The following is a 115343-nucleotide window of genomic DNA, read 5'->3' as shown; positions in this document are numbered from 1 at the left end:
AGGCTGGCTTCAGTACGTATTATTTTAGTCGAATGTTTCATGAAGTGATGGGGCGGACTCCGATGGTGTGGCTGTTTGAATGCCGTCTTGTTGTAGCCAAACAACTGCTTATGTCTACCGAATGGACCATTAAGCAAGTGGCCGAGCATATCGGTTTTTCCCAGAGCAGCTATTTTATTGCTCGATTCCGGGAGCACACGGGGCTGACACCACAAGAGTATCGGCGGTTGTATCACACGTAATAACTAGCAAAATATAGGATAATCAACGTCACCATTAAATGTATGCGCTTTCATCGACTACCAAAGTCAAATCTGCATAAATTAAAGGTGAATCTAGGTTTTACATTCGGTTCAGATCGGCGTAAGATTCATTACGACAAGTTGATTTTCTGTAAAATTAAACCACTTAATTCCCAACTGGGAAACGGGGGAACCAACCGAAGCCGTATAAGCAACACATGGCTTCATGGGGTGAATCCTGATGCTCGCAAGCATTAGGTAGGACGCTCTCAAGTCCGAATCCGACAGCTAACCTCGTAGTGCATTGAGAGAGAACCGCACACTCGCCTTCTTATGTGAAGAAGCCCGAGCGTAGAGATTCTCTATGCTTAGGGCTTCTTTTTGTTTGCTTTTAACCTTACAAATTTGAGGGGGCCGTGCCATGCATGCAATTGAAATCACCAATTTGACCAAAACTTATGGGAATGCAAGAGGCATCACTGATGTTAGTTTTACCATCGAAGAAGGGGAGATCTTCGGTTTTATTGGACCGAATGGCGCGGGGAAATCGACCACAATTCGAACGCTGCTATCTCTGATTTTTCCAACTAGCGGCAGTGCCAAGATCTTCGGGAAGGACTGCATCCAGTTTGCGCCAGAAATTAAGAAGGAAATCGGCTACTTACCATCGGAAGTTTTTTATTATGACAACATGAAAGTAATTGACCTGCTTAAGTATTCGGCTAGCTTTTACAAGAAAGATTGCACCCAAAGAATTAAAGAGCTTGCCGAGATCATGCATCTGGACGTGACGAAGAAAATTGACGATCTATCTCTGGGAAATAAGAAGAAAGTGGGCATTGTTCAAGGGCTGCTGCACGACCCTAAGCTCATTATCCTGGATGAACCGACGAGCGGGCTGGATCCGCTTATGCAACAGAAGTTTTTCGAATTGCTCGAACAACAGAATAAAAGGGGAGCGACGATTCTTTTTTCCTCTCACATTTTGAGCGAAGTACAGCGGCTATGTGATCGTGTTGCGATCATTAAAGAAGGTAGAATCGTAACCGTTGAGAAGATTAGCACGTTAAAAGAAAACAATTTTAAGCGTTTTAAAATTGACACGGCGCAAGCGCTCGACCCCCATTTCTTCAGGATGCCCGGGGTCAACAACATTGAAGTCCAAGGTCAGACGACGAGCTTCTTATTCAAAGGCAATATTAATCAAGTCATGAGAAAAATAGCCGATATCGACATTGCGAATCTATGGATCGAAGAGCCTGATTTAGAGGAGATCTTTATGCATTACTATGAGAAGGAGGCTTAAAGGCATGAATATTTTCCTGCATGAATTGCGAGCTTATCGTAAATCCACGATCACGTGGACGTGCTCCTTACTTGCTGTTATCGTCTTATTCTTATCCCTTTTTCCTTCGGTTTCCAAAGATTTTGCACAGTTCTCTTCCGTCTTAGAAGGGTACCCAGAGGGGGTTAGGAAAGCGCTGGGTATTCAAATCGAAACGTTTGGCACCCTGCTTGGATTCTACATGTACATCTTTATGTACATTACGCTTTGCGGAGCTATTCAGGCCATGGTGTTGGGAGCGTCGATACTCTCCAAGGAGGTTCGTGAGAAAACAGCAGACTTTCTGCTTACGAAACCTGTAACGCGGACGAAAATAGTGACTTCCAAGCTATTAGCGGCTGTTGCTTCCTTAGCGATTACTTGTGTGGTTTATATCGGGGCAGCCTATATGATGGCGCTTCAAGTCAAGACGGTCGATTTTGATGGGAGCATCTTTCTACTGATTTCATGTACATTACTGTTTATCCAGCTGATGTTTCTAGCGATGGGATTCGTTGTTTCGGTTGTGTTTTCAAAAATAAAAGCTGTTTTATCCGTCAGTCTTGGTACGGTGTTTGCCTTTTTCGTAATCGGCATGATCGTTGCCGTAGATGGGGAGGGCGCTAAGCGGTATTTTTCCCCATTCAAATACTTCAGCGGGACGTACATGCTTACAAATGCAAGTTATGAAACGCCCTATGTCATTGCAGCTATCGCGATTATCGTTGTTTCGATTACGGTGAGCTACTTCATTTACACGAGAAAAGACGTTCATGCCGTATAAACGTAGGTGAGAGGAGGGAACGAGAAGTGAATATGTTCTGGAGAGAACTGAAAACGTATCGGAAATCAATGGTTTTCTGGAGTCTTGGGCTCATTTTTTTAGTCGCAAGTGGCATGAACAAGTACCAAGCAACGGCGACGAACGGACAGATTAATGATCTGATGGCAGAAATGCCGAAGTCCCTCCAAGTCATTATGGGCGGTGGCGCGTTAGATTTATCGAAAGCCAGCGGCTATTTCGGCATCCTAGTGCTATACTTCTTGTTGATGGCAACGATTCATGCGGCAATGCTTGGCGCCAATATTATTGCGAAGGAAGAGCGGGATAAGACGGCAGAGTTTCTATTCGTGAAGCCTTTGTCGAGGCACAGCATCGTCACGTGGAAGCTGCTAAGCGCTTTCGTGAACATCCTTATTTTTAACCTCGTGTCCTGGCTGTCGAGTATATGCATTGTTGGCGCTTATAGCAAAGGGGAGGCCGTTGGTGGAGATATTTCCATCGTCATGCTGGGGATGTTGATTGTGCAGATGCTCTTCCTGGTCATTGGCACATCTATTGCAGCCGTGTATCGAAACGCCAAAAGGGCAGCCTCACTCGCAACAGGCTTCATGCTCATTACCTTCATCCTGTCCATTGCCATTGACTTCAATAGTAAGCTGGCTTTCTTGAAATATGTAACGCCGTTTAAATTTTATGAGGCGAAGAATATCATGTATGGCGGCGGGTTTGATGCTGTCTATGTCATCATTTCGGCAGTTGTCATCGTCGGCCTGACCGTGGTCACGTATGCCGCTTTTGGCAAACGTGATTTGCATGTGTAGCGGGGCATCATGTGAAGTAGAAATAGCGTCAGTTAAGTAGCTAGCTTTCAATTAACTGTAAAACCTACAGTTAAATTCCCCATATCACCTGTGATTTTGCGATTAGATGGAAAAAGTACATCTAATCTGGGCGAGTTTGTCCGTTTAGTGGGTTTTCGCCGAAATTAGCTGTAGGAAATCCATCTATTGCTCGCAACTGTAGCAAATCGGCAAAATTAGCTACATAAAATCCATTTCATTTGTTGGGAGCGGCGGGGAAAGTAAGGCGGTATTGGTTTAAGAGGTAGTTGTAGTGGCAGTTGAATTCAGAAGTAGCCGCAGAAGTAGCAGCAGCAGTTGAAGTAGCCGCCGCGATATACACCTACAAAAAAACCAGCTAACAATCCTCATTTGGGATGCTAACTGGTTTTTCTTTTGTCACGCTTGGGCAGCTAGACTCATTTCTACGCACATAAGGATAAAAGCGCCAGCGCCGTGCAAATCGTTCTCGCTCGTAGGACGGGCGATATAGTGGGCGTAGTCGCCTATTCCTGTACCGATACAGATCTGGCCAATGATGACGTGACCATTCTCATCGAACTTCAGGGTATCAATGACCCCTTGGTATCCTTTCCACGCATAGGCCAAGTACTTAGGATCCAAATACCCGAAGCGCACGGCTTTGGCAATAGCGTGTACATACAGAGCTGTGCAGGAGTTTTCCAACCAATTGTCCGCCATGTCGCCTTTATCGACAACCTGATACCATAAGCCGGTAGCGGCATCTTGATAGGGAAGCAAGGCCAGAAGCAGGTCTTGAAGGATGCTCGTCAATTCGGCTTTGTCTTTGTGGTCCGCAGGAAGATATTCGAACATTTCCAGCAATGCCACTGGATACCAACCGATTGCGCGGCCCCAGAATTCCGGTGCCAAGCCTGTTACAGGGTCAGCCCAAGCAGCAGCTTTGGTTTCATCCCAACCGTGATACAGCAGGCCAGTGTTAGGGTCCTTGGTATGCTTCTCCATGAGGATCGCTTGATAAGTCATCATGTCGAAATAGTCGGCTTCGCCAAAGGTTTTACCGAACTGCGTAGCAATCGGCCCAGCCATATATAAGCCATCCAGCCACATTTGATTCGGGTAACGTTCCTTATGCCAGAAGCCACCAGATGGGTTCGTTTTCCATGCTTTTAAAAGGGGAACCAACGTATGCAAGGCTTTCTTATATCGTTCATCGCCAGTTTGCTCATACAGATTGAAGAGCAGCACGCCAGGCTGAATATCATCTAATTCTTCTGGGTTGTATTTCTTAATACTGCCATCAGGGAGAATCTGGCTATCTACCCATCGCTTGATATACGTATAGTATTTATCGTCGTTCGTTTCCCGCCAGCATTTCTCCATACCAGATAGAAAAACACCTTGATGATAGTGGAAACGATCTGGGGGAAGCTGTTCCGGTTCAAATTTGGCCATCAGTGCCTCACACGCAGCCTCCGCCCACTGAATAGGGGATTTTACATGATGGGTGGCAGTAGTGCTGTCTTGGATATTACGTTCAGAAGCTTGCATTCGGGTTCATTCCTCCTTCGTGTACTTAAGCTTATCTTATCAGAGGAATATGTACATTTTTTGCGCAAAAACTAAATTTCTTCTTATATCTTGCAGTCTAACGGCAGAGGCGTATAATAAATGGCAAATGAGATGAGAGGCGGAGCAAGGATGAGCGATTTTCAATTTAATAACCGTGAGGGTTCCTTCTCCATATCTTATCGGAAGGCGTTAAGTCACAACATGCCAGTCAACCATTTTCATAGCACCTATGAAATATTCTATTTGATGTCCGGCAAACGGACTTTTTTTATAAAAGACAGGACAATGATCATCGACGAGGGGGATATCGTCATCATTTCTCCGAATATCCTTCATCGGACGACGAATACCGAAATGCCCAAGCATGAGCGGCTCATCGTAAATATTCATGAAAGCTATATGGCTTCAGTCAATGATGCGTATCGGGACATTTTCCAGCCCCTTTTCGAGCAAGCCTATTTGATCATCAAATGTCCGCTGCAAGACAAGCTTGCAATCGAATCGCTAGCACAAAGCATCATGCAGGAGATGCAGGAGAAGAAGTCTGGCTTCGAGATGTTTGCTCAGACGCTGGTGCTGCAGTTGCTTATTATTTGCTGTCGACATGCCAAACAGAATGCACTGGAGCTGCTGGAGCCCCCAAGTCCTATGCACGAGAGGATCTTGGAGGTTGTTCGGTATATGAACACCCATTACATGCAGGATCTGCCGCTGCATCTGCTGGCGGAGAAATTTTATGTGAGTCCTTATTATTTAAGCCGATTCTTCAAAGAAGCGACGGGGTTTACGTTCGTGGAATATTTGAATAGTGTAAGGATTAAGGAAGCCAAGAAACTATTAGAGCATTCCTCCATGAAAGTTAGTCTCATTGCGAAGAAAGTTGGCTTCGGCAGTGTTACGCATTTTGGGCGTGTGTTCAAATTAGTGACGGGACATGCCCCGCTATATTATAGGAAGATCAAGTAAAACTAATACTCTCACCAACAAATTCTAATATTAATCTAATAGTCTTCATTTACTATACAAATATAGGAAGTATAACTAATTTCTATAATTAGAATGGAGATGGATACGATGGAATCAAAACTTCAAGAAAAAATTGAAAGCTTGCGATTTGAGATGATTAATCAAGCAGTGATTAATGGTAGCTTGACACATGAGAAAGTCGTATCCGTCAGCCAGTTGTTAGATAGATACATCGTGTTGTACCAGAAACTGATTATCAAAAAGGCGAAATTAAAATTAATTAGCTAAGGTTAACCTTGGCCGTTCAACAAAGTAGGCTGACTTGAAGTAGAGGAATCTACGACAGGTCAGCCTACTAGACATTTAGGACATGCTTTGACAGTCATAACGATAGCTACTCATTTTGTGGATCTGGAGCAGGTTGTTCTTCCGACGCCGCGACTTCATCATTCGCTTCATTGTTCGTTTCTTCAACTACTTCTTCATTTACTGCCTCAGTTGCTTCATTCTCTTCACTTACTTCTTCACTTACGTCTGCCGAAACGCTGTCACTTACAGTTTCACTCGAATCTCCAGGTACACCAGCAAGTTGTTGAAGCACTTCTAGTCTGCTGCTCAAACTCTTAATTCTTTCATCGGCTTGGTTACTAGCACCAGGTTGTTGCTGCGCATGGCGAAGCAGGATTTGTACTCTTTTAATTTCGGCGGTATGTGACATCGTTACATTGCCTCCCCATAGTCGTTCATTTGGTCTACAATATGGAAAACTATATCCTTAGAAAAGTGTATACTTTTCTAACTTTTACTACAAGAGAAATTAGCATAGTTGCCCATAGGTCATGAGGATGGAGATGATTTGTTTATGGTAAAATAGGTAAAAAGACACAATGTCTGTATCCATTATGGTTTTACATTGGGAGGAGATTGAGGATGAAGCCTGAATCGGGGTTTCTTTCAACGCTTTCAGCACCGGCTAGACGAGCATTAGAGAACAATGGCATTACGACTGTGCAGCAGTTGTCACAGTACAGCGAAGCGGACATTTTAACCTTTCACGGCATGGGGCCGGGTTCGTTGCCTAAACTTCGAGCGGCTTTAGAGATGAATGGGCTGGCATTTAAGCCTTAATCCATCGGCAAGCAGAAGTACAGCCTAGCGAAGATTGAAGAACACTTTTTCTGTCAAAAATAGGAGTAAAACTCTTTCAGACAGATGAGTGGTGAACATGAAGGATATCACATTTAAAGCTTTGGCCATAACGAATGAGATCGATTTGAACAAAATTGCCACCTATTGCGGGAGTCCCAAGAAATATACGTGGGAGCAGCCTTTAATTCTCAAAGGTGAAACGCTCTCTAAGATTCTGCATAAAGAGATTATTGGTATCCAACAAGTGCTTGTGTTTTCGTTCGGAAGCGTTGTTTTTGTTAACCACGTGAATAAAGGAGAAATTACGAATTTCTTGAAGTTTCTTCAGACATTCGAACCTGAGATCGATCTCCACAATTCAGAGCGTTATACAGAGAATTACCGTCTACACACGGAGCAAACCGATAACATGGAGTTGACTGACAAGTATGTGGTAGTGGCTGAATTTGAACCCTATTACCCTGAATTAATCTCTACAGTTCTTGCCAAATCGGTGGCCCTAGAGAAGACGGAGGAGCAGCTTGGGAAAATTCATGATAGTCTCGAAATGATGATTGATAGACTTGAAAAAGGCAAGCTTCGCGTAGGCAACAAAGAATTGGCAAGAACGACAGCTCAAGTCGTGCGTCATGAATACAACACCTTAGCGTATATTATGATTTTGGATAAACCTGATTTGACTTGGTCAAACAGCTCCGCTGGTCACTTCTACGATGAGATGATAGAATTCTTCGAGTTGAACGATCGGTTCACAATTCTTAAAAGCAAAACGGACATTTTGTATCATATCTTGGAAGGTTTTTCGAACATTAGTCACTCCATGAGGGGCTTGTTTGTTGAATGGATCGTTGTCATTCTAATCGTGATTGAAGTGGTTTTAACGGTCTTGCAGATCTTAGGTTGGATTCCCTCGCATTAATTAGCCAAAGCGGCCTTCTAGTAGAAGGTCTCTTTTTGCGTGCTTTGTAGGGGACTTCCTAATTCTGTAACAATTCGATAGGAGCAAAGCTGCATTTTATATTATAATAAAAAAAGACCGAACGGTTCGGTTTTTTATGGATTAGAGGATGGATGATTGCGATACGGAGGAGTGGTGGTGAGCGCATTTGAATAAATGGATTTTCTACAGTTAGATAGTGGGATTTAATGATCACTTCGTAGGAAAGGATGGAAGTATGTCCACGAGTAAAAAGGCTTATTTATTCATGTCATTAATTACAGCGATATTTATTGTGTACGTCTTGTACGCCAACTTTGTTCATGATCCGGAGGCCACCGTCTTTCTAAGCCATAAAACTGCGCTGAAACGAGCGTTAAATACGGCAGTATGGCTAAAGGTGATGAATGTGCATATCCTTTTTGCATGTGCAGCTATGATTGCGGGGGCAGTAAATTTCTCTAAGACTGTGTTACAAAAGCATCGCAAATTTCATCGAATGAACGGTTATTTCTACCTGATTTCTGTGCTCATTGTTGACGTCACTTCCGGTTATATGGCGCCGTATGCGACTGGTGGGAAGGCCAGCTCTATGGGGTTTAACTTGATGAACATCGTGTGGCTGGTAATGACGATTGTCGCCATCGTTAAGATTAAGAAGAAACAAGTCAATTCGCATCGCAAGTGGATGACGAGGAGTTATGCTTTCGTATTTACGAATCTCACGATTCATGCCATAACTGCACTCCTCCATAATGGTATGGGTCTTGCTTATACGACTAGCTACACCATAGCGGTGTATGGATCGATCGTCTGTCTCATGGTAGCTGCTGAGATCGTTATTCGCACAGTTTTTAGAAAACCTAGCACGATGATCTGAAGGAGGTACGCTTATGTATGTGCAAGTGGTATTATTCGATGGATTCGATCTCATGGACGCTTTAGCGCCATACGAAGTATTCGCTGCAGCGGCGATGTATGCGGGTGGAGCCATCACGGTGGAATTAGTGTCAGCAGAGGGGAAACGCTCGGTACCGAGCGGGATGCTAGGACCTGCGATCGAAGCTCAAGCCGCTTTAGACCCGAGTCGATCAGGTATTATTCTTGTTCCGGGAGGTTCAGGCAAGCCAGCAGGCGATTCCGAAGATGCTGTTCCTAACATCCTAAGGTTAGCAATGGAGTCGAATTTAACATCGTTGATGAAACGAGCTATGGAGAATGAGCTTGTCACGGTTGCAACGGTGTGCGGTGGTTCATTGGTGCTTGCGATGGGGGGCTTGTTGGAGGGGCGATATGCGGTCACGAATCATTTGGGGATGTCTGCCCTAGGAGCAACGGGCGCGATTCCAATTGAAGCCAGGGTCGTTGAGGATGGACATCGATTGGTAAGTGGGGGAGGTGTGACATCAGGACTTGATGTGGCCTTGTACTTGGTAGAGCGTGAAGTAGGGCCCCAAATTGCATCTGCTGTGGAAAAATTATTTGAATATGAACGTAGGGGAACGGTATGGCGTGCACAAGGTATTGTTCCGATTGACTTTGCAGCGAGTTCTGATGCATCTGATGAAGATCTGCTAATCCCGTTAGCTGCCGAGACTCCCGTTGGAGATTCGATGGTAGAAGGCACCTGGCAAATGATGATCGCAACGCCTATTGGTAAAATGTCCGTCATGCTGAACATTTCCTCGAAGGATGGATCCATAAGGGGGACAGCAACGCAAGGTGATGAGGTTGACGAACTACTTAACCCTGCATGGGATGGTCGTCAATTGACATGGACGCAGAAGGTGAGGAAGCCCATGCGACTGAATTTGAAGTTCGAAGTAACGGTGCAAGGTGACCTCATGAGTGGAACGGCGAAGGCAGGAATGCTGCCATCATCGAAGGTTACAGGTAGACGAGTGAACTGAAGAAGGGCAGAGAAAAACGGCCGCTACTGAGCCTTATAGGTCATGAGCAGCCGTTCTATATGTTGGGTGGCATAAGCGACATGGCGGTTGTCCCGCGTTAATCTGCTGGCCATAATAGCGCCTTCGATGGTTGAAAATATAAAAGAAGCAAGGGACTCCAATTCAATCTCCCCTTTAAATTCTCCGCTGCTCACCCCTTGAGCCAGTAAGGATTGCATGAATCCCAACATGTGCGTGTAAGCTAGGTTAGCATGATCACGAAGAACAGGGAAAGAATGGTCGCTTTCGACCGCTGTATTTAAGAATGGGCAGCCACCTTGCATCGGAGGGTTATGGACGGTGTCACGATACACATTGCACATGGCTAGAATTTTGCCGAGGGACGTATCCTCGAGTTCGATTGCCGCTGCGAAATGCTGCCACAAGACTTGCCCAGCGTATTGGAACGCTTCAATGGCAATATCGTCTTTGCTGGTGAAGGTGCGATAGATCGCACCTTTGGTTAGGCCAGTCGCGTCCATAATATCTTGCATAGATGTGCCTGTATACCCTTTATCATTAAATAGAACAGCAGATTTCTCGATAATCCGGAGTTTCGTTTGTTCACCTTTGCGCATGGGAATAATTCCTCTCTAAGCAATCTTCCTCAATTATACCACATCATCCCGCACCTGATTTGCATCCCCACATTCTTCCAAAAAAATGATTGCCAAGGATGCCAATCCGATGTAAGATACAAATAAGCAGGAAAGCAAGCGCTTTCAAACACATGCATTAAACCGGTTTAATAAACTCGAAGAGGAAATTAACATGAGTTTGCGTATTCCGGCATACGTTTAAGTAAAGCGCTTACATTATTATTAAAACGGTTTAACTACATACAGTTCATATTTTTTTATTTTATTATTAAACCGGTTTAAGGATATTCTGCCTTGGAGGTGAAGGGGTCCGATTTCCAGCTAGGGGAAAGGGATTAGTGAGGAACAAGTTTACAACTATGGAGGGGATTGGCTTGAGAAGAAGCAGTTTGTTTATGGGTATGATGATGTTGATTTTTGCAGTTGTTTTTGCGGCATGTGAGAGTGATAGTGAACCACAAGCAAGTTCAGCAGTGAAAGAAACAACAGGTCCAGTTGCATCAGCGGCTACACAGATAAGCGGATTCAAAGAAGCCCCGATGTTAGCTAAGCTTGTGACGGCAGGAACCCTTAAGCCTGTAACGGATCGGATGCCGGTTAAGGAAGATATTATGGTCGAAAAGGTAACGGATGAGATCGGCAAATACGGCGGAGACTGGAAAATGCCTTGGGCAGGCCCGAATGATCGTTGGACGGTTGGTGCACCGACCGAGGAGTCGCTGTTCCGTTTTAATAAGGATGGAAGTACTGTTGAGCCGAACGTTGCCAAGAGCTTCGAAGTGAATAAAGACTCAACGGAGTTCACGATTCATTTGAGAAAAGGGATGAAATGGTCCGATGGTATGCCATTTACAGCCGATGATGTCCTGTTCTATTGGGAGCATATGCTCACGAAAGAAACGTTCGGCAAGAAGATTTATGATGCCTATTACTCCATCGATCCTGTTTCCGGTGAAAAGGCACTAGCGCAAGTAACTAAAGTAGATGATTATACGTTCAAAATCACCCATAAATATCCTAGCGTTCTGTTTCTGGAGCGTGTAGCGATTGATAACAAATGGTTCTTCGCACCGGCCCATTTCCAGAAAACCATCTTGCCTGAGTTCGTAGGCGAGGCGAAAGCGCTCGAAATTGCGAAGCAATGGGGCTTCGCTGATGTGAAATCGTTCTTGGTCGCAACAGGCTATTACGATTGGATTAATCCACAGATCCCCAATTTAAGACCTTGGGTAGCTAAAAACGATCCGAATAGTGATCAATTCATTATGGAGCGCAATCCGTACTATTGGAAAGTGGATAGCGCAGGCAATCAATTGCCTTATATGGACCGTCTTGTGGCTACCAAAGTGCAAGATCCTGCACAACGCGTTCTTGGCGCATTAGCTGGCGATTACAATTTGCTTGATTTTGATTTTAAAGATTTCACGGTATTGAAAGAAAATGAGAAGAAAGCAGCATTCACCGTCACGCCTTGGACGCAAGCAGCTTGGTCAAGTGCTGGACTTCAATTCAATCAAACGATTAGCGATCCTAATCTGCGTAAGCTTTTCCAAGACATTAAATTCAGAGAAGCTGTCTCGGTAGCTGTCGACCGGAAAGAAATTTCAGAAATCGTGACGAACGGCTTAGGGGCTCCGCAGCAAGCTTCCGTTCCGGAAGGTCTAGTTGGTTACCAAAAAGGATGGGCAGACCAATGGAGTAAATTTGATCAAGCACGTGCAAATCAGCTTCTCGATGAACTTGGTTTGACGAAACGTGATAAAAACAATTTCCGTTTAAACGCAGACGGGTCTGATCTCACGATTACAGTCATTGAGAACACAACGAATACAGCTACTTTCTTGGAATTAGTTAAGAAATATTATGAAAAAGTCGGTCTCAAGGTAGATATCAAAGTCGTGGATGCCGGTACGCATAATGATATGAAATACGCCAACAAGATTCCAGTAACGACAGAGAATATCTCGCTTGTCAATGTAGCTTTTAGACCTGATACACTTGTACCGCTTCGCGTACTTACACCGTGGCTCGGCAATTATGGCTTGTACACATCTTCCAATGGGAAAGACGGCGTGAAACCGGAAGGCGATATCGCGTTAATCTTGGATTACTGGAATAAAGTGAAATCTTCAACAACCAAAGAGGACATCACGAAGTGGAGCAATGAAATCATTAAGCTTAATCAAAAGAATCAATGGCTGATTGGTTATGCAGGCCCAACGCCTAAGCTGATTGTGGCTTCTAACAAGATCGGCAATGTGCCTAAGAGCCTCATTTATGCGGATGAATTCCGCAGCTTGGGTCATGGTCATCCTTCTCAATTCTTTATCAAACAATAGGCCGTTGTTAACTGGGTACTGGGGAGAATGGATTGGTGGTTTTCCCCAGTATCACTATCAAGCGGATGATCGAATTAACCGGAGAGGACAGGATTGAGATGCTCCAATACATACTAAGAAGAATTATTATGGTCATACCCGTCGTTTTTGTCATATCCGTCATTGTCTTCTATATTATTCAGCTACCGCCGGGTGACTATGTTTCATCGTATGCGGCGAAAATGTCAGCGGCTGGCGAGGTCATGACACAAGCAGATATTGCAGAAATGCGAGCAGCTTTAAAGCTTGATCAACATTGGTTTATTCAATATTTGGATTGGATGAAGAACATTTTTACCGATTTTAATTTCGGTTACTCATTTAGCTATAACAAGCCTGTTTTGAGTGTAATCAATCAATTTATGGCATTAACGTTAATCGTCTCACTGGCAACAATGGTGTTTACCTATGCAGTGGCTATCCCGATCGGAATCTACTGTGCCGTCAAGCAGTATTCGATTGGCGATTATATCTTCTCAGCATTCGGTTTCCTAGGAATGGCTACGCCTCACTTCCTTATGGCGATCATTCTCATGTACCTGTCTTACGTGTATTTCGGTGATCCTTTACTAGGTTTATTTTCGAGTGATTACGCAAGTGCGGCATGGTCGATGGGGAAAGTTCTTGACTTGTTGAAGCATATGATCATCCCGATTATCGTAATTGGTTTGGCGAACACAGCTGAGCTCATTCGTGTTATGAGAGGGCAAATGCTGGACGAATTGAATAAGCCGAATGTCGTGACAGCACGGTCCAAGGGCTTATCAGAAACGAAGATCTTACTGAAATACCCGACGCGGGCTGCACTTAACCCTATCGTAAGTACCCTTGGATGGTCGTTAACGTCCATCTTTACAGGTTCAACGATTACGGCGATTGTCCTGAATTTGCCGATTCAAGGTCCTGTTATGTATAACGCATTATTAGCCCAAGATATGTATTTGGCAGGTACGTGGTTGTTGTTTATGGCCGTGCTGACGGTTGTAGGTACATTGATTTCGGATATTTTGCTGGCATGGCTCGATCCCAAAATTCGCACTGCATTCAGAGGTGCTTAACTATGAAAACAATTACAACAGTGGGCAAACAACTCGTAACGACCTTCAAACGTCCGAAAAATAACGATGTCTATTACAGCTCACAGTGGCGACTTATATACCGCAGATTGAAAAAGCATAAATTAGCGCGCGTCAGTTTAATCATACTAGCTGCTTTCTATCTTGTAGCGCTCTTTGCCCAGTTCATCGCACCCTATAGTTTGGAAAGCTATGACAGCAAATACGTTAATGCCCCGCCTACGAAATTGAGTTTCAAGGATGCTGAGGGCAACTTTCATTTCAGACCTTTTGTCAACGAGCTGAAATCAGGCAGAGATCCTGTTACACTGCGCAAAATCTTTGTGCAGGACGAGAATGTTCGCCATCCGCTGCGTTTTTTCGTAAAAGGTGAGAGCTACAAATTCTTGGGTTTGATCCCAACGAGTACGCACCTTTTCGGCGTAGATGAGCCTGGTCGTATCTTCCTTTTCGGTACAGACGGCATGGGTAGGGATTTACTATCACGCGTTGCGCTAGGCAGTCAAATTTCCCTAAGTATCCCGCTCATCGGCGTCGGCATCAGCTTTGTACTTGGTTTACTTATCGGTGGGATATCGGGGTATTTCGGCGGATGGATTGATTCGGTGATTCAGCGGTTTATTGAAATCATCCGGTCATTTCCAACGCTGCCGCTCTGGATGGCCTTATCCGCTGCCATACCGGCCCGCGTTCCCGTCGTGACCATGTATCTGTACATTGTCGTCATCTTCGCTTTCATCGGTTGGACGGATCTAGCCAGGGTAGCGAGGGGGAAGTTCATTTCGTTAAAAAATGAAGAGTATGTGCTTGCAGCCAAAATAGCCGGCGTCAGCGATGCGAAAATCATTATCAAGCATCTCTTGCCAGGGTTCATCTCCTATCTGGTTGTGGCGACGACACTGGCCATCCCAGGTATGATTCTGGGGGAGACGGCCATGAGCTTTCTAGGGCTCGGTATTCGTTCACCTGCGACCAGTTGGGGCGTACTCCTTCAAGAGGCTCAGCAGATTGAGAATATCGCTTTGTATCCATGGAAGTTAATTCCTCTCGGATTTGTCATTGTTACCGTATTAACGTTTAACTTTCTAGGCGACGGATTGCGGGATGCAGCCGATCCCTACAAGAAATAAACCAAGGTAAGGCGGGGAATGTCATGACATTAAAAGCTGTTATCGATTCACAATCCGAACAACCCCTACTGTCCGTTCAAGACCTCAAGATTCGTATTCAGATGGATAATGGGGAAATGAGAGCTGTGGATGGCGTTGATTTTGATATAAAAAAAGGAAAAACACTGGGGCTTGTTGGCGAATCTGGCTGTGGAAAAAGCTTAACCAGTAGAGCCATTATCTCCATTAATCCTAAAGAGTGCGAAACTTCCGGCAAAATTGTGTATCACTCGACTTCGGAGAAGGCACTCAACAAGCTGGATCTGCTATCACTGGATACGCGAGGTAAACAAATTCGATCCATTCGCGGCCGCAAAATCGCGATGATCTTTCAAGAGCCGATGACGGCATTTTCACCGATGTATACGATTGGCAATCAGATCATGGAATCGATTCTCATCCACCGTACCAAAGATAAGAAAGAAGCGAAGAAAATCGCGCTCGAAATGTTAAGTAAAGTGGGCATTTCGGATGAAGCGAAACGATTTGACCAGTACCCGCATGAATTCTCGGGTGGTATGCGTCAGCGGGCGATGATCTCCATGGCCTTATCCTGTAATCCGGAATTGTTGATCGCCGACGAACCCACGACCGCACTCGATGTGACGATTCAAGCCCAAGTGATGGAACTGATGAAGGGGCTGCAAAAAGAGTTCGGCATGGCGATCCTACTTGTTACCCATGATCTAGGCATTATTGCAGAGATGTGCGATGAAGTGGCTGTTATGTATTTAGGGAAGATTGTTGAGCAATCGACCGTAGGTGAGATTTTTAACAATCCCAAACATCCCTATACCAAAGGCTTGCTCAATTCGATGCCGAAGTTGGCTGGCGACCGCAATAAACGGTTAGAATCGATCGAAGGTACCGTTCCGATGCCGATTGATATGCCGCCTATGTGCGGATTCTATGAGCGGTGCAAGGATCGGATTGAAGGGGTATGCAATAAACAAGCCGTGCCCAAAACGCGAATATCCGATAACCATATGGTTCGATGTTTCCTTTACGCGAATGAAGGTGAGGAGAAAGCATATGTCTAAACCGATTCTGAAAGTCAACCATTTAATCAAAAATTTTGAAGTCAAAGATAAAAATAAGTTGTTTGCTAGGCCTTCATCCGTTCGTGTGTTGAATGATGTATCTTTCGAGCTGATGGAGGGAGAAACGCTAAGCATTGTCGGCGAATCGGGCTGTGGGAAAACAACGCTAGGCCGTTGTATCGTCAGGGGCATGAATGCATCGTCAGGTGAAGTTATTTACCATACGGAGAGCAATGAGGAGGTCGATTTCCTAGGCCTTCGGGGAAAAGAATTCAAGAAATTCAGGAAAGATATTCAGATGATCTTTCAGGATCCGTACTCCTCACTGAGTCCGAGAATGAGTGTATATGATATTATTTCCGAGCCGCTGCTCGCCAACTTTAAGTTAACGAAAGCGGAGCTGGATGAGAAAGTGACCTTAATCGCGGAGAAAACCGGTCTGAATGTCAGCTATCTCAAACGATATCCACATGCCTTCTCCGGCGGGCAGAGACAACGAATCGCGATTGCAAGGGCGCTTATTTCCCAGCCTAGACTCATCGTCTGCGATGAAGCGGTATCCGCCTTGGATGTGTCCATCAAAGCGCAAATTATTAACTTGTTGAAGGACCTGCAGAAGCAGCTCCAGATTACGTATATTTTCATCTCTCATGATCTATCTATTGTTCAAAATATTTCGGACCGTGTGGCGGTTATGCACTTGGGGCGGATAGTCGAGTTAGCACCTGTAGATGAGCTATTTCAAACACCTAAGCATCCCTACACAGAGGCGCTCCTGTCGGCCGTACCTGAGCCTGACCCTGATTATAAGAAGGAGCGCATCATTCTCGAAGGCGAAGTGCCGAATCCGGCTAATCCGCCAAGTGGATGCCACTTCCATCCTAGATGTATGTACAAGACTGACAAATGCGTGCAGGAAGAGCCGAAGTTGCGGGATGTAGGCAATAAGCATTACACAGCTTGTCATCATGCTGACCAATTAAACTTAAGGGGTGTCGCTGCTCATGTATAAACCAACAACGAAAGATCATATGCCGATTGATCCCAATGCAAAAAAGCTTATCGTTTTCCTAGACTGTGGAGATACCATTATTGATGAAGGCACCGAAATTCGAGATGACCATGATATCGTTATTAAAGCAGATCTAATTCCAGGGGCAGATGTGATGGTGAGGACGCTCGCCGAGCGTGGTTATATATTGGCGTTAGTAGCTGACGGCAGAGCGCAATCCTTTAAGAACATGTTAACGGACCATGGGTTATATGATTATTTTACGACAATGATCTATTCCGAAACGATTAAAGACTCGAAGCCAAGTCCACGAATGTTCAAAGCGGCCATGGGTGCTTTAGAGCTGACGGAGCAGGATTGTTACAGAATTATTATGGTCGGTAACAACCTAAGCCGAGATGTGAAAGGTGCGAATCAAATGGGTTTTACGAGCGTATTCTTGAGCTGGACGACTCGCTATCCGAAGGTGCATGAAGACGACAGTCAAAAACCAGATTATACAATCAGCAATCCGGTAGATTTAATTGACTTGGTCGAGGAGCTTAATGCACAATTGGCATAAATGGACATTGTAATGAAGGGATGTATATCTAACTATGGCTAAAATTGATGATGTAGCAAGATTAGCGAAAGTCTCCAAAGGGACGGTCTCTAACGTTTTTAGCCAAAAAAGACCGACGAGCAACGAAGTCAGAGAACGTGTGATGAGTGTTTCCAGACAATTGAATTATGTTCCTAATCATACTGCGCGAAGCTTAGTTACCAAGAAAACGATGGCGATTGGCCTAACCATACCGCATGGCAGCTTCTTCTTTAGCGCATTTCATACACAGTTTATTAACGGGGTCATTCTGGAAGCAGCCTCTTATGGGTATAGGGTGCTGCTGGATATCATTCCTGTTCATGAGGTGAAAACGCCATTTCTGACGAGTTACCCCATCGATGGTGCTGTTGTGATGAGGCCTACTGCGAATGATGAGCGTATCACGCTCATGCATATGGGACAGATTCCTTTTGTGACAGTTGGTCATGTGATGAATGAAAATATCGAGCATTCTACAAGCGTAGATAATGATAATGCACAGATGATGTCCAATATTTGCGCGTATTTAGTTGGCAAGGGCCATCGAGATATTATGTTTCTGAATGCGAATGAGCATATGACCGTATCGATTGATCGGAAAGCTAGCTTCGTTGAGGCGATGAAGGTTCATGGGTTAGACGTAGAAGAGCACATGATTCATCATAAGCCGGAGTTGAACTCCAGCGAATATATGGACTATGGGTATGAAGAGACGATGGAAATCCTGGGTAAGCAGCAGAAGAAAGTGACGGCGATTATTGCCGATGATGATCGGACTGCGTTCAGTGTTCTTAATGCGGTTAAGGATCTTAATCTTAGTGTACCTGGGGATGTCTCTATCTTCGTCATATGCGGAGATAACTCGATGATGGTGCAATCGAACCCCTCTCTGACCAGCATGGATTTGCAACCGTCCGAATTAGGTGCACAGTCCGTTCGATTGTTAATGCATCAATTAGGCGTGCTGCAAGGGGAGTACGAAGAAAACATCATAGTTGAAGGCAAAATTATTGAACGAAATTCAGTTTCTACAATTGGTAGTGAGGAAGATCGCGAATAAGGGAGCAGACATGATGAGTGCTAAACATTGGAACGTAGGCATTATTGGCCTTGGCGGTATCGGCGATTACCATATGAACAATCTTGCGAGGATTACCAATACAAGCGTTGGAGCTATCTGTGACGTGAATGCGAAAGCGGTGGAAGGGGTCGGAGATCGACTGCATTTGGCAGCTGCAAAGCGGTACACGGATTATCGGGCCATCATCGCCGATCCTGACATTGACTTCCTTATTTCCGGAGTCTCCAATAAATTCCATTGTGATATCTTGAAAACGGCAATTGCCTGCGGCAAACCCATCTTCTCGGAGAAGCCCTTTACCCGAACGATGGAGGAGGCGGATGAATTACTCCGACTATATGAAGCCAATCCGATTCCTTGCATGATAGGGTTCTCCTATCGGTATCGACCTTGCTTTCAGTACGTGAAGGGGCTCGTCGCTGACGGTACTTTAGGCCGTATTCGGCATATCGCTGCGCATTACTTGCAAGAGGAAAACGCCCCAATGTTCAACAAGGAATACACGTGGCGCTTCAATAAAGAGATGGTTGGATCCGGCATATTAGCGGATATTGGCTCCCATATGGTGGACGCGGCGCGCTTCTTTGTAGGCGAATTTACGCAGGTGTCGGGTATGATGACCACGTTTACGGATCGCCGTTTGGATAAGCGAACAGGCGAATACGCCGAAGTGGATGTGGATGACTTTACAGGCTTCCAATCTGTCTTAGAAGGCGGCGCGATGGGGTCCTTTTATACGCACAAGAATGCCATTGGGACGGGGAATCAATTCAACGTTACTTTGTTTGGGGACTTGGGGACGGTACGGATGTCAGTGGAAAAGCCGAATGAGGTTCATTTGACGCTCAGATCTGGCGAAAATCTACAACTGACCGAGTCTGTCATCCACTTGGATGAGAAATCGGTGAAGCCGATGCTGCAAGATTTTGTAGATTACTTGGAACAGAGGAACTCTTCATCACTTCCGACGCTTATGGATGGATACCGGAACCAACAAGTGCTGCAAGCCATTATAGATTCAGCGCAAGACGGCGTAACGAGAAGCTTATAAATGCTTTCGACTAGCATAGGGGAGGGCTCGTATGATTAGAGTAACGATTTGGAATGAATTCCTACAGGAGCAGAGAAAAGAAGAGGTTGCACGGATCTATCCCAAAGGCATGCACGGAGCGATTGCGGATGGCATCAGCCAGGATGGATTCGAAATTAGCTGTGCAACCTTCAATGAACCTGAGCATGGGTTAACCCAAGAGAAACTGGATCAGACGGATGTTCTTATTTATTGGGGACATGTTGAACATAAAGGATTTCAGGATAACGTCGTTGATCGCATTTGTAAACGCGTACATGAAGGCATGGGGCTGATCGTACTGCATTCCGGACATCATTCCAAATTGTTCCGCAAACTGATGGGCACATCTTGTGATCTGCTATGGCGAGAAGCGGACGAGAAAGAACGGCTGTGGGTGATGGATCCCTCTCATCCCATCGTGGCGGGAATTGGACCTTACATTGATTTGCAAGAGGAAGAAATGTACGGCGAGCATTTCGATATTCCGACACCAGAGGAATTAATCTTCGTCAGCTGGTTCCAAGGAGGAGAAGTGTTCCGCAGCGGATGCACCTATCGCCGGGGCCAAGGGAAAATCTTCTATTTCCGTCCAGGTCACGAGACGTATCCTACCTACCACAACCAAGATGTGCAGCGCGTCATTGCCAATGCTGTGAAATGGACAGCCCCCATTCAAAGGGAAAAGACGTTTTATGGGCATCACGCACCGCTTGAGGAAATCAAGAAGTAGTGAGCTCATGGCAAATACAAGCTTCTTTCAAGTTGAAAGGGGCTGTTTGGCTTGCGAATTCAGTCACGTACAGGGCCAAGAGTTCACAACTACGATGCTTAGTTGAGGTGAAAGACGATGAAGCGATATCCATTGCTAACTGCACATACGGGATGTATGGGCACACCAGATAACAGTCTGCTCTCTATAGAAACGGCGCTTCTTAGCGGAGCAGATATCGTGGAAGAAGACATCTTGATCACATCAGATGGGGTTCTTGTGCTTGCTCATGATGACAACGTGTACACGGTAGATGGCACCGAATACCGGATTTCCCAAATGAGCTATGGAGCGTTGAGTCAATTGGCTATCAGGGCACGTAACGGATCGTCCGATGATAATGAGACGATAAGGATCTTGTCGTTGGCATCCGTTATGCCCATCTTGCTGGCATCAGGCAAGACAATCAATCTGGATATGAAATCAGATGAGGGTGTTGAGCCTGTTTCTCGATTCGTTGACATAAACGGACTCTATGATCAGGTCTTCCTTAGCGGTTGCGAGTCCCTAAGGGCTCACTATGTAAACAGCGTTAATCCACGCTTACGCAAGCTGCTGAACGTAGATGCTTCCTTATTTCAAACCGAGAATTACACGGAGGCAGCTCGAATCAGTTGCGAACAAGCGGTGAGTGCGAATTGTTTCGGTCTCAACGTGAATTATCGTGTTGTAGAGCCAGCGCTCCTGCAAGCAGCAGCCCGCCATGAGCTGGATGTCTATGTTTGGACGGTTAATGCCGAAGCGGAGATGACGTATTTTATGGAAATGGGAGTTGCATCGATCACTTCTCGCAATATTTCAGCGTTGGTGCAAGTCAGGGAGGGAGAGAGCTAGAGGATGGATACGGAGGAGAGAACAGTGAGGAAACTAGAGAAGATATATGTTGTTTTTAAAACGCACGTAGACTTGGGCTTTACAGACTTAGCCAGCAATGTCATTTCCCAATATAAGGAAGAGATGATGAACGACGTTCTGGCTGTCTGTGAAGACACGAAAAAGGATGGACCAGACCATCACTATGTGTGGACACTGCCAGCATGGATGCTGCAGGAATGTTTGGATACACCGGATTCAGGGAGGAAAGAAAGAATAGAAGCCCTAATTACGAATGGACAACTACGTTGGCATGGGCTTCCTTTTACGACACATACGGAGTTTTGCGGCACAGAAGAATATATTCGAGGGCTCTATATCTCCGAAAAGCTGCGTCAACAATATGGGCATACAGCCATTTCAGCTAAAATGACAGATGTACCCGGGCATACGTGGATGCTGCCTACTTTATTGAAGAATGCAGGTATTGAGTTTCTGCATTTGGGCGTCAATGCGTGTTCGTCACCCGTTGACCTGCCGCGGTTATTTCATTGGGAAGGTCCGGATGGCAGCAGGGTCCTAACCTATTATTCGAAGGGCGCTTATGGCACAGACCTAACCCCGCCAGAGGATTGGCCTTATCCGATTTGGATCGCACTGCTGCAAACGCAAGACAACTATGGGCCACAGGATGGTTCTGTGGTGCAGGACTTGTTGGATGAGATTGCGAGTACGTATCCGGACACCGAGGTGAAAATCGGGACCATGGACGACTTTGCACGTGATTTTGTGGCCCGTGATTATCAGGATATCCCTGTCATTCGCAAGGATTTGGCGGATACGTGGATTCATGGGATCGGGACTTATCCAAAAGAAGTGTCTCGTGTACGGCGGATGCGCTCGGATATTGCAGCACGGGAGAGCTTAGCAACTCTGGAGCAACTGCAAGGACTCCGCGGTGACCATCACACGGATGCCATCGCAGAGGCGTATGAACACACGCTGCTATTCGGCGAACATACGTGGGGAATCGATATTAAATCGAATTTATTGCCTGGCCGCAATAGCCAGCGTGCTTTCGGGAAGGCGGCGATTCAGAAAGACCGCGCAATGTTTCCAGACTCCTACCTGAAGACGGAGGCTTCATGGGCTGAACAGACTAGTTACGTGAATCAAGCTGAGAAAGCGTTAAGCGAAGTTCAACCTTTTACAGTCATAGATTCGCATATCATTGGTGTGTATAACCCGCTGGCTTGGGAACGGCAGAATGTGAAGATCACGTTGGACACACGCAGGCACGGTACGCTGACAGATAGAGAAACGAGGGAATCCTATTCCGTTAGTGAAACGGGCGAGGCTTATATTGGTGAATTGGCACCGATGGGGTATCGAACTTTTGAGTATGAGGCGATTGCAGTGGAAGGCGCAGAGAACGCGGTGCTGGAGAATGATGCGATTGCAGTGGAGGAAGCAGAGAGTGCGGTGCTGGAGAACGATGCGATTCGCATCGTGGTGAGCAGGCAGTCAGGCTGGGTAACCAGCTTTTATGACAAGCTCAATGGGAAGGAATGGGCTGTTAATGGAAGGTTTGCGCAATATGAGTATGATGTGTATGGGAAAGAGGAGATTCTGGATTTTGTCAAAGCGTACAGCTATGACCTCATGGATTGGTATGTGAACGATTTCGGTAAGCCAGGTTATCCAAGGATTGAGCATAAGCAATACGGTCTGCATCTTACAGATGTTCAGATATCCAATGGTGCAGGTTGGGGAAGCATTGTAATTAGGTTCACGACACCGAATGAAAGTTACGAGACGTTTGGAAATGGGGAAGAGTTCTGCTTATCGATTCGTCTGGAAGCCAATCAGCCCTATGCGGATATGGGAGTGACGGTTCATCGTAAAGCCGCTACGGCGTACGCCGAGAGTGGGCACTTCACATTTGCTCTGAACGCAGGTGAGCCGGTGTATCGTTTTCAAAAATTAGGGAGTAGCGTCAATCCGCTTACAGATATTGAGAAAGGTGCGAATACTCGCCTTCACTGCGCTAGTCAATGGGTGGATGTACAGGATGAAGGAGTGGGACTGGCGATCATTCCTTTTGATACACCTTTGTTTTCCATTGGTGAAAAGGGGATTTATCAATACTCCCAAGTGTATGTACCCGAGCAGCCTGCGCTCCATTTCAACTTATTTAATAATCAATGGGGGACGAACTTCCCGCAGTGGATCAGTGGCAGCTTCCAATATGCATTCCGCCTTGCACCACATGCTGGGGATTGGAGGACAGGGAGCGTACAGCAACTAGCTGCTGAATCCTGCATGCCGCCTCAGGTAATAGTAGGTTGGAATTCGGCAGGACCCGCCAAGTATCAATTCCTGAAAGAAGGCGTAGAGGGAATTCATATCTTATCCTTTAAAAAAGCAGAGCAAGATGACGCGTACATCTTACGCTTCCAAAACTTGAAGGATGAGCGCTTAGCGATGAAGCTGCCATTTACGGAGTACCTTGCAGATGTGAAAGAATGCGATCTGGTCGAACGTACGAAGGACATGAACGTAGACTTTGGCCGAGATCATCTCGCCGTGACGATGAATCCCTATGAAATTAAAACGATGAAGCTGTGGTTTGCTTGAAGCGGTGGGGCATGGGTAAAGAGTAGGGCATGTAGTACCTGAAGGTCCTACACGGTTGGGGGGACGGCGTTGGCAACTATCGGTTCCCACTCTACCTTCCCAGCTGCAGCACTGGCTTCCACCGCAATTAGTTGGAAAAACTACATCTAAATTCGCAAGATTCGGTCGATTTTTCCATTTAGATGGAAAAACTACAGTTAAATTTCACTCATCTCGCGAAAAGCGTGCATATGGCTGAAAATAGCTGTAGTTTTTCCAGTTATTTGCTACAGCCGGCTAAATTAGCTTGAAATAACTGTAGGTTTTCCAGTTATTGCAGCGCGGTATCTCATGCGGAGCTGGATAGCTAGTGGAGATTGCAGCAACGTCAGCGCATACACGGTTGGGGCTTCAGCGTGGCCACTGTCGGTTCCCACTCTACCTTCCCAGCTGCAGCACTGGCTTCTACCGCAATTAGCTGGAAAAACTACATCTAAATTCGCAAGATTCGGTCGATTTTTCCATTTAGATGGAAAAACTACAGTTAAATTTCACTCATCTCGCGAAAAGCGTGCATATGGCTGAAAATAGCTGTAGTTTTTCCAGTTATTTGCTACAGCCGGCTAAATTAGCCTGAAATAACTGTAGGTTTTCCAGTTATTGCAGCGCGGTATCTCATGCGGAGCTGGATAGCTAGTGGAGATTGCAGCAACGTCAGCGCATACACGGTTGGGGCTTCAGCGTGGCGATCTATCGGCGCAGAATAACGGGTGGAAACCCCGCGGGGATGCTTATGTAAAAGGCATTCACTCTTAGGAGTGAATGCCTTTTACTACTCGTGAAATTGCAGCTACGTTCTACTTCAGCAATGCAGTAGCCAAATACGTGCGCAGTGAGAGTAGGATCGACTGCTCCCGTGTGGTGTTGCCGTGCGGATCAAGCTTGTTGCCGGCAACGCCATTCATGATGCCGTAGTTCACCACAAAATTCATGGCATCCTGCGCCCAGCTTGAGATTGAAACCGAGTCGTTGAAGGTTGTTTTGGTAGTTGTATCTAGCGCTACACCAGGCTTCGCCAACTTTACCGTCCTCAGCAGCATGACACTCATCTCTTGGCGGGTGATGGGGTTCTTGGGACCAAAGGTATCGTTCGTTAAGCCATTTACGATGCCCAATCGATACGCCTGATTCACCTGCACATTGTTCGTGTCTTTGAACACGGGATTGTAGTCAGGTGTTAGCGTTTTTCCCGTCAGCTTCTCATAGAGTCGAACGGCAAGCCCGGCAAAATCCTCTCTCGTAATGGCTTCTGTATACTTGCTTAAGGTTTCACTGGTCGTCAATCCGAGTCCGAACGCTTGCTTCAATTCAGGTAGTGCCCACGAACTGGCACCAGCAAAAATATCCGGCACATTCGTAATCACACCGTCCACTTTGGAAATAAGATCAGATGAAACCTTGATTTGCGCAATATCATCGAGAATGTTAACTTTCGTTTTACCTGGCTTCAGAATAGGTTGTATACCTGATCCCTTCAACAGAGGTGCATCGATTTTAACGATGTCATTAATTCCGCTCAGGGGAGCCGAAGTCTCCACTATAGTTACCGCTTCCCCAGGAATCAGATAGTCGGGAATCGTATATTGGTCAATGATGGGTTGGATTTGGTACACATACCAAGTGTCTTGGGTTTTACTAGTTTGTGTATCTGTATAGGATACCTGGCCGATAGAGTCGGTTTTGCCTGTGAGAGTGAAAGTCTTCTTGCCATCAGGACCTGTTCGCGTAATGTCGTAGCGGGATTCCATATTCGAATTATCCAGCCAAGTTAGGGTCACGGAACCGTTGGCATTAGCTGTTGCTTTCACATCGGTGGGGCCACCAGGCTGCTTCACGGGATATGGCTGTGATATAAAATCGTCTTCACTGTTGCTGCCTACTAAAGGATCGAACCAAGCATGAATACGAAAGCGAACCGAAGTGAGGCTGGGATCGATCGGGAGTGTTAGCGCACCGCCTTCCCCGCGTGTGAGTGAAATCCAGCTGACTCCGTTGTCGCGCGAAAAGAACAAGGCATCGTCTAAAGTAGTGGACACAGCCTTTGTTGTATTGTACGTAATGACGAAGGGAATCTCTGCGGTTACATACGAAATCCAATCATTCCAGACTCCGCCTGTTAACTTCAAAGTCATGCTATAAATATCTGCTTCTGCGCTAGCTCTAGATCCCCCAACGGCTACACCTGTCACAAACAGTGCACTAGCCGTTAGGAGCAACGAAGTTTTTTTCCACAATGGGTACATGCCTTGCCTCCTTTATTCCGTGAGTCTGTATGTTGAGGCTAGCATAACAGGCAACTTGTTCACTGTCATGAGTGAAATGAGCTAATTTTCTGTGAAATTGTGTGCGGAAATCCACTGTTTTTAGCGAATGAAAGCATGGTCAGCATGTGGTGAAGAATTCCTAGACTCCTCTGCACAACACGTGCAGCAACACCTTTCACTCTGTTCCTTCGCAGTAGGAATCCAGCCGTTTTCTTTGAAATGCTGAAGGGGAAATGGATGCACGAATGAGAGATGTACCCTGTGTATGGACGCTATTGTACGTGGCATACCGCAATTGTACCTATCCGTACAGGAGATATATCCCCTACAATGAGCATAAAGAAAGCGTAACCATTATGGGGGAATTACATATATGAATGAAATGAAGCTATGGTATAATCGTCCAGCCTCGAATTGGACGCAAGGATTGCCTATTGGAAATGGCCGATTAGGTGCCATGATCTACGGTGGTGTAGAAGATGAAACATGGAGCCTAACAGAACTGACCTACTGGTCAGGAAAGTCGGAAGCCATTCCAGGCCAATCCAACACGAGAGCAGAATTAGATCATATGCGTGAGCATTTTTTTGCCGGGGATTATAGGCGGGGAGATGAGCTGGCGAAGCAGTTGCTGCAGCCAAAGAAAGGGAATTTCGGCACGAACTTATCGATGTGCGACGTGCAACTCACGTTTGCTCATCAAGGCGAGGCGTTGGTTCGCGAGCTGGATCTTCAGCGTGCTTGTACGCGGACAACCTACACCTCTGGGGGGCAGTCTCGAACAAGAGAGGTTTGGGCTTCGCATCCAGGTGGAATCGTGGCTTCGAGATTATCAAGCGATCAGCCTGGTGGAATTTCATTCACGCTGCGCATTCTCGGAAGAACAGATCGCTTCACTGCAACATTATTTGGTCATGATACGTTTATTTTTGAGGGGCAAGCAACGGAAAATATGCACAGTAACGGGGAGTGCGGTGTATGCTGCCAAGGCATATTGAAAGTCATCGCGAGTGGCGGCAGCGTGACCGCAGATAGGGATGCTGGTCACATTAGGATCGACAACGCAGATGATGTGGTCATCTATGTAGCAGTGAACACGGATTATGGCAGCCATAATGACAAGTGGAAGTTACTGTCGCTGGGTCAAATAGAGAACGCCATAACAAAGGGATATGAGCAGCTTCGGGCGGAACATGTGGCGGATTACCGGCAACTGTACGACCGAGTCTATCTGGATCTAGGCGCAACTAGTCAATCTAGTTTACCAACGGATGAACGCATCCGTCTGTTCTTCGAGGGGCAGGATGATGATCCGCACTTGTTTACCTTATTTTATCAATATGGCCGCTATCTTACGATTGCTGGGTCAAGGGAGGATTCTCCGCTTCCGCTTAATCTTCAAGGCATTTGGAACGATGGAGAAGCCAATCGGATGCAGTGGAGCTGCGATTACCATTTGGATATCAACACGCAAATGAATTATTTCCCAACGGAAGGGAGCAATTTGGCAGAATGCCATCGTCCCTTAATGCGGTTCATTGCGCAATTAGCGGAGAGCGGAAGAGCGGCGGCGCAGCATTTCTATGGCTGTGAGGGATGGGTTGCTCACGTATTTACTAACGCATGGGGATTCGCGTCGCCAGGCTGGGAAACATCGTGGGGGCTGAACGTAACCGGAGGCTTGTGGATTGCCACACATCTTCGCGAGCACTATGAATTCGGCCTTGATCAAGCGTTTCTGGCAGAAACGGCCTATCCAGTGCTGAAAGAAGCTGCTGCCTTTTTCCTCGACTATATGACGGTTCACCCGAAGTATGGGTGGTTGGTAACAGGCCCGTCGAATTCGCCTGAAAATAGTTTCTATGTATATGATCCGCAGAGAAGCGAGTATCCCTTGTCTATGGGATCTACGCTGGACCAGGTGTTGGTTCGCGATTTGTTTGTATTTTGCCTAGAAGCGTCTGCGCATTTGCAGGTGGATGTAGAGTTGCAGCGGAAGTTGAAGCAAGCCATCGCCGTGTTGCCGCCGTTGATGATTGGACGCCGAGGACAATTGCAAGAGTGGCTGGAGGATTATGAAGAGGCGCAGCCTGACCACCGCCATTTCGCTCATCTGTTCTGTCTATACCCTGGGAATCAGGTGACGCCTGAGGGGACGCCAGAACTGAGCGCTGCAGCAAGAGTAACCTTAGTGAATCGTATGGAACGTGAGATGTTAGAGGATGTTGAGTTTACATTAGCCGCGTTTGCAGCGAATTTTGCCAGATTGCACGATGGAGAGAATGCTTACAAGCACCTTACACATTTAATTGGTCATTTGTGTTTTGACAATGGTTTAACATTTTCGAAGGCTGGGATCGCTGGGGCCGAAACGAATATATTTGTGATCGACGGTAATTTCGGCGGCACGGCGGCTATTGGAGAAATGTTGCTGCAAAGCCATGTAGGCGGCATTCACTTGCTGCCGGCACTTCCGGCTAAATGGCGAACGGGGATGGTCACAGGTTTACGGGCCAAAGGGAACGTAGAGGTGGATGTGAGTTGGGCAAACGGCCAATTGGTCGAGGCGGTCTTCAAAGCATTTTCCCCAAATCGTGTACTCCTTCGTTATCAAGACAGCAAAATTGAAATCGCTCTGGAGCCCGGCCGCACGTACCACATGGACAGCACATTACGCGTGAAACTTATCTAAATATCGAGTAGACCCAGGCAGCTACAGTCAGTATAAAAGTAGTTGCCTTTCCTTTGTTTATTTGCAAAACACCATGGTATAATAGAACACACTTTAGATAGCGCTTACAAAAAGGGGGGTAGGATTCATGCCGAAGTTCTCGCGGTTATTCCGTAAATTTCTGATCTCCTATATCATTATCTTGGTTATTCCGAGCATTGCTGGATATATGTCTTACCGTACTGCGATTGCCGTGACGCAATCTGTATCTATTGAGAATAACGTAACACAGCTTCGGAAGAGTCAGGATATTTTGGAGCGGAGGATGGCTGAGGTCGAGGGTTTCACGAGGCAATTGGCTCTAAATCAAGAGTTGAGCGTCCTTATGAATGAGAAGGGAATGGATGAGAAGGTTAATCTGTATGGCATTTGGAAGGTCAATAATGATATTAAAGCATGGAGCCAGACGAATGATTTTTTACAGCAATTTTACATCTACTTAAATAATTATAATGTGCTCTTAACGCCAGCCTCTTCCTATTTCCAACCTGAACGATATTATCAGTCCTTTCACTATAAGGATTTAGCCGCGGATGAATGGAAACGAACGCTTTTAGAGCAAACGCACAACAGGGAAATCATACCGCTGAAACCCTTCGTCACGAATGGTGTGCAGACCTCTGTGATTACGTATATACAATCGCTCCCGCTAGACAGCTTTAGTGGAGCCGCGCGCGCTACCGTTGTTGTTCTTATTGATGAAAAAGTGATCTCTAGCGTCTTATCTGATCTCCAGGATCAATACGGTGGTTGGTCTCATATCAGTGATGCCCAGGGGCATACGATAAGCTTGCTTGGTATGAACGAATCGGATGCAGCCAAGTTAGCCTCGGACACCAGCTTTAATCAATCGCAGGCAAGCCAATTCTATAATGACGATTTGGTCATTACCATTCGTTCCAAGACCACAGGTTGGGTCTACCGAGCGGGAATTCCTAGACATGTTCTTATGGAAAATGCGAATAAAATCAAGTACATTACGTGGACTGTGACAAGCGCCGCTTTGGTGGTGGGGTTGTTGGTAGGACTGTGGCAAGCTTACCGGTATAGTTATCCTATGCATCGATTGCTGAATGCGATGAAAGAGCAGTTTGGCAAGGATGCAGCTGTAGGACGCAACGAGTATGACTTCTTGCAGGGTAATATTTCGAACATGATTTCTAACAATAAGCGTCTCGAAAATGAATTGAACAGGCAGCTCCCCTTAATTCGGGATGCTTTCTTAAAAAGGCTTATCGCAGGTGAATTCCGATCACTCGAAGAGATCTCCGCTGCTGCCGAGCAGGCCAATACAGGGCTGCAAGCGGATACGGGTTATACGGGCATTTTGCAAATTAAAGGATACTCCGGTATGGACAACGTTGATATTCTGAACGAGTTAAGTGCAGCCAGGTTCATCATGAAACAGACGCTGCACGATCTTGGTTGGTTTGTTCATATGACCGATCTCGGTGCTGATCGGGTTGCGGTTATTTTTGAAGGAATTGCTTCTACGGAAGACACGGAGACCGCGAATAAAGAGGTTGAGCGAATTCTGAATGAGCTTGCTGAATTTTTATTTACGGAATACAAAATTACGATTATCGCTGCGATGGGAAATCCATTCAGCACGCTCATGGAAGTTAGCCACACGTACGAGCAAGCTACACAAGCGTTAGAGTATGCACTGCACATGAATCGCAAAGGGGTCTTATGGTTCTCCGATGCAAGGTTGGAGAGTGACACCTACTATTATCCACTCGATATTGAACTGCGTTTGATCAGTACGATCAGAGCGGGAGATCTCGACGAAGCTAGACGGATTCTGGATGCGATCATGGCGCAGAACATCGAGAATCGCGAGCTGTCCATCGAGATGAAGCATCAGCTTGTCGGGGAGTTGAAGGGCACGTTCCTGAAATTGCTTTACCAGAAAACATTTCAGGAGTCCGATATTTTCGAAGCGGTGAAGAATCGTGTTGCTGACATCCAGGCCAATGAAGAAATCGATGCGATTCGGCAAAATATCGACGGCATTATGGCATCCCTATGCGGGCTGATTGCCAATAAAAAGACGGATCACCACAATAAAACCGTGGAGCAAGTGATGATGTATATCGCCGAGATGTACAGTGATCCTGATCTGAATTTATACCGGGTGGCAGAGAAGGTCGAGCGTCCTGAGAAATATATCTCCAACCTGTTTAAAGAGGTCACGGGGAAGAATTTATCTGATCATTTGGAACAGGTAAGGATGGATCAAGCAGCTAATTTGTTAAAAGGCGATACGTACACGGTCGATGAAATTGCTGCCCGTGTCGGATACAATAGTTCGCATTCTTTCCGCAGAGCGTTTAAGCGAGTGCTCGGTGTTTCGCCGAGTTCGTATCGGCAGTCTATGACGGAATGAAAATTAAGGAGCTAAGCGGCTTGATGCGCTTAGCTCTTTTTGGCTTCTGGCTGGCTGGGTGGCGGCGGTGGCTGTAGAGGCGAGGAAGTGCGGAGCGCTGGATGGATTACGATTCCGCCTCGTCTCCCAAAAGTGCAAAAGTACAACCTTTTTGGCTAATTTATGGTTAGTACGGGTAAATGCGTGCAAATAGGCAACTTTTTTACCGTTTTTCACCATAATCTCCTGAAATCACTCGAAATTGATGCCTTTTTGCATCAATTTCCAATAAAGGAGGGGGAATCGCATTGGAAAAGTGCTCATATGCACTTTTGGCTGGAGTAGGGGGCGTGAAGGGGAGGTTGTTTAGAGGAATACACCAGCCACCCCAGCCACTCCGCCCCACCAGTAACCCCAGATATTGAAGATAGCTTTATGGCAGCCCCTTATTTGGAATTGGAATTAACCGCACTACCCGCATCACAGACTAACGCTGCTACATCGTGCGAACGGGGATGATCACTAGACAGATGTACCCTCGATTTACCGCCAATTGTACGTGGAATAACGCAATTGTACCTATTAAAGACGGGCGATTATCCCCTAGAATAAGGCTCAAGAAAGCGCAACCATTTGTGTAACAGATGATCTTAGGAGGTTTTGTTTTGGATAAAGGACTAGTCACCAATCAGAGATCGCTGATCAAAAGCAGTCGACCTGGTTTGAGGGAGGCAGCGACTCGAAGCTTCAAAAAGCATTGGCAACTGTATCTGCTCATCATTCCACCAGCGTTGTATTTCCTCATATTCAAGTATTATCCGATATTAAACGCGGTGCTTGCTTTTAAGGACTACAATGTCACGAAAGGCATTTGGGGGAGTCCCTGGGTAGGGTTTAAGAACTTTCAATTGTTTTTTGAAAACCCGTTGTTCTGGACGTTAGTGAAAAACACGATTTTTATCAGTGGCTATCTGCTGATTGTTGGTTTCCCGATCCCTATTTTATTGGCGCTGGCCATTAATGAAGTACGCAATCAGCGCTTCAAGAAACTTGTCCAGCTGGTTTCTTTTGCACCTTACTTCATTTCCACCGTTGTGATGGTGTCCATTATTATGCTGTTTTTGGCGCCTCGCCTCGGTTTTGTGAATGTCGTGATGAATCATTTTGGCATGGATTCGATTAATTTCCTCGGAGAGCCGGGCATGTTTCGCTCGATCTACGTGTGGTCGGACATTTGGCAGACGGCTGGTTATTACTCGGTCATTTTTTTAGCTGCCTTAGCAGGCGTAGACCCTTCCCTATATGAGGCGGCCAAAGTAGACGGAGCATCGCGCTTTCAGAAAATTATCCACGTCGATTTGCCTGGCATTTTGCCTACCATCATTGTGGTCCTAATCTTAAATGTGGGGAATGTGATGGCGATAGGCTTCGAAAAAGTGTATTTATTGCAAAATCCACTCAACACAGTCAATTCCGAGATTATCGCGACTTATGTGTACAAGGTGGGACTGCTGAATGCGAATTACAGCTTCGCTACGGCCGTCGGATTGTTCAACTCGGTTATCAATTTGATCTTGCTAATTGTAGTTAATGGTATGGCTAAGAAATTTTCGAATCATAGTATTTGGTAAAAAGGAGTGCAGCTATGTCTACAGTCAAAGCAAAAGTGAAAGATTCGCTAGGCGATAAAATGTTTTTAATTGCCGTCTACGTACTTCTGAGCTTATTACTTGTTGTTGTTTTATATCCGCTTATTTATGTAATTAGCAGTTCGTTCAGCAGTCCAGCTGCTGTTACTTCCGGAAGAGTCTGGTTGTGGCCAGTAGAGCTGTCACTCAAAGGGTACAATACCTTGATTCATAACGAGAAAGTGACGATTGGCTATGCGAATTCCCTTTTTTATACAGGCGTTGGAACCATTATTAGTGTTGTACTTACGATTATGATTGCATATCCACTTTCTCGAAAAACGTTCTTCGGCAAAAATGTGCTCATGATGCTAATCACGTTTACGATGCTATTCAGCGGTGGGTTAATTCCGACTTACTTGGTCGTGAAGCAAATGGGACTGATTGATACGAGGTGGGCGCTGCTCATCCCTAATGCGATTTGGGTGTGGCAGGTGATCATCACGAGATCCTTTTTCCAAACGGCGATTCCAGATGAATTGTTTGATGCCAGTGAAATTGATGGCTGCAGTGACTTCCGATTTCTAAGAAGTGTCGTCATCCCGTTATCCAAACCGATCATCGCCGTGCTTGTTCTCATTTATGCTGTCGGCCAGTGGAACGCGTACTTCGATGCTTTGATTTATCTCAAATCGGCTAGTTTGTTCCCGCTGCAGTTAATTTTGCGTAGTATTATCATTCTCAACAACAGCTCGAATGCCACGGATGCCTTGAAGCAAGTTGAGCGACAGCAGTTGGCGGAAGCACTGAAATATTCCCTCATTGTCGTCACAACATTGCCAGTGTTGATTATTTATCCGTTTGTCCAGCGGTTCTTCGTACAGGGGATGTTAGTGGGTTCTGTCAAAGGGTAAGCCGCGGACTTGCCATGTGAAAGGTGGATGCCATTGAAAGGGGTGATTCGTTAAAGGTATTGCTGGTCGTCGATCTACGTTCGGGGTTATACTAAATGCATGAAAAAAGGGAGCGATACATGTGAAAAAGAGTCTTGTAAGCGCACTAATGGTCATTGTGGTAGGTAGTTTATTTCTTGCCGCATGCTCGAAGGATGACACAGCATCCGTATCACCAGCAGCAACGGGAACTACGAAGAGTGGTCCTGTCGCGATTAGCATGTTTGCACAACAAGATACAGCGATTGACTTGAAGACGAATAAATTCACGAAATTCATGGAAGAGAAGTTCAATGCGAAGTTTAACTTTGAAATTATCCCGTTTGATGGTGCCAAAGAGAAGAGACAGATTTCACTGGCAAGCGGCGATTATCCGGATTCCTATATGTTGACGGCTTGGATCGACCAATTCTCACAAGCTGATATTCTGAAATACGGTAAGCAAGGTATTCTAATTCCTTTGAATGATCTGATTGATCAGTATGCCCCGAATATTAAGGCCGCAATGGCTAAAGACGCTACATTGAAGAGCTTTAGTACAGCGCCGGATGGCAAAATCTATGGGCTAGGATCTTATACGCAATGCTTCCATTGCTCCTATCCGAACAAAATGTGGATCAACACGAAATGGCTATCCAAAATGAATTTGGAGATGCCGAAAACGACGGAGGATTTCAAGAAAGTTCTTCAAGCCTTCAAGAAGGGTGATCCAAATGGGAATGGCAAAGCCGACGAAGTTCCGCTAAGTGGATCGACTGAGGATTTTGGCGTGCATATCATTCCGTTTCTCATGAATGGTTTCATCTATGATGATGACCGCAATTACCTGACGATGTCGAATGGCAAGGTCGATACAGCAGCGAATAAGCCGCAATGGAAAGAAGGCCTCGCGTATATTAAATCGTTGTATGACGAAGGTTTAATTGATCCAGGGGCATTTACGCAAAATGCGGAAGCGTTCAAGAAAATTGGTGAAAACGCCGGGACGCAAATTCTTGGTGCAGGCGCAGGCATGCATCCCGCTATTTTTGTAAACATAGATAAAGGCAACAAAAACTCGGCCGATTACAACCCCGTACCACCGCTTACAGGGCCGAATGGATCTCTTGCTACGCATGATGGTGGTGGTTTGACGCCAGGGGCGAAATTCGTCATTACCAACAAAGCTACCAAAGAAGAGCAAATCACATTGATCAAAATGGTAGATTATATGTTTACTTTTGAAGGACAGACGAATGCTGCATCAGGTATGGAAGGAATTGACTGGAGAAAACCCAAAGAGGGCGAGGTCGCTCTTGGCAAAGGTGTGAAACCACTCATGGCATCAATTCCAGCCGTGGAAGGAGAAGCGCCTCATAATGCAGGCTGGAGCGGAATGGGTCACTTCTACCAACCAAGCGAGTACAGAGACAGCATTGTTCAAGGAACAGATGTGTATGATTCGGCGAACTATGAACGCAGATTGTATAATGCAACACTCTTGTACCAAGGTCATGAACCGAAGGAGATTTACCCTGTCTGGGCCGTATGGGTTGATCCGGCACAAACGGATGAAGCAAGTATTCTCCAAACGAATCTCAAAAATTATATCGATCAGAACGCATTGCAATTTATCACCGGAAATAAAGATTTGACCAAGGATTGGGATGCTTATGTGAAAGGACTGGATAATTTGAAGGTTGGCCGTTATCTGGAAATTTTGCAAAAGGCGTATGACAGTTCTGCCTATAAAAAATAGAACAGTGAGAATCAGGTGCCCTATGGTCAAACATAGAGCACTTGATTTTTTTGTTGGGAAAGGGGAAGAGAAGATGACGGAAACATGGACTAACCGTTGGGTGAATACGCGTGGTGGGCTGCCTCACTTCAAAGAGAAATTACTTCGCAATGAACCAATCGTCGTTGCTTTCATCGGAGGTTCTATTACCGAAGGTGCAGGGGCATCGGACATGAATACCACCAGTTGGCGTGCGTTAACGGAAAGCTACTTAAAGCAACGTTTTTCATCTGAAAAGGTAATGTGTATCAATGCAGGCGTTGGTGGGACGACGTCTACATTCGGTGCTCATCGGCTGCAGACGCACGTCTTGTCTCAAGGTGAAATCGACTTACTATTCGTTGAGTTCAGTGTGAATGACGGTGAGGATCGGGAAGAATCGATCAGAGGCATGGAGGGGATTGTACGACAATGCCGGCGTCTATCGCCTCGTACGGAAATCTGTTATATCTACACGGCAGCGGATAAAAATTTGACCGAAAGGCTGCCATTCAACATCGCTGTCCACGAAGAAATCGCAATGTACTATGACATTCCTTCCGTTAACTTCGCTGCGAGGATATACAGCATGATGCAGACGGACGAAGTACGGTGGGAGGACCTTGCTTCTGATCGCTTACATCCTAATGATGCGGGGCATGCCTTGTATGCTGCGTTTCTGGAGGAGTATCTGGAGGGGGTATTAGGAGCAAAGGAGCAGTTGGATGGAGTAGAAGGAGCAAAGGAGTACCTGGATGAAACAGTAAGTGCAAAGGTGGAGTGGGATGGAGCGCAGGGTGCGAAAGCGTGCCTAGACGATGATGTATCCCTCCCTCCTCCAATTAATCACAATAATTACGAATATGCTGAGATGTCTGAGGTAGAACCGGAGAATGGCTTGGTAGGATTTGAATGGAGGACCTTGCCGTCAGAACCTCTGATGAACTGGCGATATGACACCAGGCATCTGTATACGGATACTCTCCATGCTTCGTTCTCCTTCACAGTGTACGGGCAGAGTGCTGGCATATTGCTGCTGTGCGGGCCGGACTCGGGGATATTCGAATTCGCCATAGACCACGAATCGTTTCAGACCGTTGATGTATTCGATCATTGGTGTTTACAAGCATATCGCCCCATCATGGCTATGTTCCCCATTCACGCTGAGCGGAAAAGCAGACGAATTACCATTCGCCACACAGGGAAGAAAGATGCGCGGAGCACGGGGACGAGTCTTCGTATTTTGAAAATGTTAAGTAATTGAAGGAGCAAGTTGAAGTGAGCCCCTTACAAGTCAATCGACTTGCGGGGCTTTTCTAGTTTTAAGTAATAACTGGAAAACCTACAGTTATTTCGAGCTGATTTAGCTGATTCAAAGATATAACTGGAAAACCTCCAGTTATTTTCAGCCAATTGTACGCTATTCGCTGGATTGGTGGAATTTAACTGTAGTTTTTCCATCTAAATGGAGGAATCAGACAAATCTAGCGGATTTAGATGTAGTTTTTCCATCTAAATGATGCCTGCGCTGCAAAGTCCCCCTATTTCCTTGCTCCTAATGCCATCGCCATGTAAGATAAAACACATAACAACAAGAAGAAGGTGCATCTAGGATCTATGTGGACGTATACCGCAAATTTAATACGTGATCTATCGCCTAACGTGAAGCGGTTTATTGCGACAGAAAGCTTGTTTGGCATCGGAGTCGGGATCTCTAGCTTGATCCTTAACCTACATTTATTAGACCTTGGTTTCTCCAAAGGTGACATCGGTAAGATAACGTCACTTGGGGCACTTACGGTTGGCTTGGCTAGTTTGCCGGCAGGGTTCATCGTGAAGCATATCGGACGCAAAACGATGCTCGTCATCGGGATGCTCTTAGCCTTCCTGTCCCTAGTCCTCTTCGGTATCGGCACTAGTATTGGTGCGGTAACCGTCGCGCAATTAGTGTATTCGCTTGGGATCACGGCAATCGTGAACTCTGAAATTCAATTGATTTTCCAATATTGCGGCACGAAAAAGGAAGAAACAAGTGCCTATGCGCTCTTGTTCGCGATTTTTACGTTATTCACCGGTCTAGGCACGTGGCTTGGTGGATATTTACCCGATTGGATACCTGGACAGACAACGATGTACCAATATGCCTTCTTCGTTGCTGGCGGATGCTTAGGTCTCTCAGGCATATTGCGAGGAATCCTGCTGCCGTCTAACCACATCAAGGCCGAAGAAAGCAACGTAACCGCAGCAGAGGAGCAGAAAGGCAGCGAAGTAGCGAATCCTTCCCACCAGCCGAAGAAACGGCATGCGATTTATTTCTTGCTGCTGCTTTCCCTGCTGATTTTCAACTCCGGATTTACGTTCGGACTTCTTAGTCCGTTCTTGAATGTCATCTTGAAATTCCGCTTCCAGATGGAAGATGGGAATATCTCTGGTGTACTCGCGTTATCCGGATTTTTCTTCTTCATCGGCTCGATTGTTATGCCCTACGTTGTGGAGAGATGGGGCAGTCGCAGGACGTTCGTGTTCCTGTTTCTCTATAACATCCTTGTCGTGGGGCTCATGGCCATGGCGATGCCAGCCACCGTATTTGCTATGCTGCTGCTCATTCGTGGAACGGGCTTCACGATGCTGAATAACTTGATGGACAGTCAATGCATGTCAGCTGTCGCCGAAGAAGACCGCAACCTGTTCGCAGGCATGCGAACCGTCTCCCGCAGCATCGGGAATACGATTGCCTCGTACTGGGCGGGCTACATTTTGGCCGGCAATCATGATTCGATGCTCTTCCTTCTGACTGCGGGTGCCTTGCTTGTCGGGTATGTTGTCTATGTCTGGTTCGTGCAAGGGAAGCTGGATCAGAGACTGCAAGCTCAGACATGATCGAGCTGTGAGCTTAGAATGAGAGAAGTAGGAAGGGAAGTAAAGCCATGCTAGCAAACAAAATGTTTCAAAAACTAGGCTTACAGATGAGCCCGGCAACTAAGCACAACTTGTATAGTGATTTTGGAGCAGCCTGTTTATTTAGTCTCTTTAATGTGGTCTTTAACCAGTTTTATATCGCACTTGCCATTCGACAAGGGGCTACGAATCTGGAAGTTGGGATACTCGCAGCCGCTCCGGCAATTGGCCTGCTGTTCTCGCCGATTTGGGCAGCGAAAATCGAACAATCAGGTCCCAAACCTTTTGTCATCATCCCCAATATCATTGGTAGAGCTTTGTTGTTGTTTCCGGCGTTTTTCGGTGCGCCCAGCGTCTATGTGGTGACGGCCATCATTTTTTACTTTCTTATGGGCATACAAGCACCAGCTTATCCTGCGCTAATTACACGTATGTATCAGCCAGAATTGCGTGGCCGACTCATGGGCTATGTTCGAGTTGCCATGGGAGCTATGATGATTCCACTTGCTTACATAGTCGGTTCGTGGACGGATAAATCAGGACCGAGTGGGCCGCTAATCACGGCGTCTATAACGGGCGTTATAGCGATTCTTTTCCTTGCCCGCGTTAGGGAAATAGCTCCTTCAGCGACAGTATCAGCACGCAAATCTTCCTTTAAAGAACAGCTCAAACTTGTGCGAAATCACCGGGAGCTGCTCGTGTTTTTTGCCGCGACGACATTAACGGGCTTTGGCAACATATTGGCGAGTCCCCTATACCAGATTATCCAAGTTAAAGAGCTGCAGTTGAACAACATTGAAATTGCGCTAGCACGTATGACCTATTATGTGTGTTTATTAGTGGCCTATTTCGTTGTTGGTTGGGTCATTGATCGATTTTCTGCGAAGCAAACGTTGGTCTATGGATTGGCGGCGTTCACGATTGTTCCCTTCCTATATGGGACTTTCGGGAATTATCCGGCTGTCATTATTGGTAGCGGAATCCAGGGAATAGGCGATGCTATCTGGGATATTGGTATTCTTGCCTATATTTTTCGTGTTGTACCTGGAAGAGAGGCTGTCGTGTTCGGCTTGCACTTAATGCTGTTTGGCATTCGCGGCTCTATCGCGCCAATCATAAGTACAGGTTTATCCGATTACATGCCAATCTCCGGGTTGTTAATTGCGGCTGCCATTTGCGGGTGCATCGGAACCGTGATTTTTTTGCTGCAAAAAGATAACAAGAATATGCCGCAAGTATTGCCCCGTTAAGATTAATTTAAGCCATGAGAAGCCTTGGCCGCTCAGTTCAATTGCAAGTGGATCGAAGCAAGAGATCCCGTGGTTCTAATAACAGCGAGTCGATACTCCCCATTGCGGTTGCCGTATAAGTCCGGCTGGATATCTAACTCACCACTGAACCCAATCGTGTAGGTATGATCATCCAGCGCGACATAGACAGAGTGCTCGGTCGATGTGATCGAGGTCATATTCTTGCCATTCGTATGAAGAAGCGGCACACGTAAGTAGAGTTCATCATACTGCGGTTCGACGAGTTCTACCGTTAGCGAAACACCTTCGGCATTGACGAGGTAATGTTCTTTCACCGCTTGAACGGCCTGCAAATTGCCGCGATAAGTCACTGTGAATTGAACATGATCCGACGCTTCCTTGACGATAGATAGCTCACCTTGAATGCTCTCATCACAATAATCGGATAAATACTGAATACGTCCGTCGCCCCGTTTCCAACCAGGACCGATAGCGATACAACTTCGTTGAATTCCCTCCCGCAACTCGAAAGCATCGCCCGCTGAGAATGGAACCGATAGCCCGAGTTCCGTAGGAACGGCAGCGCGATGAATGCGCCCAAGACCTGTTGCATCGTAATGCGAATCAGCACAGGTGTCGATTTGGATGGAATACCCTGCGGCATTCGCAATTACTTTGTGGAAGGACGGAGAGGTGGCCACGACATATCCCCCCACTTCGGCTGGGCATGGAGCTTCCGCGATGGTATCGTCTGCGAACAGATAAGCGATGCTTAAGAATGCGCCCATTGTAATCATGTATTTGTCATAGAAACCGTAAGATTCGGTGCCATACTTGCTGTCGATGGGATATAAATTCTTAATATGCCGTGGAGGTGTTTGAACGAGCCATCTCTGAATCGATGCAAGGGCAAGCTTTGCGCTTCGCTTAAATGCGCCAGCTTGTTCTAGATCACCCATCCGAGCATACCGGACGGCTTCATACTCCGCATTGGCGGCAATGAGCACTTCATTAAATAGGAATTGATTACTTCTTCCACCGAAGGGGTGCTCATAAGCTGCGGATTGCAGCTGAAGAGTCCAAAGTCCGGACTTTCGAAGCTGTTCATCCAACGCTGTGGCGAATTCTCCTTGATAACCAAGGCCAAGCAGCAGTTGAATTTGAACTCTTGTCGTTAGATCGTACAACAGGGGATTGCCAGGATCACGGTACATCCCGTTCGCATCGAATCGAGCCAATTGTGTGGGCCAATGTTCCTGAAAATAGGCACGTGTATCTGTCACGCCCTCCTTCCCCCGTAGGTATTCCCCAGCCATATTGTAGATGTTGATGTTATGCAAGTGGCGCTTGCTTTCATCGTCCCGAATCACGAAGCCATAATGGTTATAGGGATTGAGCTCGTTTAACATGGAAAGCCACTTCGCTTTCGCCTCCTCCGTACATCTCGGCCCCATGAAGTGAAGAGACAGCATGATTTCTTTGATGGAGAAGTCCGTGATGGAATCCTGCTTCAGCGTTGTGATTTCTCGACAGCTCTCGGTCATCATGTGTTCCCACAAAGGCTGGAGATCCTGTAGGCGTCCAGCCGAAATCAAACAACCTAACACAGTCAAAATGCGAGAGTAGGCTTGCAAATCGAGTCGTGTCGTACCGTCTTGCCATACTCTTTGTTCGATCTGATGCCGTGTATAGCATTGGAAAGCAATCTCCATCGTATCCAAATAGATTTCTTTCCTATGTACAGTTGAATGGCTGGCAGTCATGTCGAATCTCTCCTCTGCTTACTGTTTTTACTTATTCTAAATGACGAATAAGCAATGAACCATGGACATTCCTGAGAACACCTTAACAGAATTACGATATATGATTATAATAAAGGGGACTCATAACAAATCGCTCAGAGGATGTTGGATGAATGCGAATAACCCAAGTGATGTACTACAAAGCGGGACCTTCTTGGCATCATGACCAATTCGTACAAGATTATGACCTATTGCTGCTCATCACGGACGGCAAGCTTAGATATCTAATTAACGGCATAGAGATTTGCCTGGAAAAAGGCGATATCCTGTATCTGCCCAATGGCACGGTACGCACAGGCCTGCAGACGAAAGAACAATCCCACAGTAAATACGGGATTCGTTTCATTCCAGATGACAGCGATGACGAATTCACTATGCTGCAAGCGGGCAAGCCGATGAAGCTCGCTTCGAAGCGGCTGTCATTCTTAGAGGAGAGAGTCGCCACGTTGATGCAGCACTGGAATAGGAAGGACATGTATTACCTTCCGATGTGCAGAGGAATCTTGCTCGAAGTTTTATCTCATGTGAGCCGTGAGCTTCACAAGGGTGGAAACGGGAGGGATCCTCACTTTGTTTATCTGGTTCGCGATTATATGTATGAACATTATCGATCTCCACTGACAGTGAAGGAGCTTGCCGATCATGCGGGCAAAACACCGTCCTATCTCATCACATGCTTCACACAAGCTTTCGGCTGCTCACCCTTGCAATTCATGCATAAGCTAAGGATTGCCAAAGCAGAAGAACTGCTCCTTTCGACAGAACTTAGTATTGAGGAGATCTCGCTTGAACTGGGGTACTGTGACTCGACGTATTTCTATCGGGTGTTTCGGAAGCACCATGGGACAGGGCCGTTGGCATTTCGACTGCACGTGTAAGAAAAACTGAGCATCGCATGGCTGATCATGGTAGTATGTACACAGATGAATAGAGAGGATTTGGCTATCGTGAGAAATTTCATTCCTAGAGAGCTGTATTTGCGGTTGTTTCTTTATCTAGCTTTGGCTGTGACCCTCATTATTGCCGTGTTCTCCTTCCTTCTTACTCGACAGCAGACGCATAACGCCATCAATGAAATTGACCGTGTCACCCTCCAAAGAGTAAATCAAATTCGGGATAATAGCGATTATACGTTGCAAAAAATGAAGCTATACGCTGGTCGCTTGGCGCAGGATCAGGACTCTGCCGCCTGGTTGACAGCATCCAATGAGGATTATTGGACGTATAAACGAATGGAGCGAAATGTAATCGATTTCATCGGGATAGAGCCTTTTCTTCATGCTGTCTTTATGGTGAATCCATCCATTAATCGTATTTATTCTTCAGAGGTAGGCGTCAATTATCTGGACAAGTTCGATGACCAAGAACTGCTTGAATTGAGCGCCTCTGAGAAAGCTAGAAATTTAAATTTAGTTAATATAAGCAGAGCTGGGCATGATTATTTGTTGCTCTGTATGCCGGTTGCGAAAAGCAGAGTGATTGTACTCTTAGATAAAGTGAAACTGGAGCAGTTTCTTATTCAAACAGATCCGGAACAGAAGAACAATGTGATGATTGTGAATGTGGATGGCGAAGTAATGCTTGGCCGCAAAGCGGATGATATGACGAAGGCAGTCATCGCGAAGACGAGTCAGGACGATGAGCAAACAATTAAGAAACTCGAAGGTGAGGATTGGTCGATACACCACATGGATCTCACTGCGCAGAATTGGCGAATTTATCATATGACGCCATTAGAAACACTTCATCGCAGCGTAACTCAGACACAATGGTCCATGGTTTTATCCTTTACGCTGCTCTTGCTCATTATCTGGGTTATTCTGTTCTGGTATTCAAGGGTTAATTTCAAACCCATTGGCGGATTAGTTCGTACGATTCAGGAGAAAATGGGGCAGGATGCCACAATAGCAAGTCCAGCGAAAGCGGCACAGATCATTACGACAGGTATTGAGTCGATGGTACAACGTATCGAGCAGCTAGACCGTTCCATCAAAGACAGTCGTTATTTGGTTAAGGAAGAGTATTTGCGACAATGGATTCTCAGTGGCTCATTAACTGGCACGATTAAGGGCCAACTGTCCGAAATGGTACCTGTCTTGCATGCAGAGTCCGTGTATCTTGCCGTAGTCCGGATCGAAGCCTACGCTGCGTTTTGTGAGAAATACGATTTTCCATCTCGAAAGCTGATGAAGTATGCGATGGCCAACATCGTAAGTGAGGTTATGGAACTCACTTGCGTCGTTGGGGAAGTGGTCGATTTCGGCGCCGATCATGTTGTACTAGTCATCGACGCGCAAACGGAGCAAGTGATCGTTATTGAAATGCTGGAAAAGCTCAGGATAACTATTGATAGTTATCTTCATTTTACCGTCGTAGCTGCTGTCAGTGATAAGAAAGCACCAGAGGAGAGTCTTTTGACCGCTTATGAAGCGGTAGTAGAGGCGTCAATGCTTAAATTCCTGGACGGTATTGACCGGGTTTACTCCGAACAGGATCTACATGTATATGAGGATACGATCCGACCGGTGATGGATGAAGAGCTCGTCAAGGAGCTCGTCCAATCTGTTCGTCTCGGAAATCAGGCGATGGTACAGAGCTATATGATTCAATTAACCGATTATATGCGCAGTATGACCTACGCGGAGTGTAAGCTTCAACTAACACATTTGATATATGAGTTGATGAAATCCTTTAAACAGTTGGATACCCTCAAAGGAATGGAAGGGATTCAGCATACGTTAGATAAGTTCCAACACTTGAATGGAGCGATCCGATGGATCGAAGATTTTCTGCGCGGAGTGATGGAGGACTTGAAACAGCGGTCAACTTCTAATCGGAAAGAGGAGATAGCAACCGAGGCTGTTCAATATGTGATGAATAACCTTCATAATCCAATGCTCTCTACGGATATGATTGCTGATCATACTTCTGTTTCTGTCAGTTATGTAAGGCAAGTGTTCAAAGAGTGGATGGATTGCACGTTATCTGACTTTATCCTGAATCAACGGATGGAGCGGGTGAAGGATCTCTTAGCAACGACGGAGTTTACTGTGGCTGAAATTGCTGAACAAACAGGGTTCCAATCGAAGAGTCACTTTTTCACAGCCTTTAAGAAAGCGACAGGTATGACACCCGTTCAATATCGTTCTTTATCGTTAGAATGAAAAATACGTCATGAACATGCCCGAATCCTTGGATTCGGGTTTTTCTATGCCCGCAAAGCCTTACGTAGCAAGGAGTGCTGTTGGAGAACTGATCGACAGAATGAGAACTAGGGCACTTTTGCGTTCTAAGAACCCGCTAGCAGAATGAGAACTATGCAGCTATAGGGAAGTTCGGATAGCATGTGAACTAGAATCACAACGAGACAAAAGCAGAGGAGGGAGAACAAGTTGTCATTCATTAAAGAAATCAGAACCAATAGAATCCTCTATGCGATGGCGCTGCCGGGCATTGCGTTTCTAGCCATTTTCGCTTACTTACCAATGGTTGGTCATTTGCTAGCGTTCAAGCGCTTTCAAATAAGTGATGGCATTTGGGGAAGCCCGTGGGTCGGGTTCGACAATTTCAAGTTTTTCTTCGGCAGTGATGCCTGGTACAAAGTGACTTGGAACACATTGATGCTGAATGCATTTTTCATTGTTTCAAGTATGGTCTTTGCGGTGACGATCGCGATCTTATTAAATGAAATTCGCGTGGTCATCTATAAGAAGTTGTGTCAGTCATTGATTTTCATGCCGTATTTTATTTCCTGGATGGTCGTCAGTTTAATGGTATTTGCTTTAATCAACACGACAGATGGATTCATTAATCGAACGCTTGAAAGCTTCGGCAACGAACGAATTAATTTTTATAACTCGCCTGATGCATGGCCGTGGCTATTAACCATTATTTACGTCTGGAAGTTTACGGGCTATAAAGCCGTTATCTTCTTAGCCGCCATCACAGGTATCTCTGAGGAGTATTACGAGAGTGCTCGGATCGACGGGGCATCACGACTGCAGCAAATTATTCGGATTACCTTGCCGATGATCAGGCCCGTTATCATTGTGCTTACGCTGCTTGCAGTAGGGCGAATTTTTTACGGTGATTTTGGGATGATCTACGGTATTGTCGGTGATAACGGGATGCTGTTCCCCACGACGGATATCATCGATACGTATTCCTTCCGTTCCCTAAGACAGTTGGGGAATTTCGGGATGGCATCCGCTGTTGTTCTGTATCAGTCACTGCTCGGATTAATCACAATTATCGGATTTAATTACTTAGTGAAACGAATCGATCCGGATTCCAAGCTATTCTAGGAGGTGCGACCCTAATGAATGATGCGCAGCTATTGGCGGGTAAAGCCGTAGTTATGCCCAAACGAACAAGCTTCAGGCCAAACGGAGATGGATGGTTCAAGCTGTTCACGTATGCGTTTATCACCTTGTTTACTTTATTTTCAATGATCCCCTTTTGGATGGTTGTAGCCGGTTCTCTAACATCAGAGAAAAGCTTGACGAAGTATGGGTTCCGATTATGGCCCAAAGAGTGGAGTTTAGATGCCTACCAGTACTTGTTTACCGGTAAGCAGGTATTCCAAAGCTATTACGTTTCCGTTACGGTGACCGTGGTAGGGACGATCAGCGCCCTAGTGATGTCTGCCATGTTTGCCTATGTGCTTTCCCATCGACGCGTTAAATACCGCAATATTCTTGCCTTTCTGACCTATTTTACCTTCTTGTTCGGAGCTGGCTTGGTCGGTTTCTATATCTTAATTACGAACTGGCTGCATTTGAAGGATTCCATGCTAGCGTTAATTCTGCCCTATCTGTTGAATCCGTTCTACACCTTTATCCTTGTATCGTTCTTTCGTACAGTTCCTTATGAAATCAATGAAGCAGCCACCGTTGACGGTGCGAATGAGCTGTACATTTTCTTTCGGATTATTTGGCCGCTTTCCATGCCAGCTTTGGCGACAGTTGGATTATTTTACGCCCTGCATTATTGGAATGACTGGTGGTTAGCGCTCTTGTTTATTGATAACAAAGACCTGCACCCGCTGCAGATGATGATTCGCGAGCTCATTTCGACGATTAATATTGAATCGTATATTGGTGGAGCGTCTGTATCTGCAGCCCCGCCAAGTAAAAGCATCCAATTCGCAACGGTTTGCGTCACCATTGGACCTATTATTCTTCTATATCCGTTCTTGCAAAAATATTTTGTAAAAGGTTTAACGATTGGCTCTGTGAAGGGGTAAATTTGGTTTTACCCGCCTCCGATATACATACAGGAGATGCGGTAGAATATAGTCATATCATTCTTGAGGAGGAAATGAAATGAAAGCTAGAAAAGCAGGGGTCATTGCGTTATCTACCATTCTCAGTTTCAGTGTATTAGCAGCATGTGGGGAAAAAGAAAAAAGTACGTCGGGGACTACAGCCCCTACATCCAAAGAAACGGCAGCTGCCGCCAAAGTATTAGCGCCAGCAACGCTCAAAATCATGTTGCCAGGTACTAAACCGACTGATTTTGACGAAGTTTTGGCAGAAGCAGAGAAACGTATGGCGGGTACGTTGAACGTTAAATTAAATGTGACATTTGTTCCATGGGCAGATCTGAAGCAGAAGCTGCAACTGACGCTGGCGAGCGGCGAAGATTATGATCTCATTTGGGATAACATGGATAACGGGTTGCTGACGAAAGTGCAAAGCGGGTATTATGAGCCGTTAGAAGCACTTCTTGATCAATATGGTCCAAATATTAAGAAGAATCGCCCGCAAGAGCAATGGGATGCAAATAAAGTTAACGGTAAAATTAGCCTAATTCCATTGGAAACCGATTTCTATAAATCAAGAGGATACTTAATTCGGGGTGATCTTAGAGAGAAATATGGGGTTGCTCCAATCAAAACGTATGATGAATTGATTGCTTTTAGTAGAACATTGAAAGAGAAAGAAAAAGACCTAATTCCAATGGCAATCAATGGTGGATCGACAGCTGCCATTCACAAGTTGTTCTTCGAACCGGGGAATATTCGTCCAGTTCCTGTTGCTGGGATGAATCAAGTGCTGCTTTATTACAAGGGTAATGATGGCAAGATTAATAACTTGTTCGAAACGAACGAAGCAGCGATCATGGATTCCTTTAAGCAATCACGTAAACTGTATACAGATGGCATTATGCACCCGGATATTATGGGTGTGAAGAGTCCTCGTGATCTTGTAATACAAGGCAAAGTGGGGATCACGCACTCGGATGACTGGACTGTGAACTCAGCTAACCAAGCTACGCTTCAGAAGAATGTACCTGGCGCCAAACTAGAATACGTATCATTCTTCGATATGACGAGTAAAAAAGTATCAAGCTTTACAGCTGGAAACTTCATAGCTGTACCGAAAGCGAGCAAAAACAAAGAACGCGCAATTCAGTTCCTAGATTGGGCGAACCAAAAAGGGAACTTCGATCTTCTCGCATACGGTACGCAAGGCAAGCATTGGGAGCCAATTGGCGACGACAAGTATAAAAACGGAACTGGCGCAGCTGGTTACGGATGGTTCCCTTGGGCATGGATCGGTAACCCAGCGATGGACCGTATTAGTTCGGATCAAAGCGAGCTTTCTGTAGCGCTAACGAAATGGTCACGCAATGCAGCTAACTTTGAGAAAGACGTTTTGACTGGATTAACGTTTGATATTACGCCAATCGCGAACGAGCTTGCGCAACTGAACACGTTTATTGAGCAATATCATAAACCGCTTTCCGCTGGTGTTGCCGATGATAAGGTATTTGCTGAATTGAAATCGAAAGCAGAGCCGGTTGTGAAGAAAATTCAAACAGAACTGCAGAAACAAGCTGATGCATTTAGAAAGAAATAAGGCTGGGTAAGAAGAGAGGAGAAGGTTCTGTCAGCAATGACAGGACCTTCACTTTACGACATGAAGGGAGGCGAAGTGACGAAGAAAGGTAAGTAAGCAGCAACATAATCCCATAATGAGAGGTGTAAAATATGAACGTTTCTTTTATTAGAAAATATGTAAGCGTTTTACTTTCTTTAGCCCTCATCTTTACCTTGTTAGGGACATTATCCGTCCCTAAAGCCCATGCGGCTGATGAATATGATTCCATGAGAGACAAGTGGAAGGAAATGCTGACCGGGGGAACGGCTTACAATCCGTTGGATGCGGATATTGCCAGTCAGATTACGGCTATTACAGCAACTGCACAAACCAATTGGGATACGATGAGTAAAGCGGTCGGACGCACCTATCTGTGGAGTGATCTAAGCGGTACAACCAGCTCCAGCCGTGTCACTTCAAGCTATAATCGTTTGAAAGCTATGGCACTCGCTTATGCAACGAAGGGCTCTACGCTTGAGAATAATGCTACATTACTTGCCGATATCAAGGATGCCTTGGATTGGATGTATCTAAACCGGTACAACGAGAACACGACTACCTATATGAATTGGTGGGATTGGGAGATTGGCATTCCTCTTGCTCTCAACGACACCGTTGTCTTGCTTTATGACCAATTGACAGCAACGCAAATAACGAACTATATGAATGCCGTTGAACGGTTTCAACCTACGATTACCTCGACTGGGGCTAATCGGGTATGGGAATGTTCGGTAATTGCCATTAGGGGGATTATCGTCAAAAGCAGCTCAAAGTTGACGAGCGCACGGGATGGTCTCAGCAGCGTATTTAATTATGTGACCTCCGGGGATGGATTCTATACAGACGGTTCTTTTATTCAACATAACAAACATCCCTACACAGGTGGGTATGGTAAAGCCTTACTCTCGGATATTTCCAAAATCATCTATATTTTGGATAATTCCACGTGGGAAGTCATCGATACCGATATACAGAATGTTTATAAATGGGTCTATAATTCATTCGAACCTTTGGTTTATAAAGGGGCTATGATGGATTTGTCCAGAGGACGCGAGATTTCTCGGTCCAATTATCAAGACCATCAGGTTGGTCATAATGTGATTCAGTCGATTATCCGAATCGCACAGTTTGCACCGACAGCGGATGCTGAGGCTTTTAAGCGTATGGTCAAATACTGGATTGGGGTGGATTCGTATAGGAACTTCTTTACTTATGCGCCAATTCAAATGATCGTTCTAGGTAAATCGATTGTAAACGATGGAGCCATCACATCCAGAGGCGAATTAATTAAACATCAGCAGTACCCTAGCATGGATCGGGCAGTTCATCTTCGTCCAGATTTTGGCTTCGGCCTTAGTATGTTTTCTAATCGTATTTACAATTATGAAGTGACGAATAGTGAAAATTTAAAAGGCTGGTATACCGGCGAGGGCATGACGTATGTGTATAACACGGATCTAGCACAATACAGTGATGATTTCTGGGCTACCGTGAATCCGTATCGCCTACCTGGTACGACAATCGATACGCAGACAAGGGCTAATGCTTCTTCGGCAAGTTCGCTGTCGACGAACAACTGGGTTGGAGGTACTTCAATTCTAGGTTTATACGGTATTTCTGGTATGGATCTGAAAGCACTTGGCAATTCGTTAACGGCTAAGAAATCGTGGTTTATGCTCGATGATGAGATTGTATCCCTAGGAGCCGGCATCACGAGTACGGATAATCGCCCCATAGAAACGATTGTAGAGAACCGTAAATTGAACAGCAGCGGCGATAATGCGTTGACGGTGAACGGTACCTCCAAATCCAGCACATTGGGCTGGTCAGAGACGATGTCGGGCACGAACTGGGCACACCTGGCGGGGAATGTTGCCGGTGCGGATATTGGTTATTATTTCCCAGGCAGCGGGGCGGTCAAAGGACTTCGTGATGCTAGAACAGGCTCATGGAATGCGCTCAATCCCAATGAACCGACGACGGCGATAACGCGTAATTATATGGGTTTATGGTTTGACCATGGCAGTAATCCAACCAATGCCAGCTATTCGTATGTTACATTGCCAGGGAAATCTAGTTCGCAGGTAAGTAGTTATGCCAGTAACCCGAATGTTACTGTGTTGGAGAATTCCACATCGGCTCAGGCTGTGAAAGAAAACACGCTGAATATTGTGGGGGCGAACTTCTGGACTGATGTTTTGAAATGGGTTCAGGTAAATGGAAGCAACTTTATTTCTAGTGACAAAAAAGCTTCCGTGATGACGAAAGAAACAAGCAATGATATCGAAGTTGCGATTTCCGACCCGACGCAAGCCAATACGGGAAATATTGCGATAGAGATTAATCGTGCAGCTACAGCTGCCCTTTCAACTGATCCTGGTGTTGTAGTCACACAGTTAAGCCCAACCATTAAGTTTACCGTGAATGTCAGTGGTGCTAAAGGAAAAACATTGAAGGCGAAATTCAGCTATGAAGAAGTAACAACACCGCCACCAGTACTGCTTTTCAATGATAATTTTGAAGATGGGGTCGCGGATGGTTGGACACCATCAGGCGGAACCTGGTCCGTTTTTACAGATGGTACGAAAATGTACGATCAGTCAGGGACTTCGGCTGCAGCCTATTCTGTCGCAGGTAATAGCACGTGGACGGATTATGCTGTGGAAGCAACTGTGAAGCCGATCAACTACGGAATTGCCACAGGTGTAGTTGGTATCATGGCAAGGCTGACGGATACAAGCAATAAATATAATTTTTACTACTCCAATGGCACTTTGGAAATCAGCAAGCATGTGGCGGATACCAAATCAATACTAGCCAATAAGGCTTACACGTTATCAACTGGTGCCAATCATACGTTCAAAGCCGTATTAGTTGGCAGTACGCTTGACTTCTATGTCGACGGCGTGAAGGAACTAACAGCTACAGATACTAGCTTCGCTTCAGGCAAAATCGGAGTTGCCATGTATAAAGCAGCAGCACGCTTTGACAATGTAGCGGTAGCCTCTTTAGTAACAGCGCCGCCGATCGCTTACAACGATAATTTTGAGGATAGCGTAGCTGATGGTTGGTCTACCTCAGGAGGTACATGGTCCATCGTGACGGATGGAACGAAGATGTACGATCAGTCCAATAACACGCTTGCAGCGTATGCCTGGGCAGGGAACAGCACGTGGACGGACTATTCCGTAGAAGCCAAAGTAAAGCCGATTAACTACGGTTTATCAACGGCCGCGGTTGGATTGATGGGCAGACTGACAGATACGAGTAATAAATATAATTTTTATTATTCGGATGGGTCTTTAGAGATTAGTAAGCATGTTGCTGGGACGAAATCAATTCTAGTATCGAAGGCTTTTACATTTACCGCAGGGACGACTTATGTGTTAAAAGCGGTACTAACAGGCAATACGCTTGATTTCTATGTAGACGGAGTAAAGGAACTGACTGTGACAGATTCAAGCTTTGGCTCAGGGAAAATCGGGCTTGCAACATATAAAGCTGCTGCTCGGTTTGACGATATTAAAGTTCAATAATGGGGAAAGAGATCTGCCTGAGACGGCAGATCTTTTTGCGCTCGGCATTATCCGTACGAAGGGGCTGAGCTATGTAAAGGACCTATGTGTTATCATTGGAAGAGGAACGGACATCGAGTAAAAAAGGGAGGACCTTAACCGTGATATCCTATCTGAAGCGGGTATACGAAGCGTGGATTGACTTTCCCCGTAGAGAGGGAGAGGTCATTCGAGGTCAATATCAGATCAAACGTTTCCTCGGTATGGGAAGCTACGGGTTAACTTACTTGTGTTTTGACAAGAATTCCGGTCAAGAGGTTGTCGCGAAGCAAGCGAAACCGAGCAAGGGACAACTGGGCCGGGATCTATTGCACCGGGAGATCGCGTTGATGAGCCAGTTAGAACATCCTTCTATTCCCAAATGTTATACATCATTCAAAGAATCGAAACGTTTGTACATGATAACCGAGTATATCCAAGGTCGGACCGTAGAGGATTTGATTTTTGAAGAGGGAGCTCGCTTTGAGGAAAAGGACGCTTTACGCTTCATCCGACAATTATTGAACATTGTACAATGTATTCATGAGCAGGGTATCGTGCATTTGGACATTCGCATTCCGAATGTCATCTTAGAGGGCGACCGTATGAGTCTAATCGATTTCGGTCTAGCCGCTCGCCTAGGTGAGCCAGCACGGTTAGCGCCAGATGCCGATGAAGATTTAATTCGAAGAAGGACCGTAGATGTCACGTCAGATCTATATGCCATTGGCCACTTCTTACTGTATATGTTGTATTCGACGTATGAGTTGGGGGAAGAGCAGGCGGAGGCAGATAGAGGATGGGAGGAAGAATTGCCGATAACCGCACATACAAAGCGCATTATCCGCAAATTATTGCAAATCGATCCGCCCTATGGGAGTGTGCAAGTTGTTATGGAGGAACTAGACGCTGTACTCGTATAAAAAGAAAAAAGCCACTTTCGCGGCTTCGGATTAGCTGGAGCTTCCACCTCTATTTTTATAATACCCAGACCCATAATGGCTCCGTCCGTATCCTCCCCGGTGACTTGAAGAGTAACGTCTGGTTACATATCCCCTATGATTAGAACTGCTATGTCGATGACCATAGTGTCGTCCTCGTCTGGAATGCAGAAGAGATCCTAATAATTTACGTAGTACATATTTGATCACCTTACATTCCCCCTTTCGCGGTTTACTCCTTATTACGACAAGAGTGAGGGATGGTTTCAGCTATTCGTCGACTTGGGCCTGCAACCGCTCGAGAATACGACGCTTGCGATAGAGCATTTTTGCTGCCTCGCCGACATCTTTCAGGGTTCCCCGGTTGATCCAAGCGCCGAAGAGAATACCCGCAATGGGGATGAGCTGGAAGAGCTTTTTCCAACCCCAATTATCGCGGTACGTAGCGAATACTTCGCGCCAACCTTGGAGTTGAGAGATCATCTGCACCTTCTCTTTGTCCGCAGCGGCGTAGTTCCCAAGCTCTTCGAGAATGGCCTTTTTGCCGACAATGTCGGAGGATGAGAATTGCAGAACTTTAATCGTGAAGATCCGCTCCTGCTTATCCTTGGGATCATAGCCATAGCAGATGGCTACTTCTTGAATGGTTTTCAAAGACAGTCCAAGGATGGCCGGAATATCGATAGCGAGTGTGAGAATCCCGCCAATCCCCGTCGTAGCGCCTTGCAAGGTAGCGATTTTAGAACGATTCAGCACAATCTCATCGGCGGTTTGATCCAGCACTTTCAGCGGCAATGTGCCTACGGATGCAATGGAAAGGCCCTCCGTAAACACATCTCGCACACCGCCATTGCGTTCAAATACTTCGCCAACATGCCGCACGGTCCCCTTTTCAGAAATCAGATACCGTCCACCTGCTTGCAAATAGTTCCCGAGCTCATCCAAGGCTTCGCCTATTTTTTTATTCAAAAACTTCGGCGTTAATCGGTCCAACACTTGGAAGGGCAGCCGCCCAAGCTTCTCCCAAAACCATAGGTCTTTCTGTTCAGCTTCCCAGGCTTCTATTTCATGAAATGCTCGTTGGAGCTCATTTGTCGTTTCTGGGTGGCGATTGCGATCAAGATCATTCATGTTGTGAACAACTCCTTTCTACATCGTATACGTGTGGAATCGCATTTGGATGCAGAAGAATATCATTCCTAATTCGCTGTTGAATTACTCTTTAACGGCTCCGATAACCATACCTTTGACAAAAAAGCGCTGTAGAAACGGGTAGACGACGAGAATCGGAATCATTGCGATGAAGATTTGTGCGGCTTTTACACTCCGATTGGACAACAATTCTAGATCTTCAAAATCAATACCTGTTTTACTGAGGTCGCGTGCGACGACGATGGTTTGCAGAAGCGTAGCAAGCGGCCACTGTTCGGGAGATCTCATATATAACATGCCATCAAACCAGTTGTTCCAATGCCCTACCAGTGTGAATAGGGAGAGGGTGGCCAGGGCAGGCATGGATATCGGTAAGTAAACAGAGAAGAAAATGCGGAATGAGCTTGCCCCGTCCATGGTAGCTGCCTCATCCAATTCTTTCGGTATCGCACGGAAAAAATTCATCATCAGAATGATATTCCAGACATTGAGCAGATGGGGTAAAATGTAAACCCAGAACGAACCGACCAATCCGATTTTTTGTATGAGCAGGTAGTGCGGGATCAGTCCAGCGTCGAAGATCATAATGATCAGGAAGAACCAGACATAGAAGTTGCGTGGCTTGAATTCGATATTGCTTCTGGACAAAGGAAAGGCAGCGAGAACAGTTACCATCATCGCCAGAACCGTACCAATTAAGCTCCGCAATACGGAGATTTGAATGGCATGCAGGAAGTTATCATTTTGAAAAGTTTTCACATAGCTGTCCAGATTGAAATCGATGGGGAACAGCGTGACCAGATTCGATTCGGCGGCTGTTTTTCCACTGAGAGAGACAGCAAAGATATGCAGCATCGGTAAAATACAGAGAATGGAGACAAGGACTAGAAGTGTTACATTCGTATAATAAAACACTTTATAGGATGGATTTTTATAATACATAGCCTGTTCCTCCGAGATTCGTCATTTTTAAAATACACGGTAATTCGTCCATTTGTGCGAAATGTAGTAGCCGGCGCTGATTAGAATGAACCCGACAGCCGATTTGAATAGGCCAACCGTGGCAGCTAAACTGTATTGCCCGCCTTGGAAATTCCGGAATACAAAGGTATCGATAATATCTCCCTTTTCAAGCACAAGTGGATTTATCAGGTTATAGATTTGATCGAAGTTGGCATTGAGCATATTGCCTAGGGACAATGTGAACACGACGACCATGATCGGAAGCAGGGAGGGAAGCGTAATATGGATCGTTTGCTGCCATCTGCCAGCGCCATCGATTTCGGCGGCTTCATACAGATCCGGATTGATACCGGACAAGGCGGCAAGGAAGACGATCGCTGAGAAGCCGAATTCCTTCCATAAATCACTCACGATAACGGTAAAACGGAACCAATTCGCTTCGCCCAGAAACATGATGGGCTGTAAATGAAGGGTTGCAACTAACCGGTTTAAAACACCGTCTAGTGAAAGCACGTCCAACAAGATACCCCCTAATATAACCCATGACATGAAATGCGGCAGGTACACCATGGTCTGAAGCGAGCGTTTCAACTTCATATTGCGGATCTCATTGATCAGTAAGGCGAAGGTAACGGGGACAGCCAAGCCAAATATTATTTTCAAAACAGAAATAATCAACGTGTTCCAAATGACTTGAACGGAGCCCTTCATTGTAAAAATAAGCTGGAAATTATCCCAACCAATCCACCTGGAACCAGATATGCCAAGCCATGGCTTGAAGTCCTGGAACGCCATGATGATGCCCGGCATGGGGGCGTATTTAAATATGAGAGCGACTAATACTGCGGGCAGCAGCATGAGATGAAGCCTCCATGTTTTGCGAAGGGGATGATTTCGTTTCGCTCTTACTCTTGCCGTTACGGGTGGCGATGATGTTATAATGGCGGTATCTTTCATACATTATTTTCCTCCTTGACTTGCGTCTTCTGTAACTTCATCTTAGGATGGAAGCGTTTTTTTGTATAGAATACATATTAAAGGTGACTGTCAATATCTTAAGGATATGCTTACGAAGCCAGTTTTTCTGGCGAAAAACTTCAAGGAGGTTGTGCAATGAAGCGGCACTGGCCTATATTCCTGAAAATCAACGGTGTCATCCTCGTTCTATTAATTCCCATTGTTATTCTATTTGCTTATTTCAGCAGGACCAGCTTTCAGGTTATTGATTCACAGATCACGGCGTATAACGAAAGCCAGCTGCAATTTCTGAAAAACCAGATTGAAGTAGGTGCCGAACGTCTGTCCCTTTCCTCTAGTGTTTTGGCACGCGATTCCTCCATTTTGAAGCTTCAGACGAGTATCTTGACGAAAGACTACTACGGGATGATTGACTTCCAAACCCAAGTAAAAGAAAAGCTCTTTCTGCAGAGTTTCTCCAGCAATTGGACCAATGACTTATCCATCTATTTGCCCGATACCCAAAGAAGAATATCGACGAATCCGAATGATCGCTACGATCAGAGTGTCCTTGAAACGGCCGACAACGGGAAGTGGCACTTTCACGCTGGAGGATCTAACGAAACACCGTACTATCAACTGTTTATCTGGGATCCGTACTTTTCCAAAAGCAGTCCTCAGACCGTAAGTGCGATTTACGAGGTGCGTTTTGGACTAGATAATATTAGAAAAATGCTGCGCTCATACAAACGAGATAGTCCGGGTTACTCCTTTTTATTAACAAGCACTGGCGAGGTGTTCTCGGCTTCTGATTCAAGTAATGCTGACTTAGAGAGGCTGGGTGAAAGACTTCTGAAGGAGGGCTTAAACGAAGGCGGGCATCGGAGTGTACAGCTGGAGGAACAGAAAGCTTATTTGAGCTATACCTTTCTGCCAAGTATTGAAGCTTATCTCATAGATTATGTACCTCTAAACACGTTTCACGCACCGATTATTAAGAGCAGGAACTTGTTTTATATCAGCATGTTCGTGCTGGTTCTCCTTGGATTTGCCACTTCCTATCTCTTGTATCTTCATGTGCAGAAGCCGATTTCTTATATCATGAAAGGGCTTAAACATATGGAGATGGGGGACTATTCATTCCGTATCAACAAGCGCTTTCATAATGAATTTGATTACATGATGCTGCGCTTCAATGACATGGGGAATGAGATCCAACATCTGATCACGAATGTATACGAGGAACAGAATCGTTCCCGTTTGGCAACGCTAAAGCAGCTGCAATCGCAGATTAATCCACACTTTTTGTACAATTGCCTGTCTTTCATTGCTGGTTGTGCAAAAGCTGGTTATACCGACACTATTAAACAGATGACGTATCATTTAGGCGATTATTATCGCTATACCACAAGAGTCGAGAATCAGATGCCCTTGTTAAAAGAGGAAGTTGATCTGGTCAATCACTACTTAAACATTTATTCGTTAAGACTTGAACGTCTTGATTATCAGATTGATATTCCCTCCGAAATGCTGAATGAACCTGTGATGAGGCTTATTCTTCAACCTGTTGTAGAGAATGCAATTGTACATGGCATTGAACCCAAACCAGGACGAGGAACGATCATGGTCTCGGGTCATCGTGACTCCGATTGGAATGTGCTTGTTGTTGAAGATAGCGGTGTGGGAATGACGGATCTGGAAATAGTGGCGTATGTACAGAGTTTGGAGCGTCCTATGGATGAACATACAGGCTGCGGATTGTGGAACGTGAATCAACGTTTAATACAACGATTTGGTCCTGGTGCAGGTATTGTCATGAAAGCTTCGAATCGGCTATCAGGTCTCAGTGTAGCACTTCGTTGGAAATGAGAATAAAGTAGGGAGGCTTGGTACGCATGATTCAACTTCTGCTGGTTGATGATGAACCCATGTTATTAAAGAGCATGGTAGAGAATGATTGGAGACATATCGGTGTGGAGACTGTTTTCCAGGCAGCTTCTGGGTTGGAAGCCGTAGATGTGCTCAAGAAAACACCGATTGATATTGTCGTAACGGATATTCGGATGCCGGGCATGAACGGGCTGCAATTATGCAAATTTATACAAGAACACTATCCCCGTACCAAGTGTATTCTGCTATCGGGCTACGGAGAATTCGACTACGCGCGTCAGGCAATCATGTACGGCACGGTAAATTATTTGCTGAAACCGATTAAGGACGAAGAGTTGATTGAAGAGGTTTCTCGCGTCAAGACGCTGCTCCAACAAGAATGGGAGCATGTAGGATCTTTGGAACGGGCACGTCAGACACTTCATGTTCACCTGCCGTTATTAAAATCGAATTTATTAAATAACTTGTTAACGGGGAGTTCCATGTCTTCTTCTTCACTCGCTGAACGAATGAAAGAGTACCAGCTTCCATTTGTACCGGGAAGGAACTGTTCTTTTCTCCTAGTAAGAATGGATGGCGGGTTTGGGGATACGGTGGAGGATGATTCTCTGTTATTCGAATACGCCGTTCATAATATCGCTTGCGAGATTTTAGAAGCGGATTATCACGTTTGGTACTGTAGGGATACCTTTGGGTATTTATGCTTTTTGGTGCAGGACAGAGGAATGGGAGAATCTTTCGAACCAGTAGGTGATCAAAAGCTAGAGAAATCGGCTTATGAGCTGCAGTTGAAAGTTTCAGCCTTTCTTAAAGGGCAAGTATCCGTCTTGATAAGCGATGAGGGGATATTTCCAGATGAACTCGCGCTGCATTACCGCAAATCATTGAATGAATTTCGCAAAGTTCCGCGAAGCGACAGGGAAATCATGATCATGTCCGGGAAGCCTCGCGTACAATCGAGGTCTCTGCAATCCTTATACAGTCCACCAAGTATCCAGCAGCTATTAGAAGCTGGGCGTTGGGGGGATGTCCGGACGAAATTGAGTGATGTTTTTGAAGAAATGAGCGCTAAGAAAATGGATACGGAAGAGAACATGATGGAAGTTACTTATACCTTGATGAATGCTTTTTTGTATATTGCGCACCTTCAAGGCAAAACCTTGATGGAAGTATCGGGGTTGGAGGCGGATGTGTCGCCAGATCCACGAATGTTATACAGAGCAGATCAAGTCATGGCGTGGGCAGCAGGGGTACTGGAAAGCATGGAATCGGGCAGTATCCGTGAATTCAAGGAAGGCAAAAACCAGTTAATTTCAAAAATTCATCGGTTTATCGAGACGCATATTGCACAAGATGTTTCCCTGCAAACGATCGCAGATCATGTGACGCTGCACCCGGTATATTTGTCATCCATGTATAAACAGGAAATGAAAGAAAACATTAGCGATTTCATTATGCGGTATAGGATGGAAAAGGCAGCAGTTCTGCTGGGTTCAACAGATATTAAAATTTACGAGCTAGCAAGTCAAATGGGTTTCCAGAACCCGCCTTATTTTAGCAAACTGTTCAAAAATTATTACGGGGTTACCCCACAAGAATACAGGGATCGGCACATCACCTAAATCTTAACAATTTCATACACCATCTTAAAACTTTATCACTTACCCGGCTGAAAGCGCTGTATTAATATAAAGGTGCAACGCAATACAGCTTAAAGGGAGGATCTTGATAGAAAATGGGTAAAAAACGATATCTACTTGCTCTTGCAGTGATTATGGTGTTCTCTCTCGTAACCGCTTGTTCGCAAAGCACAAATACCGGCGAAAAGGGAACGGAAACTTCACCGACAGCTGCACAGAAGGGTGCTTCTGCCGATGCCATCCAAAAGGGAATATACAAGTTTGAAACACCAGTGACGATCACGACAGTCAAAGCCACTGATGCCACCATGAAATTCAAGAACGGTGAGACCATGGAAAACAATGTGCACACGAAGTGGGCACACGATCAACTGGGTGTCGACATGAAGGTTTTGTGGCAAGTACCTGGCGAACAATTCAATACGAAACTGAGATTGATGCTGACAGCCAATGAATCGTTACCTGATGTGCTGACTACACAGGATATGACTTTGTTAGACGAATTGATTCAATCCGGCAAGTATAGAGATATCACAGCAGATTTTGAGAAATATGCTTCTCCCAAAATGAAACAAATCTACAACTCGAATCCATTAAATTGGAGCCAAGTCACATACGGCGGTAAAAAAATGGCCATTCCGAACTTTGCTATTGCTGGGAATGATAACCCCGTGATGTGGATCAGACAGGATTGGTTAGATAAACTTGGTATGAAAGCGCCTAAGACATTTGAAGACTTGGAAGCTGTCATGCAAGCATTCTTGGACAAAAAGCCTGGCGGATCTGACAATGTGATTCCGCTTGGAGCAAGCCTAGGTTCTGGTGGTTCATCTCCTAATCCGTTCACTAGCTGGCTTGGAGAGACTTCTTGGGTGTTCGGAGCTTTAGGCACGGTACCTTATCAATGGTTAGTAAAGGATGGGAAATTGGTCCACGGATCGACGCTTCCGGCGATGAAAGACGGCTTGGCGAAACTTAGAGACTGGTACAATAAAGGCTATCTCTCGAAAGAAGCAGGCCTTCATGACGAGAATAAATTGGCTGAATTGATCGCGCAAGGTCGCGTAGGTATCGTCGTGGCTCCTTCGTGGATGTCAGGTTGGCCGAACACGGACATGCAGAAGAATGTGGCGGGATCCATCATGAAGCCGTATCCGCTGCCAACGCTGAATGGCAAAATTGAAGCCCGTGACACGACTTACTTAAGAGGTGGCCTATTAGTTAAAAAGGATTTCGAACATGTTGATGCGCTATTCCTATACTTAAATCGGATCTTTGGTGCTGTAAACCCTGAAGAGGGCAGCGAGTTTGTGAATGGGTGGGCGAAGGATTACGATTATACAATCAAAGCGGATGGCACCTACTCCGTGACCGAGGCGGATATTCCTGGAGGCAAAGTCAGTCCGGCTAAATATTTGCTCATCGAACCGAAAGATCCATTTATCAGCATGAAGTTGCGAGCAGATATAAGCAGAGGGAAAGCGCCAGTAACGCCGAGTGAGAAGAAAATAGCCGTTAGCGGTCAGGATAGCTTGAAGGCTGCTGAGATTGTTGATGATGGCTGGAAAGCTGGCATTTATATTCCTCAAGCGTACACGGGTGCGAATACACCGGCGATGCAATCCAAGGGTGGTATTCTCGTCAAACTGGAGGGGGATACATTTATCAATATTATTTATGGCAAGAAACCTGTTACGGAATTCGATAACTTCGTGAAAGAGTGGAAGAGCCTAGGCGGCGATGATATGACCAAAGAAGTGAATGATTGGTATTCGAAAATGAAGAAATAGGATGAAGGGGCCCGCTGGAGATCAGCGGGCTTTTTGACGCCCGCTTAAGCTAATTTCATTATTCAACAGATAAAGTTATCCACCAAAATCGATAATTTTAGCATCTTTTTGCTGGAAAATCATTTGTTTATGAAACCCTGTAGAGGTAGAGGTAGAGGTAAAAGTGGTAGCAGGAGTAGGAGTAGTGCTCAATTGAGTAGCTAGCTTTCAAATAGATGTAAAAAATGCAGTTAATCTAGCCGTTTTGACGGGGATTTAGCAATTAAATGGAAAAAGTACATCTAATTTAAGATAGATTATCGGATTGGTGGCTTGTAGAGGGAATTAGCTGTAGTAAATCCATCTATTGCTCCAAAAGGGCGGAAATCAGCAGAAATAACAACATAAAATCCATCTAATTTGTTCGTGGCGGTGGAGAGTTTGTGCTCAGAAGGTAGAGGTAGAGGTAGAGGTGAAAGTAGTAGCAGAAGTAGAAATAGATGTAGGAAATCCAGTTAATCTCCAGAAACGCCCCCATAGCTACCTAGCCTGGGAACACAGGAGCAGAATTAGAAAGGGGTGTCGGCGGCGTTCATTTTGTGGAAATCTTAACAAATTCCTAGGTCATCTTAAAACTTTATCTCTATCTCACATGTAAGCGCTGTAATAAGATGAAGTAGGGGTGATCCTAGTGAAGTTTACGAAGAGGATAGTCGTTGCGGTGACGGTTCTAGTTCTCACGATTGTCGGAGCCGTCGTCTTGTATGCTTCAGTGGGTGCTGATTCGAGTCAGACTTCAATTGCGACGGTGAATGGCAGCGTGATCACCATGCAAGAATTCAAGCGTGAGTTGGAGAAACAAAGAACATCGGTTATCGACTATTTCTATCGATCAAAAGGTGTGGCCTATGGTAGGAATTTCTGGAAGATGGAGTACCAGGGCGAGAATCCAGAAGAGACAGCAAAGAAGAGAGCCCTAGATGAAATTACTAGGCTTAAGATTGAACTGGAACTTGCCGAGCGGCGGGGTCTGATCCAAGGGACTTCTTATGAGGATTTGCTCCAAAAGATGGATAGGGAGAATAAGCGAAGGCTGGCCGCCGTGCAAGCTCGTGAACCCATTTACGGGCCTGTCCAATTGGATGAGAGCACGTTTATGAACGATTACATAAGCAAACTGCGGATGCAATTGAAGGAGAGTCTATCCGAGAATGAGTTGAACGTGACGGAAGAGGATCTAAAGCGGCATTACGAGCTTCTCAAAGATACGTTGTTTACCGTAGAGGACAGGATCAGATTTCAAAAAGTTTCCGTTTCGTATAGGGGAGATGAGCAAGGAAACGTTAACAATTCAAAGAAGCAAGCCATCCAGAAACGGATGGAAGACATAAAACTCCTTTTGGATCAAGGGGAAGAGATGGGGAGCGTCATTGGCAACCTGCAAGATGAGAAGGATCCCTTCGTGGTTCGCTTTACCGAGGAGAATTTGAATAAGGATACGGCTGGCACCTATTTCAAGTCTCAAGCCATTCTCTATTCCGTACTTACTCATCACATGAGTGTCAATCAGGTGAGCTCTGTATTCGATGAGACTATGCAGGGGGAATACGTCCTTGTTAAGGTGGTGGATAGGGAAATGGGCGGCTATCAAAGTTATGAAGAGAGCAGACGAAATGTGTGGAGGAGTTATGTGGACACCGCCTATGGTGACTATTTGGATACATGCATGCGAGAAGCGAAAGTGAAGATCGATGCGAGCGCCTATAAAAAGATTCACATGGATTGAACGATTTTCACATCATTCTTGGAAGCGGTTACTTGACCTCGAGGGAAGTGGCCGTTTTTTAAGATAAATATTAACCGTACTATTCTCATGCGATTAGTGTGGTTAAATCAATGATAAGGAGGATATGTAATGAAGAGAACGAAAGGATTCAGGCTTATAGGTTTGATTCTGGGAATCATTATCTTGGTAGCAGGATTCGTGCCAGTAGCCGCACCAGCAACGGTTTATGCATCAGGCTCCGTCTATTATGTGGATGCGATAGACGGCAATGATGCGAATGCTGGAACGGCTTCTGGATCAGCTTGGCAATCGCTGAGCAAAGTTAACAGTACCGTCTTCCAGCCTGGCGACACGATTATGTTCAAGGCAGACGGTGTATGGACAGGTACGCTTTCTCCCCAAGGCTCAGGCACAGAAGGGAATCCCATTTCGATTGACATGTATGGTACCGGCCGTAAGCCATTGATTGCCGGGGCTGGCGCTGCAGCGGCTGTCTATTTCAACAATCAGGAGCAGTGGGAGGTCCGAAATCTGGAAATCACGAATGATGCGGCTACGAAGGCAGTACGAAGAGGCATACATGTGGATGGCACCAGCGGTGGCTACAGCAATCCCAGAGTGTTTAAGCATTTTCTTTTTGAAAATTTGGAAATCCACAATGTGAAGGGAGATACGGCAACCGATTATGCCCATAATGGAGGTATTATCGTCTGGGGAACAAACTGGGATTATCACGTATCCGATGTTGTGGTGAATAACAGCAAAATTTATTCCGTAGATAGCGTTGGCATTTACATTTATGGGGCACAGAAGAAATATTCCGCTGACTCCAAAGTGACGAACAATGTTATTTACGATGTGGGCGCAGATGGAGCATTCATTCTAGATACGACGAATGCGCTGATCGAAAACAACATCGTGCATGACACGCATGTAAGAGCCAGCGGATATCATGTTCCGCTGTGGGTATTCTCAGCTAAAGATGCGCTGATTCAGCACAATGAAGTTTACAATACAGCGCCGGGCGGAGACGCTATGGCTTATGATGCGGATTACAAGAGTGACGGAACGATTATTCAATATAACTACAGTCATAATAATGCTGGCGGCGCCTTCTTGGTTGTCAATGATGGTACGGTTGCAAGCAACGCCAATACCAATACGACAATCCGTTATAACATTAGCCAGAATGACAGCGGTGCCGTGTTTAATTTTAGCGGAACCCCCGATACTACCCATATCTACAACAACACGGTATATTTGCCTAGATATTCGAACGCGAAAGTGGTGGATTATTTAAATTGGGGCGGTTATGCCAAAAATACGTACTTCACCAACAATATCATCACGAATCTTGGAACGGGCGGTTACAATTTCGCTGGGAGCACGAATAATGTGTTTGATCACAACCTGTTCTATGGCAACCATCCGGCCAGCGAACCGACGGATGCGAACAAGATTACAGCGGATCCCCTGCTTGCCTCTCCTGGCTCAGGCGGTATAGGGAAAGATACGGTTGTCGGATACCAGCTTCTTGCTACATCGCCGGCTATTGGAGCGGGTACATTGATGACGAACAACGGAGGCAAGGACTACTTTGGCAATCCCGTTTCGGCAGTGCTAGCGCCAAATATCGGAGCTTATCAGGGTCCAGGACTGGATCCTAACAATCTTCCTCCGCTTCCACCACCGCCGGTGGAGGAGAATCTGTTGAAGAATCCAGGGTTCGAAACAGGTGATTTTACCAATTGGCCTACTCATTACAATGGGGCTACTATTGAGGGCAACAATGCTATTAGCGGCACTTATGCAGCCAAGCTTACAGGGAATACAGCTGGCGTTGAACAGACCATCAGTGGATTGTATCCGAATACGATCTACAAATTGTATGGAAACGGTAAGAGCGCAGGCGGTGGCGATGCTGTATTTGGCGTCAAAAATTATGGCGGCACCGCCAAAGATGTGCACATGAGCGCTGCCAGTTATACGAGGAAAGAGCTTACGTTTACGACGGGCAGTACCAACACAAGCGCTACGATATATTTATATAAAAGCGGTGGCAGCGGGGACGTTTACTTCGACGACTTGGAATTAATTCAGTACAGCGCATCGCCGGGTGGACCTGTTGACCCTGATCCCGTATATACGGAAGGTTCTGACGATGAGTTCAATGATGTGGGGATCCATTCACAATGGCACTGGACCCGAGAGAACCCAGCGAAATGGTCGTTGAGCACGAACCCGGGGTATATGAGAATTGTCAGTGAGAATGGAGATATCGCGGGCGGAAGCGCCGATGCGAAGAACATCCTTCTCACGGGTGCGCCTGAAGGGAACTGGGCGATCGATACGAAGCTCGAAGGCAAGCCGAATTCACAATGGTCGCAAGGAGGATTGGTCGTATATGTAAATGACGATACGTATATCCGGATGACCCGATTGTATGGGAGCGGCAATCAGCTGCAGTTTGATGTGAAGGTAGGTGGCGTGCGTACCCATATGGAGGTACCCGATACGATTGGGTCGACAGTATCCTATCTTCGAATTGTTAAGTATGGAGATAAGTATGCCGGCTATTATTCGGAAGATGGTGTCGCTTATACGCAGATAGGTAACACAGTAATTGCTAATCTTGATGATCCCAAAATCGGTCTCATTGTCTGTGGAGGAACGGGACTTACTGCGGATTTTGACTATTTCCATATTGCAACTAGTGGTATAACGGAACCACCGCCTCCACCGCCGCCAGTGCCTGTCGCGGTGTCTGGCGTCACGCTGAATAAATCGGCATTGAGTCTGAAAGTCGGCGGCACATCCACATTGTCAGCAGTCGTATCACCTTCTAATGCTGCCAATAAGGCGGTGACATGGAGCTCGAACAATCCCGCCGTTGCGCAGGTAGATGCGGCTGGAATCATCACTGCTGTGGGCGAGGGAACAGCTTCGGTTACGGTAACCACAGTAGACGGATCCAAAACGGCCGTTAGTTTCGTGGAGGTTGTGTCTGCAAGCAATTTGCTGAACAACCCGGGATTTGAGACAGGAGATTTGACGAACTGGCCATCGAATTTTAACCAGGCAGCTGTTGTGAATACGAACACCCATAGTGGCACATACGCTGCCAAGTTGGCAACCGCCTACGGGGGGATCGAGCAAATCGTAACGGGACTTACGCCAAATACAACGTATACGCTCTCAGCATGGTCCATGGGGATCAATGGTGAGTTTGGCGTCAGGGATTTCGGCAGTTACAAACGCCAGGTGTATATTAATTCGACGGCTTATACGAAGAATGAGATAACGTTTACCACAGGGGCTACCAATACAAGTGCGACCATTCTTATGTACAAACGTGCAGCTGCAGGTGAGGCTTACTTTGACGATTTTGAACTTGTTCAGAATAGCACGCCGACTACGCCGCCGCCTGTCTCGGTGACTGGGGTTTCACTGGATCATACCGGATTGAGTCTGAACATCGGCGCGGCGGCTACATTGTTAGCCACTATCGCACCTGCCAATGCCGCCAATAAAGCGGTGAGCTGGAGTTCGAACAATCTCGCAGTGGCGACTGTGGATGCGAGTGGCATCGTAACCGCCGTTGGTGAGGGAACCGCTTCGATTACCGTAACGACTGTTGATGGCACCAAAACAGCCATTTGTATTGTGGAGGTTGTGCCTGCAATTCCAACAATTAATTTGCTGAACAACCCTGGATTTGAGTCAGGGGATTTCACGAGCTGGCCATCGCATTTTAACCAATCAGCCATTGTGAATACGAACACCCACACAGGAACATACGCTGCCAAATTGGCAACGGCCTACGGGGGGATCGAGCAAATCGTAACGGGACTGACGCCAAACACAACGTATACGATCTCCGCATGGGCCAAAGTAGTGGATGGAGGCGCTGCACAGTTCGGCGTGAGAAATTTCGGTAGTTACCAACGTCAGGTGTATGTAAATACTGCGGAATATACAAGGAAAGAATACACCTTCACCACCGGAAGTACGAATACTAGTGCGACGATATTTATGTACAAACATGTCGTTCCTGGTGAAGTTTACTTCGATGACTTGGAGCTTGTTCAGGTCAGTCCTTGATCTGTTTCATGGCTTGTAACGGTTAACAGTGAAATAAGTGAGTAAGCCAAAGAGGCTGGTTTTTTTGTACATTCCCATGTACGAGAGACCAGCTTATTTTTTCATGCCATAGTTAATTTCCCATAGCATTCCGTAAGCCAGGCAATCCAGCTCATTATGCATGACGATGAGTTCGAAGTCGTCTACCATATCGCTGAAGCAGCCTATGACTGTGAGACGGTCAATTTCGTAGAGAGGGAAAGGGGGGAATGAGCCGATCTTCTGTTTTTTTTACGCGTTCATTCACCAGCGGAGCCTGTCATGCTATACTCATGTTTATTTCAGTCTAATAAGACATCATCATTATTTACATAAAGGGGGACTTACACAGTGAGCCGTATCTTGCTTGTTGACGATGAAATCTATGCCATTGAGGGACTTAAGTATAACTTAGCATGGCAATCCTTGGGGTTTACAGAGGTTTTTGAAGCCTATAATATCGACATGGCCAAAAAAATCATAACCGAGCATCCAATTGATATCATGATTTGCGACATAGAGATGCCAAATGGCAATGGGCTGCAATTGATGGAGTGGGTTAAATCGCTCTATCCTTCCATGGTTGTCGTGTTTCTTACTTGTCATTCGGAATTTGATTATGCTAAAAAGGCGCTTCAATTAGGCGTATTTGATTATATCGTTAAGCCAGTCAATTTCTCAGAATTGGAAGAAATTATTGTGAAAGCATTGGAAATCCGCAGAAAAGAGTTGGGGTTTGAAGAGATCAAAGAGACGTATGAAAAGTTCTATCCGCTGTGGGAGGTCAAAAAACCGCTGTTAATTGAACGGATGTGGCAAGATTATTTGGATGAGCGTATCTCAAATGATCCGATAAAGATGGCAGGCGAGTTGCAAGAAGTCGGGTTGACTGTCTCTGACAACTTTATGATCCTGCCAATCCTGATTAGTGTAGAAAAGTGGCAGCGAGAATTCAGTTCCAGAGATGAGGAAGTCCTTGAGTATGCGATTCGAAACGCAGCAGCGGAACTGGTCGTCGGGCAGGATAATGGACTTGCTTTGCAGGATCATTCCGGTATCAATGTGATCTTCATCTACTCGAATGGAAGCGAGCCGATCTCCTTGGGGGACTGGCGTCTGAGGTGTGAAACCTTTATTCAAGCATGCAATGAACATTTTTATTGCCATATATCTTGTTACATCGGACATTGGGCGCCTATTCAGGACTTATACCGTGTATATCAAGATTTGATTGCTATGGAAAGTAACAATGTCAGCTTGTCCAAGCAGGTCTTTATGTACCAGAGGCAATTCGGACGTAAAAGCGAAAAAACGATGATTGAAATGGTGAAGACCTATATCAAAGAACACTTGACCGCGGAAATAACTCGCGAAGATGTAGCGGCGTCTGTTCATTTAAACCCAGCGTATTTGTCTCGTTTTTTTAAGAAAGAAACTGGAGAAACACTCACCGATTTCATAACATTCGAACGGATGAAAATGGCCAAGGAATTGCTAACAGGGACAGAAGCTACCATCAGTCAAATTGCTGTCTCTCTGGGCTATACGCATTTTTCCCATTTTTCCAAAATGTTTAAACGCACCTATGGGATGACGCCGCATGAATTTAGGAAATTGAAGAATTAAGATTCTGGACTGGGGGGCGTTGCGAATGAATTACAGGAACAGGAATTCTCTTTTTTTCAAATTTGTAAGCGTTTTTATCTGGATATCGCTTCCTTTGTTTTTATTGTTGTTTTTCAGTAACAGCTATGCGATGAATTTGGTTCGCGATCAAGTTGCCCAAACGAATTCGAGCCTATTGAGCGGGCAAATGAGTCATATTGACAATAAGTTATCGGAAATCGATACCTATATGCTCAGGCTGGCCTTCCAAGATCCGGCGGTCATTTCCTTGGAACGGCAGCCTCGCGGAAGCGATGAATATGTAATGACCCGAATCGCTGCGGCCAATACGCTGGAGAAGGATATTAACTACTATAGCGAGTTAGGTGCTTTATTCATTTATTCGACCAAAACGCAAGATCTTGTCATGACAAGGTCTACTGGATCGCAAATTCCGCAGAATAAGGGTACAGAGGATTTCATGTATGAATGGATGCGCAGCGAGGGACAATTCATGCAACATGGGGATGGGTGGAAAACTGTAAAAGCCGCGGGCATTCCCTGTTTAATTCATGTCGTTAAGTCGGGGGCGAGTCTGTACGTGGGGAGTATTATCCCCATTCAAAGCTTAGCTGCCCCATCCAATAAGGTTCAATTGGTCGCGGATGAGCAAATTATTTTCTTCTCTGACCAGGCAGAACCGTTAACGGCAACGATGATTTCCCCGGTCTATTTGAACCAACTTACAGGCAAGATTCTCCAAACAAATAAATCGTTCCACACGGTAGAAATCCCCGATAAGTATTTATTAGTTACGAATCACTCACAGGTCTCTAATATGATCATGACGGTTCTCTTACCAGAGAAAAATGTGTATAAACAGCTTTCTTTGCTGCAAAAACTAATATACTTCTTGCCCTTTGTCATCGGCTGCTTTCTCATCATTAATTTAGTTTTACTTAAAAAAATCGTCGTGAACCCAATCATTCGTGTTATTCGTGCAATGAGGAGAATTCAAGAAGGGGACCTGCAATACAGGATGCCGCCCAGTCATTCCAAGGAGCTGGACTTGCTGTCGGAGACCTTCAATACCATGTCCGCTGAAATTTCATCTCTGAAAATCAACGTCTATGAAGAGCATATTAAAACGCAACAGGCTGAAATTAAGCACCTGCAATTGCAAATCAATCCTCACTTTTTATTGAATTCTTTAAACATTGCCTATAACCTGATTGCCACTAAGAAATCCGAATTGGCTCAGAAGATGATCGTTCATCTCATGAATTATTTCCGTTCCATGATGCGAAGCCCGCAAAAATTAGTGACGATCACAGAGGAAATGAAGCACATTGGCCACTATTTGCAAATTCATAAGATGCGTTTTCCCCTGCATTTTGATTTCTCTATCGAATGCGATGCACATGTCGGCGACCTGCTTATTCCTTCTTTGATTTTTCAGCCTTTTGTTGAAAATGCCATTATCCATGGCATGGTGATGCAAGAAGAGGGCTTTCGTCTGAAAATTACTTGTTATGTGGACCGGGCTGCAGATAGCTGTGGCTTCTGGTTACAAATTGAAGATAATGGCAGGGGGTTTTCCGAGCAATCGTTGCAAAGGTTCGTCATAAGCGGTCAGGCATCAGGGGATGCCGGGAATTTGGGCATTCAAAATGTGAAACAAAGACTGCAAGCCTATTATGCCAATGAGGCCCGTCTCATGATTGGGAATGGGCTGGAAAAAGGAGCGGTCGTTCGTCTTTTTATTCCCAACAAGTAACTTGAGTGATAGGTTCGGTATCTTGAGCGCTATCTGAAGAAAGCTGTACCCTCTACAATAAAGAAGAGAAATAGAGTGGAGGGTAGCGGAATGGCCAAGAAATATAGCAGTCTGATTCTGATGACACTGCCAGGTGTATTGTATTTATTTATTAACAATTACTTGCCCATGCTGGGCACATTCATTGCGTTTAAGAACATTAATTACACCAAAGGAATTTTCCATAGCGACTGGGTGGGCTTTAAGAATTTTGAATTTCTATTCAAATCGCATGATGCCTTCATCATTACCCGGAATACGCTGCTCTACAATGGGACGTTTATTATCGTTAATAATTTAGTCATAGCGCTCCTTGTAGCCTTACTGTTGAATGAAATCAAAAATCGTTTTGCCCGCAATTTGTACCAAAGTATCATGCTGCTGCCCTTTTTAATTTCATTTAGTATCGTTGGCTATATTGTTCTTGCATTTTTTAGTATTGAGCACGGTTTTATCAATAAAGTCATTTTCCCGTTCTTACATATACAACCGATTGAATGGTATTTGGAGTCCAAATACTGGCCTTACATCCTTGTCATGGTGAACACATGGAAATATGTCGGTTATTCAAGTTTAATCTATTTTGCAGCTATGATTGGTATTAACCAAGAATATTATGAGGCTGCCCGCATGGATGGCGCAAATCGCTGGCTGCAGATGACGAAGATCACGCTCCCGCTAATCCGTCCAGTTGTGATCGTTGTGGTGCTGATCCTGATTGGCCGCATCTTTTATGCAGATTTCGGCATGTTCTTCCAAGTTCCTCTCAATACAGGTATTTTGTTCTCCACTACCAATGTAATTGATACCTATGTCTACCGAGCCTTATTGGTAACAGGAGATATCGGCATGTCTTCGGCTGCAGGTTTATACCAATCGACAGTGGGATTCGTGCTTGTCATCATCGCCAATATGTTGGTCAGAAGATGGGATAAAGAGAGCGCTTTATTTTAGAGGAGGATACGTATGGAAGTCAATATTGTCAATCAAAAGCGATTTCGAGCGCATCGGGAAGGATCACCTTGGGCGAGCGGTTTATTGCATGGTTTCTTCTTAGTGATGTGTGTATTTTGTTTATTTCCAATTGTTCTGGTGCTAATCGCTTCCTTTACGGATGAGAGTATCTTGCGTACAGGCGGCTACACGTATTTCCCGAAAATATGGAGCACAGCCGCTTATCGCTATTTATTTATAGACATTCATCAATTATTTCGAGCTTACGGCGTTACCATTATCATCACGATTTCGGGAACTTTAACCAGCTTATTTATTTCTAGCTTAGTTGCTTACCCGATGTCCCGTCAGGACTTTCCGTATCGAAAGGTACTATCCTTTTATGTGTTTTTTACAATTTTATTAAATGGCGGATTGGTTCCTTGGTATCTGGTATATACCCAAATCATCGATTTGCGCGATACGATGTGGGCACTCATCATACCAGGACTGCTTATTAATGGATTTAATGTGCTGATCATGAGGACCTTCTTCTCCAATTCTGTTCCTATTTCGGTCATTGAATCTGCTCGCATAGACGGCGCTGGCGAATGGCGAATCTTCTTTCAACTCATTCTCCCGCTCTCGGTATCTGTACTGGCAACGATCGGCATGTTCACTACGCTGGCTTATTGGAACGACTGGTTTAACGGGTTGATATTTATTAGCGATTCCAAGTATTTCAGTGTGCAATACTTAATGACCAAAGCTTTGCTAAATATTCAGTTCCTATCTTCTCATACGGAGAATGCGAATTCTGCTAAATTAATATCCGAAATGCCCCAAAATTCTATCATCATGGCAATGGCGGTTATTGGTATAGGACCTATTCTTATTTCCTATCCCTTTTTTCAGAAGTACTTGGTGAAAGGTCTCACTGTAGGCTCTGTTAAAGGCTAGCACTAGATGGAATGGAGGAGGTGATTCAGCTAAGTACATAGGGAAGGGGTAGTTGCATGACAATCATATTCGGGGGAGACTTGATCACAATGAAAAAGGTTTTCGTAATGACGACGGTTATTCTCACATTAAGCGCTGTACTCGCAGGCTGCAGTTCTTCGGCTACGAAGGAGAATACACCACAAAACACTTCCGAAAGTACGAAGGGTAATGCTTCTTCTTCGAAACTGGATCCGTATAAGTTGACGATCGTTTACGCAACAGGCGCAGTTCCCAAGGATCTTAAGACCGTGCAAGAAAAAATGAATGCGTATTTAACTGACAAGATTAACGCTACAGTTGAACTCAAGCCAATCGAGTGGGGAACTTGGATCGAGAAAACCAATCTGATGATTGCAACGAATGAACAAATGGACGTTATGATGACGGCTGGTGGTCTCGGTTATTCTCAAAATGTAGCGAAAGGAGCATTTTTGCCTCTAGATGAACTTATTGCCAAATACGGAGGAGACGTAACGAAAGCTTTGCAGCCTCAGTTTTTGGACGGAACAAGGATAGGCGGAAAGATTTACGGACTCCCAACGAACAAAGAGTTTGCCAGTGTAGATGGTGTTTTGTTCAATAAGGCGTTAGTCGATAAATATAAATTTGATATCAGCAAGGTGAACAAGCTCGAAGATTTGGAACCTATGTTACAAACGATTAAAGACAATGAACCTGACATCGTTCCTTTCTTCGGACAAGAGGGGCGTCAGATGAGTAATTTTGCCATCAGTTCTTCGTCGTTCGATAATCTTGGCGATTATTTGGGTGCTTTGGACCGCTCCAGCAAGGAGTTGAAAGTAGTCGATATCTTTGAATCGAAAGTATTCATGGATTATGCGAAGCTGGCGCGTAAATGGTATCAGGCGAAATACATGAATCTGGATGCGGCCACGGTCAAAGACTTTGGCGCCATGCAAGCAGGAAAAGCATTCGCTATGTATTCGGAGCTGAAACCTGGGAAAGATGCTGAAATGTCATCAGCCTGGGGGGTTAAGGTCGTTCAGAAAGAAATGGTGAACACCCCGATTACCTTGAACACGACCGGGATTATGACGGCCATTCCCAAGACTTCGAAAGATCCTAATCGGGCTATGATGTTCTTGAACATGCTCTATGGCGATAAAACGCTGCTTAATCTGTTTGATTTCGGTGTGGAAGGAACTCATTATGTGAAAAAGGACGAAACCACGATTGATTTCCCTGCAGGTGTTGATGCTGCATCCGTCGGTTATAAGAACGAGCCTTGGATGTGGGGAAATCAGATGTTAACGTATTTATTCCCGAATGAAGACCCGAAGAAATGGGAGAAATTCAAAACATTTAACGAAACTGCTGACAAATCACCTGCGCTTGGTTTTGCTTGGAATTCCGAATCTTTAACTCAGGAAGTGGCTGCTAGCAACAGCGTACTCAAGCAGTACCAACAAGCGATTATGTCCGGTTCTGTGGACCCCGATGTTTATATTCCCAAAATGGTGGCTGCACTGAAAAGCGCGGGCATTGACAAAATTATTGCCGAGAAACAAAAACAATTAAATGAATGGAGCACGACTACTAAAAAGTAACGACTTGTTTATGGGGGGCCTATCCGATAGGTTCCCTGCTTGTCATGCCTTCTACATTGCGCTCTGAGCGCTAATTCGAAACGGGGGAAATTGTTATGTTCATGATGAAACGATATTCGTTATTCTTATTCCTTTTTAGCTTGGTTGCTATGCTAGGTTTCGTAGGCGGGATACATGCGAAGGCAGCAGGTGCAAATGTAGCCAATGTATGGTCCGCTCCTTCAGGTACTGCAGCGAATCCAACATTCACGGTTCAGGTGAAACCATCGGATGAGGCAACCTGGATGGATCTATACGAATACAACGTTAAAGTAGGTCATCAAGACGGCACAAATTTTGATTCATCCTATGTGAATGTTGATTTTTCTGGCTCATTAGATGTGAAAGTTACGTACAATGCCGGAACAATCAGTTCCTATAACATTACGCCGTCTTCGTATAGCATTCAGGCCGTCCAGACGGGGAATACGCTCACCTTTTCCACGGTACAGGACAATCTTTCCCCACGTAAAATCGCGGTGCGTATCAATGACAGTTGGGATACAGGCGTTCTGCATATCCTAACGAATCCGCTTGAGACCAATGCTCCGTCGCAGGCGGCTTCCAATGTGTATCTGATCAATCCAGGAGATGCCATCCCACTGGAGCTGCCTGCCGGCAAAGATACGTATTATTTCAAAGCGGGTGAACACACGCTGCCCAAAGGTTCGTGGGCAGAGGTTGATCTTGGCGCTGTGTATGCGATCGACAAGATCGGACTTGAGCAAGCGCCTTTATATACGAATGGCCCTGCGTATCCGAATAAGTTTATCGTCGAATCGAAAGTAAATGCGGGCGATGCCTACACGATGCTCTATGATGGGACAAGCAACAGCCTTTTGGGGTCTATAACCAAGAGTTTTTCGGCTAAGAATGCTAGGTATGTGAGACTGCGGCTGCTGGGAAGCAATACGACTTCCGGTTATCTATTTAGCAATACCGTGACTGAATTTAAGGTGATTCAAGCTGGCGGCACCACCAATCTAGCTTTAAATCATGGGGTTGCCGGAGCTTTCCCCAGTTATACGCAATTATTTGACGGCAATTCAATGACTCAATTTGGCTCCAAAAATGGATATGGAAACTGGCACCCCGGCGAGTCATTCTATATCTCCAAGAATAATACGACGGTATATTTACAGCCAGGCGCAGTTGTACATGGATCCATATCATCTGACGGCGTCAGCAATGTGACCATTAAAGGCCGTGGCATATTGGATGGCAGCTTGTTGCAGCATGCAAATCCAAGCCCTGGGGAAGGAAGAACAGGCGCTATATGGCTCAATAATGGAAGTGACAATACCATCGAAGGCATTACCATTCAAGACGCCTGCATGTGGACGGTCGTTATGAACTTCTCAACAAGGCCTACCGTAAGAAACGTAAACATTATCACTTATGTGGCGAATGCAGATGGCATCCATTTTTCCGGCAGTAAGAACGGGCTGGTTACGGGTTCGTTTGTAAGAACGCCAGATGATAATATTGTCATGTACCACTACGGTCCAACCTCATTGAATACCGTTCAGAATAGCGTTCTGTGGGGAGATGATGCACATACCCTTCTCATCGGTTTAGGAACGGAACCTAATGCCAATATCACAGATTTAACTTTTCAAAATTTGGATGTCCTTGCCCAACAAGGGGTCGTGGATCTGACTAAATTCAACGGTGTCATGAAGCTATGGCCTAATGGCGGCAATGAAATAAAAAATGTGTTATTTAAAGACATTCGAATAGAAGCCTTCCGAGATCCTGCCAAATCCGTCGTGTTTCAATTCCGCACCGATGAACGGTTTGCGGGAGAAGGCAATGGCCGAATATCAAACGTCACCATGGATAATATCACCTATAAGGGGAGCGGGGAATTGACATCGCTTTTGTCTGGCGCAAGCAGCACGAATGATGTCAAAGATATTTATATCAACAACTATACGAGAAATGGGAGTCTGGTTACGGATCAAACATCAGGCAACATCACGAGTGCGGGGAATGTTTCAAATGTGAACTATTCGTATACAGCCAATTTCAATAGCGAAGCGACTGGAAGTGGCCCAGCAGGTTGGACGAGCAGCTCAGGAATAACGGTTCAGCCAGATCCAAGCACAAGCGACCAAAGTGTACGTGTAAGTAAGACGACAAGCGCTGCCATAAGCAGTTCCAAATCCCTACCGCCAACATCCGGTATCGTGACTGTGCAGACCAAAATGAAAATCGTCGATAAAACCAACTGGAAATCGTTGGCTATACTGAATGCCTCAGGTACTGAGCTGATGCAGGTTGGCTTTGATTCTGCTGGTAACATCTACAGTAATAACGGTTCGGTTTGGACGGCTATTATGCCTTACACTACCAATCAATGGTACGACATTAAGATTGAGCTCAATACGGCAACAGACCAATATAACCTCTATTTGAATGGTGTTCTGAAAGCAGCCAACCAGTTGCTTGAAGTTGATACAACGAATGTGGCCAATGTCATGTTTACTTCTGGTGAATCTGCTACAGGCACGTATTATTTTGATGAAGTAAAAGTATCTTTCCTGCATACGATTATTGACAGTAATTTCAACTCGGATACGATTGGGAACGCGCCAAGCGGATGGACCAGCACATCGGGAGCCACTGTCCAAGCCGTACCGAGTTCGACGGATAAAAGTGTGAAGATGCTCAAGACGACGAGCAGCATCGTCAATTCGTATAAGACCATAGGTGCAATGTCCGGTATCGTAACCGTTCAGGCCAAAATGAATATAGCCAACAAAACCAATTGGAAGTCTCTTGCGATATACAACTCTGCAGGAGCTGAGCTTACCCAAGTTGGCTTTGATAGCGGAGGAAACATATACAGCAACAACGGGAATGTCTGGACAGCTTTAATGCCTTACAACATCAATCAATGGTACGATGTGAAACTGGTTATCAATACGATTACGGATACTTTCGACTTGTACATCGATAATGTGCTGATTAATGCGACTAAATCACTGGAATCGGCTACCCATGATATAGGCAGAGTAGGTTTCGTATCGTCTGAAACTCCTGCAGGCGGAATCTTTTATTTTGACAATGTAATTATTACGAATTAGCAAAAAGCTGTAATCAAATTCAGGTTTCACAGGAGGAAAAATGTCCAATACTGTTCATACATGGTCCCCCCCAGCAGGAATAGCAAAGAATCCTACCTTTACAGTTCAGATTAAGCCTTCGCATGGGGCGGAGTGGACCGATATATTCGTTTACAATGTTATTTTAGGTCATCAGGATGGAACAAAATTTGATTCTTCTATGGTGCTTTTTGATTTCTCTGGTTCCATAGACGTCAAAGTCATTTATCATGGTGGAACGATGAACTGCTATGATATCAGGCCCAGTTCATATGACATTCATGCGGTGCACATGGGAGATACCCTCACGTTCTCAACTACACAGGACGAGGATTCTCCACGTAAAATCGTCATTCGCATCAACGATAGTTGGAACACGGAAGACCTGCATATCTTAACCAATCCTTTAGAAACGGATGTGCCTTCTGAAGGTGCGCCGAATGTTCACCTCATTCATCCCGGGGATGCGATTCCTTTGCAATTGCCAGAGGGGAAAGACACCTATTATTTTAAACCCGGCCTGCATACCTTGCCGAAAGGTTCTTGGTTAGAGGTTGATCTTGGGGCCGTGTATACAATCGATCGCATTGATCTCGGACAGACGATATTAAAGATGCAGGGTCTAGGCATGGAGCCGCTCTCCTACCCGAATAAGTACCTTTTGGAAACAAAAGTGGAGGCTAATGATCCGTATTCCCTTGTCTATGATGGTACCGGTAATACGCTTGAAGGATATATAACAAGCTCTTTTAGCCCTAGGAAAGCAAGATATGTGCGGCTCATGCTTCTAGGAAGCAATGTTAATTCAGGTTGGGTATTCAGCAATTCGATTGGTGAGTTTAAAGTTTATGAAGCGGAGGGTACTACGAATCTGGCACTAAATTGTGCAATTGGGGGAGCTATGCCTAGTTACATCCATGCCGTTGATGGGAATGAGGATACCTGTTATGGAACAAGTTCCAATTATGGGAACTGGCATTCGGGTGAATCTTTCTTTATTTCCCAACATCATACAACGGTGTATATGGCGCCTGGTGCTGTTTGTTACGGATCGATTTCTTCTGACGAAGTGGATCATATAACCATAAGGGGGCGTGGGATTCTCGATGGCAGCCAATTGCAACATGCCAATCCGACTCCAGGTGAAGGTAGGACAGGTGCGATTTGGTTAAGCGGAGGAAGTGATAATCGGGTGGAAGGCATTACCATTATCGATCCAACCATGTGGGCCGTGGTAATGAATTTTGCTACAAGACCCGTTGTTCAAAATATTCATATTATCGCCTATGAAGTAAATGCGGATGGGATTCATTTCAGTGGATCGAACGACGGTCTCATTACAGGCGTATTTATTCGAACACCTGATGATGATATTGTGATGTATCATTATGGTCCAACCTCCAATAATACGGTGAAAAATAGCGTGCTGTGGGGGGATGACGCGCATACCATTCTCATAGGTCTGGGAAGTGAACCAGATGCCCATATATCAGATTTAACGTTTCAGAATATCGATGTATTGAATCAGCAAGGGGTATATATCCTTGATAAATTTACGGGTGTATTGAAATTATGGGCAAATGGAGGTAATGATATTCGAAATATCTTATTTAAAGATATACGAATCGAAGCTTTTAGAGATCCTTATAAAGCCGCAGTATTTCAATTCCGAACGGATGAACGTTTTCCAGGAGATAGAGACGGGGGGATTATCGAAAACATTACGATAGATAACATCACTTATCGTGGTAGTGGAGAACAGAGGGCTTTAATAAAGGGAGTAAATCAGGATTCTTATGTAAAGGATGTATATTTTAAAAATTATCAAAGACAAGACATGCTGGTTACAGATATCAGTTCCGGGCATATGGACGTGCAGGAGCATGTATCTAATGTTCGTTTCGGGACAGATGAAGACGAATTACGTATTTCGATACGGTAGAAAAGGCACAAAATATAAAGGACCTAGCCGCGGTTGGTACTCTTTATGTGGGAAACAATTTCTCAATCGCCTCACGCTGCGCGGGTTTAATACTGACACTGGCGCGAATGCTTTTGGCTAGTGCTTCAGCTTCTTCAATGGTTTGACTTACCCCGGCTGTATAACCCTCTGCCTATTGACAAATAATACCTATGTTTACCTAATGAGGAGGGTATGGATGCAATGAATGAAGGCTTTAGAAGTAAACGAGGAATTGTTCTCTGGATCACCCTATTAATCGCCCTGATCGCTTCAGGATGCACGCAGAATAAAACGGTCAAAGTCGGCATTGAAGACAATTTCCGCCCATATACGTATACGGATGGTGGGGAGAAGAAGGGTTTTGAAGTGGATTTATGGCAGGCGATCGCTAAAAAGTCGAACTTGAAATATGAGTTGGTACCCATGGAAATGGGCGAAATGAATAAAGGATTGAAATCTGGTGATATTGACTTGGCCATTGCGGGGAAGACAATTACGGACGCACGCAGTAACGATCTGGAATATTCGGATCCCTATTTTCAAACAAACTTAGTGATTCTGACGGCTTCCGAGAACTCAGCTATCAAAGGGAAAGATGACTTGGCTCATAAAGCGATAGCCACCGAAAATGGCTCACCGGGTTTTTACTATGCGAGTGAAATTCAAGGGGTGAAAATCCACAGTTATTCAAAAATCTCCGATGCCTATGCGGAGTTAAAAAGTCATACAGCAGACGCAGTTATCGTCGAGGAACGGAATGCTCAGGATTTTATTAAGAACACAGCGCAAGGGTCTGTGAAAATCGTTGGGGATCCGTTCAAGAAAGATAGTCTTGCTATTCTTGCCAAGAAGAAAAACAAGTACATCGGAAGAATTAACGAGGCGCTCCAATCCGTATCCAAAGATGGCACTTACGAAGACTTGTATACGAAGTGGTTCGCGAGCAAACCGAAAATGATGCCGAATAAAATCAAAAAAGAAGTGGAACACGACTTGCAACATGAGGCTTAATCATACGAGGAAATAGCTTGCCGAGAAATCGGCAAGCTATTTTTTTTATGTGAAACGGTATGTTGAATTAGGAAGGCTTGTTCAAGAAATGTAGATTACCTGACATGTAAATTGGCGTTTAAGGAGGGATAAAGAGGATTTGGAACCAATGTAAGGGTTTTTATGATAGCGAAAATGACATTATGAAATAAAATTTCAAAAAACTATTTACAAAATGAAATAAAACTTATTATAATGAGGTCCATACGTTAGATAAACTAACATATACGAATCGCCATAAAAAACGATAGAGGATGTTGCCTATGTTAAAAGGTGGATTAATGAGCATAGAAGCTGCTATGGCAAGTTTGAAGCCGAGTGAGCGCAAAGTGGCACAATACATTTTGGAACATCCGCAAGAAGTGATTAGCCTTTCTGTACAGAAGCTTGCCGAGTTTGCCTGTGTTAGTGAAGCGACAATCATACGGCTTTCACGTTCTCTCCACTGTAAAGGATATCTGGAGCTTAAGATGCGAATTGCTGGTGATTTGTCACAGTCGTTATTGCCGACAGAGACCTATCAGGAAATTAATGCGAACAGTTCCATTGGGGAGATCATCAAATCAGTCACGAATAACAATATCGTTTCCATTCAAGATACACTAACTGTCCTCTCACCGGAAAGTGTGGAGAAAGCGATACAAACGTTAAGCCGCGCAAGAAAAATTGGCGTGTTCGGCGTGGGTGCTTCAGGAATCATTGCAGAGGATTTCAAGCAAAAGCTTACACGGATTAATCGGTGGTGTGAGATTGGTACAGGGTTTGATGCCCAAGCTACCATTGCAGCTAACCTGCTTCCTGGTGATGTCGTCTTTGGTATTTCTTATACGGGTCAAACGGAAGATATGATTCGTTCGCTGGAAGTAGCGAAGAATAATGGCGCAGCGGTCATAACGTTGACCCGATTCGGATCTAATCCAGTTGCGGACCTTGCAGATATTCAGCTATTTACTAGCACCTTGGAGAAAAGTATCCGCAGCGGAGCGATGTCCTCAAGAATTGCTCAACTGAATGTTATCGATATTCTATACGTTGGCATTGCTGGCTGCCACTACGAGGCAAGTGTGACCTCGCTGGAGATGACGCGACAGGCCGTCCAAGTTGGCAAACGCAATGGATAGAAATGGTTTGGTCCTCTAGTCATGCTGGAGGTTAACATACAAGTGAAAATTAAAGGGAGGCTTTTTATATGAAACGTTTATTCAGTGGAGCATTATTAACTTTGGTCGCAGCTTCTTCCATGCTTGCCGCATGCAGCACGAACAGCACAACGCCTAGTGCAGCCCCTAGTACAGCAAGCACTGCACCAACTACAGCACCGACACAGGATAAAGTGAAGCTGACGATTGGTAGCTGGCGTACAGAAGATACAGAAGCTTACACAAAAATCATTGCTGAGTTCAAAAAGAAAAATCCCAATATAGATATTGAGTTTAAACCAACCAAGAATACGGAGTACAACACAGCGCTGAACACAAGTCTACAAAGCGGAAATGGTCCAGATATTATTCATCTCCGCCCTTATGCAGCTGGAGCGGCTTTAGCGGATGCTGGTTACTTGGAGCCGTTGACGAATGTGAAAGGAATGGATGTATTCTCGAAAGATACCTTACTGGCTGCTACGGGATCTGACGGTAAAGTATACGGGGTTCCAACCGTCTTCAGCTCGACGCAAGTATTTTATAACAAGAAAATCTTTCAAAAATACAATCTTCAAGAACCTAAAACGTGGGACGAACTCCTCAAAACAGCGGATACATTGAAGAAGAATAAAGTAACGCCTTTCGCTTTCGGTTCAAAAGAAGGATGGATTCTATCGCTGACAGAAGGGACGCTTGGGCCGGCAGTTTATGGGACGGATTTCATGAAGAAAATTGTTACCGGGGATGCGAACTTCAAAAGCCCTGAGTATGTAAGTTCAATTAAAATGCTGAAAGATTTAACACCCTATTTCCCTGATAATTACGTAGGTATTGGCATGGATGATATGAGAAACATGTTTGTTACGGAACAGGCTGCGATGATGGTGATGGGGGATTGGGAGTATGCGGTCATGAAGAAAACGAATCCCGACCTTCAAATGGATGTATTCCCAGTTCCGTCAATGAAAGCAGATGGCAAACAATCGGTAACGACTTGGGTAGATGGTTCATTTTCCGTGAATGCCAAATCGGCTCATAAACAGGAAGCGCTGAAATTCATGGAATTTCTAACAACAAAAGAATTCGGGGCTCTTGCCGTGAATGAATTGCAAAAACCAAGTACGATCCCTGGCGTGGCGGCAAATGATCCATTGGTAGCCAAAATTGCCAAAAATGCCGATACGATCTCCACGCCTTACGCTGCTGTCGTTTATTTCAATGGGGGTAACCCAACAACGAAAGCTACATTAGAAAATTCTATTCAAGGTATGTATCTAAATAAATTAACACCGGAGCAAGTGACAGAAGAAGTTCAGAAGATGACAGATGCGTGGTTTAAACCTAAGAAATAAGTAAAGAAGAGGTGTGAGGGGCATGAATGACTTGGCCAAATCGTCCGGGTGGAAAAAGGGAGCAGTTCATCTGTTCCCGGTCCCTGCCCTCGCAGTTTACATGATGTTCGTGATTTACCCGATCCTTTCCGCATTTGGTTACAGCTTTTATGATTGGAAGGGCCTCATCCGTGGGGAATTCGTTGGGTTCGGCAATTTTGTAAGCTTGTTTACGAAGGAACCGTTTAATCATTTGTTTTGGAATGCGTTTGGTCATAACCTTTATTATTTCGCTGTTGAGATGGCCGTACAAAACGTGATTGCCTTTGGGCTTGCCTATCTTGTTTATAGTAAACTTAAGGGTTCGAATTTTTTGAAAATGGCTTACTTTTTACCCAGGTTGTTGTCTGTCATTGTAGTAGGCTTCTTATGGAAGCTCATGTTGAATCCGAATAATGGCGTTGTGAATGTCATGCTCAAAAAGATTGGTCTTGTTTCATGGGCCAAACCTTGGCTGGGAGATCCAGCTACGGCGTTAACTTCCATTACGATCGTCAACAGTTGGTTTGGTGTTGGTTTCTCCATGTTAATATTCCTTGCAGGTTTACAGGCGATTTCATCTGAGGTTGTTGAAGCGGCCCGATTGGATGGGGTCAAAGGCTTCCGTTTGATTCGCTCGATCATCTTACCAATGATGAGTCAGTCCCTGATTATCATTACGGTGTTTACGTTTATTCATGCTTTCGAAGCATTCGAGTTGATTTATGCAATGGAAGGGTCACAGGGTGAGCCATATAACTCGACGGACACGTTGGCTGTCTTCTTTTATCGAATTGCTTTTGGCGGCTCGTCTGGCGGCGATTCGGTCGCACTTGGGCTTGGTTCGGCATTAGCTGTTGTTCTATTTTTCATTATTGCAACGATATCCGCTCTGTTCCTGTACTTTACTAGGAATCAATCGACGCAGCATTAAGACAGGAGGCAGACCATGAAAACCAACAAATCCGTTCGGGGACTCCAATACGCTGCGGCGTATTTGGGGGCACTGGTCAGTTTGTATCCGATTTTTCTGATGCTGACCTCTTCCTTAAAGACGAACATCCAAATTCTAAAAAATCCGATGTCATTACCAACATCGCTATCGTTTGCCGCGTATAGTAAGTTAATCCATCAAATTCCCTTCTTCACTTATTTTTGGAACAGTCTTGTGGTTAGCGTAGTTTCCGTCGTTCTAATATTGTTATTCGGTGTTATGGCTTCTTTCTATATTGCCAGATATCCGTTCCGCTGGAATGGGGCATTGTTCTTCTTCTTTCTCTTGGGCATGATGATTCCCATTAAGCTTGGGATTGTCCCCCTGTTTCTTTTGATGAAGAAACTCTCGATGTTGAATTCGATTTGGTCGTTGGTTAGTGTATACACGGCGATCGGCTTGCCGCTTGCGATTCTCATCTTAACGGGCTTCTTCAGAACGCTCCCGAAGGAGCTGGAAGAGGCGGCACGTATAGATGGTTCCTCTGACTTTGGTGTGATGTGGCATGTTTTACTGCCGCTAATGCGTCCAGCGCTTGGAACTGTGATGATTATGAATTTTATCACGGCATGGAATGATTTCTTTTTCCCGCTTATATTTGTTCAAGATGATGCAAAGAAGACAATTCCGGTGGGCATGCTCTCCTTGTTCGGACAGTACTCGACAGATTTAAGTATGCTGTTCGCAGGGCTAACGTTGGCTTCTGTGCCCATGATGATTATATTTTTCCTAGCTTCTAAACAATTCATGGAAGGCATGACTGCAGGCGCCGTGAAGTAATATGGCAACGGATCACCCAAGAATAGGAGGAATCGTTTTGACGCAACAAAAGAAGAATGAACCGGCTACTGAGCAGAGAAATGAAAAGTCTCTGCATCTTGACCAACTTCGTATCGAAGAAATCGTAACCTTAATGAATGAGGAAGATCAAACGGTTGCACTTTCTGTCAGAGGCGCAATTCCTGAGATTTCTGTTGCTATTGCAGCCATTTCTGAAGCGTTGGCGGCTGGTGGTCGACTCTTCTACATCGGAGCTGGAACAAGCGGGCGTCTGGGGATTTTAGATGCTTCCGAATGTCCACCGACATTTGGGGTAGAGGAGGATTTGGTAAACGGTCTCATTGCTGGTGGTGAAAAAGCAATTCGTGCATCCATAGAAGATGCGGAAGATGATGAGCATGCAGGGGGGCTCGCTATTGCTGAGGTTGTCAGACCAGGGGATGTTGTTGTTGGAATTACAGCCAGCGGAACGGCCCGTTATGTGATTGGTGCCATCCTTGAAGCGAATCGGCTAGGTTTAGCAACTGTTGGTATTAGCTGTAATCATGATACACCGCTCAGTACCGTTGTGAAATTTCCAATAGAAGTACCTGTCGGGCCGGAAATAATTACGGGATCGACACGCTTAAAAGCAGGGACGGCACAAAAAATGGTGCTGAATATGATCTCTTCCACGACAATGATTCGAATGGGGAAGATCTATGGCAATTTAATGGTGAATGTTCAGGCTACCAATCACAAGTTAAGGGAACGTACGGTTAGAATTATTCAAGAAGCAACGGGCATTGATGAAGAAAGGGCACGACAAGCTGGAATGGATGCGAAGGGCGATGCTAGAGTGGCTATTCTGATGGAAATGTTCAGTGTTAGCCAGCAGCAGGCTTTGGATGTACTCCTGCAAGTACGAAATCATTTCGGTGATGCCGTGAAGCTGCTTCAACAAAGTCAGTAGTTAAAAAGATCTTAAGTAAAGGCTGAGTCCCCTCCGAAGAAATTCTTTCTCGGGGTGCTTAGCCTTTTTTCTAACCCTCTCAGCAATGGAAATAGGCTTGTTCAGGGTGACTATGTTAAAATGTTAATAAATTTATTTATGATGATGCTGGAGGATAACAATGATGAATGAACAACGCAACTGGGCTGGTAATTATACATACAGCGCCTCGAATTATTATGTTCCAGCGAATGTAGAAGAAATCCAAGCGTTGGTGGCTCGGAGTCAACAAATCAAGGTGCTTGGAACGCGCCATTCATTTAATGGTATCGCCGACAGTACAGAAACCTTGATCTCCCTTCAGAACTTGAATCGCGTGATTGAACTGGACCGCGCGAACAATAGGGTAACGGTTGAAGCAGGCATTCGCTATGGTGAGCTAGGCGAGTATCTCTATGCGAATGGGTATGCGCTGCATAATCTTGCATCTTTACCTCACATTACAGTTGCAGGTGCATGCGCTACGGCTACACATGGTTCTGGTGATCGTCATGGCAATTTGGCGACAGCCGTGCATGCTATGGAAGTGGTCACAGCGGAGGGGCTTATCGTGCAGTTCTCCCGTGAGGATGACAATGGTCACCTTGCCGGTGCAGCCGTTGGACTAGGTGGATTAGGTGTCGTAACCAAGATCACCTTGGATGTAGTCCCATCTTTTCAGATGTATCAGCATGTATACGACAATGTGCCATTAGCACAGCTTGAAGCGCATTTCGACGATATATTCTCAAGTGGTTATAGTGTCAGCTTGTTCACAAATTGGCAGGAATCTTCCTTTAATCAGCTCTGGAAGAAGCAGGCAATGACGGATTCATCCTCTGCTAATGTGCAGGTGGAACCTGAATTGTTTGGAGCGAAGCTCGCGGACGCACAGCGTCATCCCGTGCCAGGTCACACTTCCGAGAATTGCAGTGAACAGATGGGAATACCGGGCCCTTGGCAGGAACGTATGCCGCACTTCCGGATGGATTTCACACCTAGTGCAGGAGAAGAATTGCAGAGCGAATACTATGTGCCTCGTCAACATGCGTATGCGGCACTATGTGAGCTCGACAGTATCAAAGAGCTCATCTCGCCACTGTTGTATGTTTCTGAGGTGCGTACAATTGCAGCAGATGATCTATGGATGAGTCCCTGCTATAAGCAGGAAACGGTGGCGTTTCATTTTACATGGAAACCGAATTGGGAAGGGGTTGCGCAACTACTGCCTATAATGGAAGAGAAGCTTGCGCCATTCGAGGCCCGGCCGCATTGGGCCAAGCTGTTCACGATGTCGCCGGACCGCGTGCAGTCATTGTATACGAAGCTGCCTGAGTTTCAGCAACTGCTCCGCCAATGCGATCCCCATGGCAAGTTCCGTAATGACTTCTTGAAAACGTACATATTAGGAGACTAGCGATGTTAAGAATCGGATGCTTTCATGCTCATTATTCAAATATTGAACATATTGAAACTGCCCTGCGCAACTTGAATGTGGAACTTATTCATTATGTCGATCCTGGGCTGGATCGAATCAAGCGAGATGCGGATTTCACGACCGAATTGGCTCAAAAGAAAGTGCTCGACACACTGAATTGGATAGCCAGCAACCACGTTGACGCGATTTTAATAACCTGTACTTTTTTTACAGCTATTTATGATGAAGACGTTCACCACTTACCAATCCCTATTATTAAAATCGATGATCCGCTGTTCGAAGAGATGTGTCAGCTGGATCAGCCTACGATGGTTGCTTTCACGAATCCAAGTACCGTAGAGGGGACGATGAAGCAATTAGCGGCTTACGCGGCTAAGAAAGGGATAACGCTAGATGCGACGCCTACCCTACTTGCGGATACGTTTGACCTCATCATGCAAGGCAAGAAGCATGCATACATCGAAGCCGTCACACAAGGACTGATCGGTGTGATTGAGGCGAATCCAACGAAGCGCGTGGTCGCTGCCCAGCTCTCGATGGTTCCTGCCGCGAAGGCTGCTGAGGAGCAAACGCAGCGCATCGTGGGGAACCAACTCGTAGCGTTAGCCACGTACATGAAAGCGGCTTTGGCCCTATAAGTTGGCCGAGCCAAACCGAAAAGCCCCGATCCTATGTGGATTCGGGGCTTCTTGAACTTCAGAGCGCTTCGGGTCCCGCCAGCGGCAATCCCATTTCTCAGCGCTTCAGCAATCCTATTCCCCAGCGCTGCAGCAATCCCATTTCGCCCGCGCGCGAGATAAATAAATGGATTTTATACAGTTAAAATTTGCGTTTTATCCGGCCAAATTCCGAATAGATGGAAAATGTACAGTTAATTGTACCCATTATACGCGATATGGACAAATGAGGCATTTTTAACTGTATATTTTACAGTTAAATTCAATTATCGCGGAAATTCCACGAAAATAGCTGTATATTTTCCCGTTAATGCCATCCCCCGCAATCACGGAAAGGCAAAATCTCCTCCTGTATATGCCTCGAGCCTTCCGGCATATTTAATGCAAGTGCTTAAGGAATAACGACCTCGTTCTTTTCCTCTAGGGTGTTCAGGTCATTCGCTTTAATGAACCCGTTCGAGACGGTGTATAAGGTATCGCCGATATAGAGAACGCGCTGCACCTGTTTATCGCCTGCATAGTAATGCTGACCTGCTTTGCTTAGATCATCCTGCGAGATGTGGGTGATGCCGCCGCGGAATTGGAAACCTTTTTCCAAATCAAGGTTGTAAACGTATGCCCCCTGGAAAGCAAAACTTCCGTATGCACTAACCGAATTATTCGAATTGCTGGTGGCCGGATCGAGTTTCATCACCGTAACAGGGAAGGACAGTAGATGCTTCTCCTTGTCAAAGAGCAGAGCACGGTGATTGTTCAGCAGTTCTGAATCCGTTCCACGATCCCCAATCAACTGAGTAAATTTATCCTTCGGATTATTCACATCAGATACATCGAACAGAGCAACTTTCATGCCTTGATAATAGGCGATGGATGATGAGCCTGCCGTGCTTTTGTTATCGACTTCAACCGTATCTTTGCCGAAGCCAATAATATGGTTCTCATCATAAGGATGCAGATAGTTGCTGTAGCCTGGAATCTTTAATGCCCCTAACAATTTCGGTTGATCGGGTTGCTTTAAGTCTAAGACGAATAGTGGATCCGTATTTTTAAAAGTAACCATATAAGCGCGGTCGCCCATGAAACGGGTAGAATAGATGCGCTCGCCGGGCGCGATGTTTAAGATCTTGCCTACTTCTTTCAGATTCGCGTCAAGGATATAGACGTGGTTTTTGGATGTACCCTCATCTGTCCGCCACATTTCTCCTGTGGTCGTTGCAAGACGGAAGTATCCATTATGCTCATCCATCGAGAATTGGTTAAGGAGATGACCTGGCACTTTACCGGTATTTTTGTACACAGCTTTCCCAGCGTTAAGCCCAAATTGATAGAGAATGGTGTCCTGCTGCTGATCTTCATACGTTGTAGCGGCCACGTAGAGGTTCTCCTCGGATGCGTAAATATTCTGCCCTGAGCTGAGGTACGGGGTGACATTCATCGTCTGCGTCAGATCGTTCAGATTAAGACCCCCGACGAGCACATAGTTAGGTTCAAGCGCTTTGGGCAAATAGTAAATTTGATCCAATGGAATTGAAATGAAACCATCCCCTGCCGCGGAATCCCGGTAAGCTGGAGCTAGATCTTTAATGGCATCTTCCGTTTTCGCCATTTCCCGGTAATGATAGTAATTAACATATTTATTTGCGATAAAATAGAGCGATTCTCCGATTTTTCGGGATGACATGTAATTGCCTTCGAGTTCAACCTCTTTGACAAGCTTCAGGTTACTGCGATCCTTGAGATCGTAAACCATAACCTTCGTCGTTGCCTGCATAGGGAACGGGGAGATCCTTATTTTATCTGAGATGCCGATTGCTTTACTGCTGCTGCTGCTGGCAGCTTCGTTATATGGCACGGGTTTAAGGTTCTGATAGGATTGCCCCACAACAATTAGATGGGTATCGTCAACGTAGATTTCACTTGGTTGGAACTGCGTGTTGGCCGTGTTGGCCGCGGTAGAGAAATCCAGCATGCTCAGCACTTTCATCTCATCTGCAGGATACGCTTGGGTGACGACGATCCGCTGCTTATTCACGGTGTAGATGTAGGTGCCATCTGACTTGACGACATCCGATTCATCGACGCCTTGCACTTGCACATTCGTTCCCGAGTACTCGGGTGATACGGATTTGGCTGCATCTTGGACAGCGACTCCAGCACTTTCGGCTTTTGCTGTTACAGTGGAAGTACTTAGAGATTGCTTCGTCATGACAACATTTGTGTATGACCCGTTGCTTTCATTCTGCGTCAACAAGGTAATCAAGTGGTCATAAGTACCGACAACCGGCAAGCTATCCGTTTGCTTCGTAATGTTAACGGAATGGGTTGCTGAATCCCAGCGGACGACATGCTGAAAGCTTTCCATAAAGAAGCGCAGCGGAACGTAGAGGGAGTCGCTTACGATTTGGGTGACACCCTTCATGATGGTTGCTTGCCCATTGACATGGACATTGTTGGAATTAAGGGGAAGCTTCAGCTCGTACCCATCGCGTGTAACGACAGCAACTCGTTCTGCTTCACGCCAGGTTACTTCCATGTCTAAAGCGGTTGCAAGATCGCGAACAGGCGCCATGAGAATGCCATCTATCATGCGAGGCTGGTGGGAGAACGCGATAGTTTGGCCTTCAAGTTTGACGATCGTTTCTTGACCTGCATGCGTAGAGACAGGCGTAAAAGCTGATGTTAAGAGAATAGCGGTCGTCAGGAGGCCAACGGCCATAAGCTTTTTCTTCATATAGCTCATCCTTTGCTAAGTTAGTGTAGGTTTCCATTATTTTATCTGTATCCACTAAACGGATGGCGTTGAAGATTTGTTGCATAAAACTGGAAATAATTCTCTGCTTTTTAGTTGAGACTCGTCCAGCCGTTTTGTGCTACGCTAAAGCAAAAGACTGAAGGAAATGAGGGATCGGCGATAGATGATACCCTAGAAAGTTGGCTGCAGCTAGATAAAGTGGGGCTTAGGCTGCTTCAGATTCATTATCATCGTTTGGATACGGATGGATTCATCAAGCTGCAGATTCCGCATGCCTATAGAATGCTTCTTATCCTAGGCGGAGAAGGCAAATGTATGGTGGATGGCGAGTGGATTCCTCTTCAACGGGGGAGCTGCTGCCTGCTGCGGCCAGGGACGTACACGGCTGCCAGCGTGAGCACGGGAGAAGGATTGGCCTGGTACGATTTCACCTTCGAGGCTTTTCCTTACGACCAGAAGCAGGTAGGCGGTTCAGGAGATGCGGGCCAAGGCGACAAAGTGTGGTGCGGCGCGATTCCAGAGCATTCGCTGGCTCAAGCCGTAGATCTCGCCAAACGGCTGTATATGGAGCGCGACAGCCAAGAGCGAGTTGAACGGTTCCGTTTAAATGTCGTTTTTCAAGAGCTCCTTTATTGGGTGATGAAGGATTTGGGCAACGAAGCTGTCGGACAAGCGAAGGAGCGAATTACCCGAATAATCGACTATATGGAGCGTCATTTCCAGGATAATCTTACACGCGACATGCTGGCGCAAATGGCTGGCATGAGCCCTGAATATTTCTCCCGTATATTCAGGAAAGAGACGGGCAGGACGCTAGGCGAGTATTTGACGAACATTCGCATCAATCATGCCAAACGCGAGTTGATTCGCGGTCAAGCGTCGATTGGTTGGATCGCAGAATATGCCGGTTATGGCGAGCAGTACTATTTTAGCCGCAAATTCAAGCAAGAGGTTGGCATGTCGCCTACAGTCTATATGGAGAAACAAAGAAACCATGTGGCGTGCCTGTTCCCGCCGTATGTAGACCATATGCTAGCATTGGGGGTTACCCCATACGCTTCTATGATGGATAGAGATCACCCCTTATCGTCCCAAGTGCAACGGTCCATTCATTTAGGAGAGCAGGAAGCTGAGCTAGGCGAACGCAATCTGAGCCAACTGCTGCAGATTGAGCCGGATTTGATTCTTTGCAGCCAATACATTGATCCGAAGCTGGAAGCCAGGCTGAATCGAATCGCGCCGACGTTTACGATTTCGTATAAACAGGAGTGGAGACGCGTTTTGAGCGAAATTGCTGCTTTGCTGGGCAAATCGGAAGAGCTGGAAGAGGCGCTTCTCCGTTATGAACGCAAATGCCATGAAACATCGACACAGATCAAGTCAGCTATCGGTGAGCAAACGGTCGCCTTGCTGCGAATCCATGCCGATCAAATTCGCTTGTATGGCGGGTCCAAGCATTCGTATACGGCACCTGTGCTGTATGGGGATTTGGGACTGAAGGCGCCAAATCTTGTGCGCCGGCTGGCTTGGGATGATTACTGGGCAAGCGTATCGATCTCGCATCTTGCACAGCTCGATGCGGACCAACTGCTGCTTGTCGTCGATCCAGGTTGCGAAGAGCAGCTGCAGATGTTGATGGACAGCCGAAACTGGCATGACATACCGGCTGTGAAGCGAGGGAATATCTATCGCGCCGATTACTATACATGGATGAGCGGCGGCATTTTGATGAACACCATGAAGATGGAGGAAGCATTGCGGTTCCTGGGAACATAGATGTCACAATTGTCCATCTCCTTGAACGGTTTTGTCCTTGGCAGTCGAAGAGGATCACGATACAATTGATAACGATTCTCAGTATAGGAAGGCACAAGGAGTGGTAATCACATGAAGAAAACTCGTTTATGGATGATGGGGGCACTGGCTGTCACCTTGGGGGTATCGCTTACAGGTTGTGGGTCAAAGAATACGAATGCAGCGAACACTGCGACCGCGACGGTCAGCCCAAGTACGGTGAAGGAAACGGCGTCGGCCAAGCCTGCGGCTCAGGAGAAGACCGTCAAGGATGAGATCGGTCATGAAGTGAAGATTCCCGCTGAGCCGAAGCGGATTCTCGGTATTTATTTGGAAGACGAACTGCTGTCGTTGGGCATTCAGCCGTTCAAGCAATCGAAGATCGGAACATGGAGCGGACAGGATTATCTGGGCCTTTCGATACCGGCCATCGATGTGAGTGGAAGTGTAGAAGCCGTTTTGGAAGCGGCGCCTGATCTCATTTTGGAAAATGTATATGATGAGAAAAGGTATGGCCAATTTTCCAAAGTGGCTCCGATGTATTCCTTCAAAGATGCAAGAGCAGATTGGAGAGCGACGATTCGCACGTTAGGTGATCTGTTTGGCAAAGCAGATAAAGCGAAGGATGTTATTGAGAAGTATGACCAGAGAGCCAAGCAGGCTGGAGCGACCATCAAGCAAAAGATTGGCGATCAAACGGTTGCAATCGTTCGTATTCACACGAAAGAGATCCGACTCTATGGCGGCCCGGGTTATGCCGGACCTGTTGTATATCAAGATTTGGGGCTTACGCCATCGAAGCTTGTGAAAGAATTGATTTTGGACAAGAATGGGAAAGTTGTGCCGATATCCTTGGAAATGATCCCTCAGTTGGATGCCGATCACATCTTTATTACAACGGATACAGGAGCAGAGGACAAGACCAAGGAATTGCTGGCTAATCCGCTGTGGCAGAGTCTTCCGGCTGTCAAAAAGGGACATGTGTATCAGGTTAATTTTGAAACATGGATGAAGAGCGGTCCGATCGCTGACGGCAAAAAGATTGATGATGTGCTTGCTGCACTTGCAAAATAAGCGTTACCCTAAAGGCTGTTTCTTCAGCAGTGTTCATCTGCCGGAGGGACAGCCTTCTCACGTTGCAGGTCATGTTATATAATTGTGATATGGAAAATAAAGAGAAAATAACGCGTCGTTCCTTTTTGAAAAAGTCTCTGCTGCTAGGCGGAAGTTTACTAGCCGTCCCTCCGTTAAGTTATGGGTATGCCACGCGGGTAGAGCCCCGTTGGCTGCAAGTTGAGCGCATTTCATTGGCTTTCCCTTCACTGCCAGAGGCATTCAAGGGGTTGCGGATTGTGCAATTCAGTGATCTTCATTTCGGATTCCATTTGGATGTTGGGCAATTAACCAAGGTGGTCAAGGTCATTCAGGCAGAAAAACCAGACATTGTCTGCTTTACAGGCGACCTCGTCGATTATGAGATTGGCGGACAGGGTCAAGCTATTCGGGATGTGTTGAAGACGATTACTGCGACATACGGCTGCTATGCGGTGCTTGGCAATCACGATTATTATGGCAATGTGCAAGAAGTGGCAGATGTGTTAGAGGGTGGCGGCTTTCACTGCCTGCGTAATCGGGGACTCCGGATTCAGAAAGATAGCCAGTCAATATGGATCGCCGGCGTAGAGGATATGTGGGAGGGCGTTCCTAATCTTAAAACGGCGCTGCAGTCAGCGAAAAAAGATGAATGGGTACTCCTCTTATCCCATGCACCGGATTATGCCGATGTTGTTGCGGCAGATGGAGTTGTTCAGTTGCAGCTATCGGGGCATTCTCATGGCGGTCAAGTCAGACTTCCGATCATTGGGCCACTGGCTTCCGTGCCTTATGGGGTCAAATATCCTTCGGGACTCTATCAGGTAGGGGAAAGTAAGTCGCTCACGCTGTATACGAATCGAGGTATCGGCGTGTCCGTACAGCCAATTCGGTTCATGTGTAGGCCTGAAATTACGGTGTTGACGTTGGGGTAAGGGTGTTGTGTGAAATAACGGGATAACCTACAGTTATTTCGGCGATATTTCTCGATATTTTTGAATTAACTGTAAAAAATACATTGCTTCCTATAAAGAAGGTAGTGAATCCATGCCAAGTGCTAGCCTACACACGCTTCTCGACTATCTCTTATTCCCATCGACGAAATTAAACAGACAGAAGCTAGAGCGCCATCTAGCAGGCAAAACTATTCTCATCACCGGTGCCAGCTCCGGCATCGGCGAACAACTTGCTTATCTGCTAGCCGATATGCGGGTTCATCTCATTCTGGTAGCTAGACGAGAAGCGAAGCTCCTAGACATGAAACGTGAAATCGAAGTGAAAGCGGCAGCCCGCGTAAGTGTCTTCCCTGCGGATCTTCGAGATCCGAAGGACATGGAGGGATTACTGGCTTTTCTCCATCAACAGCCAGAGGGGCTTGATATCGTAATCAGCAACGCGGGGCATTCGATCCATCGTTCCATTGGGCAGTCGTTGAACCGTTACCATGATTTCACGCGTACGATGAGGATTAATTATTTCGCGCCAGTTCAACTACTGCTCTCTCTCATACCGCTGCTCCAGCACAAACAGGGGCAAATCATTAACATATCGACGATCAATGTGATGCTAACTCCTTTACCGCATTGGGCGGCGTATCAGGCATCGAAATCTGCTTTTGACACGTGGTTTCGGTCCGCTGCCCCTGAACTGAATAGGATGGGGATTGCCACGACCTCGATCTATCTCCCGCTTGTAAGAACGCCTATGATAATGCCAACGGCAGCTTATCGCAACTTACCGGCCATGTCCCCAGCGGACGTCGCCAAGTTAATCGGTAAGGCCATCTATACCAGAAGGCAAACGTTCAAACCGTGGTGGTTGACTTTCGGAGCGCTAGCATCCGTTTTTATCAGAACAATGCCTAGAATGAATACCAAGCGAAAAGGGTAGAGGCCATGAGGATATTTAAGCTGATCTATGTGTTTTATCAAATTAGGCTGCTCTCGCTGGTCGCATTGTTCCGATTAGCCTCTGCCATCTATACTTCGGGTACGAATCTGATGGCTCTATTGCATTTTGCGGCCAGAACCTATGGGAACCGAATTGCTTTGTCCGATGAACAGGAAACCCTCACATATCGCCAATTGTATGAACAATCCAAACGACTTTCGGCGCAGTTGAAGGTGAACTACCAGCTCGCTGGCGGTCAGAGCGTAGGATTTCTATGCAAAAACCACGCCTCTCTGGTGAGAGCCATCTATGCGGTGTCTTTTACAGGGGCGGATATCTGTCTGTTGAATGCGGAAATGAGCAAGGATCACTTGCAGGGGATTGTGGATAGTAAGGATTTCCAGCTTATCATCTATGACGCCGAACTCAGCGCAATACTTGCGCAAACGACGTACAGGAACGCCAAACTGCCCAGCTATCACCCTACTTCTTCTGCGGTAAATAACTTATTGGTTACAACTGTTGCTGAAAAGAAAAAACAACGTCGAGCTTCCTCCGGGAAACTCATGCTGCTCACAGGTGGAACCACGGGCAAAGCCAAAGAAGCGGCGCATCAGCCATCGCTATTCAATTATTTGGACCCTTTTGCAGGATTCTTGACACGATTGCAAATCTTGACTAAGCAGACAGCCTATATTGCGACGCCTATTTATCATGGTTATGGGGTAGCGGTTCTGCTCCTATTCTGCGCATTGGGCAAGAAAGTCGTGATTCAACGCGGATTTGATCCAGAGAAAGCCTGTCGATTGATTCGCGAGCATCGGGTAGATATCGTCACGGTCGTCCCTTTAATGCTGCATAAAATGCTACAAAGGGGCGCAGACGCTCTGAAATCCCTGTCCTGTATAGCTTCAGGTGGAGCTGAGCTCCCTCCTAAACTGGTCCAAGAGACGCACAATCGATTGGGCGAAGTGTTATACAACCTGTATGGCACGTCGGAAGCGGGATTGAATATCATTGCCGTTCCGCAGGATCTGGTCTACTCCGCGTACACAATTGGCAGAAGATTGAACGGTGTTCATGTGAAAATTATGGATGATCAGCAACAAGAAGTTCCGATCGGCAAGACAGGTCAAATTTGTATTCGCAATCAATGGTCGATGCGAAACAAGGTTAGCCATTGGATCCAAACTGGCGATTTGGGCTATCAGGATGAGAAGGGCTATTTCTTTTTGCGTGGACGAGTAGACAGTATGATTGTTTCAGCGGGGGAAAATGTGTATCCGTTCGAAGTGGAACAGATTCTGCGCACGCACCCCTGCGTGGAGGATGCAGCCGTCATTGGGGTGGCGGATGAGTTATTTGGACAGCGGTTGAAAGCATGGGTGCAGTTGATACCTAATGCGGAGACCACCGAGGACGAACTTCTAGAGTGGCTGCGTCCTAGAGTGGCACGATATCAGATGCCTAGAGAGCTCCGTTTCGTCGATCATTTGCCCTATACCCCATTAGGAAAGTTGGATAAAAAGGAATTACATAAGAAATGACCACCACAGGATAGACATGTGATGGTCATTTTTTTAGATAAATGGTCTGAACGGAGAACATGGTCTAGATTCCACAAGAAAAATAGCTAAGAGATCAAAAAGTACTAAGGGGAGGAGAAAAGGCAGGAACGAGATATGTGCTTTCTTTCCAGTGCGTGTTTGTTTCAAATAGACCTTGTGGCCGTCGACTTTCACAATAGTTCCACGGTAAGTGCCGTGTGTTGTATTTATCATAACTTCGCGATGGAGGTACTTTTTACACATGGCGTAAGAATCCGATCGTTTCAAAGGAATACCCCCTTTCTAGCTGTAATAATCTAGTATATGCCCGTCCCATAGAACAAGTGCGAGTGTTGGTGAACTTTCCTTGAGGGGGAATCTGTGATCAACGTCCTATTATGTTCACTGGGTAGAGATCAGGTTATAATAGAAGCAATGCATGAGAGATCGGAGAGGGGGAATGGTCTTGGGCAAACTAAACATCAGGAATATCGGGGGATCCGTTCATGGATATCGTTTCACTCAAGTTGCGATTCTGAGCATGGTGGCGGTCTTGATGTTAGTCGCGAGCGGCTGCATGAAATCGGATCAATCCGAAGGCGATGGTGTCGGTGTGACCGATGAGCTGATCTGGTACTATCCGCAGAATAAAGTGAATCCTGACTTGCATCTCGTGAATGCCGAAGTGAACAAGCTGATTGCGGATAAAATTCATGCGAGCGTCAAGCTGCAGCCCATCGATTTCGCAAACTATGAGCAGAAACTGAATACACTTGTGGCGGCAAATGATCCGATGGATATCGTCTGGACGTCGAACTGGCTGTTTCCGTGGGACGCGAACGCCAGAAAGGGTGTGTTCCAGCCGTTGGACGAGCTGCTTGAGCGCCATGGACAGAAGCTGCGGGCCTCGATGTCCCTGCGATTCTGGAACGACGGCAAGTTGGATGGCAAGCAATTGGCTGTGCCGAACTACCAAATTGCCGCTATGCGCCCAAGCTTGGTCATCCAGAAGCGGTTCGTCGATAAATATAAGCTCGATGTAAGTACGATCCGCAAGATCGACGATATTGAGCCTTTCTTGAAGGGGCTGAAAGAAAGGGAACCGGGCATCGTCCCGTTCGGTACGACACGAGGCTTCTTTATGAACCATATGTACGGCATCGACTGGCGTGTGGCCGTGTATCAGGGTGATGCCAATCACCGAGTTCTTCCTGATGTCACGCCGGAAATGAGACAGAACTTTGCTTTGGTTCACTCCTGGTATGACAAAGGTTATATCAATCAGGACGCCGCTACATTGAAGAACGCTGCGGACGTCTACAATAAGGGAAATACGGCTGTTTGGTTCGATTTCACGGGGAAACCGGGCTCCGAAGCGGAGTTTAAGGCTGGCGATGGCGGTTTCGACGTCGTGCTCGTTCCGCTTGCGAAGCCGTCGTTCAACGGGGCAGTCAGCTCAATGAACGCGATCAGCCGGACATCGAAGCATCCCGACAAAGCGATGCAACTGCTCGAGCTGGTGAACACCGATAAGCAGTTGTACAATACGCTCGTCTATGGGATTGAAGGCAAGCACTATTCGCGAGGTGACGGGAATTACGTCAAGCTGAATATGGATTCGGGGTATTTTACAAACACGGATTGGGTATTTGGCAACATCCGCAATGAATATTTGCCGGAGGGAGCGCCCCCTGACAAGATCGAACAGACTGTACGTATCAATGAAGAGGCGGAAGTATCTCCTTATTATGACTTCGTGTTCCAAACCGATGATTTGAAAGCTGAACTTGCCAATGTGAAAGCAGTGAACGACGAGTATTATGCAGCGCTCGCTACTGGAACTGTGGATCCGGAGAAGTATCTGCCGATTTACGAAGAGAAGCTGAATAAAGCTGGCAGCGAAATGATAAGATCCGAGAAGCAGAGGCAGCTGGACGACTGGCTTAAGGCGAAGGGAAAGAAGTGAGCAGAGCTACATAAGTAAAGGCTGAGAACGACGGTGTATAGCACATCGTGTGATTCTTGGCCTTTTTGGCGTTTCCTCCAAGGGCGTTCAGGCAGGAACCGTTGCGGCAATCCGCGGCTTGCTTAGACTTCAGTTAGTAAAATACAGATCGTTTACTCAAAGTGGCGACAAAAGTACAGTTTTTACACTGTTATATGGGTGATATTTCAGCTAAATTGATCTCAGGCAGCAAGCCAAGCAAATCGTTACAGGCAAGGAGGAAGGCATCCTATGAAGCGCAAGAAGGCATTCCGGTTTTTCGGCAGGAATATTGAACTGTTTACGCTCTCGCTTCCCGCAGTCATCTATATTTTTATCATGGCGTACATTCCGATGTTTGGTGTCGTCATCGCATTTAAAAATTATAAGTATGACAAGGGGATTCTGGGAAGTGATTGGATCGGTTTCAAGAACTTCGAGTTTCTGTTTAAAAGCGAAACCGCATTTCGAATCACCCGCAACACGGTCTTGTATAACCTGGGTTATATGGTGCTAACGACGATCGCAGCACTCACAGTAGCAATTCTTCTCAATGAAATTGCAAAAAAATGGCTTAAAATTTATCAGACATCGTTGATATTGCCATTTTTTCTCTCATGGGTCGTCATGAGCTACATTACTCAGGCGTTTCTCGATCACGAAAATGGATTTATCAACAGTTGGCTGGTATCAGCCGGCATGGAAAAAATTTCGTGGTACTTCGAAGCCCAGTATTGGCCCTATATTCTAAACATCGTGCATTTGTGGAAAGCGATAGGATTCTCGGCGATGGTGTACTACGCTGGCATTCTCGGAATTGATGGAGAGTTGTACGAAGCGGCCCGAATAGACGGAGCGAAGCGGATGCAGATGGTAACGAATATCACGATCCCGCAGCTGACGCCGCTCATTATTATTCTTCTTATCCTCAGTATCGGGAATATGTTCCGAGGCGACTTCGGCTTACATTTTTTCATCCCGAACAACAATGGGATGACGTATGCGACGACAGATATCATCGATACGTACATCTACCGGGCGCTCAGCGAAATTGCGGACGTTAGTATGGCATCGGCCGTAGGTTTGTACCAGTCGTTCGTCGGTTTTGTTCTCGTCGTCAGCGCCAATTTAATCGTTAGACGAATTAATGAGGACAATTCTCTGTTCTAAAGGAGGGAACATTTCGTGGTAGTCCAACAGTCCAAAGCGGTATGGAGCCAACTCATCATTCATACCATATTCATTTTGCTCACGATCGCAATGCTGGTTCCATTTGCCCTCGTTATCATCATCTCATTATCGGATGAGCAGTCGATTCTGCACCATGGCTTCCGCCTTATTCCGGATCAGTTCAGCGCTGCGGCGTACCATTATTTTCTGAAAACGCCGGAAACAATTCTACGGGCCTATGGTGTGACGATTCTCGTCGCTGTCATTGGCACATGTATCAGTCTAATTCTAACCTCTACGATGGGCTACGTGCTGTCCAGGAGGGATTATGGCCTGCAGCGAGCAACGTCATTCTACGTATTCTTCACAATGCTGTTCAACGGTGGTCTTGTGCCGTTCTACATTATGATTACCCAGATCTTACATTTGAAAAATTCAATATGGGCACTCATTGTGCCTGGATTACTCAGTCCATTTTACGTACTGATTATGAAGGGTTTCATGGCCAAAATTCCGACTGAGATTATTGAGTCGGCGAAAGTGGAGGGAGCGCGTGAGTGGAAGATTTACACAGCACTGATCCTACCGCTCTCGAAGCCAGCACTCGCAACATTGGGATTGTTTATCATGTTTAACTATTGGAATGAATGGTTCAATGCCCTTCTATTTATCAACAATGAGAAACTGGTTCCACTTCAGTTGTTGCTCGTGAGAACCATGAACACACTTGACTTCATCACATCGCGTCCCGAGTTCGCCTCAGCGTTGGTTACGCTCAATGTTGATATGGGGGACTTTCCGAAGACGTCAGCTAAATTCGCTGTAGCCGTTCTATCAGCGGGTCCAATGTTGTTAGTATTCCCGTTCTTTCAACGGTTCTTCGTTAAAGGTCTGACGATCGGTGCTATTAAAGGATAAGTTGTAAGCCTCGGGTGGGGAAAGCTTGAAGGGAGGGGAACCGAAGCTGTAGGAATTAGCTTTTCACATCCGCTTTCATAAATAAACTTGATCATCATATTAAGGGAGGTTTCTTCATTGAAAAAGATTATAAAATCACGCTTTCAGTGGATGTCCACGCTCGCAGTTAGCTCCGCACTTGCCATTGCCGTAACCGGCTGCGGCAGCAGTATAGACAATACTAGCACGCCTTCCCCATCCAGCAGTGGGGCACCCGCAGCATCTGCAAGCGATGCGCCCAAAAAGCTTGACCCGGTCGAATTGACTTGGTACTACCCACAGAACAAAGCAAATCCGGATCTACAACTCGTGAATGATGCTGTTAATAAGATTACACAAGAGAAAATTAACGCAACAATCAAGTTGATGCCGGTTGACTTCGGTACGTATGAGCAGAAGCTGAACACGATCGTAGCTGCTAATGAAGTAACCGATATTATCTGGACGTCGAACTGGCTGTTTAAATTCGATCAGAATCAGAAGAAAGGTGTATTCCAGCCCCTCGACGATTTGTTGAAGAATCAAGGACAGAAGCTTTACAAATCATTGGAAGAGAAATTCTGGAATGATGCGAAGCTAGACGGCAAAATCTATGCGGTGCCAAACTATCAAATCTCCGCGACTCGTGCAGGATTGGTTATGCAGAAGCGTTTTGTGGATAAATACAAACTGGATGTAAACACGATTAAGAAGTTGGAAGATCTCGAGCCGTACCTGAAGCAGATCAAGGATAACGAACCTGGGATCGTACCATTCGGGACCCAGCGCGGACCCTATCAAGGTTCTCTCTACAACATTGATGTGAAGGGACCTGTTTACAAGAACGATACGACATTCAAAGTTCTACCCGATGTGACAACTGAAATGAGAGCCAATTTCAAACTGATGAACTCCTGGTACACGAAGGGGTATATCAATAAAGATGCTGCAACCATAAAAGCTGCAGCAGACGCTTACAACAAAGGCACAACAGCAGTCTGGTTCGACCATACCGGCAAGCCAGGCTCTGAGGTTGAGTTCAAAGCAGCGAATGGTGGTAATGACGTTGTGCTCGTACCACTGGCTAAAGCCGTATTTAGCGGTGCAGCAAGCACGCTGAATGCGATCAGCCGAACTTCCAAAAATCCGGAGAGAGCCATGATGTTCCTTGAACTGGTGAACACCGATAAGCAATTGTATAACACACTCGTGTACGGTATTGAAGGTAAGCATTATACGAAGACAACGGGCAATTTCATCAAAATCAATCAGGATGCAGGCTACTTCACGAACACGGATTGGATCTTCGGCAGCATCATCAACGAGTATTTGCCGGAAGGCTCACCAGCTGACAAATTGGAGCAAACAGCGAAAGTTAACGCTGAAGGTGAAGTTTCCCCGCTTACTGGATTTGTCTTCAATTCGGAACCAGTCAAGACAGAAACTGCGAACGTCAAGGCAGTAAACGATGAGTATTATCAGGGTCTCGGAAGCGGTACACTCGATCCGGAGAAGTACTTGCCGATCTATGAAGAAAAATTGAAAAAAGCTGGCGCCGATGTGATCGTAGCTGAGCGTCAGAAACAGCTTGACGCATGGTTGAAGGCGAACGGCAAGAAGTAACATGTGACGAATAAACCCATAGATTACCTGGTCTATCCCCTCAATACAGCAATGTATGTCAGGAATAGCCCAGGTTTTATGGGCTTTGGTGGAACACAAGAATAAGGGAGGACTTCAAGTGAAAATTGCCATACTGCAAGGAAAAGACAAAAGGGAGCGGATCTTCGGGCCAGACCATCTGGCTCAGCTCCGTGAACTTGGGGAAGTTACGCTCAACGAGGAGAATGGAAACCCATCGGAAGAGCATGCGCGCGCCCTGATTGCTGGCGCAGATGTGGCGATCACCTCATGGGGCTGCTGTGCATTGACAGAACGGGTGCTGGAGAGCGCACCGAATTTGAAGCTCGTTCTACATGCGGCCGGCACCGTCAAGCCGATTGTTACAGAGGCGTTGTGGCAACGCGGAGTTCGTGTAGCTAATGCGACTGAAGCACTTGGCCAAGGGGTGGCAGAGACCGCGCTTGGCTTTACTATCGTGTCGCTCAAAGACATGTGGCGGCTTAGTCGGGAGACGGGGGCTGGCGGCTGGGGCGACGGTTCGCGTGTGCGCGAAGTGTATGGTCTGACGATCGGCGTCGTTGGAGCAGGGCGTGCTGGTTCCCACTACATTAAATTGCTTCGCCAATTTGATGTTAATATCGCGCTTTACGATCCATTCGTCAGCGAGGAGCGCGCTAGGGAGATGGGCGCGCAGAAGCTGGAGCTGGAAGACCTGCTGCGAGTGAGCGATGTCGTATCTATTCACTTGCCGTCGTTGCCGGAGACGTATCATATGTTTAACGCCGAGCGGCTGGCGATGATGAAAGACGACTGTGTGCTGATCAATACTGCCCGCGGATCGGTTATCGACGAGGCGGCGCTCACAGTCGAATTAAGCAAAGGGCGGCTATTCGCGTGTCTCGACGTTACGGATCCGGAGCCGCCGGAAGAAAACCATCCGTTTCGCGCGCTGCCGAATGTGATTCTGACTCCGCATATTGCCGGAGCCGTCAATAACGGCTTAGGGCGCATCGCGAAGGCGGTCGTGAGCGACTTGCGAGCTTATCTGGCGGATCGTCCGCTGAGTGGCGAAGTCCGGGCGGAGCAGATGCATTTGCTGGCTTGATGTCGAGCTGCTATGTTGGATTTGCGTTAGCTCCACTGCATCAAAATAGATGGAAAATGTACAGCTAATCGTGGTCATTTGCGTGAAATGGAACAAGTAACTGGATTTTATACAGCTAATTTCAGGCAAGTTGCCCATTTTCGTGAAAAGTGTGAAATTTAACTGGATGTTTTCCAGTTATTGGCCTCATTCTCGCGATTTGAACGAAAATAGCTGTATTTTTTCCAGTTATTCCTATATGAGAATACTGGGAAGGGGGTGCTACCGCTACTTGGCGCAAAATGTCAAAGAATACGACAAAGAAATAGCCAGGCTTGCAGGTTTTTGCAATCATCAACAGAAAAAGGAGAATGTCAGCGAGAAGACAAAACAGCATTAATTGATGAGAAGGAGGCTAATTAATGAAGGTAAAGTCAACATGTCGTCTAGGTCTTGCTGCTATGGTGAGTTTGACAATGGTGATGGGCGCATTGCCCGAAGAGTCCGTTTCGGCCGCAGGAGTTACTTATTATGTATCGCAGGCAGCAAGCAGCAGCGATACGGGAAATAATGGGAAATCTTTAGGGGCAGCTTTCAAAACTATTCAAAGATGCATGAATGCTTTGGAACCAGGAGACACCTGTGAAGTGTCATCCGGTATTTATCGCGAGACCATTACGCCGCCAACCGGAACTGGTGAGAATTCTCGGATCACGATCAAGGCGGCAAGCGGAGCGAACGTTGTGGTCAGCGGTACTGATCCGATTACGAGCGCATGGACATCAGCAGGAATTGCGGGAATGCCGGTCTACAAGACGCCGTACACGAGAAGCTCGCTTCTGGATGAGACAGAAGAGCAGTTCTTTGTCGTTCCGAAGGATGCCAATGGCTATTTGTCCGCGGATCCAACCCTTCTATGGGAAGCGCGTTGGCCCAATATCAGTTCTTATAACTTGAACGGGTTGAAAGATAACATGGCATTTATGCAGTCTGCCTCTAACCTGACAACCTCCTATACAGTCACGGACAGTACGTTGCCCAACATGAATTGGGTCGGTGCGACAATCTGGGAGCGGGGAGGGGATGCCTACACCGGGCAAACCACAACCATTACTGGCTTCAACAACACGACTAAAACGCTTACAATGAATCCGGTCACGAACGACCAATCGTATTACTCGCCACGGCAAGGAAATACGTATTTTCTCTCCGGGGTATTGGGTGCACTCGACGTGGCCAGCGAGTGGCATACGGATGCGACGCACCTCTACTTGTGGGATCCCTCTGGTGGCGTACCCGCGAATGTGGAAGCGAAGACCCGCCAAACGGCGTTTAATCTGAAAGGCAAATCGTACATCACCATCTCCGGCATTCGAACAATGGCGGCGAACATCTTGATGGGGCCGGTCGGCAGCACCCCGTCCACACACAATGTGCTAGACAAGATCAAAGCCGAGTATGTGTATTTCTCCGATTACAGCCATGGCACGTCGATTGAGAGTCAGCGCGAGCGGGGCATTAACATAGTAGGCGACTATAATGAGTTGAAAAACAGTACGATCGCCTATTCCACTGGAACGCTGATTCATATAGCAGGCAAAGGCAATCGTATCTTAAATAATAGCATTCATGACGGTAGTTACATGGCTACGCACGATTCGCTGATTCGACTATCAAGCGGAGCCGAGAACGTGGTCGATCACAATGAAATCCGCGATTCAGGAAGAGGACTTCTCTCCATCTACCAAGGCAGCGGAGTGATCAGCTACAACGATATGTATCGGGGTATGAAGCTCTCCCGTGACGGTGGTCTAATCTATGCTTGGGGTTCCGATCTCGGCAATAGCGAATTCCACCACAATTGGATTCACGACAGCAAGGGAGATGACACGAGTGTCGGCATGTATTTCGACAACTACACGGAGAACGCAATCATTCATCATAACGTCATCTATAACAACGACACGGGAATTCAGATGGGGGCTCCAGGCAATTTCAAACTCGTCCACAACAACACGATCGTGAATAATGATAGGAGCATTGGGTTTCACGGAGCGGCCGGTTATCCTGACGATTTCTATGGTACCCGCTTTTATAACAACATTTTGACGGATAAAGCTTTCGCAATTGATTCGGACCGCAAACTGTTTCCTACAACCGTTTCCCAAGGTTACAACACGCTATCGCCTGTTGGTTTGAACTTCATCAATCCGGCAGGCGGGAACGGGAACGACTTCAGGCTGCAATCAGGCTCTACTGCGATTGACAGCGGGGCGGCCATTGCGGGTATTACCAGTGCGTACACCTGGGGCGGGGTTGCTCCAGACGCGGGTGCCTATGAGTATGGGGGTGGCTCGAACAGCTCCAACTGGATTCCGTCTTACAATCACTCCAACTATCCGGTTACACCAACTTGGCAGTTGATTGATACGCCGTATATGAATCGGATTACGAATAGCGCTTTCGAAAGAGGGCTTACGGACTGGCTAACTTGGTCGACAGCGGGAACTGAAGCAACGGTCGGCTCTGATACGCAATATGCCGTTCCAGCGTCTCCGATGCCAGCGAAACCAAATTGGATCAACCGGGGCAAGAATAACAAGCTTCGGCTTGGAGATGGGAACAGTCCAGCAGGAGGATCGACGGTAGGAGATGGGATCGAACAGTCGATCTCAGATCTGAAGCCGAATACAGCGTATACGTATTCCGCATGGATCTACAACATTCCGCTTGATCCTAATATCACGACTCCTGTGTCGACGGAAACAATATTACTTGGAGCGGAGAATTATGATGCGTCCGCATCGACCATGCCGAAAGTATCGGTGGCTTCAACTAGTGGGAAGTACGTGCGTCAGGAACTGAATTTTACAACGGGCTCGCTTACTGCTGCGAACGGAACATTGATTAAACCACGCGTGCAAATATTTAAAAACAAGTCGTACGCCTACCATTATTCCTTCGCGGACGACGCTGGCTTAATCGAATCTGCGCCGTTCAACTCAGGGCTTAGCGACGGTACCAACCTGAAAGATGTGGCATTCGTTGGGGCGCCGGCTACAAGCACAACCGCAGGGGCAACAGGAAGTCTTACCTTGAACGGCACGCTGCAGAACGGTAGTGGCGCTAGCTGGACGGGGGCAACCATCACGTTTACTTCGAGTGATCCTAATGTCGTAAGAATGGATAGTTCCACGGGTGGGGTGGTCTCTTACACGGCCATGGGCCCTGGTCAGGTGACGGTATCTGCCATTGCAAGAAAAGGGAACATCGCCAAGGCAACGAGCCAGATCGTCACCGTGTATCCAGTTGGATCGCCGCCTGCGACAGACTTCACTGCCAAGGCATACGGAACGAACGCAAGTGGGTTTACGACATGGAACAGCACGACGAATACGTACACACTTGTTGGCAAAGGGGATAATGTCTGGGGCACTTCCGACGACTTCGTCTTCTTGAAGAGGTCCGAACTTAACTCCAATGCGGCTAGTTCCAAACTGACGCTGAAAGCGAACATCGAGTTCAGCGCTTACGATCCAGCTTCCATCGGCCTTATGTTCCGAGAGCAGGACTCAGCTGGTGCTGAGCATGCGGAGTTCCGAATGGACGGCGTAGGCGATATTCTCCGACTCGTGTTCCGCAATACGGCATCAGGGGCCTCCGATCTGATCAACCATTACAAAACCGGTGTGAAGCAAATTCCAGCTTCTACAGGTGCGATTCCTCGCCTGTTGCCTGTCATGTTAACGAAGGAAGGGAACATTGTGAAAGGCTTCTACTTGGACGGGAACCAATATGTTCTGTTCGGCCAAACGACGGTCAACTTCACGGATGGCGCCAACATTCTCGCCGGGATAGCCCTATACTCCGGTTCTGGGCGGCCTGAGGCCAAAGCGGTCATTACGGATCTGCAGCTCATACGCAATTACTAAGCGCCGAACCCGACACACAAGCGTACACCCTTCGGTATCCGAAGGGTGTATGTCTACGAAGAGGAAGTATGCAATTCATGTTGAATTATGTAAAGGTAAGGCAAGCCGTAGACTAGATGCAGGAGCGATTGGCACTGTAAAGGAAGTCGTGAATGAGGGGATGTAACGATGAATAACTACTTGCGCAAATATCGAGAACGGAAATATTTCATGCGTATCATTCTTTCAATCAATTTGCTTATCATATCCGTTATGCTGGCCTCTTTGCTGTCTGCTTTTCTGTATTCCAAGAAGATTAGCTTGGATTCGCAGCAAGAAGCCAATGAGAAGGTTCTTTCTCAGATCAACTACAACATCTCTTATATGAATGACACGGTGAAAAATTTCGCTATCTCCATGTTCTACGATACCGACATGGCGCATTTATTATTCAGCGGCGAACAAGACACCTTTGAAGATACAGCCCGCATAAACAAGCTGTCCAAAACAATTGCCTATAACTCCTTTATCCATTCCATCGTTTTCTACAACAGTAAACGAAACATGTTTTTTACGAGTGGTGACGATGCGATCACGAGCTCAACTAGTAACCTAATGAATCAAATCGGTGAATTTCTAAGCGGCGGCAAGCCGATTTACAAAATGCAGATGATGCCCCTCCGCTACGTTCCGGATCTAAAGCACCCAGAGCGTACGCAACAAGTATTTTCTTTGTTCTTGTACGACTCGCTAGACGCCTATACGAAGAAGGAAAGCGCTCTGATCATCAATGTCAAACCAGAATGGCTATTCGAGAAGCTGGAGCTGATGAATCGGCAGTCCTCGAATCGGTCCAATCGGATTTTCGTTCTGGATCAGAATAAAGAGATGTACAGTCCAGACGTTCAAAGCAGCCAAGATTTAGGAGATCTGAAGGAACAGGTATATCAACAAATTGCCTCCTCAGGCCGTCAGGTATCCCAATTTACATATATAGCTAACGGAGAGAAGCAAATCGTTAACTACATCGTGAACCCCTCAGTCAACTGGGTGATCGTCGATGTTGAACCTTATGTTGGTGTACTCGCAGCGGTAGATAAGCTGAAGGTCGTCTTCGTTACGGTCGCTGCCATCTGTCTCGTTCTCGCCGTTGTTGCCTCATTAATCATCTCGAACCGTCTGTATTCGCCGATTAATGTGCTGCTCAAGCAGACAAAGCGGCTGCCCGGCGGTGAGCAGGACCGTATGAATGAGGGGGATGAGATCAGCTATATCTCGCATAGCTATAACCATTTGATCGAGAAGCTCATGAGCGAGCAGACGAAGCACGACAGCAACGAGGCCATTGTGCGTTCTTACTATTTGCGTAAGCTCGTAACTGACAGCCGATCCTTCACGTCTGAGGAATTGGCCGAGTGTGTGCAGGGCGGATATATGAACATCGACTTGGAAAAGGAGAGCATCTTGGGGATCCTGAAATTTGATCGTTACCAAGACTTGAAAGAAGGAAGACTTGGTGTGGATATGAACCTGCTGACATTTGCCGTATCCAATATTATTCGCGAATTTGTAACGGAGGAGCTGCGAGGGGACGTCGTTGATATTCGTGGTGAGCATCTTGTTCTAATCTTCGAAGCGGGCACGCGCCCGAAGGAAAGCTATTCGGCAATCATGAAGTTGCTGCAGCAGGCACAGCAAGTTATCGGCGATTATTACCACATCACCTTCACGGCAGCGCTGGGGGAGGTCGCCTCCCACTATCACGAGTTGACGGATCGCTATGAGAAAGCACTTGATTATCATCTATATAAAATGAACTTTGGTCACAACTCCGTGATCACACCTGATATGGTACAGAGCAACCTCGCCAATCCTGAGGCGCACATTCCGCTTGAGCTCGAGCGGAAATTCGCTGAGGCGATTAAGGCGAGTCATCCGGACAGCGTCTTCCAGGAGCTGGAGCATTTACACCGATTGATTGCGGGTATGAGCTCCGACGCCGTCGTGCAATCGGTCATTCAACTCGGCATTCTGATCAAACAGACGGTCCGCGAAATTAACCAGAATAAGCTGTCGCCTCTGCTTATCGACCTTCGCTCCATCGATCGCCTCATATTCGAGAAGGAGACATTGGACGAAATTTTTGCGGAGTTCGGCGCCATCCTCAGCGCGATCTTCGAGGATCAGAAACGCGGGACAGAGACGAAGGATCATTTTATCATCGATACGATTAAAGACGTCATTCAGGCCAATTATTCTGATCCGAATCTAAGCTTGCAGGAGATCGCGGATATGCTGCGGATGTCCTCTGCGTACGTCGGACGCATCTTTAAGAAGCAAGAGACGATCTCTGTTGCGGATTACATCAATGAAATACGATTACTGAAATCGGTCATGCTACTAGAGAACAATAACCTGCCGGTGAACGAGATCTCCGAGAAGGTTGGTTTCAGCTCACCGAGCTACTTCTTCAAGCTGTTCAAGAAGCGCTTCGGTACGACGCCGAAGGATTACCGTATTAAGAAATCGCTGTCGTTGTAGGGGGATCGGTTCTCAACTTCATCGTGCATAAAAGTTCAAATTGTTCATTGATTTGGGTAAAGAAAGTGCGAATCTTGCACTTTCTTTTGCTTTTTCTGGGGGTTACGCTGATCCTAAGCCAATCCTAAGTCGAGAGAACAAAGGGGAATTTATATGCAAGATGGTTTTGTAGTAGAGACACGATGTCTTCATTCCTTAGTAAAAGTGTTTCCGGACGAGGAACTACGGGATGAGTCTTATACAAGGGGCTCCGCTTTGCGCGGGGAAACCTTCGATTTCCAGGTAGCCTATCGGGCACCTGCTTTGACCAAGCCAATCCGAGTAAGCGTAACTTCCACTTTGCAGGCGGCTATTACTTTGCGGGAAGTCGGGTTGGCACCATCGGAACTCCCTTGCCAGCGCCGCCATGATGACAATGTGCTGCGGGTTGCACCAGGTCTGTACCCTGACCCACTCTACCCTATCAAAGAAGAGCAGGGTGTTGTGGGAATCCATTATCAATGGCGAGCTGTTTGGATTACTGTGGAGCTGAACGAGGAGACGCCTGCTGGCGAATATGATGTAACGGTCAAGTTTGCAGCGCTGACGGGGGAGATGCTTGGTGAGGAGAACTTTCACTTGGAAGTTATCCCGGCCGTGTTGCCGCCACAGACGTTGATTCATACGGAGTGGTTTCATGCTGACTGTTTGGCGAATTACTACGGAGTTCAGGTGTTCAGTGATGCACATTGGGGGTTGATCGAGCAATATATGCAAACCGCTGTGCGCCATGGCATGAACATGGTGCTAACGCCACACTTCACGCCACCGCTGGATACCCAAGTCGGCGGTGAGCGCCCGACGGTTCAGTTGGTGGATGTGTGGAAAGAGACAGATGGCACGTATGAATTCGGCTTCAGCCGACTGGTTCGTTGGATCGAGCTGTGCGAGCGGGTTGGCATCCACTATTTTGAATTCTCGCACCTGTTCACCCAATGGGGCGCCAAGCATGCCCCGAAGGTGGTGGCGGAGGAGCAGGGAGAACTGCGGCGTATTTTTGGCTGGGAGACGGATGCGACCGGAGAGGCATATAGGTCGTTCCTGAACCAGTACCTGCCCGCATTAGTGGCATTCCTTCGAGAGCGCGGGCTTGAGAATCGATGCTATTTTCATATATCAGATGAGCCTTTGCTTGAACATATGCCCTGGTATCGCAATGCGAGCGAGCTGATGCAGGCTCACTTGGGGAATTTCCCGATTATCGATGCGCTGACGAATGTGGAGTACTATGAGCAGGGGCTTGTGAAAGGGCCTATTCCAGCGAATGATCACATCGGACCGTTCCTTGAAAGACAGGTACCCGAGCTGTGGACATATTACTGCTGCGTTCAGTACAGGCAAGTATCCAATCGCTTCTTCAACATGCCGTCTGCCCGTAATCGCGTGATCGGCGTACAGTTGTATAAATTCCAAATTGCCGGCTTCTTGCATTGGGGCTACAACTTCTGGAATACGCAGTATTCGCTGCAAGCGATTGATCCGTACCGCGTGACGGATGCGGGTCGCAGCTTCCCGTCGGGCGATGCCTTCCTCGTTTATCCAGGGGAGGAAGGGCCAGTAGAGTCGATCCGCATGGAAGTATTCTATGAAGGTTTGCAAGATCTTAGGGCGCTGCAACTGCTAGAAAGCTTAGTCGGGCGCGAACAGGTGCTGACCTTGATCGAGGAAGGGCTCACGGAGCCTTTGAGCTTCAGCCAGTATCCGTCTGATGCGGAATGGCTGCTCGGGCTTCGGGAAAGAGTCAATCGTGCAATAAGTGGTGCATCTGCATCGGAGTCAACCAAAAGGGGAGATTGTCATGAAAACGGAGAATAAACCGATCGAGGTCATCATCGTTGGCGCAGGGAGCCGCAGTATGAATTATGCGAGCTATTCGTTGAAGCATCCCGAACAGATGCGGATAGTTGGGGTGGTGGATCCGAATCCGCTCCGCCGTGCGCATACGGCTGAACGCTACGGAATAGCGGAGGACATGGTGTTCGCTGATGTGGAGGCACTTGTAGCACGGCCGAAGCTGGCCGAAGCTGTGATTAACGGGACCTTGGACGCGCAGCACGTCTCGACGAGTCTGCCGCTGCTACAGAAAGGCTACGATCTGCTGCTGGAGAAGCCAATTGGGATTACAGAGGACGAAGTGCTGGAACTGCATCATGCAGCGCAAGCATTCGGCCGTAAGGTTATGATCTGCCATGTACTGCGTTATGCCCCGTTCTACGTGGAGCTGAAGCGTGAGCTGGAGGCGGGGACAATTGGGGACATCCTCCACATTCAGACCGAGGAGAATGTCGATTTTCACCACATGGCGACGGCATTCGTTCGCGGCAAATTCGCGAATAAGGAGCGCGGAGGCTCGTCTTTCCTTATGCAAAAATGCTGCCACGACCTCGACCTCATCACCTGGTTCCAGTCGGGAGTACGGCCGGTCAAGGTAAGCAGTTATGGCGGCCGATCCTACTTTCGTGAGTCGCGAGCCCCTCAAGGATCGGGCACTCGCTGCCTAAGCGATTGCGCAATTGAAGAGAATTGCGTCTACTCAGCCAAGAAGCTGTACGTGGAACAGCCGTTGTGGCCGGTTTACGTATGGCCACGCTACCTAGACGGTGTGCGGCTCAGCGACGAAGAGAAGCTAGATAGCCTGCGCACTGACAACCCCTTTGGCCGCTGCGTATGGAGGTGCGACAACGACATCGCCGATCATCAAGCGGTGATGATGGAATTCGAGAACGGAAGCACCGCTGTTCACAATCTAGTGGGCGGCGCAGCGAAGGCCTGTCGTACCGTGCATATTACGGGAACCAAGGGAGAGATCTACGGGGAGCTCGAGGAAGGCTCTTTCGTGGTGCGCCACCCGCATCTGCGGGAAGGCGGTGTTTATAGCGAGCAGCGTGTCGAGATTCCAGTGAGCCGGGATATGCATGGCGGGGGGGATCACCGGCTTGTCGAGGATTTTGTGCGCGTCGTACGAGGAGACACTTCCGCGCAATTCTCCACATCGCTCGAACATGCACTCGTTGGACATCTTGTTGGTTTCCGCGCGGATGCTTCCATGGAATCGGGACATTCGTTGGGGATTGATTGGAGCAGCTTAATGCGAACGTGAGGGGGCTATAGTGAACCCTTCAACTCTCCGAATCATGATCCGAAGTAGAAGCTTGCTCGCAAAGATAGCGTTATAAAACCATCTTATTTGCTCGCCTGGTAGAGAAAACGGGAGAATAACGTTATGGCAGACCCTTATTGTGAAAAGGAGCTAAGCATAAATCGCTTAGCTCCTTTGCTATCTCTACCGCTTAGTTCCCGGCCATATCATGTGGCACAGTGACAACGCTTGTAACAACGGTTTTATTGCCAGCCTTGTCAGTGGCTGTGTAAGTGATGATATAGTCGCGAACCTTCTCGGCTTTCAGACTGAAGGTTGTAGCTGAAGTGCCGATTGCTGCTTGAATATCGCTGGGGCTGCTGGTTGGATCGCTGCACGTGATGGAGGTCAAGATGACTGACGCCAAGCCCGAATCTGCATCGCTAGCGTTCACAGTGGCTTTAATGGCGATCATCTTTTTGTTAGGCGGCCAGATCACGGTTTTGTCTAAGGTTACCGACAAAGTAGGAGCAGTCACGTCTAAGCTGCCAATGATAATGGTTTTGATTGCTTCAGCATTGCCCGCTTTATCGAAAGAGCGATATTGGACAGTGTTGGCGCCACCTTGTCCGATGAGAATAAGTCCCGTATATGTGCTCCAAGTCCCGTTGGCACCGATTCGGTATTCGGTTTTTGCAACGCCGGAGAGATTGTCGGATGCCGTGAGGGCTACTACGGTCTGTGCACCATAGACGGCTTCAGCTACCGTGGTTGGTGCACTGAGGTCAGCCATGAACCCTACGTTCGCTTCCTTAGTCACGCCGCCGAGCGTAACGGATGCATGAACCGAAGTGATACCTTCGCCAGTCGCGGTTACGATCCCGTTGGCATCAACGCTCGCAACGGCAGGATTGTCGCTTTTGAACACATAGGTGGCCTGACTCAAATCTGCTTGATTCCCATCAGATGCCGTACCAGTAACCGTTAATGCTGCTGAGTTGCCTGCACCTATATACATACTGTCCGCTGTCATCGAAACGGAAGAAAGAACTTCCTCCACTTGTACATCCAGTTGCGAAATGACCGCTTTAACTGGCGGCTTTCCGCTTCCTGAGAACATTCCGATACCAGCCAAGAAGTCAGTTCCCTCGAATTCTACTAACGTAGAACCGATGGATTGCCATTGTCCTTCTTTATAGTAATAGCCTGTGACCTTGTTGCCTTCCTTGACCAGCTTCATCTGGAATGGGGAATTGATGCTTTTGCCTGCATAGTCCAAGAGAAGCCCCGTCGACGAACCCCAATACTGCTGCTGAGCGGGAGGTTTCTGAGCATCCAGCATACTTTCACTATTGCGGAAAACGTATCTGAGCACCTTGCCGGTGCCATCCGTGCGGAACTGCACATGCTTCGAATCCGCTGTATCTTTGGCGCGTAGCATTAATCCTACCGATGATGGATCTGCAAAATCGAAGTTATCAATGGTAGCCGTTACCGTAACTTTAATATTGGGGTCGGATATATGGACATTCTTGCTAAGGTAAACAAAATCATCCGTTTTGTCCCACACATTGTCCCCGACGCCAACTAGCGAATAGCTGCCATCGTTACCAACGGTGACGAATCCCTTGCTATGAGGGCCGTACTGTTTTAATGTCCAACCGGTCACGCCTGTATCCGAACCACCCGTAGGGAAGACAGTGGAAATCTGCGTAGCTGCTTTGGTAATTCCATCTTTGGAAACCGTTGCCGACACGGTAACTTGACCTTCGGAAAGGGCTGTCACAGAAGCGGAACCATTACTGACGCTATTAATACGAAGGACCTGAGGGTCACTGGAAACAAGTTGCACATCAGCTGTGGAGAGGTCTGCTGGCAAGCCGTCTTGCTGCGTTCCGCTAAGACTCAGCGTACCTTGCTGTCCCACAGTGAAAAGATTAGTCGGTGTTTCAAACTGCACGTTTTTCAACAGGCTTTGGCTTACGCCTGCATCGAACGGCGTATTTTCAATCAGACCTGTATCATCAGCGTAAGAAAGGCCGATTGCTGATCCTGGCTTATAGATGCGCACGCGGGCATCCGTATTCGTAGGGCCTGTTCGGAATGTAATCTCTTTGCGAACATATTGAG

At 46.3% G+C, this 115343-nt stretch carries 79 protein-coding genes, 1 pseudogene and 1 riboswitch (2 of these 81 cut by a window edge); of the genes and pseudogenes, 70 read left to right on the top strand and 10 right to left on the bottom strand.

Translation table 11 applies throughout. The annotated features are described in order from the left end of the window. The 4 genes from AC58PV_RS12915 to AC58PV_RS12900 form a co-directional block, all read left to right on the top strand. Positions 1–242, top strand: partial view of an AraC family transcriptional regulator gene (locus tag AC58PV_RS12915; RefSeq protein WP_497432639.1) — the end only. The gene continues 589 nt to the left of window position 1, outside the view; only the last 242 of its 831 coding nucleotides appear in the window; its start codon lies beyond the left edge, outside the window; the stop codon is at positions 240–242. A gap of 153 nt (positions 243–395) precedes the next feature. After that, positions 396–560: riboswitch (cyclic di-AMP (ydaO/yuaA leader) on the top strand. Between the two features lie 103 nt (positions 561–663). After that, positions 664–1548, top strand: coding sequence for an ABC transporter ATP-binding protein (locus AC58PV_RS12910; RefSeq protein WP_497432638.1), 885 nt, complete (start codon positions 664–666; stop codon positions 1546–1548). A 4-nt stretch (positions 1549–1552) separates the two neighbouring features. Further along, a complete protein-coding gene (locus tag AC58PV_RS12905; protein ID WP_497432637.1) occupies positions 1553–2350 on the top strand; it encodes an ABC transporter permease subunit in 798 nt (265 codons plus the stop codon). A gap of 32 nt (positions 2351–2382) precedes the next feature. Then, entirely contained in the window at positions 2383–3171 is a 789-nt protein-coding gene (locus AC58PV_RS12900) for an ABC transporter permease subunit (protein WP_497432804.1), read from the top strand. Positions 3172–3588: 417 nt separating this feature from the next. On the opposite strand, the gene AC58PV_RS12895 is transcribed toward AC58PV_RS12900, so the two are convergent. Continuing rightward, the gene (locus AC58PV_RS12895; protein ID WP_497432636.1) at positions 3589–4722 is read right to left on the bottom strand and encodes a glycoside hydrolase family 88/105 protein; all 1134 of its coding nucleotides are present in this window, start codon (positions 4720–4722) and stop codon (positions 3589–3591) included. Between the two features lie 150 nt (positions 4723–4872). On the opposite strand from AC58PV_RS12895, the gene AC58PV_RS12890 reads away from it, so the two are divergent. Both AC58PV_RS12890 and AC58PV_RS12885 read left to right on the top strand, forming a co-directional pair. Beyond that, positions 4873–5709, top strand: coding sequence for a helix-turn-helix domain-containing protein (locus tag AC58PV_RS12890; protein ID WP_497432635.1), 837 nt, complete (start codon positions 4873–4875; stop codon positions 5707–5709). A 108-nt stretch (positions 5710–5817) separates the two neighbouring features. After that, on the top strand, positions 5818–5997 hold the full coding sequence (locus tag AC58PV_RS12885; RefSeq protein ID WP_497432634.1) for an aspartyl-phosphate phosphatase Spo0E family protein: 180 nt from the start codon (positions 5818–5820) through the stop codon (positions 5995–5997). Positions 5998–6103: 106 nt separating this feature from the next. Here the strand turns inward: AC58PV_RS12885 and AC58PV_RS12880 are convergent, their stop codons facing one another. Continuing rightward, complete coding sequence (locus tag AC58PV_RS12880; protein WP_497432633.1) at positions 6104–6427, bottom strand: hypothetical protein; 324 nt, start codon at positions 6425–6427, stop codon at positions 6104–6106. Between the two features lie 215 nt (positions 6428–6642). On the opposite strand from AC58PV_RS12880, the pseudogene AC58PV_RS12875 reads away from it, so the two are divergent. From AC58PV_RS12875 to AC58PV_RS12860, 4 genes and pseudogenes are all read left to right on the top strand, one after another. After that, positions 6643–6837: pseudogene (locus AC58PV_RS12875) on the top strand (DNA-directed RNA polymerase subunit alpha C-terminal domain-containing protein); the annotation flags it as partial. A 97-nt stretch (positions 6838–6934) separates the two neighbouring features. Then, positions 6935–7777 carry an RMD1 family protein gene (locus AC58PV_RS12870; protein ID WP_497432632.1) on the top strand — a complete coding sequence of 281 codons (843 nt, stop codon included), beginning with the start codon at positions 6935–6937 and terminating at the stop codon, positions 7775–7777. Positions 7778–8033: 256 nt separating this feature from the next. Continuing rightward, positions 8034–8675, top strand: coding sequence for a DUF2306 domain-containing protein (locus tag AC58PV_RS12865; RefSeq protein ID WP_497432631.1), 642 nt, complete (start codon positions 8034–8036; stop codon positions 8673–8675). A 13-nt stretch (positions 8676–8688) separates the two neighbouring features. Continuing rightward, entirely contained in the window at positions 8689–9705 is a 1017-nt protein-coding gene (locus tag AC58PV_RS12860; RefSeq protein ID WP_497432630.1) for a DJ-1/PfpI family protein, read from the top strand. A 23-nt stretch (positions 9706–9728) separates the two neighbouring features. Here AC58PV_RS12860 and AC58PV_RS12855 read toward each other — a convergent pair whose 3' ends face one another. Next, on the bottom strand, positions 9729–10322 hold the full coding sequence (locus AC58PV_RS12855; protein ID WP_497432629.1) for a TetR/AcrR family transcriptional regulator: 594 nt from the start codon (positions 10320–10322) through the stop codon (positions 9729–9731). Positions 10323–10717: 395 nt separating this feature from the next. Here AC58PV_RS12855 and AC58PV_RS12850 point away from each other — a divergent pair, with 395 nt between their 5' ends. From AC58PV_RS12850 to AC58PV_RS12800, 11 genes are all read left to right on the top strand, one after another. Further along, positions 10718–12682 (top strand): ABC transporter substrate-binding protein, encoded by a 1965-nt coding sequence (locus AC58PV_RS12850; protein ID WP_497432628.1) that lies wholly within the window; start codon positions 10718–10720, stop codon positions 12680–12682. Between the two features lie 35 nt (positions 12683–12717). Beyond that, positions 12718–13779 carry an ABC transporter permease gene (locus tag AC58PV_RS12845; protein ID WP_497432627.1) on the top strand — a complete coding sequence of 354 codons (1062 nt, stop codon included), beginning with the start codon at positions 12718–12720 and terminating at the stop codon, positions 13777–13779. A 2-nt stretch (positions 13780–13781) separates the two neighbouring features. Next, positions 13782–14927, top strand: a complete 1146-nt coding sequence (locus AC58PV_RS12840) for an ABC transporter permease (protein ID WP_497432626.1) — start codon at positions 13782–13784, stop codon at positions 14925–14927. 23 nt (positions 14928–14950) lie between these two features. After that, positions 14951–16006: an ABC transporter ATP-binding protein gene (locus AC58PV_RS12835; protein WP_497432625.1), complete on the top strand. Its 1056-nt coding sequence runs from the start codon at positions 14951–14953 to the stop codon at positions 16004–16006. Continuing rightward, entirely contained in the window at positions 15999–17018 is a 1020-nt protein-coding gene (locus AC58PV_RS12830) for an ABC transporter ATP-binding protein (protein WP_497432624.1), read from the top strand. Before AC58PV_RS12835 ends, AC58PV_RS12830 begins: the two co-directional genes overlap by 8 nt. Beyond that, positions 17011–17580 (top strand): HAD family hydrolase, encoded by a 570-nt coding sequence (locus tag AC58PV_RS12825; protein ID WP_497432623.1) that lies wholly within the window; start codon positions 17011–17013, stop codon positions 17578–17580. The genes AC58PV_RS12830 and AC58PV_RS12825 overlap by 8 nt, the downstream gene beginning before the upstream one ends. Positions 17581–17614: 34 nt before the next feature. Beyond that, positions 17615–18661, top strand: coding sequence for a LacI family DNA-binding transcriptional regulator (locus AC58PV_RS12820; protein WP_497432622.1), 1047 nt, complete (start codon positions 17615–17617; stop codon positions 18659–18661). A 10-nt stretch (positions 18662–18671) separates the two neighbouring features. Next, positions 18672–19733, top strand: a complete 1062-nt coding sequence (locus tag AC58PV_RS12815) for a Gfo/Idh/MocA family protein (RefSeq protein WP_497432621.1) — start codon at positions 18672–18674, stop codon at positions 19731–19733. 31 nt (positions 19734–19764) lie between these two features. After that, a complete protein-coding gene (locus AC58PV_RS12810; protein ID WP_497432620.1) occupies positions 19765–20484 on the top strand; it encodes a ThuA domain-containing protein in 720 nt (239 codons plus the stop codon). A gap of 117 nt (positions 20485–20601) precedes the next feature. Continuing rightward, positions 20602–21357, top strand: a complete 756-nt coding sequence (locus AC58PV_RS12805) for a glycerophosphodiester phosphodiesterase (RefSeq protein WP_497432619.1) — start codon at positions 20602–20604, stop codon at positions 21355–21357. Between the two features lie 24 nt (positions 21358–21381). Beyond that, positions 21382–23973: a glycoside hydrolase family 38 N-terminal domain-containing protein gene (locus tag AC58PV_RS12800; protein ID WP_497432618.1), complete on the top strand. Its 2592-nt coding sequence runs from the start codon at positions 21382–21384 to the stop codon at positions 23971–23973. Between the two features lie 836 nt (positions 23974–24809). On the opposite strand, the gene AC58PV_RS12795 is transcribed toward AC58PV_RS12800, so the two are convergent. Beyond that, entirely contained in the window at positions 24810–26255 is a 1446-nt protein-coding gene (locus AC58PV_RS12795) for an S-layer homology domain-containing protein (RefSeq protein WP_497432617.1), read from the bottom strand. A 394-nt stretch (positions 26256–26649) separates the two neighbouring features. Between AC58PV_RS12795 and AC58PV_RS12790 the strand changes: the two genes are divergently transcribed. From AC58PV_RS12790 to AC58PV_RS12755, 8 genes are all read left to right on the top strand, one after another. Continuing rightward, the gene (locus AC58PV_RS12790) at positions 26650–28968 is read left to right on the top strand and encodes a glycoside hydrolase family 95 protein (RefSeq protein ID WP_497432616.1); all 2319 of its coding nucleotides are present in this window, start codon (positions 26650–26652) and stop codon (positions 28966–28968) included. Positions 28969–29095: 127 nt separating this feature from the next. Beyond that, entirely contained in the window at positions 29096–31396 is a 2301-nt protein-coding gene (locus AC58PV_RS12785; RefSeq protein WP_497432615.1) for a helix-turn-helix domain-containing protein, read from the top strand. 755 nt (positions 31397–32151) lie between these two features. After that, the gene (locus tag AC58PV_RS12780) at positions 32152–33006 is read left to right on the top strand and encodes an ABC transporter permease (protein WP_497432803.1); all 855 of its coding nucleotides are present in this window, start codon (positions 32152–32154) and stop codon (positions 33004–33006) included. Positions 33007–33020: 14 nt separating this feature from the next. After that, positions 33021–33917, top strand: a complete 897-nt coding sequence (locus AC58PV_RS12775) for a carbohydrate ABC transporter permease (protein WP_497432614.1) — start codon at positions 33021–33023, stop codon at positions 33915–33917. 121 nt (positions 33918–34038) lie between these two features. Beyond that, positions 34039–35694, top strand: a complete 1656-nt coding sequence (locus AC58PV_RS12770) for a type 2 periplasmic-binding domain-containing protein (protein WP_497432613.1) — start codon at positions 34039–34041, stop codon at positions 35692–35694. Positions 35695–35767: 73 nt separating this feature from the next. Continuing rightward, positions 35768–36976 (top strand): SGNH/GDSL hydrolase family protein, encoded by a 1209-nt coding sequence (locus AC58PV_RS12765; RefSeq protein ID WP_497432612.1) that lies wholly within the window; start codon positions 35768–35770, stop codon positions 36974–36976. 353 nt (positions 36977–37329) lie between these two features. Beyond that, the gene (locus tag AC58PV_RS12760; RefSeq protein WP_497432611.1) at positions 37330–38592 is read left to right on the top strand and encodes an MFS transporter; all 1263 of its coding nucleotides are present in this window, start codon (positions 37330–37332) and stop codon (positions 38590–38592) included. 47 nt (positions 38593–38639) lie between these two features. Next, entirely contained in the window at positions 38640–39860 is a 1221-nt protein-coding gene (locus AC58PV_RS12755) for an MFS transporter (protein WP_497432610.1), read from the top strand. A gap of 32 nt (positions 39861–39892) precedes the next feature. Here AC58PV_RS12755 and AC58PV_RS12750 read toward each other — a convergent pair whose 3' ends face one another. Further along, entirely contained in the window at positions 39893–41623 is a 1731-nt protein-coding gene (locus tag AC58PV_RS12750) for a hypothetical protein (protein WP_497432609.1), read from the bottom strand. 152 nt (positions 41624–41775) lie between these two features. Here AC58PV_RS12750 and AC58PV_RS12745 point away from each other — a divergent pair, with 152 nt between their 5' ends. The 7 genes from AC58PV_RS12745 (at position 41776) to AC58PV_RS12715 (ending at position 53023) form a co-directional block, all read left to right on the top strand. Then, positions 41776–42540, top strand: coding sequence for a helix-turn-helix domain-containing protein (locus AC58PV_RS12745; RefSeq protein ID WP_497432608.1), 765 nt, complete (start codon positions 41776–41778; stop codon positions 42538–42540). Between the two features lie 69 nt (positions 42541–42609). Next, positions 42610–44826 (top strand): AraC family transcriptional regulator, encoded by a 2217-nt coding sequence (locus AC58PV_RS12740; RefSeq protein ID WP_497432607.1) that lies wholly within the window; start codon positions 42610–42612, stop codon positions 44824–44826. Between the two features lie 228 nt (positions 44827–45054). Next, positions 45055–45966, top strand: coding sequence for an ABC transporter permease (locus AC58PV_RS12735; RefSeq protein WP_497432606.1), 912 nt, complete (start codon positions 45055–45057; stop codon positions 45964–45966). Positions 45967–45980: 14 nt separating this feature from the next. Then, positions 45981–46907, top strand: a complete 927-nt coding sequence (locus AC58PV_RS12730; protein ID WP_497432605.1) for a carbohydrate ABC transporter permease — start codon at positions 45981–45983, stop codon at positions 46905–46907. Positions 46908–46986: 79 nt separating this feature from the next. Next, entirely contained in the window at positions 46987–48525 is a 1539-nt protein-coding gene (locus tag AC58PV_RS12725) for an extracellular solute-binding protein (protein WP_497432604.1), read from the top strand. 131 nt (positions 48526–48656) lie between these two features. Beyond that, the gene (locus AC58PV_RS12720) at positions 48657–52082 is read left to right on the top strand and encodes a polysaccharide lyase family 8 super-sandwich domain-containing protein (protein WP_497432603.1); all 3426 of its coding nucleotides are present in this window, start codon (positions 48657–48659) and stop codon (positions 52080–52082) included. Between the two features lie 140 nt (positions 52083–52222). Beyond that, positions 52223–53023, top strand: coding sequence for a serine/threonine protein kinase (locus AC58PV_RS12715; RefSeq protein WP_497432602.1), 801 nt, complete (start codon positions 52223–52225; stop codon positions 53021–53023). 288 nt (positions 53024–53311) lie between these two features. On the opposite strand, the gene AC58PV_RS12710 is transcribed toward AC58PV_RS12715, so the two are convergent. The 3 genes from AC58PV_RS12710 to AC58PV_RS12700 form a co-directional block, all read right to left on the bottom strand. After that, positions 53312–54172 carry an EcsC family protein gene (locus AC58PV_RS12710; RefSeq protein WP_497432601.1) on the bottom strand — a complete coding sequence of 287 codons (861 nt, stop codon included), beginning with the start codon at positions 54170–54172 and terminating at the stop codon, positions 53312–53314. 84 nt (positions 54173–54256) lie between these two features. Then, positions 54257–55135 carry a carbohydrate ABC transporter permease gene (locus tag AC58PV_RS12705; RefSeq protein ID WP_497432600.1) on the bottom strand — a complete coding sequence of 293 codons (879 nt, stop codon included), beginning with the start codon at positions 55133–55135 and terminating at the stop codon, positions 54257–54259. Between the two features lie 27 nt (positions 55136–55162). Then, entirely contained in the window at positions 55163–56113 is a 951-nt protein-coding gene (locus AC58PV_RS12700; RefSeq protein WP_497432599.1) for an ABC transporter permease, read from the bottom strand. Between the two features lie 156 nt (positions 56114–56269). Here AC58PV_RS12700 and AC58PV_RS12695 point away from each other — a divergent pair, with 156 nt between their 5' ends. The 20 genes from AC58PV_RS12695 (at position 56270) to AC58PV_RS12600 (ending at position 87732) form a co-directional block, all read left to right on the top strand. Beyond that, on the top strand, positions 56270–57982 hold the full coding sequence (locus AC58PV_RS12695) for a sensor histidine kinase (protein WP_497432598.1): 1713 nt from the start codon (positions 56270–56272) through the stop codon (positions 57980–57982). A gap of 26 nt (positions 57983–58008) precedes the next feature. Next, the gene (locus tag AC58PV_RS12690) at positions 58009–59625 is read left to right on the top strand and encodes a response regulator transcription factor (protein WP_497432597.1); all 1617 of its coding nucleotides are present in this window, start codon (positions 58009–58011) and stop codon (positions 59623–59625) included. A 113-nt stretch (positions 59626–59738) separates the two neighbouring features. Next, entirely contained in the window at positions 59739–61433 is a 1695-nt protein-coding gene (locus tag AC58PV_RS12685; protein WP_497432596.1) for a type 2 periplasmic-binding domain-containing protein, read from the top strand. 670 nt (positions 61434–62103) lie between these two features. Continuing rightward, complete coding sequence (locus AC58PV_RS12680) at positions 62104–63198, top strand: hypothetical protein (protein WP_497432595.1); 1095 nt, start codon at positions 62104–62106, stop codon at positions 63196–63198. Between the two features lie 129 nt (positions 63199–63327). Beyond that, on the top strand, positions 63328–67299 hold the full coding sequence (locus AC58PV_RS12675; protein ID WP_497432594.1) for an Ig-like domain-containing protein: 3972 nt from the start codon (positions 63328–63330) through the stop codon (positions 67297–67299). A gap of 369 nt (positions 67300–67668) precedes the next feature. Beyond that, positions 67669–68943 (top strand): response regulator, encoded by a 1275-nt coding sequence (locus AC58PV_RS12670; protein ID WP_497432593.1) that lies wholly within the window; start codon positions 67669–67671, stop codon positions 68941–68943. A gap of 94 nt (positions 68944–69037) precedes the next feature. Continuing rightward, positions 69038–70699: a sensor histidine kinase gene (locus tag AC58PV_RS12665; RefSeq protein WP_497432592.1), complete on the top strand. Its 1662-nt coding sequence runs from the start codon at positions 69038–69040 to the stop codon at positions 70697–70699. 90 nt (positions 70700–70789) lie between these two features. Continuing rightward, a complete protein-coding gene (locus AC58PV_RS12660) occupies positions 70790–71692 on the top strand; it encodes an ABC transporter permease subunit (protein ID WP_171634817.1) in 903 nt (300 codons plus the stop codon). 12 nt (positions 71693–71704) lie between these two features. Then, positions 71705–72631 (top strand): carbohydrate ABC transporter permease, encoded by a 927-nt coding sequence (locus tag AC58PV_RS12655; RefSeq protein ID WP_497432591.1) that lies wholly within the window; start codon positions 71705–71707, stop codon positions 72629–72631. 56 nt (positions 72632–72687) lie between these two features. Beyond that, positions 72688–74241 carry an ABC transporter substrate-binding protein gene (locus AC58PV_RS12650; protein WP_497432590.1) on the top strand — a complete coding sequence of 518 codons (1554 nt, stop codon included), beginning with the start codon at positions 72688–72690 and terminating at the stop codon, positions 74239–74241. Positions 74242–74336: 95 nt separating this feature from the next. Further along, positions 74337–77369 carry a discoidin domain-containing protein gene (locus tag AC58PV_RS12645; protein ID WP_497432589.1) on the top strand — a complete coding sequence of 1011 codons (3033 nt, stop codon included), beginning with the start codon at positions 74337–74339 and terminating at the stop codon, positions 77367–77369. Between the two features lie 40 nt (positions 77370–77409). Beyond that, a complete protein-coding gene (locus AC58PV_RS12640; protein ID WP_497432588.1) occupies positions 77410–79329 on the top strand; it encodes a glycosyl hydrolase family 28 protein in 1920 nt (639 codons plus the stop codon). A 222-nt stretch (positions 79330–79551) separates the two neighbouring features. Next, positions 79552–80361 carry a substrate-binding periplasmic protein gene (locus AC58PV_RS12635; protein ID WP_497432587.1) on the top strand — a complete coding sequence of 270 codons (810 nt, stop codon included), beginning with the start codon at positions 79552–79554 and terminating at the stop codon, positions 80359–80361. A 302-nt stretch (positions 80362–80663) separates the two neighbouring features. After that, positions 80664–81521 carry a MurR/RpiR family transcriptional regulator gene (locus AC58PV_RS12630; RefSeq protein WP_082927470.1) on the top strand — a complete coding sequence of 286 codons (858 nt, stop codon included), beginning with the start codon at positions 80664–80666 and terminating at the stop codon, positions 81519–81521. 68 nt (positions 81522–81589) lie between these two features. Continuing rightward, complete coding sequence (locus tag AC58PV_RS12625) at positions 81590–82894, top strand: ABC transporter substrate-binding protein (protein WP_497432586.1); 1305 nt, start codon at positions 81590–81592, stop codon at positions 82892–82894. Between the two features lie 22 nt (positions 82895–82916). Continuing rightward, positions 82917–83846: a carbohydrate ABC transporter permease gene (locus AC58PV_RS12620; RefSeq protein ID WP_497432585.1), complete on the top strand. Its 930-nt coding sequence runs from the start codon at positions 82917–82919 to the stop codon at positions 83844–83846. 15 nt (positions 83847–83861) lie between these two features. Then, positions 83862–84686, top strand: a complete 825-nt coding sequence (locus AC58PV_RS12615) for a carbohydrate ABC transporter permease (protein WP_497432584.1) — start codon at positions 83862–83864, stop codon at positions 84684–84686. Positions 84687–84723: 37 nt separating this feature from the next. Beyond that, positions 84724–85638 carry an N-acetylmuramic acid 6-phosphate etherase gene (gene murQ, locus AC58PV_RS12610; RefSeq protein WP_497432583.1) on the top strand — a complete coding sequence of 305 codons (915 nt, stop codon included), beginning with the start codon at positions 84724–84726 and terminating at the stop codon, positions 85636–85638. 163 nt (positions 85639–85801) lie between these two features. Then, complete coding sequence (locus AC58PV_RS12605) at positions 85802–87073, top strand: FAD-binding protein (RefSeq protein WP_497432802.1); 1272 nt, start codon at positions 85802–85804, stop codon at positions 87071–87073. A 2-nt stretch (positions 87074–87075) separates the two neighbouring features. After that, on the top strand, positions 87076–87732 hold the full coding sequence (locus AC58PV_RS12600) for a hypothetical protein (protein ID WP_497432582.1): 657 nt from the start codon (positions 87076–87078) through the stop codon (positions 87730–87732). Positions 87733–88162: 430 nt separating this feature from the next. Here the strand turns inward: AC58PV_RS12600 and AC58PV_RS12595 are convergent, their stop codons facing one another. Further along, positions 88163–90502: a beta-propeller domain-containing protein gene (locus AC58PV_RS12595; protein WP_497432581.1), complete on the bottom strand. Its 2340-nt coding sequence runs from the start codon at positions 90500–90502 to the stop codon at positions 88163–88165. A 219-nt stretch (positions 90503–90721) separates the two neighbouring features. Between AC58PV_RS12595 and AC58PV_RS12590 the strand changes: the two genes are divergently transcribed. From AC58PV_RS12590 to AC58PV_RS12525, 14 genes are all read left to right on the top strand, one after another. Further along, positions 90722–92299 (top strand): helix-turn-helix domain-containing protein, encoded by a 1578-nt coding sequence (locus AC58PV_RS12590; RefSeq protein WP_497432580.1) that lies wholly within the window; start codon positions 90722–90724, stop codon positions 92297–92299. Between the two features lie 111 nt (positions 92300–92410). Then, positions 92411–93391 (top strand): ABC transporter substrate-binding protein, encoded by a 981-nt coding sequence (locus AC58PV_RS12585; RefSeq protein WP_497432579.1) that lies wholly within the window; start codon positions 92411–92413, stop codon positions 93389–93391. A 71-nt stretch (positions 93392–93462) separates the two neighbouring features. Beyond that, positions 93463–94344 (top strand): metallophosphoesterase, encoded by an 882-nt coding sequence (locus tag AC58PV_RS12580; RefSeq protein WP_497432578.1) that lies wholly within the window; start codon positions 93463–93465, stop codon positions 94342–94344. Between the two features lie 112 nt (positions 94345–94456). Beyond that, positions 94457–95299: an SDR family NAD(P)-dependent oxidoreductase gene (locus AC58PV_RS12575; protein WP_497432577.1), complete on the top strand. Its 843-nt coding sequence runs from the start codon at positions 94457–94459 to the stop codon at positions 95297–95299. A gap of 5 nt (positions 95300–95304) precedes the next feature. Next, positions 95305–96846 carry an AMP-binding protein gene (locus AC58PV_RS12570; protein ID WP_497432576.1) on the top strand — a complete coding sequence of 514 codons (1542 nt, stop codon included), beginning with the start codon at positions 95305–95307 and terminating at the stop codon, positions 96844–96846. Positions 96847–97312: 466 nt separating this feature from the next. Continuing rightward, positions 97313–98812, top strand: a complete 1500-nt coding sequence (locus AC58PV_RS12565) for an ABC transporter substrate-binding protein (RefSeq protein ID WP_497432575.1) — start codon at positions 97313–97315, stop codon at positions 98810–98812. Between the two features lie 270 nt (positions 98813–99082). Next, complete coding sequence (locus tag AC58PV_RS12560; protein ID WP_497432574.1) at positions 99083–100000, top strand: ABC transporter permease; 918 nt, start codon at positions 99083–99085, stop codon at positions 99998–100000. A 15-nt stretch (positions 100001–100015) separates the two neighbouring features. Beyond that, the gene (locus tag AC58PV_RS12555) at positions 100016–100918 is read left to right on the top strand and encodes a carbohydrate ABC transporter permease (RefSeq protein WP_497432573.1); all 903 of its coding nucleotides are present in this window, start codon (positions 100016–100018) and stop codon (positions 100916–100918) included. A gap of 117 nt (positions 100919–101035) precedes the next feature. Continuing rightward, positions 101036–102559 carry an ABC transporter substrate-binding protein gene (locus AC58PV_RS12550; protein WP_497432572.1) on the top strand — a complete coding sequence of 508 codons (1524 nt, stop codon included), beginning with the start codon at positions 101036–101038 and terminating at the stop codon, positions 102557–102559. Between the two features lie 118 nt (positions 102560–102677). Continuing rightward, positions 102678–103664, top strand: a complete 987-nt coding sequence (locus AC58PV_RS12545) for a hydroxyacid dehydrogenase (protein WP_497432571.1) — start codon at positions 102678–102680, stop codon at positions 103662–103664. A 401-nt stretch (positions 103665–104065) separates the two neighbouring features. Next, positions 104066–107575, top strand: coding sequence for a right-handed parallel beta-helix repeat-containing protein (locus tag AC58PV_RS12540; RefSeq protein ID WP_497432570.1), 3510 nt, complete (start codon positions 104066–104068; stop codon positions 107573–107575). Between the two features lie 168 nt (positions 107576–107743). Further along, on the top strand, positions 107744–110095 hold the full coding sequence (locus tag AC58PV_RS12535; protein ID WP_497432569.1) for a helix-turn-helix domain-containing protein: 2352 nt from the start codon (positions 107744–107746) through the stop codon (positions 110093–110095). A gap of 153 nt (positions 110096–110248) precedes the next feature. Then, positions 110249–111949 (top strand): DUF4091 domain-containing protein, encoded by a 1701-nt coding sequence (locus tag AC58PV_RS12530; protein WP_497432568.1) that lies wholly within the window; start codon positions 110249–110251, stop codon positions 111947–111949. Further along, positions 111933–113234 carry a Gfo/Idh/MocA family protein gene (locus AC58PV_RS12525; protein WP_497432567.1) on the top strand — a complete coding sequence of 434 codons (1302 nt, stop codon included), beginning with the start codon at positions 111933–111935 and terminating at the stop codon, positions 113232–113234. Before AC58PV_RS12530 ends, AC58PV_RS12525 begins: the two co-directional genes overlap by 17 nt. A 190-nt stretch (positions 113235–113424) precedes the next feature. Here the strand turns inward: AC58PV_RS12525 and AC58PV_RS12520 are convergent, their stop codons facing one another. Continuing rightward, on the bottom strand, positions 113425–115343 hold the 3' end of the coding sequence (locus AC58PV_RS12520) for an OmpL47-type beta-barrel domain-containing protein (RefSeq protein ID WP_497432566.1). Its footprint extends 2197 nt past the window's final position; the window shows 1919 of its 4116 coding nt (coding positions 2198–4116); its start codon lies off the right edge, out of view; the stop codon is at positions 113425–113427.

This window comes from Paenibacillus sp. J22FR83 (genome assembly GCF_059691955.1).
The sequence above is the reverse complement of the archived record's forward strand: the minus strand, read 5'-3'. Positions and strand labels throughout refer to the sequence as shown.

Excerpts from the sequence above, each read along its gene's own strand:
- AC58PV_RS12595 (WP_497432581.1), bottom strand. The coding sequence starts at position 90,502 with ATGAAGAAAAAGCTTATGGCCGTTGGCCTCCTGACGACCGCTATTCTC.
- AC58PV_RS12660 (WP_171634817.1), top strand. The coding sequence starts at position 70,790 with ATGGCCAAGAAATATAGCAGTCTGATTCTGATGACACTGCCAGGTGTA.
- AC58PV_RS12705 (WP_497432600.1), bottom strand. The coding sequence starts at position 55,135 with ATGTATTATAAAAATCCATCCTATAAAGTGTTTTATTATACGAATGTA.
- AC58PV_RS12585 (WP_497432579.1), top strand. The coding sequence starts at position 92,411 with ATGAAGAAAACTCGTTTATGGATGATGGGGGCACTGGCTGTCACCTTG.
- AC58PV_RS12805 (WP_497432619.1), top strand. The coding sequence starts at position 20,602 with ATGAAGCGATATCCATTGCTAACTGCACATACGGGATGTATGGGCACA.
- AC58PV_RS12870 (WP_497432632.1), top strand. The coding sequence starts at position 6,935 with ATGAAGGATATCACATTTAAAGCTTTGGCCATAACGAATGAGATCGAT.
- AC58PV_RS12810 (WP_497432620.1), top strand. The coding sequence starts at position 19,765 with ATGATTAGAGTAACGATTTGGAATGAATTCCTACAGGAGCAGAGAAAA.
- AC58PV_RS12830 (WP_497432624.1), top strand. The coding sequence starts at position 15,999 with ATGTCTAAACCGATTCTGAAAGTCAACCATTTAATCAAAAATTTTGAA.
- AC58PV_RS12750 (WP_497432609.1), bottom strand. The coding sequence starts at position 41,623 with ATGACTGCCAGCCATTCAACTGTACATAGGAAAGAAATCTATTTGGAT.
- AC58PV_RS12605 (WP_497432802.1), top strand. The coding sequence starts at position 85,802 with ATGAATGAACAACGCAACTGGGCTGGTAATTATACATACAGCGCCTCG.
- AC58PV_RS12620 (WP_497432585.1), top strand. The coding sequence starts at position 82,917 with ATGAATGACTTGGCCAAATCGTCCGGGTGGAAAAAGGGAGCAGTTCAT.
- AC58PV_RS12785 (WP_497432615.1), top strand. The coding sequence starts at position 29,096 with ATGCCGAAGTTCTCGCGGTTATTCCGTAAATTTCTGATCTCCTATATC.
- AC58PV_RS12865 (WP_497432631.1), top strand. The coding sequence starts at position 8,034 with ATGTCCACGAGTAAAAAGGCTTATTTATTCATGTCATTAATTACAGCG.
- AC58PV_RS12900 (WP_497432804.1), top strand. The coding sequence starts at position 2,383 with ATGTTCTGGAGAGAACTGAAAACGTATCGGAAATCAATGGTTTTCTGG.
- AC58PV_RS12675 (WP_497432594.1), top strand. The coding sequence starts at position 63,328 with ATGAAGAGAACGAAAGGATTCAGGCTTATAGGTTTGATTCTGGGAATC.
- AC58PV_RS12835 (WP_497432625.1), top strand. The coding sequence starts at position 14,951 with ATGACATTAAAAGCTGTTATCGATTCACAATCCGAACAACCCCTACTG.
- AC58PV_RS12910 (WP_497432638.1), top strand. The coding sequence starts at position 664 with ATGCATGCAATTGAAATCACCAATTTGACCAAAACTTATGGGAATGCA.
- AC58PV_RS12840 (WP_497432626.1), top strand. The coding sequence starts at position 13,782 with ATGAAAACAATTACAACAGTGGGCAAACAACTCGTAACGACCTTCAAA.
- AC58PV_RS12615 (WP_497432584.1), top strand. The coding sequence starts at position 83,862 with ATGAAAACCAACAAATCCGTTCGGGGACTCCAATACGCTGCGGCGTAT.
- AC58PV_RS12790 (WP_497432616.1), top strand. The coding sequence starts at position 26,650 with ATGAATGAAATGAAGCTATGGTATAATCGTCCAGCCTCGAATTGGACG.
- AC58PV_RS12625 (WP_497432586.1), top strand. The coding sequence starts at position 81,590 with ATGAAACGTTTATTCAGTGGAGCATTATTAACTTTGGTCGCAGCTTCT.
- AC58PV_RS12530 (WP_497432568.1), top strand. The coding sequence starts at position 110,249 with ATGCAAGATGGTTTTGTAGTAGAGACACGATGTCTTCATTCCTTAGTA.
- AC58PV_RS12860 (WP_497432630.1), top strand. The coding sequence starts at position 8,689 with ATGTATGTGCAAGTGGTATTATTCGATGGATTCGATCTCATGGACGCT.
- AC58PV_RS12745 (WP_497432608.1), top strand. The coding sequence starts at position 41,776 with ATGCGAATAACCCAAGTGATGTACTACAAAGCGGGACCTTCTTGGCAT.
- AC58PV_RS12700 (WP_497432599.1), bottom strand. The coding sequence starts at position 56,113 with ATGAAAGATACCGCCATTATAACATCATCGCCACCCGTAACGGCAAGA.
- AC58PV_RS12600 (WP_497432582.1), top strand. The coding sequence starts at position 87,076 with ATGTTAAGAATCGGATGCTTTCATGCTCATTATTCAAATATTGAACAT.
- AC58PV_RS12540 (WP_497432570.1), top strand. The coding sequence starts at position 104,066 with ATGAAGGTAAAGTCAACATGTCGTCTAGGTCTTGCTGCTATGGTGAGT.
- AC58PV_RS12710 (WP_497432601.1), bottom strand. The coding sequence starts at position 54,172 with ATGAATGATCTTGATCGCAATCGCCACCCAGAAACGACAAATGAGCTC.
- AC58PV_RS12685 (WP_497432596.1), top strand. The coding sequence starts at position 59,739 with ATGGGTAAAAAACGATATCTACTTGCTCTTGCAGTGATTATGGTGTTC.
- AC58PV_RS12580 (WP_497432578.1), top strand. The coding sequence starts at position 93,463 with ATGTTATATAATTGTGATATGGAAAATAAAGAGAAAATAACGCGTCGT.
- AC58PV_RS12525 (WP_497432567.1), top strand. The coding sequence starts at position 111,933 with ATGAAAACGGAGAATAAACCGATCGAGGTCATCATCGTTGGCGCAGGG.
- AC58PV_RS12575 (WP_497432577.1), top strand. The coding sequence starts at position 94,457 with ATGCCAAGTGCTAGCCTACACACGCTTCTCGACTATCTCTTATTCCCA.
- AC58PV_RS12650 (WP_497432590.1), top strand. The coding sequence starts at position 72,688 with ATGACAATCATATTCGGGGGAGACTTGATCACAATGAAAAAGGTTTTC.
- AC58PV_RS12795 (WP_497432617.1), bottom strand. The coding sequence starts at position 26,255 with ATGTACCCATTGTGGAAAAAAACTTCGTTGCTCCTAACGGCTAGTGCA.
- AC58PV_RS12695 (WP_497432598.1), top strand. The coding sequence starts at position 56,270 with ATGAAGCGGCACTGGCCTATATTCCTGAAAATCAACGGTGTCATCCTC.
- AC58PV_RS12645 (WP_497432589.1), top strand. The coding sequence starts at position 74,337 with ATGTTCATGATGAAACGATATTCGTTATTCTTATTCCTTTTTAGCTTG.
- AC58PV_RS12720 (WP_497432603.1), top strand. The coding sequence starts at position 48,657 with ATGAACGTTTCTTTTATTAGAAAATATGTAAGCGTTTTACTTTCTTTA.
- AC58PV_RS12725 (WP_497432604.1), top strand. The coding sequence starts at position 46,987 with ATGAAAGCTAGAAAAGCAGGGGTCATTGCGTTATCTACCATTCTCAGT.
- AC58PV_RS12570 (WP_497432576.1), top strand. The coding sequence starts at position 95,305 with ATGAGGATATTTAAGCTGATCTATGTGTTTTATCAAATTAGGCTGCTC.
- AC58PV_RS12655 (WP_497432591.1), top strand. The coding sequence starts at position 71,705 with ATGGAAGTCAATATTGTCAATCAAAAGCGATTTCGAGCGCATCGGGAA.
- AC58PV_RS12815 (WP_497432621.1), top strand. The coding sequence starts at position 18,672 with ATGATGAGTGCTAAACATTGGAACGTAGGCATTATTGGCCTTGGCGGT.
- AC58PV_RS12895 (WP_497432636.1), bottom strand. The coding sequence starts at position 4,722 with ATGCAAGCTTCTGAACGTAATATCCAAGACAGCACTACTGCCACCCAT.
- AC58PV_RS12630 (WP_082927470.1), top strand. The coding sequence starts at position 80,664 with ATGTTAAAAGGTGGATTAATGAGCATAGAAGCTGCTATGGCAAGTTTG.
- AC58PV_RS12730 (WP_497432605.1), top strand. The coding sequence starts at position 45,981 with ATGAATGATGCGCAGCTATTGGCGGGTAAAGCCGTAGTTATGCCCAAA.
- AC58PV_RS12755 (WP_497432610.1), top strand. The coding sequence starts at position 38,640 with ATGCTAGCAAACAAAATGTTTCAAAAACTAGGCTTACAGATGAGCCCG.
- AC58PV_RS12765 (WP_497432612.1), top strand. The coding sequence starts at position 35,768 with ATGACGGAAACATGGACTAACCGTTGGGTGAATACGCGTGGTGGGCTG.
- AC58PV_RS12890 (WP_497432635.1), top strand. The coding sequence starts at position 4,873 with ATGAGCGATTTTCAATTTAATAACCGTGAGGGTTCCTTCTCCATATCT.
- AC58PV_RS12880 (WP_497432633.1), bottom strand. The coding sequence starts at position 6,427 with ATGTCACATACCGCCGAAATTAAAAGAGTACAAATCCTGCTTCGCCAT.
- AC58PV_RS12690 (WP_497432597.1), top strand. The coding sequence starts at position 58,009 with ATGATTCAACTTCTGCTGGTTGATGATGAACCCATGTTATTAAAGAGC.
- AC58PV_RS12640 (WP_497432588.1), top strand. The coding sequence starts at position 77,410 with ATGTCCAATACTGTTCATACATGGTCCCCCCCAGCAGGAATAGCAAAG.
- AC58PV_RS12535 (WP_497432569.1), top strand. The coding sequence starts at position 107,744 with ATGAATAACTACTTGCGCAAATATCGAGAACGGAAATATTTCATGCGT.
- AC58PV_RS12635 (WP_497432587.1), top strand. The coding sequence starts at position 79,552 with ATGAATGAAGGCTTTAGAAGTAAACGAGGAATTGTTCTCTGGATCACC.
- AC58PV_RS12760 (WP_497432611.1), top strand. The coding sequence starts at position 37,330 with ATGTGGACGTATACCGCAAATTTAATACGTGATCTATCGCCTAACGTG.
- AC58PV_RS12775 (WP_497432614.1), top strand. The coding sequence starts at position 33,021 with ATGTCTACAGTCAAAGCAAAAGTGAAAGATTCGCTAGGCGATAAAATG.
- AC58PV_RS12560 (WP_497432574.1), top strand. The coding sequence starts at position 99,083 with ATGAAGCGCAAGAAGGCATTCCGGTTTTTCGGCAGGAATATTGAACTG.
- AC58PV_RS12905 (WP_497432637.1), top strand. The coding sequence starts at position 1,553 with ATGAATATTTTCCTGCATGAATTGCGAGCTTATCGTAAATCCACGATC.
- AC58PV_RS12825 (WP_497432623.1), top strand. The coding sequence starts at position 17,011 with ATGTATAAACCAACAACGAAAGATCATATGCCGATTGATCCCAATGCA.
- AC58PV_RS12885 (WP_497432634.1), top strand. The coding sequence starts at position 5,818 with ATGGAATCAAAACTTCAAGAAAAAATTGAAAGCTTGCGATTTGAGATG.
- AC58PV_RS12820 (WP_497432622.1), top strand. The coding sequence starts at position 17,615 with ATGGCTAAAATTGATGATGTAGCAAGATTAGCGAAAGTCTCCAAAGGG.
- AC58PV_RS12855 (WP_497432629.1), bottom strand. The coding sequence starts at position 10,322 with ATGCGCAAAGGTGAACAAACGAAACTCCGGATTATCGAGAAATCTGCT.